This window comes from Actinosynnema sp. NPDC002837 (genome assembly GCF_040295345.1).
Taxonomy (GTDB): Bacteria; Actinomycetota; Actinomycetes; order Mycobacteriales; family Pseudonocardiaceae; genus Actinosynnema.
Genome location: NZ_JBEOVG010000006.1, coordinates 56374 through 171716, shown reverse-complemented (window position 1 = coordinate 171716; position 115343 = coordinate 56374). Strand labels below are relative to the sequence as shown.

General features: G+C 71.9%; 99 protein-coding genes, 1 tRNA gene and 6 pseudogenes (2 of these 106 only partly in view). 52 read left to right on the top strand and 54 right to left on the bottom strand.

Features of this window, described 5'->3' with window-relative positions; all coding sequences use genetic code 11:
• The 7 genes in view from ABTZ99_RS07100 to ABTZ99_RS07070 are tightly spaced (at most 5 nt apart) and all read right to left on the bottom strand, a layout consistent with a single transcriptional unit that may run on beyond the window.
• Window positions 1–14: the 5' portion of a fatty acid desaturase family protein gene (locus ABTZ99_RS07100; protein ID WP_499608952.1), read on the bottom strand. The gene continues 1030 nt to the left of window position 1, outside the view; only the first 14 of its 1044 coding nucleotides appear in the window; it begins with the start codon at window positions 12–14; the stop codon falls past the left edge of the window.
• On the bottom strand, window positions 11–625 hold the full coding sequence (locus tag ABTZ99_RS07095; RefSeq protein WP_499608950.1) for an Asp23/Gls24 family envelope stress response protein: 615 nt from the start codon (window positions 623–625) through the stop codon (window positions 11–13). The genes ABTZ99_RS07100 and ABTZ99_RS07095 overlap by 4 nt, the downstream gene beginning before the upstream one ends.
• Complete coding sequence (locus tag ABTZ99_RS07090) at window positions 622–1167, bottom strand: DUF6286 domain-containing protein (RefSeq protein WP_499608948.1); 546 nt, start codon at window positions 1165–1167, stop codon at window positions 622–624. Before ABTZ99_RS07090 ends, ABTZ99_RS07095 begins: the two co-directional genes overlap by 4 nt.
• Window positions 1164–1577 (bottom strand): Asp23/Gls24 family envelope stress response protein, encoded by a 414-nt coding sequence (locus tag ABTZ99_RS07085; RefSeq protein ID WP_499608946.1) that lies wholly within the window; start codon window positions 1575–1577, stop codon window positions 1164–1166. The genes ABTZ99_RS07090 and ABTZ99_RS07085 overlap by 4 nt, the downstream gene beginning before the upstream one ends.
• Before the next feature lie 5 nt (window positions 1578–1582).
• Window positions 1583–1759 (bottom strand): hypothetical protein, encoded by a 177-nt coding sequence (locus ABTZ99_RS07080; protein WP_499608944.1) that lies wholly within the window; start codon window positions 1757–1759, stop codon window positions 1583–1585.
• The gene (locus tag ABTZ99_RS07075) at window positions 1756–2163 is read right to left on the bottom strand and encodes a hypothetical protein (protein ID WP_499608942.1); all 408 of its coding nucleotides are present in this window, start codon (window positions 2161–2163) and stop codon (window positions 1756–1758) included. The genes ABTZ99_RS07080 and ABTZ99_RS07075 overlap by 4 nt, the downstream gene beginning before the upstream one ends.
• The gene (locus ABTZ99_RS07070) at window positions 2160–2633 is read right to left on the bottom strand and encodes an Asp23/Gls24 family envelope stress response protein (RefSeq protein WP_499608940.1); all 474 of its coding nucleotides are present in this window, start codon (window positions 2631–2633) and stop codon (window positions 2160–2162) included. Before ABTZ99_RS07070 ends, ABTZ99_RS07075 begins: the two co-directional genes overlap by 4 nt.
• Before the next feature lie 1022 nt (window positions 2634–3655).
• Here ABTZ99_RS07070 and ABTZ99_RS07065 point away from each other — a divergent pair.
• Window positions 3656–4381 carry a GAF and ANTAR domain-containing protein gene (locus ABTZ99_RS07065; RefSeq protein ID WP_499608938.1) on the top strand — a complete coding sequence of 242 codons (726 nt, stop codon included), beginning with the start codon at window positions 3656–3658 and terminating at the stop codon, window positions 4379–4381.
• Between the two features lie 51 nt (window positions 4382–4432).
• Complete coding sequence (locus tag ABTZ99_RS07060) at window positions 4433–5179, top strand: GAF and ANTAR domain-containing protein (protein ID WP_499608936.1); 747 nt, start codon at window positions 4433–4435, stop codon at window positions 5177–5179.
• A gap of 186 nt (window positions 5180–5365) precedes the next feature.
• Here the strand turns inward: ABTZ99_RS07060 and ABTZ99_RS07055 are convergent, their stop codons facing one another.
• Window positions 5366–6232 carry a hypothetical protein gene (locus ABTZ99_RS07055; RefSeq protein ID WP_499608935.1) on the bottom strand — a complete coding sequence of 289 codons (867 nt, stop codon included), beginning with the start codon at window positions 6230–6232 and terminating at the stop codon, window positions 5366–5368.
• 729 nt (window positions 6233–6961) lie between these two features.
• On the opposite strand from ABTZ99_RS07055, the gene ABTZ99_RS07050 reads away from it, so the two are divergent.
• From ABTZ99_RS07050 to ABTZ99_RS07035, 4 genes are all read left to right on the top strand, one after another.
• Window positions 6962–7411, top strand: coding sequence for an STAS domain-containing protein (locus ABTZ99_RS07050; RefSeq protein WP_499608933.1), 450 nt, complete (start codon window positions 6962–6964; stop codon window positions 7409–7411).
• Window positions 7412–7509: 98 nt separating this feature from the next.
• On the top strand, window positions 7510–8604 hold the full coding sequence (locus ABTZ99_RS07045) for an NsdA family TPR-like regulatory protein (protein ID WP_499608931.1): 1095 nt from the start codon (window positions 7510–7512) through the stop codon (window positions 8602–8604).
• 238 nt (window positions 8605–8842) lie between these two features.
• The gene (locus ABTZ99_RS07040; protein ID WP_499608929.1) at window positions 8843–9097 is read left to right on the top strand and encodes a hypothetical protein; all 255 of its coding nucleotides are present in this window, start codon (window positions 8843–8845) and stop codon (window positions 9095–9097) included.
• A 101-nt stretch (window positions 9098–9198) separates the two neighbouring features.
• A complete protein-coding gene (locus ABTZ99_RS07035; protein ID WP_499608927.1) occupies window positions 9199–9624 on the top strand; it encodes a DUF5994 family protein in 426 nt (141 codons plus the stop codon).
• Between the two features lie 85 nt (window positions 9625–9709).
• Here the strand turns inward: ABTZ99_RS07035 and ABTZ99_RS07030 are convergent, their stop codons facing one another.
• A complete protein-coding gene (locus ABTZ99_RS07030; protein ID WP_499608925.1) occupies window positions 9710–10252 on the bottom strand; it encodes a hypothetical protein in 543 nt (180 codons plus the stop codon).
• Between the two features lie 270 nt (window positions 10253–10522).
• On the opposite strand from ABTZ99_RS07030, the gene ABTZ99_RS07025 reads away from it, so the two are divergent.
• From ABTZ99_RS07025 to ABTZ99_RS07015, 3 genes and pseudogenes are all read left to right on the top strand, one after another.
• Window positions 10523–11455 (top strand): acyl-CoA desaturase, encoded by a 933-nt coding sequence (locus tag ABTZ99_RS07025; RefSeq protein ID WP_499608923.1) that lies wholly within the window; start codon window positions 10523–10525, stop codon window positions 11453–11455.
• Window positions 11452–11691, top strand: coding sequence for a hypothetical protein (locus tag ABTZ99_RS07020; RefSeq protein WP_499608920.1), 240 nt, complete (start codon window positions 11452–11454; stop codon window positions 11689–11691). Before ABTZ99_RS07025 ends, ABTZ99_RS07020 begins: the two co-directional genes overlap by 4 nt.
• 31 nt (window positions 11692–11722) lie before the next feature.
• Window positions 11723–12043: pseudogene (locus tag ABTZ99_RS07015) on the top strand (transposase); the annotation flags it as partial.
• 960 nt (window positions 12044–13003) lie between these two features.
• Here the strand turns inward: ABTZ99_RS07015 and ABTZ99_RS07010 are convergent.
• Window positions 13004–13885, bottom strand: a complete 882-nt coding sequence (locus ABTZ99_RS07010; RefSeq protein WP_499608919.1) for a hypothetical protein — start codon at window positions 13883–13885, stop codon at window positions 13004–13006.
• 155 nt (window positions 13886–14040) lie between these two features.
• Between ABTZ99_RS07010 and ABTZ99_RS07005 the strand changes: the two genes are divergently transcribed.
• Both ABTZ99_RS07005 and ABTZ99_RS07000 read left to right on the top strand, forming a co-directional pair.
• Complete coding sequence (locus ABTZ99_RS07005) at window positions 14041–14613, top strand: transposase family protein (RefSeq protein ID WP_499608917.1); 573 nt, start codon at window positions 14041–14043, stop codon at window positions 14611–14613.
• A 17-nt stretch (window positions 14614–14630) separates the two neighbouring features.
• Window positions 14631–15152 carry an integrase core domain-containing protein gene (locus ABTZ99_RS07000; protein ID WP_499608914.1) on the top strand — a complete coding sequence of 174 codons (522 nt, stop codon included), beginning with the start codon at window positions 14631–14633 and terminating at the stop codon, window positions 15150–15152.
• A gap of 253 nt (window positions 15153–15405) precedes the next feature.
• Here ABTZ99_RS07000 and ABTZ99_RS06995 read toward each other — a convergent pair whose 3' ends face one another.
• Window positions 15406–16029 (bottom strand): hypothetical protein, encoded by a 624-nt coding sequence (locus ABTZ99_RS06995; protein WP_499608912.1) that lies wholly within the window; start codon window positions 16027–16029, stop codon window positions 15406–15408.
• A gap of 258 nt (window positions 16030–16287) precedes the next feature.
• On the opposite strand from ABTZ99_RS06995, the gene ABTZ99_RS06990 reads away from it, so the two are divergent.
• From ABTZ99_RS06990 to ABTZ99_RS06965, 6 genes are all read left to right on the top strand, one after another.
• Entirely contained in the window at window positions 16288–16506 is a 219-nt protein-coding gene (locus tag ABTZ99_RS06990; RefSeq protein ID WP_499608910.1) for a hypothetical protein, read from the top strand.
• A gap of 1248 nt (window positions 16507–17754) precedes the next feature.
• Window positions 17755–18897, top strand: a complete 1143-nt coding sequence (locus tag ABTZ99_RS06985; protein ID WP_499608908.1) for a hypothetical protein — start codon at window positions 17755–17757, stop codon at window positions 18895–18897.
• Window positions 18894–19358: a hypothetical protein gene (locus ABTZ99_RS06980; RefSeq protein WP_499608905.1), complete on the top strand. Its 465-nt coding sequence runs from the start codon at window positions 18894–18896 to the stop codon at window positions 19356–19358. Before ABTZ99_RS06985 ends, ABTZ99_RS06980 begins: the two co-directional genes overlap by 4 nt.
• 5 nt (window positions 19359–19363) lie before the next feature.
• Entirely contained in the window at window positions 19364–20635 is a 1272-nt protein-coding gene (locus ABTZ99_RS06975) for a cytochrome P450 (RefSeq protein WP_499608903.1), read from the top strand.
• A complete protein-coding gene (locus tag ABTZ99_RS06970; protein WP_499608901.1) occupies window positions 20623–21564 on the top strand; it encodes a UbiA prenyltransferase family protein in 942 nt (313 codons plus the stop codon). Before ABTZ99_RS06975 ends, ABTZ99_RS06970 begins: the two co-directional genes overlap by 13 nt.
• A complete protein-coding gene (locus tag ABTZ99_RS06965; protein WP_499608899.1) occupies window positions 21561–22793 on the top strand; it encodes a cytochrome P450 in 1233 nt (410 codons plus the stop codon). The genes ABTZ99_RS06970 and ABTZ99_RS06965 overlap by 4 nt, the downstream gene beginning before the upstream one ends.
• Before the next feature lie 357 nt (window positions 22794–23150).
• Here the strand turns inward: ABTZ99_RS06965 and ABTZ99_RS06960 are convergent, their stop codons facing one another.
• Window positions 23151–23693, bottom strand: a complete 543-nt coding sequence (locus tag ABTZ99_RS06960; RefSeq protein WP_499608897.1) for a hypothetical protein — start codon at window positions 23691–23693, stop codon at window positions 23151–23153.
• Between the two features lie 566 nt (window positions 23694–24259).
• On the opposite strand from ABTZ99_RS06960, the gene ABTZ99_RS06955 reads away from it, so the two are divergent.
• Window positions 24260–25984, top strand: a complete 1725-nt coding sequence (locus ABTZ99_RS06955) for a recombinase family protein (RefSeq protein ID WP_499608895.1) — start codon at window positions 24260–24262, stop codon at window positions 25982–25984.
• 725 nt (window positions 25985–26709) lie between these two features.
• Here ABTZ99_RS06955 and ABTZ99_RS06950 read toward each other — a convergent pair.
• Window positions 26710–27807, bottom strand: a complete 1098-nt coding sequence (locus tag ABTZ99_RS06950; protein ID WP_499608893.1) for a LacI family DNA-binding transcriptional regulator — start codon at window positions 27805–27807, stop codon at window positions 26710–26712.
• A 402-nt stretch (window positions 27808–28209) separates the two neighbouring features.
• On the opposite strand from ABTZ99_RS06950, the gene ABTZ99_RS06945 reads away from it, so the two are divergent.
• Window positions 28210–30894 carry an RICIN domain-containing protein gene (locus tag ABTZ99_RS06945; RefSeq protein WP_499608891.1) on the top strand — a complete coding sequence of 895 codons (2685 nt, stop codon included), beginning with the start codon at window positions 28210–28212 and terminating at the stop codon, window positions 30892–30894.
• A 174-nt stretch (window positions 30895–31068) separates the two neighbouring features.
• Here the strand turns inward: ABTZ99_RS06945 and ABTZ99_RS06940 are convergent, their stop codons facing one another.
• The gene (locus ABTZ99_RS06940) at window positions 31069–31896 is read right to left on the bottom strand and encodes an SDR family oxidoreductase (RefSeq protein ID WP_499608889.1); all 828 of its coding nucleotides are present in this window, start codon (window positions 31894–31896) and stop codon (window positions 31069–31071) included.
• Window positions 31897–31981: 85 nt separating this feature from the next.
• Between ABTZ99_RS06940 and ABTZ99_RS06935 the strand changes: the two genes are divergently transcribed.
• Both ABTZ99_RS06935 and ABTZ99_RS06930 read left to right on the top strand, forming a co-directional pair.
• A complete protein-coding gene (locus ABTZ99_RS06935; protein ID WP_499608886.1) occupies window positions 31982–32581 on the top strand; it encodes a TetR/AcrR family transcriptional regulator in 600 nt (199 codons plus the stop codon).
• 440 nt (window positions 32582–33021) lie between these two features.
• Entirely contained in the window at window positions 33022–34020 is a 999-nt protein-coding gene (locus ABTZ99_RS06930) for a LacI family DNA-binding transcriptional regulator (RefSeq protein WP_499608880.1), read from the top strand.
• 10 nt (window positions 34021–34030) lie between these two features.
• Here ABTZ99_RS06930 and ABTZ99_RS06925 read toward each other — a convergent pair.
• The 5 genes and pseudogenes from ABTZ99_RS06925 to rhaI all read right to left on the bottom strand — a co-directional run.
• Window positions 34031–34123, bottom strand: a pseudogene (locus ABTZ99_RS06925) (LUD domain-containing protein); the annotation flags it as partial.
• Window positions 34102–34688: pseudogene (locus tag ABTZ99_RS06920) on the bottom strand ((Fe-S)-binding protein); the annotation flags it as partial. The pseudogenes ABTZ99_RS06920 and ABTZ99_RS06925, both read right to left, overlap by 22 nt.
• A complete protein-coding gene (locus ABTZ99_RS06915; RefSeq protein WP_499608878.1) occupies window positions 34685–36148 on the bottom strand; it encodes a rhamnulokinase in 1464 nt (487 codons plus the stop codon). The pseudogene ABTZ99_RS06920 and the gene ABTZ99_RS06915, both read right to left, overlap by 4 nt.
• Window positions 36145–38175 (bottom strand): bifunctional aldolase/short-chain dehydrogenase, encoded by a 2031-nt coding sequence (locus ABTZ99_RS06910; protein WP_499608876.1) that lies wholly within the window; start codon window positions 38173–38175, stop codon window positions 36145–36147. The genes ABTZ99_RS06915 and ABTZ99_RS06910 overlap by 4 nt, the downstream gene beginning before the upstream one ends.
• A gap of 5 nt (window positions 38176–38180) precedes the next feature.
• Window positions 38181–39341: an L-rhamnose isomerase gene (gene rhaI, locus ABTZ99_RS06905; RefSeq protein WP_499608873.1), complete on the bottom strand. Its 1161-nt coding sequence runs from the start codon at window positions 39339–39341 to the stop codon at window positions 38181–38183.
• Window positions 39342–39487: 146 nt separating this feature from the next.
• Between rhaI and ABTZ99_RS06900 the strand changes: the two genes are divergently transcribed.
• The 13 genes and pseudogenes from ABTZ99_RS06900 to ABTZ99_RS06840 all read left to right on the top strand — a co-directional run bounded on the left by ABTZ99_RS06900 (window position 39488) and on the right by ABTZ99_RS06840 (window position 55774).
• Window positions 39488–40789 carry an MFS transporter gene (locus tag ABTZ99_RS06900; RefSeq protein WP_499608871.1) on the top strand — a complete coding sequence of 434 codons (1302 nt, stop codon included), beginning with the start codon at window positions 39488–39490 and terminating at the stop codon, window positions 40787–40789.
• 10 nt (window positions 40790–40799) lie between these two features.
• A complete protein-coding gene (locus ABTZ99_RS06895; RefSeq protein ID WP_499608868.1) occupies window positions 40800–43289 on the top strand; it encodes a glycoside hydrolase family 78 protein in 2490 nt (829 codons plus the stop codon).
• Entirely contained in the window at window positions 43289–45505 is a 2217-nt protein-coding gene (locus ABTZ99_RS06890) for a glycoside hydrolase family 3 C-terminal domain-containing protein (RefSeq protein WP_499608861.1), read from the top strand. Before ABTZ99_RS06895 ends, ABTZ99_RS06890 begins: the two co-directional genes overlap by 1 nt.
• A 10-nt stretch (window positions 45506–45515) precedes the next feature.
• Window positions 45516–46400, top strand: coding sequence for an alpha/beta hydrolase fold domain-containing protein (locus ABTZ99_RS06885; protein WP_499608857.1), 885 nt, complete (start codon window positions 45516–45518; stop codon window positions 46398–46400).
• Window positions 46397–48529, top strand: a pseudogene (locus tag ABTZ99_RS06880) (family 78 glycoside hydrolase catalytic domain); the annotation flags it as partial. The gene ABTZ99_RS06885 and the pseudogene ABTZ99_RS06880, both read left to right, overlap by 4 nt.
• Window positions 48521–48838, top strand: coding sequence for an alpha-L-rhamnosidase C-terminal domain-containing protein (locus ABTZ99_RS06875; protein ID WP_499609035.1), 318 nt, complete (start codon window positions 48521–48523; stop codon window positions 48836–48838). The pseudogene ABTZ99_RS06880 and the gene ABTZ99_RS06875, both read left to right, overlap by 9 nt.
• An 8-nt stretch (window positions 48839–48846) precedes the next feature.
• Window positions 48847–50301, top strand: coding sequence for an NAD-dependent epimerase/dehydratase family protein (locus ABTZ99_RS06870; protein ID WP_499608854.1), 1455 nt, complete (start codon window positions 48847–48849; stop codon window positions 50299–50301).
• A gap of 94 nt (window positions 50302–50395) precedes the next feature.
• Window positions 50396–50785: a VOC family protein gene (locus tag ABTZ99_RS06865; RefSeq protein WP_499608852.1), complete on the top strand. Its 390-nt coding sequence runs from the start codon at window positions 50396–50398 to the stop codon at window positions 50783–50785.
• Between the two features lie 38 nt (window positions 50786–50823).
• A complete protein-coding gene (locus ABTZ99_RS06860; protein ID WP_499608849.1) occupies window positions 50824–51573 on the top strand; it encodes an SDR family NAD(P)-dependent oxidoreductase in 750 nt (249 codons plus the stop codon).
• Window positions 51574–51657: 84 nt separating this feature from the next.
• Complete coding sequence (locus ABTZ99_RS06855) at window positions 51658–52344, top strand: GntR family transcriptional regulator (protein WP_499608847.1); 687 nt, start codon at window positions 51658–51660, stop codon at window positions 52342–52344.
• An 81-nt stretch (window positions 52345–52425) separates the two neighbouring features.
• Window positions 52426–53577: an acyl-CoA dehydrogenase family protein gene (locus ABTZ99_RS06850; RefSeq protein WP_499608844.1), complete on the top strand. Its 1152-nt coding sequence runs from the start codon at window positions 52426–52428 to the stop codon at window positions 53575–53577.
• Entirely contained in the window at window positions 53574–54587 is a 1014-nt protein-coding gene (locus ABTZ99_RS06845) for an acyl-CoA dehydrogenase family protein (RefSeq protein WP_499608842.1), read from the top strand. Before ABTZ99_RS06850 ends, ABTZ99_RS06845 begins: the two co-directional genes overlap by 4 nt.
• Window positions 54584–55774 carry a CaiB/BaiF CoA transferase family protein gene (locus ABTZ99_RS06840; RefSeq protein WP_499608839.1) on the top strand — a complete coding sequence of 397 codons (1191 nt, stop codon included), beginning with the start codon at window positions 54584–54586 and terminating at the stop codon, window positions 55772–55774. The genes ABTZ99_RS06845 and ABTZ99_RS06840 overlap by 4 nt, the downstream gene beginning before the upstream one ends.
• Window positions 55775–55778: 4 nt before the next feature.
• Here the strand turns inward: ABTZ99_RS06840 and ABTZ99_RS06835 are convergent, their stop codons facing one another.
• Window positions 55779–56378 (bottom strand): TetR/AcrR family transcriptional regulator, encoded by a 600-nt coding sequence (locus tag ABTZ99_RS06835; RefSeq protein WP_499608836.1) that lies wholly within the window; start codon window positions 56376–56378, stop codon window positions 55779–55781.
• 174 nt (window positions 56379–56552) lie between these two features.
• Here ABTZ99_RS06835 and ABTZ99_RS06830 point away from each other — a divergent pair, with 174 nt between their 5' ends.
• Complete coding sequence (locus ABTZ99_RS06830) at window positions 56553–57386, top strand: IclR family transcriptional regulator (RefSeq protein ID WP_499608834.1); 834 nt, start codon at window positions 56553–56555, stop codon at window positions 57384–57386.
• A 48-nt stretch (window positions 57387–57434) separates the two neighbouring features.
• Window positions 57435–59390 carry a flavin-containing monooxygenase gene (locus ABTZ99_RS06825; protein WP_499608831.1) on the top strand — a complete coding sequence of 652 codons (1956 nt, stop codon included), beginning with the start codon at window positions 57435–57437 and terminating at the stop codon, window positions 59388–59390.
• 40 nt (window positions 59391–59430) lie between these two features.
• On the opposite strand, the gene ABTZ99_RS06820 is transcribed toward ABTZ99_RS06825, so the two are convergent.
• Complete coding sequence (locus ABTZ99_RS06820) at window positions 59431–60222, bottom strand: enoyl-CoA hydratase/isomerase family protein (protein ID WP_499608828.1); 792 nt, start codon at window positions 60220–60222, stop codon at window positions 59431–59433.
• A 128-nt stretch (window positions 60223–60350) separates the two neighbouring features.
• On the opposite strand from ABTZ99_RS06820, the gene ABTZ99_RS06815 reads away from it, so the two are divergent.
• The 12 genes and pseudogenes from ABTZ99_RS06815 to ABTZ99_RS06760 all read left to right on the top strand — a co-directional run.
• Window positions 60351–60761 (top strand): nuclear transport factor 2 family protein, encoded by a 411-nt coding sequence (locus ABTZ99_RS06815; RefSeq protein ID WP_499608825.1) that lies wholly within the window; start codon window positions 60351–60353, stop codon window positions 60759–60761.
• A 104-nt stretch (window positions 60762–60865) separates the two neighbouring features.
• A complete protein-coding gene (locus ABTZ99_RS06810) occupies window positions 60866–62020 on the top strand; it encodes a serine hydrolase domain-containing protein (protein ID WP_499608822.1) in 1155 nt (384 codons plus the stop codon).
• Window positions 62017–62880 carry an SDR family NAD(P)-dependent oxidoreductase gene (locus ABTZ99_RS06805; protein ID WP_499608819.1) on the top strand — a complete coding sequence of 288 codons (864 nt, stop codon included), beginning with the start codon at window positions 62017–62019 and terminating at the stop codon, window positions 62878–62880. Before ABTZ99_RS06810 ends, ABTZ99_RS06805 begins: the two co-directional genes overlap by 4 nt.
• A gap of 11 nt (window positions 62881–62891) precedes the next feature.
• Window positions 62892–63836 (top strand): alpha/beta hydrolase, encoded by a 945-nt coding sequence (locus tag ABTZ99_RS06800; RefSeq protein ID WP_499608817.1) that lies wholly within the window; start codon window positions 62892–62894, stop codon window positions 63834–63836.
• Between the two features lie 36 nt (window positions 63837–63872).
• On the top strand, window positions 63873–64793 hold the full coding sequence (locus tag ABTZ99_RS06795; protein ID WP_499608815.1) for an SMP-30/gluconolactonase/LRE family protein: 921 nt from the start codon (window positions 63873–63875) through the stop codon (window positions 64791–64793).
• Window positions 64794–64892: 99 nt separating this feature from the next.
• On the top strand, window positions 64893–65798 hold the full coding sequence (locus ABTZ99_RS06790; RefSeq protein ID WP_499608812.1) for an SDR family NAD(P)-dependent oxidoreductase: 906 nt from the start codon (window positions 64893–64895) through the stop codon (window positions 65796–65798).
• Between the two features lie 17 nt (window positions 65799–65815).
• Window positions 65816–67036: a cytochrome P450 gene (locus ABTZ99_RS06785; protein WP_499608810.1), complete on the top strand. Its 1221-nt coding sequence runs from the start codon at window positions 65816–65818 to the stop codon at window positions 67034–67036.
• Window positions 67033–67374, top strand: a complete 342-nt coding sequence (locus tag ABTZ99_RS06780; protein ID WP_499608807.1) for a 2Fe-2S iron-sulfur cluster-binding protein — start codon at window positions 67033–67035, stop codon at window positions 67372–67374. Before ABTZ99_RS06785 ends, ABTZ99_RS06780 begins: the two co-directional genes overlap by 4 nt.
• Window positions 67371–68606: an NAD(P)/FAD-dependent oxidoreductase gene (locus ABTZ99_RS06775; RefSeq protein WP_499608804.1), complete on the top strand. Its 1236-nt coding sequence runs from the start codon at window positions 67371–67373 to the stop codon at window positions 68604–68606. The genes ABTZ99_RS06780 and ABTZ99_RS06775 overlap by 4 nt, the downstream gene beginning before the upstream one ends.
• A complete protein-coding gene (locus ABTZ99_RS06770) occupies window positions 68603–69742 on the top strand; it encodes a sensor histidine kinase (RefSeq protein ID WP_499608801.1) in 1140 nt (379 codons plus the stop codon). The genes ABTZ99_RS06775 and ABTZ99_RS06770 overlap by 4 nt, the downstream gene beginning before the upstream one ends.
• Entirely contained in the window at window positions 69739–70410 is a 672-nt protein-coding gene (locus ABTZ99_RS06765; RefSeq protein WP_499608799.1) for a response regulator transcription factor, read from the top strand. Before ABTZ99_RS06770 ends, ABTZ99_RS06765 begins: the two co-directional genes overlap by 4 nt.
• 174 nt (window positions 70411–70584) lie before the next feature.
• Window positions 70585–72651: pseudogene (locus ABTZ99_RS06760) on the top strand (MMPL family transporter); the annotation flags it as partial.
• Between the two features lie 78 nt (window positions 72652–72729).
• On the opposite strand, the gene ABTZ99_RS06755 reads toward ABTZ99_RS06760, so the two are convergent.
• The 4 genes from ABTZ99_RS06755 to ABTZ99_RS06740 all read right to left on the bottom strand — a co-directional run bounded on the left by ABTZ99_RS06755 (window position 72730) and on the right by ABTZ99_RS06740 (window position 76912).
• Window positions 72730–73695, bottom strand: coding sequence for a MarR family winged helix-turn-helix transcriptional regulator (locus ABTZ99_RS06755; protein WP_499608796.1), 966 nt, complete (start codon window positions 73693–73695; stop codon window positions 72730–72732).
• Window positions 73696–73750: 55 nt separating this feature from the next.
• Window positions 73751–74521 carry an SDR family NAD(P)-dependent oxidoreductase gene (locus ABTZ99_RS06750; protein ID WP_499608793.1) on the bottom strand — a complete coding sequence of 257 codons (771 nt, stop codon included), beginning with the start codon at window positions 74519–74521 and terminating at the stop codon, window positions 73751–73753.
• Window positions 74522–74553: 32 nt separating this feature from the next.
• On the bottom strand, window positions 74554–76245 hold the full coding sequence (locus ABTZ99_RS06745; RefSeq protein ID WP_499608791.1) for a 3-ketosteroid-delta-1-dehydrogenase: 1692 nt from the start codon (window positions 76243–76245) through the stop codon (window positions 74554–74556).
• Window positions 76246–76327: 82 nt separating this feature from the next.
• A complete protein-coding gene (locus ABTZ99_RS06740; protein WP_499608788.1) occupies window positions 76328–76912 on the bottom strand; it encodes a TetR/AcrR family transcriptional regulator in 585 nt (194 codons plus the stop codon).
• A 354-nt stretch (window positions 76913–77266) separates the two neighbouring features.
• Here ABTZ99_RS06740 and ABTZ99_RS06735 point away from each other — a divergent pair, with 354 nt between their 5' ends.
• Complete coding sequence (locus tag ABTZ99_RS06735) at window positions 77267–79150, top strand: recombinase family protein (RefSeq protein WP_499608786.1); 1884 nt, start codon at window positions 77267–77269, stop codon at window positions 79148–79150.
• A gap of 29 nt (window positions 79151–79179) precedes the next feature.
• On the opposite strand, the gene ABTZ99_RS06730 is transcribed toward ABTZ99_RS06735, so the two are convergent.
• Window positions 79180–79262: transfer RNA gene (locus tag ABTZ99_RS06730), tRNA-Leu, on the bottom strand.
• A 384-nt stretch (window positions 79263–79646) separates the two neighbouring features.
• Here ABTZ99_RS06730 and ABTZ99_RS06725 point away from each other — a divergent pair.
• A complete protein-coding gene (locus tag ABTZ99_RS06725; RefSeq protein ID WP_498782362.1) occupies window positions 79647–79853 on the top strand; it encodes a hypothetical protein in 207 nt (68 codons plus the stop codon).
• Between the two features lie 907 nt (window positions 79854–80760).
• Here ABTZ99_RS06725 and ABTZ99_RS06720 read toward each other — a convergent pair.
• The 7 genes and pseudogenes from ABTZ99_RS06720 to ABTZ99_RS06690 form a co-directional block, all read right to left on the bottom strand.
• The gene (locus ABTZ99_RS06720; protein ID WP_499608783.1) at window positions 80761–82011 is read right to left on the bottom strand and encodes an arginine deiminase; all 1251 of its coding nucleotides are present in this window, start codon (window positions 82009–82011) and stop codon (window positions 80761–80763) included.
• A 16-nt stretch (window positions 82012–82027) separates the two neighbouring features.
• Entirely contained in the window at window positions 82028–83467 is a 1440-nt protein-coding gene (locus ABTZ99_RS06715; protein WP_499608780.1) for a basic amino acid/polyamine antiporter, read from the bottom strand.
• Window positions 83468–83480: 13 nt separating this feature from the next.
• Window positions 83481–84965, bottom strand: a complete 1485-nt coding sequence (gene nhaC, locus ABTZ99_RS06710; protein WP_499608777.1) for a Na+/H+ antiporter NhaC — start codon at window positions 84963–84965, stop codon at window positions 83481–83483.
• Window positions 84966–85160: 195 nt separating this feature from the next.
• Window positions 85161–86119: pseudogene (locus tag ABTZ99_RS06705) on the bottom strand (calcium/sodium antiporter).
• 88 nt (window positions 86120–86207) lie between these two features.
• The gene (locus ABTZ99_RS06700; RefSeq protein WP_499608774.1) at window positions 86208–87389 is read right to left on the bottom strand and encodes a hypothetical protein; all 1182 of its coding nucleotides are present in this window, start codon (window positions 87387–87389) and stop codon (window positions 86208–86210) included.
• A 77-nt stretch (window positions 87390–87466) separates the two neighbouring features.
• Window positions 87467–88912 carry a class I adenylate-forming enzyme family protein gene (locus tag ABTZ99_RS06695; RefSeq protein ID WP_499608771.1) on the bottom strand — a complete coding sequence of 482 codons (1446 nt, stop codon included), beginning with the start codon at window positions 88910–88912 and terminating at the stop codon, window positions 87467–87469.
• Window positions 88913–88954: 42 nt separating this feature from the next.
• Window positions 88955–90736: a glycosyltransferase gene (locus ABTZ99_RS06690; protein WP_498782395.1), complete on the bottom strand. Its 1782-nt coding sequence runs from the start codon at window positions 90734–90736 to the stop codon at window positions 88955–88957.
• On the opposite strand from ABTZ99_RS06690, the gene ABTZ99_RS06685 reads away from it, so the two are divergent.
• The gene (locus ABTZ99_RS06685; protein ID WP_499608768.1) at window positions 90630–91820 is read left to right on the top strand and encodes an alpha/beta fold hydrolase; all 1191 of its coding nucleotides are present in this window, start codon (window positions 90630–90632) and stop codon (window positions 91818–91820) included. The genes ABTZ99_RS06690 and ABTZ99_RS06685 overlap by 107 nt on opposite strands.
• Before the next feature lie 221 nt (window positions 91821–92041).
• On the opposite strand, the gene ABTZ99_RS06680 is transcribed toward ABTZ99_RS06685, so the two are convergent.
• The 5 genes from ABTZ99_RS06680 to xynA form a co-directional block, all read right to left on the bottom strand.
• Window positions 92042–92521 carry a SitI3 family protein gene (locus ABTZ99_RS06680; RefSeq protein WP_499608765.1) on the bottom strand — a complete coding sequence of 160 codons (480 nt, stop codon included), beginning with the start codon at window positions 92519–92521 and terminating at the stop codon, window positions 92042–92044.
• Window positions 92522–92541: 20 nt separating this feature from the next.
• Complete coding sequence (locus ABTZ99_RS06675) at window positions 92542–93786, bottom strand: CdiA C-terminal domain-containing protein (protein ID WP_499608763.1); 1245 nt, start codon at window positions 93784–93786, stop codon at window positions 92542–92544.
• A complete protein-coding gene (locus ABTZ99_RS06670; protein WP_498782383.1) occupies window positions 93783–94094 on the bottom strand; it encodes a type VII secretion target in 312 nt (103 codons plus the stop codon). The genes ABTZ99_RS06675 and ABTZ99_RS06670 overlap by 4 nt, the downstream gene beginning before the upstream one ends.
• Before the next feature lie 13 nt (window positions 94095–94107).
• Window positions 94108–94578 carry a YbaB/EbfC family nucleoid-associated protein gene (locus ABTZ99_RS06665; protein WP_499608760.1) on the bottom strand — a complete coding sequence of 157 codons (471 nt, stop codon included), beginning with the start codon at window positions 94576–94578 and terminating at the stop codon, window positions 94108–94110.
• A gap of 106 nt (window positions 94579–94684) precedes the next feature.
• Entirely contained in the window at window positions 94685–95362 is a 678-nt protein-coding gene (xynA, locus tag ABTZ99_RS06660; RefSeq protein ID WP_498780826.1) for an endo-1,4-beta-xylanase XynA, read from the bottom strand.
• 517 nt (window positions 95363–95879) lie between these two features.
• On the opposite strand from xynA, the gene ABTZ99_RS06655 reads away from it, so the two are divergent.
• Window positions 95880–99869 (top strand): nSTAND1 domain-containing NTPase, encoded by a 3990-nt coding sequence (locus ABTZ99_RS06655; protein WP_499608758.1) that lies wholly within the window; start codon window positions 95880–95882, stop codon window positions 99867–99869.
• A 4-nt stretch (window positions 99870–99873) separates the two neighbouring features.
• Here ABTZ99_RS06655 and ABTZ99_RS06650 read toward each other — a convergent pair whose 3' ends face one another.
• From ABTZ99_RS06650 to ABTZ99_RS06575, 16 genes are all read right to left on the bottom strand, one after another.
• A complete protein-coding gene (locus ABTZ99_RS06650) occupies window positions 99874–101004 on the bottom strand; it encodes an NHL repeat-containing protein (protein ID WP_498780828.1) in 1131 nt (376 codons plus the stop codon).
• 160 nt (window positions 101005–101164) lie between these two features.
• A complete protein-coding gene (locus ABTZ99_RS06645) occupies window positions 101165–103033 on the bottom strand; it encodes a hypothetical protein (protein ID WP_499608756.1) in 1869 nt (622 codons plus the stop codon).
• A 202-nt stretch (window positions 103034–103235) separates the two neighbouring features.
• Entirely contained in the window at window positions 103236–104951 is a 1716-nt protein-coding gene (locus ABTZ99_RS06640; protein WP_499608754.1) for an ABC transporter ATP-binding protein, read from the bottom strand.
• A complete protein-coding gene (locus ABTZ99_RS06635; protein WP_498780834.1) occupies window positions 104948–105394 on the bottom strand; it encodes a lasso peptide biosynthesis B2 protein in 447 nt (148 codons plus the stop codon). Before ABTZ99_RS06635 ends, ABTZ99_RS06640 begins: the two co-directional genes overlap by 4 nt.
• Entirely contained in the window at window positions 105391–105648 is a 258-nt protein-coding gene (locus ABTZ99_RS06630; RefSeq protein ID WP_498780835.1) for a lasso peptide biosynthesis PqqD family chaperone, read from the bottom strand. Before ABTZ99_RS06630 ends, ABTZ99_RS06635 begins: the two co-directional genes overlap by 4 nt.
• A 12-nt stretch (window positions 105649–105660) precedes the next feature.
• Window positions 105661–107493, bottom strand: a complete 1833-nt coding sequence (locus tag ABTZ99_RS06625; protein WP_499608750.1) for an asparagine synthase-related protein — start codon at window positions 107491–107493, stop codon at window positions 105661–105663.
• 16 nt (window positions 107494–107509) lie between these two features.
• Window positions 107510–107623 carry a keywimysin-related RiPP gene (locus ABTZ99_RS06620; RefSeq protein WP_498780837.1) on the bottom strand — a complete coding sequence of 38 codons (114 nt, stop codon included), beginning with the start codon at window positions 107621–107623 and terminating at the stop codon, window positions 107510–107512.
• Window positions 107624–107929: 306 nt separating this feature from the next.
• Window positions 107930–108310 (bottom strand): STAS domain-containing protein, encoded by a 381-nt coding sequence (locus ABTZ99_RS06615; RefSeq protein WP_499608748.1) that lies wholly within the window; start codon window positions 108308–108310, stop codon window positions 107930–107932.
• Between the two features lie 52 nt (window positions 108311–108362).
• A complete protein-coding gene (locus tag ABTZ99_RS06610; protein ID WP_499608745.1) occupies window positions 108363–108782 on the bottom strand; it encodes a response regulator in 420 nt (139 codons plus the stop codon).
• Window positions 108779–110260 carry a PAS domain-containing sensor histidine kinase gene (locus ABTZ99_RS06605; RefSeq protein WP_499608742.1) on the bottom strand — a complete coding sequence of 494 codons (1482 nt, stop codon included), beginning with the start codon at window positions 110258–110260 and terminating at the stop codon, window positions 108779–108781. The genes ABTZ99_RS06610 and ABTZ99_RS06605 overlap by 4 nt, the downstream gene beginning before the upstream one ends.
• Before the next feature lie 54 nt (window positions 110261–110314).
• Entirely contained in the window at window positions 110315–110707 is a 393-nt protein-coding gene (locus tag ABTZ99_RS06600) for an ATP-binding protein (protein WP_498780842.1), read from the bottom strand.
• Window positions 110708–110777: 70 nt separating this feature from the next.
• On the bottom strand, window positions 110778–111428 hold the full coding sequence (locus tag ABTZ99_RS06595; RefSeq protein ID WP_498780843.1) for a response regulator transcription factor: 651 nt from the start codon (window positions 111426–111428) through the stop codon (window positions 110778–110780).
• A gap of 162 nt (window positions 111429–111590) precedes the next feature.
• Window positions 111591–112772: an MFS transporter gene (locus tag ABTZ99_RS06590; protein WP_499608739.1), complete on the bottom strand. Its 1182-nt coding sequence runs from the start codon at window positions 112770–112772 to the stop codon at window positions 111591–111593.
• Window positions 112769–113545 carry a DeoR/GlpR family DNA-binding transcription regulator gene (locus ABTZ99_RS06585; RefSeq protein WP_498780846.1) on the bottom strand — a complete coding sequence of 259 codons (777 nt, stop codon included), beginning with the start codon at window positions 113543–113545 and terminating at the stop codon, window positions 112769–112771. Before ABTZ99_RS06585 ends, ABTZ99_RS06590 begins: the two co-directional genes overlap by 4 nt.
• A gap of 63 nt (window positions 113546–113608) precedes the next feature.
• Window positions 113609–115165, bottom strand: a complete 1557-nt coding sequence (locus tag ABTZ99_RS06580) for a discoidin domain-containing protein (protein WP_499608735.1) — start codon at window positions 115163–115165, stop codon at window positions 113609–113611.
• Window positions 115166–115213: 48 nt separating this feature from the next.
• Window positions 115214–115343, bottom strand: partial view of a multicopper oxidase family protein gene (locus tag ABTZ99_RS06575; RefSeq protein WP_498780849.1) — the 3' end only. The gene runs 1217 nt beyond the window's last position; the window shows 130 of its 1347 coding nt (coding positions 1218–1347); its start codon lies beyond the right edge, outside the window; it ends in the stop codon at window positions 115214–115216.

The following is a 115343-nucleotide window of genomic DNA, read 5'->3' as shown; positions in this document are numbered from 1 at the left end:
TGCGTAGAGGTCATGTACCTGCTCCGGGTTGGTGGGGAGGGGATGCCCCGGTTCGGGGGCCGGGCTCGTCGGTGAAGCGGAACTCGACTGTGGTGGGCAGCTCGTCGAGGTCGAGGGCCTGGCGCAGCCGGGGCAGCCCGCGAGTGGCGAGCGCGTGCCGGATCGCGCCGGGTTCGCCGTCCCGGTCGGTGCTGATGACCAGCGCGAGGCGCGGCTCGTCCCGGGTTCCCGCGAGGGTGCCGCGCGCCGCGTGCACGCCGGGGTAGGTCTCGGCCTCGGCGAGCAGCGGGGCGACGGCGGTGCGCGCGGCCAACTCGGTCCGACCGCCGGTGTCGCTGCCGCCGCCGGCGTCGAACCGCCAGGTGCGGGTCTTCGGCGCGCGGTCCAGCTGCGCCGCGAGCCAGCGAACGGCGAGCAGCCCGAGGAGCACCCCGCCCGCGGCGGTGGCCCACCAGACCCACGGCGGCGGCGGGGCGTCACCGGGGACCAGGGGCGCGTCGGGCGCGAGGACGTCCAGCACGGCGAACCGGGTGGCGAGCCCGAAGCAGCCGGCGGCGAGCAGCAGCAGGCCGATCACGGCCAGCACGGCGCGGTTGAGCCTCGACGGCCGGTCGCGGCCGCTCATCGCGCCCTCCGGGCCTTGAGCCGGACGGCCACGGTCGGCCGGGTGACCGGGCCGAGGCGGTCGAGCCGTTCCCCGACGGCCGTGCGCACGGCGTCGGCGAGCCCGGCGGTGGTCGTGCGGTCGGTGGTGACGGTCGCGGTCACCGCGCGGCGCTTGAGGGCGATCGCGGCGGTGGTCACGCCGTCGACCGAGGACGCGGCGGCGCGCAGGGCGCGGCGCAGGCTCCGGCGCGTCATCCCGGAGCTCACCGCCCGGTCGGTGTCGGGGTCGTCGTCGCGCAGCGGCAGGACGGTGGGCGGCCCGGGGAGCAGCGCGCACAGCAGCAGGACGACGCCGAGCACCGCGCAGGTCGTGGCGGCGGGCACGACGACCGGATCGGTCCAGCGCGTGTCGTGCAGCGCGCCGAACACGGCGTGCGTGTCGATCCACGGGGCCAGTCCGAGGACCTGCTGCACCGACACGGCGGTGACGAGCACGCAGGCGGCGAGGACGGCCAGGGCTACGAGAGCGGCCGGTGCGCTCCGGCGGGGCAACCGCTTCACCGCACCCTCCCGGTCGTCACCGCGGCGGAGTGCAGCCTGGTGACGGTGATGTCGACGCGGGACGCGGTCAGGCCGGTCAGGTGCCGGACCCGTCGGGTCAGGTGCCGGCGCACCTCGTCGGTGGTGCGGCGCACCGGCATCGGGTAGGTGATCGACAACCGCACGTCGAGCGCGACGGCCGCGCCGGTGACGTGCGCGGTGACCCGGACGTCCTCCTCGGCCTGCTCCGCACCCAGGGCGATGCCGAGCAAGCGGTACGCCGAGCCGCCGACGCCGTCGACCTCTGCTGCCGCGTGCGCGGCGATCTGCTCCACCGCCGTGTCGCCGATGGTGAGGCGGCCCCGGTCACCCGGGTCCGCCGACGTCCCCGGCGCCGCCGGGCGGAGGCCGGTGGCGGTGCTCGTTCCCACGGCGCTCAACCCCGGCCGCGGCCGGTCAGCGCGGAGATGTCGAGCTTGCCGTCGAGGACCCTGCCGACGACGAGCCCGGCCGCGCCGAGCAGCAGGACGACGGCGAAGGCGCCGAAGCCTCCGAACGCCGCGGCGAAACCGAGCGCGATGCCCGCGAGCATCCCGGTGGTGGTGGAGTTCACGATGACTGCCTCGCTGTTCTGACAGGTGCCGCCGCGCCGGTCCCGGGTCGTTCCGGGAGCCCGCGTGCCGGGGTGCGGTCGGCGGTGGCGCCCGGTGGCTGTGCGCCGGGCGAACGGGTGTCGGGGAGCGCGATGTCGCCGATCCACACGTGCAGCGCCGGCACGGCCCGGCCGATCGCGGCGCGGACGGCGACGCGGACGGCCGTGTCGACCTCCGCGGTGGTGGCCGGGTACCGCGCGACGACTCCCACGGCGATCTCGGCCGGCCGGACGCGGACGCCGTCGACCCTGCGCCCGGGCAGGTGGGTGGCGATCTCGCCGTACCGCCCGCTGTGCGGCCCCGCCACTTGCGGCAGGGCGCGCACGGCGGTGGCGATGACCGTCGCCTCGATCTCGGGGATCACTGCACGCGACTGGTTTCCGGCGTGTTGTCGCCCTCGTCGTCACCGGGGATGTGGACGTCGGTGACGGCGATGTTGACCTCGACGACCTCCAGGCCGGTCATCTGCTCCACCGCGCCGATGACGTTGCGGCGAACCGAGCGGGCCAGGTCGGTGATGGACACGCCGTACTCGACGAGGACGTGCAGGTCGACAGCGGCCTGCCGCTCGCCGACCTCGACCGACACGCCCTGACCGGCCGAGGCCGTCGCGCCGGGGATGCGCTCGCGCAGTGAGCTGAACGCACGGGCCGCGCCGCCACCCAGCGCGTACACGCCGGAGACCTCGCGCGTCGCCAGCCCTGCGATCTTCTGGACAACGGTGTCGGCGACGGTGGTCGTCCCCCGCGTCGGCGTCGACGTGCCCTCACGCGGGACGACCTCGGCGTTCGTGGTCTGCGTGAGCGGCTTCTGCATGGTGGTGGGGTCGGTCACGGTGGTCTCCTCGACCTTGCGTTCGGTGGGGGCGTTCGGCGGGGAGCGGCTTCACGCCCGGGGCGGGAGCGCCGGGAGCGTTCGCTCGACCGGGCTGCCGCGCAGTGACGCAGGAAGGCGTCGTGTGGGTATGGGCAGGCAGACCTCCGGTGTCCGGCGTCGCCTGGGTCCGGGGCGGCTGCTACCCGATCGGGTGCCCGGTTCCAGTGGTCGCCAAACCCGGCGCGAGGTCCGGTCCGGCGGCGGTCGGTGACCGCGGCACCCGGCGGGGACGGGGCGCGACGCTCGGCCCGCTCCCGGGCGAGCCGGGCGCGGATCCCCGCGAGAGGGGATCCATCGCGCCGAGGCAGCTCACCCGTCGAGGTCGACCACGCCGGCGAACGGAAGGGAGATGACCGGGCGTTCCCCGGGACCGGGCCGAGCCCGGCGACAACACTCCCGCGGTGCTCGCGGGTGTACCGTGTGACGCACCGAAGGCGCGTCGAAGGCCGGCGTTCGAGCCGGCGTCGCCTTGGGCGCACGACGAGTCCGGCCGATCGAGCCGGAGGCGGGAACGCCGAGTTGACCTCGAACCAGTCAGGTCTCCCCACCACCGACCCTGCCACCGGGACGCGCGGCCCCCTCGACCGTGCTCGGTCGCCGCGGTCGACCGACCGGGAGGCGTGCGGGCCGTGGCGGGAAGCGCGCCTCTACGGGCACCAGGCCGCGTCGTGACCACCTCCACCCCGCCGGAACCGCCGGTGACGCCCCCGGTGGCCACCGCACCCGAACCGCCGACCGACGACACCGCGCTCCGCGGACCGCTGTGGCGCAGGCGCGTCCGGGTGAACGTGAGCCGCCGGCGGTCGCGCCCCGCTCAACGCTGACCGGTACTCGGTCGTGCGCGCAGGACGGTGGAGTACCCGACTGGGTGGCCTGGCGCATCCGGGTGAACAGCACGGGAACACCGTTTGCCGGCGCGCGGAGTGAGACGATAAAGGTCCTGTTCCCGTCGCTCTACTCGATGACCGGAGGGGCTCCGGGTGGCCCGGTACACCACCAGTCGGTTGGTCGAGGTGAGCCGCTGGATCGCGGAGGAGGCCACCGAACTGGACGTGCCCGTCTCGGTCGGAACCCTCTGCCGGACAGCCGTGGCGCGGTTGGGTGTGAGCGGTGCCGTGCTGACGGTGGACACCTCCGGTTGGCCGGAGGTCGGGTGTGCCACGGACGCGCTGGGTGAGCGCCTGGCCGAGTTGCAGGTGACGGTGGGCGAAGGCCCGGCCGTCGACGTCTGGCGCGGAGGTGGCCCGGCGCTCGTCGCCGATCTCGACGCCCTGGCCGGCCAGGCCCGGTGGCCCATGTTCGCGCCGCTGGCCGTCGAAGCCGGCGCGGCCGCGTTGTTCGCGCTGCCGCTGTGCGTCGGCGCGATCCGGGTCGGGGTGCTGTCGCTGTACCGGCTCGAAGTGGGCCATCTCGACGCGGCCACGCTGCTCGACGCGTTGGCGTTCGCGGAGCTGGCCCTGAGGCTGCTGCTGGACGAACAGGCGGACTTGAACGCGGCGGGCGACGGCGGGGCCGGCCTCCCCCTGCACAACCCGCAGGTGCACCAGGCCACCGGGATGGTCGCGGCCCAGCTGGGCCTGGGCATGGCCGACGCCTTCGCCCACTTGCGCGCACGGGCGTTCGCCGAGCAGGTGCCGCTCGGCGCGCTCGCGTCCGACATCGTGGCCCGCCGACGGCGGTTCGACCGCGACGGGGGACGACCGTGAGCACGCACGGAACACGATCGCACTGTGAGCACACCAGCGGAGGTGGCTGCGATGGACGGTGAACGTCTCGTCGAAACGTTCGTCGAGTTGGCCGACACCCTGGTCGACGACTTCGACGTCATCGACTTCCTGCACATGCTCGTGGACCGGTGCGTCGAACTGCTCGACGTCGACGCCGCCGGTCTGCTGCTGGCCGACCAGCGGGGCAGGCTGCAACTGGTCGCGTCCTCCAACGAGCAGGTCCGGCTGCTGGAGCTCTTCCAGCTCCAGAACGACGACGGCCCCTGCCTGGACGCGTTCGCCACCGGCGCCGGGGTCAGCCACCCTGACCTCGCGGACGCGCACGGGCGGTGGCCGAGGTTCACCGCGGCGGCCACCGAAGCCGGGTTCGTCGCCGTGGACGCGCTGCCCATGCGCCTGCGCCGCGAGGTGATCGGCGCGCTCAACCTGTTCCGCACGCGGTCGGGCGAGTTGGACGCGGGCGCTCTGCGCACCGCCACCGCGCTGGTCGACGTCGCCACCATCGGCCTGCTGCAACAACGCTCGATCCACCACCACCAGGTGCTGACCGAACAGCTGCAATCCGCGCTGAACAGCCGGGTGATCGTCGAACAGGCCAAGGGGCTGGTCGCCGAACGCCTCCAGGTCGACATGGACACCGCGTTCGCCGCGCTGCGCGGCTACGCCCGCGGGCACAACCTCAAGCTGAGCAGCGTCGCCCACGACGTCATCGCCGGCGACATCGACACCCCGCACCTGCTCAACGCGCCCGACGGCGCCAAGCAACTCCGACGCTGACACCGACCACCTCGCGCCCCTCGGCGAGGCCGTGTGCCGGACGAGATCCGTGTCCTTGGCAGTCCGCCCCGACACGTGCGGGTCCCCGCCGGAGGTGGCCGGCGGGGACCGCGTCGGTCGCGGTGCGCGGTCAGGGCAGTTGCGGTAGCGCCGGTTCACCGGGCAGGGGGTGCCGCCGACGGTCGGTCACCCGGTGCAGTTGGGGACCGCGGGGGTGCTGCCGACGCAGTTGTTCGGGGTGTTGGCGGTGATGGGCGAGTTCGTGGTGGTCATGGTGCCGTTGCGGCGGTAGACGCCGCCGGACTGGCCGAGGGCCGCGAGCGCGTGGTTGTCGGTCACGGCGGTTTGGGTGAGCGTCGTCGCGGTGGCGTCGACCGCGGAGATCCCGCCTCCCCGGCCGGCGCTGTTGCCGGTGACGAACAGCGGGCTGCCGGAGACGCCGGTGACCGTGAGCGTGCCGCGCCGGCCGTTGTAGAGGCCGCCGCCGTCGCCGAGCAGGGTGGTGTTGTTCGACACCGGGCTGTTGGTGAAGGTCGCGGCGGGCGCGGTGCCGGTCGGGGTGTCGGCGTTGGCCAGGCCGCCACCGTTGCCCGTGGCGGTGTTCCCGGTCAGGGTGCTGCCGGTGAGGGTGACCGCGCCGCGGTTGAGGATGCCGCCGCCGTGGCCGACGACGTTGCCGCCGGTGAAGGCGACACCGGTGGTCAGGGTGAGGTTGCCGGTCGGGGCGACCTCGGCGATCCGGAGCCCGAGGCGGAGCAGCGAGGCGTTGGTGACGGTGGCGGGGCCGACCATCTCGATCGGGGTGGTGATGACCGGCAGCGCGTTGGACGCGCCGCCGTGGGCGGCGGTCATGCGGTAGGTGCAGCCTCCCGCCAGGACGAGGGTGTCGGCGGTGGAGGTGGAGTTGGCCAGGTTCACCGCGGACACCAGGGCGTTCTCACTGCACGCCACCGGAATGGTGATGGCCTGCGCCACCAGGGGCGCGGCGACCAGGCCGCCGGCCACGACAGTGGCGCCGAGCAGAGCTTTGGCGGTAGTGCGGGTGTGGTGCATCTCGATTCATTTCCTGGAGCATGGTGGTTGATGACCCGAGCGGAGCGCCGCGGTCGTGAAATGAGCGTCGTGCGCTCACTTGAGCGCGGTTCGAGCCGGAAGGAGTGGTGTTCATCCGCCCGAAGCAGAGACCCCGGCTCGCGACCTTCCTCCGTGGTCGAAGCTGGAGGTGTCGCGCCACCGGGGTCCGGGGTAACGGAGTTCAGCCTATACCCCCGTCCGGGCGATCGGCGTCATGTCGCCCGAACGGGTGTATCGCTCGCTTTGTGAGCTCACGAATGCGAATCGTCCTCGATAAGAATTCGATCGCGGGGTCGGTGGACCGCGGCCACCAGCCGCCGTCGAGCCGGACCTCCGCTCCGGAGCGCGGTTCCAGCACCCACCCGCACGCGAACCCGTGCTCGGCTCGGACCGGTCCGCAGGTCGTCTCGGTGTCCCCGCCCTCGCCGGTCGAGCCCCGCCGGTCGCCGTGGTGCGCCCAGGGCGGCGGCTCGGGCGGCGACTCGCGATGTGCGCGGGCACGCGCCGCACAGTACGCCGAAAAATTGTCGGGAACCGGTATCGGTCACATTTCCCTCGACCGCTCGCCGCATCGGTCGAAATTTCTTGGAAATTTCACCCGGAGAGGTTTGGAACGGCCTTGTGCGGGCTTCTCGCCTGGTCCATCCTCAAGGCAGCAGTTCCTCCGCCCGGACCCCGCGGACGCCACCTCCAGGTGAGAGGACCCTCATGGCCATTCCCGTCCGCAGTCCCGATCGTTCCCCGTCGCCCGGTGTCGTGCTCCCCTGGTCCGAGCTGCCGCCCGCTCGACTGCTCACGGTCGTGACGCGGGCGTTGTCGTCGTCGACCGTGGTGTGCGCGGTGTCCGGGGAAGTCGACCTCTGGACGGCGCCCCGCCTGCGTGACCGCCTCGCGGAGCAGATCCGCCCGGCCGGCCCGGACCTGGTCGCCGACCTCGGTGAGGTCGTCTTCTTCGGTGCGGCGGGGCTCACCGTGCTGGTGGAGGCCCGGTCCGCGGCCGACGCGGCCGGGGTGCGGTTCTCCCTCGTCGCCCGCACCCGTCCGGTCCTGCGGCCGTTGACGATCACCGGGCTGCACCTCGTGTTCGACGTGTACGCGCACGTCGACGGCGTGCCGGCGCGGGGCGGGCCCCCGCATCACCTGCTCCCGCGGTCCTGAGTGGAGCAGATCGTCGGGCGCCTCCGAGCGGCTGCGGTCCACGGCCCACCGATCCCGCGAGAAGGCACCCGATCGGTTCGTCGTGATGTGGGACGCTGATGGACGCACACGTGTTCGCCCCTGCCCCGGCGGACCGTCGAGCTGTCCGGCGTCCTCGGAGGCACCCGATGCTTCGACCCCGACCCGATGTCCACGTCGTCGCCGGCGGCCCGGTGGACGACCATCTCCCCGAGGCGCCGGGGCGTGTGGGGGCGGCCGATGTCGTGGCGTTGGAGTCGTGCGTGGGCAGGTTGCGGGCGCACGACCACCGGCACGGCGGAGGCCGCTGCGTGGACGAGGCCGTCGGGCGGCTGCCGGCGGCTCTCTCGCTGCTGGAGCGCACCGTCACCGCGCGGATCGGCCACTCGCTGCGCACGGCGGTGGCGGACCTGCACAACGTGGCCGGCTGGGCGTGCTTCGACACCGGCCGGACCGGTGAGGCCCTCCGCCACCTCCGGACGGCGTTGACGGTGGCGAGCGGCGACGAGGCCCTGGTGTCGAACATCCGCTACCGGCTGGGTCGCGTCCACCTGCACCACGACGCGCCGCGATCGGCCATGTCGGAGTTCCAGTCCGCCGAACGGGCGGCACGGGCCAGCGGTTCCGCGCTCGCCCTGGCGGTCGTCGTCGCGAACCAGGCGTGGGCGCACGCGAAACTGGGTTCCCCGGGGCACGCGCTGACGTTGCTGGGCGAAGCCGCCGACCACCACGCGCGTGCGCGGGGCGAGCCGGTCGCGCCTTGGGCGGCCTTCTTCACCGACGTCGAACTCGCGGCGATCGGCGGCACGGTCCACGCGGAACTGGCGCGCATCGACCCGGCCGAGGCAGGCCGGGCCGTGCTGCTGCTGACCAGTGCGGTCGACGGTTTCGGCCCGGACAGGGCGCGCAGCCGGACCGCCAGCCTGATCTCACTGGCCGTGTGCCACTTGCTGGCGGGCCGGATGGACACCGGCACGCGGCTGGGCGAGCAGGCGGTGGACCTGTGCCAGACCCTGCAGTCGGCGCGCACCACCGAGCGGTTGGGCCCCTTGCAGGACGCCGCGCGAGGGCAACCCGCGCACCGGGGCGCCCTCGCGCTCGCGGTGCGGATCCACCGGTTGCGCGTCGTCGACGCCGTCCACGGGTGGCCGGCCGCTGACGTCGGGGACTGGTGACCGCGCGACGGGCTGGAGGCCCGGTCGCGGGTGTGGCCCGTTCCCCCGCCTTCGGATCGGGCGAGGTCGTGGGCGAGGGCCGGTGGTTCCCGCACCGTGGTCGGGTACGCCCCAAGCCTCCACCCGGTCGAGTTCTTCGATGGCCGCCGAGCGGCCTCGACCGAACCGCGAGCATCCACGAAGGACTCTGCCGGTGCGCGGGAAGCCGTCGTCGCCCTCGATCCCGAAAGGCATTGGCATGCCTCGAACCTACGGGTTCCCCAGCACGCAACCCCCGACGCAGTGCGGTCTGCCCACGTTCACCGCCGCGCTGCGCAACCACCTGGTCGCGGTGCTCCCGGGCGGTCGCGGACTCACCGTCGTGCGCTCGTGCGGTGCGCTGCTGCACGGCGACACGCTCGTCATGCCTTACGGCACACGCGATTCGGCCATCGCGGTGCCCACCGCCTCGCTGTCGGCGCCGTTGGCCGCGATGCGGCGTAGGATGGGGTGACCGAGGGTGTTTCGAGTGTCGACGGTCAAGCCGGCTCCGCCTTGGGCGCACGACGACATCCGGCGGGCTCCCTCCGCGTCGTCGGAGACGGGACCTCCAGCATGACCCTCGAACTGCCCACCCCACCCGCCGAGACCCGGCAGCCCGCCTTGCGGTTGTCGATGAAACCCCGCGGCTGCTCCGGCGGCGCGGTCGACGGCGCCTGGTGGCCCCGCTCGGCCGACCCCGCGACCGAGTTCCCGCCACTGCTCGCGGTGCTCGGCGCCGACGGCCGAGTCCGCCGCGTCTCCTACCACCTCGGCTCCTGGCGCCGGGCCGGCCGCACACTCGACGTCGGGGACGTCACCGTGCGGATGGAGGGCTTCCACTTCATCCAGCCCGACACCGTCATCCTGGTCAACGCCGACCACACCCGCATCCGGTTGCTCGTGGTCCCGTCCCCGCGCGCGAACGCCGTGCACGCGGTGCCCGAGGCGCGGGGAACCGTCGACGAGGACCGCTGGGAAGGCGACGGCGGACGGGCCTAGCCACCCAGCGCCAAGCCGCCGAGCAGGACGAGCGCGCCCACCACTTCGGCGGCCGGTAGCCGGTGGCGGGCCCAGCGGGCGAAGGTCAGGTTGACCGCCGCGTGGGCCGCGACGGTCGCCGGGAGCCACCACGGCCCCGCCACCAGGAGCAGTGTCGCGCCGAGGTGGAACGCCGTGGTCGTGGCGCCCCGGAGCAGGACGTGCAGGGGGTGGGTGGCCATGACCCCGCCCTCTGCGCCCAGCAGCTCGGCCGCGCGCGGCCGAGGGCAACGGTGGACTGGGACAGGCCGGTGGCGGTGACGAAGACCAGTTCGGCGACGGCCCGGCCCAGGCCCGCCCACAGGGCGGGGGCGAACCCCGTGACGCCGACCAGCACGAGCAGCAGGCGCACCACCTCGTCGGTCACCGCGGACGCGAAGGCGAGCAGGGCGCGGCCGCGGTCGAGGTCGCGCAGGCGTCCGGCCGAGGCGACCGCGGGCACCCGAGCCGCGAGCGCGACCAACCACCCCAGCGCGCCCAACAGCGCCGTGCCGGCCTGTCCCGCGCCGACCAGGAGCGTGAGCACCACCGCGAGGCCCGCCAGGACGACCAGCAGCAAGGCCGCGCCGGACCGGAGCCTCCTGCCCACCCGGTCGACCCCACCCCGTCACGTGCCGGTCGCTCGATGCGCCAACCGTGCGTCCGGAGCGGGATCGCAGCGCGCGGTAATCGGTGCCGGGTGGTCGAGCGGTGTACCCTCAGGGTGTTCGCGGAAGCCGCTGCCACACCGGTCGGCACGCCGCTTCCCCGTCTTCTCCGGCCGGCCGGCCCGTCTCGGTCCGGACGTGCTTCGCACCGACCCTGGACCGACCTGGACCCGCTCGGCACGGTGTCGCTCTTCCAGTCAGGTAGTGCCTCAATGACCTCGTCGACAACCGCCGCACCGAAACCGCTGCTGGCGCAACCCCGTACCCGGACCGAGATGGTCGTCATCCGGTTGTTCCTGGTGATCCCGTTCGCCGCGTTGATCGCCGCCGTGCCGTTGACCTGGGGATGGGGGCTGAGCTGGGTGGACGTGACGCTCGCGGCGGTGTTCTACACCGTGTCCACCCTGGGCGTGACGATCGGTTACCACCGGTACTTCACGCACGGCGCGTTCAAGGCCAAGCGCGGGCTGCGGGTGGCCCTGGCCATCGCCGGGGGTCTGGCCGCGCAGGGGCCGGTGATCGGGTGGGTGGCCGACCACCGCCGCCACCACGCGTTCTCCGACCGCGAGGGCGACCCGCACTCGCCGTGGCTGTTCGGCACCTCGCCAATGGCGTTGGCGCGAGGCTTCTGGCACGCGCACATGGGGTGGCTGTTCGGGCGGGACAACACCAACGTGGACCGGTTCGCGCCGGACCTGGTGGCGGACAAGGACATCCACATGGTCGACCGGCTGTTCCCGTTGTGGGTCGCGTTGAGCGTGATCGTGCCGACCGTGCTCGGCGGGGTCATCACGTTGTCGTGGTGGGGTGCGCTGACGGCGTTCCTGTGGGCAGGTCTGGCCCGGATCTCCTTCCAGCACCACGTCACCTGGTCGGTGAACTCGATCTGCCACATGATCGGCGACCGCCCCTTCGCCGCCCGTGATCGCTCCGCCAACTTCTGGCCGCTGGCGATCCTGTCGATGGGCGAGTCCTGGCACAACTCCCACCACGCCGACCCGACCTGCGCCCGCCACGGCGTCGACCGCGGTCAGCTGGACGTGTCCGCACGGGTGATCTGGGCGTTCGAGAAGCTGGGCTGGGTGTGGCAGGTCCGGTGGCCGCGCCCGCAACGGCTGGCCGCGCTGCGCGTGGGCAGTCGATGAAGACCGACCGGCTGGTGTCGCGCGCCTGGCGCACCGACGATGCCCAGGCGGCGCTGGCTATCCACGCGCCCGGCCATCCGACGCCGGCTTTCGGCTCGTCCCGCGCCGCCGAGATCCCATCGCCCGCACCGTGGGGAACAGCCGCGTCGACAGCCCACTCGGCACTCACCCGTCGCGCTGCCGACAAGCGGCGTCGCGGCCGGCGTGCGACTTCTGCGATGAAGGCCATGTGGTGACAGCCAGCGGTCAAGGGTGCTCGACCGGCGCGTGCGCGTCGACCTGGTCCTCGACGCCCTGCACGCGGCGCAGCGGACACGGGGCAGCCTGGCCGGGGCGATCTTCCACAGCGACCACGGAGCCCAATACGGCGCCAAATCCTTCGCCGAGGCCTGTCGCGCCGCCGGGGTGACCCGGTCCATGGGCGCGGTCGGCAGCTCCGCGGACAACGCCGCCGCCGAAAGCCTCAACGCCTCCTTCAAACGCGAAACACTGCAAGGCGCCCGGAGTTGGGGCAGCGCAAGGGAAGCGCGCCTGGCGGTGTTCGGCTGGGCGCACCGCTACAACACCCGACGGCGCCACTCCCACCTCACCGGCCCGGCCGTCGCGTTCCCTCGCCGTCGGGGCGCTCGCGGATCGCCTCGGGGCGACGACGTCCGCCCCGCCGATCGACGTCCGCCCCGCCGAGAACTCGGCCACGGACGCGCCGCGCCTCGACGTGCGTTGCTGTGCCCGGGTGGTGGAGTTGGTGCCCGCCACCGCGGTCATTTCCGGTCACTTCCGGTCGCGCCGCCGCGCGTGCTTGGACCGCCGGCACGTGCGCCTCGGCGGGCGCGGGTGGTGATCGACGTGGTGCTGCTCTGGCCGTGGTGGCGGGCTGGGCCGCCGTGCGGGGGCGTCGCCATCGCGACGAGCATCGCGATGCCCGTCGCGATGGCCGATGTGGTGTCCGAGGGAGGTGTCCAGCGTGCCCAGTGGACTGTTCTGGACGCCTGCCGGACGGTGTTCGTACTGGTGAGCGGTCTATCGGCTGCCATGTGTACATGTACGTGCTGTTTCCTCGAGGTGGTCTGTAGCGTCGTCGCTGCACCCCTTCCAGGCAGGGGTGGTGCAGCCCCTTTCGAGCACGGGGTTTCGGGTGGTCCTCCTGGCAGAGGCCACCCCGTGAAGTTGAGCAGGGCCCCGGTGACCCGGGCGGCACACCAGGTACCAGCCCTTGCTCCAGTCGGGTTGCCGCTCGTGCGCGTCGCGGACCTTGGCCAGCCCGCTGGCGGTGTCCACGGCCCGCGCCGCGAATGCGGTCGGGTACTGGCCGGGAATCCCGCAGGCCAACGCCACCTCCAGCAGCGTCTGGTGCCCGAGGCCAGGCGGTGACGGTGTCGGGCACCATGAAGGGTCGGTTGTAGGTCAGGGTCTGCTCGGTGTCGGTGTCGGTGTCGATGTCGGTGTCCGTGCAGGCACACCCGCAGCGGGTGCCCCACCACGCGAGCCGATGTCGACATGTTCGTTCCACACCGCCTTCGGTCGCGCGGGCCCGCTCCCGGGCAGCGCTCAGGATTCCAGGCGCTCCGCGGTGTCGGAGAGCAGGGCGAGGAGCCAGCGCCAGGTTTCCGGGTCGGTGGTGGACAGCGGCTTGGGGGAGAAGAAGTACAGGCGGTTCTCGACGATTTCGATGTTGACCGGGCGTTCGGCGTACCGGGCCAGGAGGTCGGGGGAGAAGAGGGTGCGGTCCAGCAGGGCCTGGATCTCCCCGGCCCTGCCGAACGGCCCGGAGACTGTGAAAGCTTCGGTGCCGGGGCCGCGCAGGTCGGGGTTCCCGAGGGTGGCTCCGCCGGACATGTGCCGAACGCCCGTGCCTTTCGCCCGCGAGGTCAGCAGCAGGTGGGGAAGGTGGGCGTCGAGAGGGGTGGTCGCATAGCCCAAGTGGTACGTTTCCGCGCCGTGGTAGCCGGCCGTGTAGTGGTACTGGCCTATTTCCATCGGACGTGGCCCTTCGATGTTGACGACATCAACGGCGCAGCGGTTGTTGCCGATGTCGAAGACCCCGGCGGGCTGCTCGGGGTCCCTGACCTTCATCCGGTAGCCCATGCCGTTGCGGGCGGCGAACTGCATGATGCGGTAGTGGTCTATCCGCACCCGCCCGCTACCTTTGCGGCCCTGGACGACGACCAGGACGATCAGCCCGAGACCGATCACCAGCGGCAGCAGCCCGAGGAGCCGGACGCCCACGCCGCCGTCCGGATGGGCGCCGGTGAGGTACATGTTGAGCGGGATGCTCAGGAAACCGGAGAAGGCGGCGACGAGCACGGCGAACACGAGTGCGCCGCACGCCATGTCGCGGCCCGGGGGGTCGCCGTTCGCTTTCGCGTGCGCCAATGCCGCAGCCGGGTCGACGGGGGCGGCGAGCGGGGAGTAGTCGAGGTCGTCGGGCACGGCTCACGCTACCCCGTCGAGCGGGCGGAACCTTCCCGGTTGGGCGGTTTTGGGCGCGGCTGAGGCTGTACCTGCCGAGAACTCCATCCACGCAGGTAGAGGGCGTGCAAGGCCAAAGACCTCGAAGCGCTCACAGCACGGCATGATGACCGGCTGTGCTGCTGCGACTGGCCTACCTCGGTGTGACCAACGCGTTCGCGCTACTGCGCCTGCTGCCCGTGACCGATCGGGACAAGGACGTGGAGATCCTGGCGCTACGCCACCAGCTCACGATCCTGGAACGCCAACTGGGCAACGCCCGTCCGCGGTTCTCTCGCGGCGACCGGGCGTTCCTCGCGGCGCTGCTGCACCGGCATCCGGTCGCCACACTTCATCGGCTCCGACTGCTGGTGCGCCCGGAGACGGTGCTGCGGTGGCACCGGGACCTCCTCGCTCGCCGCCACGCCGCCAGGTCCCGCCCCAGGCGGCCCGGTCGACCACGGACCGTACGCTCGATCCGCCTCCTCGCACTTCGCCTGGCACGGGAGAACCCCACCTGGGGCTACCGCCGCATCCACGGCGAGCTCCTCGTACTCGGCATCAAGAGCGCCGCATCCACGGTGTGGCAGATCCTCAAGGACGCCGGATCGACCCGGCACCCGAACGCACCACGACGACATGGTCAACCTTCCTCCGCTCTCAAGCCGACGCGCTCCTGGCCTGCGACTTCTTCGAGGCTTCCATCCTGAACGGCACCCGCCTGTACGTGCTGGCGGTCATCGAGCACGCCAGTCGTCGGGTCCGCGTGCTCGACGCCACCGCGCACCCGACCGCGGCCTGGGTCACCCAAGCCGCCAGGAATCTCGTCATGGACCTCGAAGACGAGGGCCGACACGTGCGGTTCTTCATCCGCGATCGCGACGGCAAGTACCCCGCCCTGTTCGACGCCGTCCTCGCCGACGCCGTCCTCGCCGACGCGGGCATCAAGGTCGTCCTCAGCGGCGTTCGCGTCCCGCGGATGAACGCGATCATGGAACGCTGGATCCGGACCTGCCGACGCGAACTCCTCGACCGCACGCTGATTTGGAACCGGCGGCACCTGCTGCACGCCCTGCGCGAGTACGAGCAGTTCTACAACACCCACCGCCCCCATCAAGGCATCGTCAACGCCCGACCACTACAACCGCTGCCACAGCCGACCACCGACCAAGCAGCGGTCACCCGACTCGACATCCACCGTCGGCAACGACTGGGCGGCATCCTCAATGAGTACCACCACGCCGCCTGACCTGCACGGACGACATTTTCGGCAAGCACAGCGGTCGGGAAGTTGCCGCACGGTTTCGAGTTGTCCGTTCTGGGCGGAGGTGGCAGAGAGCGAACGCCTCGGCCTGCGTTCGGGCACGTAGGTCCGGACTTCGGCGGACCCGCTTTGTCGGGATCTACCCGGTGGTTTTGGGGTGTGGCGTGGCAGGAGCGCACAGCCTCGTTCCCGTCGACCGACCGTGAGATCGACGGTGGGCCAACGTGAGATCTGCCGTTCACAGTGAGGTGATCTCCAAAGGCGCGAGCGAGTAGATACCGGAGACCGTTCCCAGTCCGGCGGTGCACAGCAGCACGTCGGTGGCCGGGCCGGTGAGGGTCTGGACGACGGCGCTCCCGGCGAACAGACCGGAGGTGACCGTGCCGGTGCGGGCGACCACCAGGGCGGCCCCCACGATGGTGGCGGTGAAGTTGACGGAGACGGAGACGGTCGAGGTTTGACCTGTATTCCAGATGATGGTGGAAGTCGAAGAGCCGCTGCTCAGCAGGTCGAGGCAGGACAGTCCCGGAACGGTCGTGGTGCGGAGGGTGGAGCCGGAGGTGATGGCCGGGTTGCTCAACGACACGCACGGCCCGTACTGCGCCGTTGATCGGACGATGACGTTCTGCGGGGTCACCGTGAGCGGCGGCGTGAACGTGTCGTTCTGGCTGCTGGGCGGGGTGCAGGTCACGTCCAGCACCCCGGCCGAAGCCGTCCCTGCCGAACCTGACACGAGCGCCGCCACGGTGAAGACGACCGTCGTCAGGGTGGCAGCGGCGGTGCGGAACAGTTCGCTCGTCATCGCTCTCCATACGGGCAATACCCGCAAGCCTTGTGCGGGCGCACTACCCGCACTGGTCACCCAGGATGCTCCCGTCCGGACGACCCGCGACAGAACCATACGAGCGACTCGCCATGAGACAGCGGAACTGAATCGCGCCAACGAGGTCCTGGAGTCCCCGGCGGAACCCGACCCTCGCGCGAAGGTGATCGACAACGTCGACCGGCCCACACAGCAGTCCGGGGTCGAGCCGGTCTGTCGTGTCCTGCGCCGGGCAGGCGTGCGGATCACTTTCCCGTACTACGCCGCCAAGGGCCTACCCCCGCTTCCACGCGATCGGTGCGCGACGATCGGCTCAAGGGCGAAATCCTGGCCGCCTCGGCGGGAAACAGAGGTTCAAGGCGCACGGAAGATCCGGATCGCATTGCACGCCGCGGAATGACGGTCGCCCGGTGCGCGGTGGAGCGGCTGATGCGCGCACCGGACATCACCGGCGTGGTTCGCGCCCGTACCCGCGGCACCACGGTCCTGGGCGAAGGACGGGTGCGGTGCCAGTGACCTGGTGGGCCGGCGTATCACCGCCGGCGGCCGAACGCGTTGTGGGTGGGGAACTCGACGTGCCTCTCGACGAGCTCGGGCACCGTTGTCCGGGGTGTCGCGGGTGCGTAGTTGTCGCATACCAGGTGCACATCCAGCTCCGCTGTGATGGCCTTGCGCCGCCGCCCACACGGTGTCCCCGACCGGTGCGAAAGGCCTGGCCCTCGCCCGCGTGTGAAAGGCCCAGCACTTCTCCCAGATCGAGCTGAGGGGCACTCGCCCGGCCGTGGTGGGCTCCGATGCCTTGAGGTCGCCGCAGACGAGCTGGTCGACAGTACCTCCGGAACGGTCACCGCGACCGCCCCGCACCGTCTTCGAGACGCTGTCCTCCTCGAGCAGTTCGGCGGCCCGACGGTGGTTGCAAGCCCCTGGGGTGTCCCAGCGGGATTTGCGGTCGCGGCCTTCCGGCGCGTGGATTCGAAGGCCGGTCGCTGGGTCGGTGAAACGCGGCAATCGGTCGTGCGCGGGTGTGAGCGGGGTGGATAACCTCGTCGATCCCCCGGGTCGATGCCGCGGGCCACTCCTCCCGCTGTCCGACGCTGTTCCGTAGGCACCGCCATAGGACTTCCGCATCACCAGGGTGATCCCGGTACGGTTGCCTCGGCGAAGGCGTACAACAGCTTCGCGCCGCACCGCAGCACTCCTGGTCGACCACGGGCAGGAACCGGGCAGGTCCACCCGGACCAGGAGCGGTATCGCGAGGGCATCGCACATCCGCCGCGTCGGCCGGGCCTGGTGCCGGTGTGGCCGGGAGTTCGACCGCTTGACGGATGTAGCGGCAGAGGGCGGCCAGGCCGACGCCACACCCGCTGCCAAGCGGGTGTGGGAGACAAGCGATCGAAGCTCCTGGGGATGGCCTCGCTCTTGGTCGAGAAGTCATCTACCAGGAGCTCGCCGTATCTCCACCGCGGTCACCGCCCACGCCGCCAGGTTGGAAAGGGTTCGATGCCTCACTGGGCATTCAACCTCTGCAGCACCAACCTGGCGCGAGAGAGTGGAAACGGCGAGTTCACTCCTCTGGTGGCTAGCCGACATCGCCGACTGCCACCAGTCTCGAAACGGCGGTGTGCGCGCATTGCAGGCGAACTGTCCACACCGGTTCGGCAGTGCACCGGTCACTGACGTGAAGTCCTGTGATCGCGCCTCTCGATGCGATTCCACCTCAATGGAGGGGAACGCCTTGGCCAGCCTGCAGCGAGGAGGACGTCGATGGATGTCGACGAGCGGGCTGAGGCTGGAGGTACGGCGGTAAACGCAGTGCTGGACCGGCTTTCCTCGCCGCCGTATGGGCAGACCACGCCGTCACCGTACGAGACCGCGCGGTTGGTGAGCTTGGCCCCGTGGCTGGACGGGCATGGGCAGCGGCTGCGCTTCCTCGTCGCGACCCAGCGGTCGGACGGGGGCTGGGGCGGGGCCGACGGTTATGCGGTGGTGCCGACGCTGAGCGCGACCGAGGCACTGCTGACCACGCTGCGCCGCCACGGTGCCCGAACCGACGGACTCCCGAATCGGGCCAGGCTGACGGAAGCGGCCAGGAGGGGCCTGGACGCGCTGATCGGCTGGCTCGGCCCGGACAGGAGACTGTCCATTCCAGACACGATCGCGGTTGAACTGCTCGTTCCGCAGATGGTTCGTGCGGTCAACGACCACCTCGATGCACTGGCTGCCGATCAGTGGCAGGCGCTCGGCCCGTGGTCGCGTGACCACAAGCGGCTCGGTCTGCCCAATGGAATGGATGATGGGACCGTCACCTCGGCGCAGAACGCGTTAGCGCGCGGCGCGCCGGTGCCCGTCAAGCTATGGCACTCGCTGGAATTCCTTGGTCCGGGCGCACGGGGTGTGGCACCGGTGGAACCGACCTGTGGCGTGGTGGGTGGCTCGGCCGCGGCGACAGCGGCCTGGTTGGGTGGCCCGGACGTGCCCGACGTGGAACACCGGGAGTCACTGGCCCACCTGCGGAGGTTGCAGGCGTGGCACGGCGGGCCGGTGCCCGGCGTCTGTCCGATCACGGTGTTCGAGCACGCCTGGGTGCTCATGGCGCTGGCCGACGCGGTGCCGGACCTGCAACCCCCTCACGGGGCGATCGCGACGTTGCACGCCGCGATCGGGCCGGACGGCGCACCCGCGGGACCCGGCTTGCCCGCCGACTCCGACGACACCGCCGCCGTGCTGTACGTCCTCGCACGTCTGGGCAGCCCGCGTTCGGCTGACTGCCTGTGGCGGTACGAGGGCCCGGACTGCTTCGAGTGTTTCACCGGTGAGCGCACACCGTCGACGAGCACGAACGCACACGTCCTCGACGCCTTGGTCGCGGCGCGTCCAGTGAGCCCACGCGTCGGCAGGCCGCGGTGAACCGGATATCCGGATGGCTGCTCGACCACCAGCGGGCGGACGGCTGCTGGTGGGACAAGTGGCACGCTTCGCCCTACTACGCGACCTCCTGCTGCGCCGGGGCGCTTACCAGAGCCGGTCGGTCGGACTCGTCGGCCGCGATCGGCCGAGCCGTCGCGTGGGTGCTCGCGACCCAACGCCCGGACGGCTCGTGGGGTCGCTGGGCGGGCACCGCCGAGGAGACCTCGTATTCGATCCAGACCCTGCTGCACTGCGGCGGTTCCGCAGACCCCGGCGTCGTCGCGCGTGCCGTGGCCGACGGGTGCGCGTTCCTGCTCCTGAACGGCAGTCCGGACGATTACCCGCCGCTGTGGCACGATAAGGATCTCTACGCACCGGTCAACGTGATCACGGCGGTCCGTATCGCCGCGCTCCGTCTGGCATCCGCGCGCCCTCTCATCGCCAACCTGATGGACGAGTGACCGGGATGGCAATCGTGCGCAACGTCGACAGGATTTGGTACGCGGCCCGGCCGCTGAGGTTCCTGGACGAGCGCGCACACGACCAGAGCGGGATAGTTCCGCTGACCCCATCCCGTCTGCTGGTCTCGGACCCCGGTGCGCTCGGCCGGATATTCCGGACCGACCGGAGCATGCAGGTGGACGGCACCAGCACCTTGGGGCCGCTGGTCGGGCAAGCGTCGTTGTTGTTCGCCAACGGCCCGAGGCATGAGGCGTACCGCAAGGTCCTCGGTCCTGCCCTGCGTGGCGGGCCGTTGCGCGGGTACCGCGGAATGATCGCCTCGGCCACGGAGGACGCCATCGCGGAGCTGGTCCCGGGGACAGTGTTCAGGCTGCACGACTGGACCAGGGCGCTCACCCTCCGCATCATCGGCCGGATCGTGTTCGGTGAGCTGGGGGACGAGCCGCTGTCGTCGTTCACCCGATGGGTGGAGGGTGCCCTCGGTTCCCGTGCACGCACCCTGTGCTACCGCTACGGGCGTGTGCCATTGCCACTGCCGTCCGCGTGGCACACGTTCCTGGGCCGCAGGAGGCGGCTCGGCGAGGAACTGGTCGCCCGGGCGTACCGGTCGGCCGCCGCGGGCGGGCCGTGCCTCGCCGGTCTGCTCGTCTCGGGTGCCGGACCGCTGGGTCCGCTCGACGACGACGAGCTGCTCGACCAACTGGTGTCGCTGCTGTTCGCGGGACATGAGACGACGGCGTCCTCCATCGCGTGGACGCTGTTCTGGCTGGACCGGCACCCCGCGATCCGGGCCGACGTCGCGAGTGAACTGGCCGCTGCCCGGGGTGACGGTTCGAACGCCGCTGACGTGCCGCTGCTCGACGCGGCGTGCCAGGAGGCACTGAGGCTCACCCCACCGGCCACGGTCGCGGGCAACCGGACGCTCACCGAACCCACCGTGCTGGCCGGCAGACCGATGGCTGCGGGCACCAGGCTCACGCCGTGCGTGTACCTCGCCCATCGCCGCCCCGACCTCTACCCTCACCCGCATCGGTTCGACCCCGATCGGTTCCTCAACCAGCCGCCCTCCAACCAGTACCTGCCCTTCGGCGGCGGCGTCCGCCGGTGTCTCGGCGCCGACCTGGCGACGTTGGAGATGCGCATGATCGTGACCGCGGTGGTGCGCACCCTCCGGTTCCGATGCGTCAATCCGGAACGGGGCGTGCCCCAACTGCGGGGGCCCGCCATGGCACCTCGTGCGGACCTGCGCGTGGAGGTGACGACATGCCTGCGGTGAACACCGGTCAGATCGGCTATTGGCGGGCCATCCGCCGCGTGCACCGACTGGAGTACCCCTTCGCTCTGCACTACTTCTGCCATGCCTCGTTGGGTGCCTGCTTCGCCGTGACCGAACCGGCGGACCTGCTCCGGGCACCGGTACTCGTGACGGTGCTGGCGAACGCGGTCCAGATCCTCTCCCAGGGACCGCTCAACGCCGCTGTGGACGTGGCCGGGGATGCGGTCAACCCGGGCAAGAGTGGTATCGCCGCGGCGGTCCTGAGGTCCGGACCCGCGCACGTGGCGGCCTGGGGGCTCGCGGAGATGACCGTCGCCGTCGCGGCGTGTGCCGCCGTGGCCCTCCACCTGAACCGCCCGATGGTGGTGGTCCCCGTGGTCCTGTCCAGCGCGTTGCACCTGATGTACAACGTGGAACCGGTCAAGCTGAAGCGGCGTGGCATGGCCAACCCCGCCTACTTCGGGCTGACCTTCGCCGTGCTGCCGTTCCTGTCGACGTTCGCCGCGGTGCGGTCGGACTGGCCCGCGTGGACCTGGCCGCTGTGCACGGGCCTGGGGGTGCTGATGATCGGCCGCACGGTGTGGTGGGCCGTCCCGGATCGGGACGCGGACGCGGCCGTGGGGGCGCACACCCCGGCGGTGAACTACGGCGCCCGGCGCGCCTTGCTCGTGGCCTGCGCGCTGACCGCGCTGGGACTGGCCGGTATCGGCTGGGGCCTGTGGTGGGGCCACGGCGCGGTGTGGGCCGTGCTCGGCGTCCTGACCGCCGGGCTGTTCCTGGTCGACGTCCTGCGCCTCACGACCACGACCGCGGATGACCGGCTTCCCGACGAGCGGCGTCTGCGCAAGCGCACGCTGACGATCGTGGTGGTCTCCGATGCCGTGCTCGCGCTGTTGCCCTTTGCCGCCGTCACGGGAGCAGGGTCATGACGACCACCGAACCGCCCGACGTCCTCACCAGAGTGCTGCAACCCGATCTCATCGCCGACCCCTACCCCTACCTGGCATGGGTCCGCGAGCACCACCCGGTACACCGCGCCCCCGCCGGTTTCCACCTGATCACACGGCACGCGGATTGCCGACGGGTGCTGGAGGACGTCGAGTCGTTCCGCGGCCCGCGACCCGACCAGGTCGACGCCCTGTTCCCACTGGCCCGGCGTTACCGCTCGATACGGATGGCGACCCGGACGCTGACGATGAAGAACCCGCCCGAGCACACCCGACTGCGCAGGCTGATCAACCGCGAGTTCACCCCGCGCGGAATCGCGCGACTGCACCGGAACGTGGTGGGGATCTGCGATCGGGCACTGGACGTCGTGACGGAACCGCTGCGCGACGGGGCCGTAGTCGACCTGCACCACGCGGTGTCGCTGGCCGTCCCCACCGAGGTGCTCGCCGACCTGTTCGGGTTCCCGGAGTCGGACAGGGCGTGGTTGTTCGGGCACTTCGAGGCCATCCTGACCTCCTTCGTACCCGGTGCGTCCGAGCGGGCAGTAGCGGCCGCGGAGGCGGCCAACGCCGAGGTGGAACACTACATACGGGACCTCGTCGCCGCGTGCCGGGAGGAACCGGGAAGAGGTTTGCTCGCGACCTGGGCATCGGTGCACGACGACAATCCCGATGAGTTCACTTACGACGAGCTGGTGGCCATGCTGTGGGGCATGATCGCAGGTGGGGTCGCCACCGTGGCGGCCGGGATGAGCAACGCGGTGCTCACCCTGTTGCGCAGCCCGGAGACGTCCGGTTGGCTGCGGGACGGCGAGCACGAGGCTGGTCGGTTCGTCTCCGAGGTGCTGCGCCACCAGTCGCCGTCGTTCGTGTCCGGGACACCACGGTACGCGGTCCGCGACGTCGAACTCTCCGGGGTCACCGTTCCGGCCGGTGCTGAGGTGCGGACCATGTTGAGTTCGGCACACCGCGACCCCGCGGTCTTCCCCGATCCCGACCGGTTCGATCCGACTCGCGACCTTGGTCAAACGCTGGTGTTCGGTCGCGGCATCCACTACTGCCTCGGTGCCCTCCTCGCTCGGATGGAGATCCAAACCCTGCTGCCCGTGCTGCACCACCGCCACCCGGACCTCGCGTTGGTCGGCGAGCCCGTGTGGCGACCAACCCTGCCGGTGCGCTCCTTGCAACGACTGCCCGTGGCCACCGGCTGACTGGTCCGCCGAGTTCCACCTCCAGCGGCGGGTTCTTCCGCTGGAGCAGCTCGACCTCGTTGACGAGCCCTCCGGTGGCTCCGTCGCCGTGTCGAGCAGGGCGGCGAAATAGGGCTGTCGCTCGTGGCAGAACGCGCCGACCAGGGACACGCACGCGCTTTCCGCCGTTGCACGCTAACGGCATCGGCGCCGGTCCCCGGCCACGGTGCGGCAACCGCCCGGACTCGTCAGCGAAGCACAGCCACGTGTCCCGGGCCTTCGCTCTTCTCCCACCTGGTGCCGACTCTTTCTCACCCACCACCAACCCGGGCGAAGGATCAGCAGCGACGGAACCGACAACTGGACAGACCTTGAAGCTCAGAGCGAGGTGATCTCCAGGGTGACGAGCGAGTAGATGCCGCTGACAGTGCCCAGGCCGACGGTGCACAGCAGCACGTCGGTGGCCGGGGCGGTGAGGACCTGGACGGCGGTGCTCCCGGCGAACAGGCCGGAGGTGACCGTGCCGGTGAAGGTGCTGACCAGGACGGCACCTGCGGTGGTGGCGCTGCTGTTGCCGGCGATGGTCGAGGTCTGGCCGGTGTTCCAGGTGATGGTGAGGGTGAAGGACCTGGAGCCCAGCAGATCGAGGCAGGATGCGTCGGAGACGGACCCGGTGGTGGTGCGGGAGCCGGAGGTGATGGCCGGGTTGCTCAGCGACACGCACGGCCCGTACTGCGTCGCGGCGCTGAAGGCGAGGGTCTGCGGCGTCATGGTCAGCGGCGGGTTGTAGGTGATGTTGTTGCTGCTGGGCGGCGTGCACGTCACGTCCAGCACCCCAGCCGAGGCTGTCCCGGCCGGACCCAGTGCGGCCAGCGCCACTGCCGAGACAGCTGTCATCAGGACGGCGACGGCGATGCGCAACGTTTGATCATCATCAGCTCCATCCCGGCGGTACTCGAACCCCGTGTAGGCACGAGCACGTGCCAGGCACCCAGGATGGACCCGGCCGGACGACCCCGACAGGACCGAACGAGCGACCTCGCACAAGCATCCGGCCCCCGCCGTTGCACCGCCGTGTTCCCGGGTGTGACCCAGCCGTGGTTCCTGATCGGTTGGTCGATGGGGAGCGCGTCGACCGGCTCGACTTCGAGCAAGCTCATCGTCACCACGTACTGATCCTCACCTGGTTGTACGGATCCGGGTTACTGGATGATCGCGCGTCTCAGTAGCCCGGAGGACAGCCCACGATGCCGGAGCGATACCCACCCGAGTTCCAGCGCAAGGTGCTCGACCTGGTCGCGTCCGACCGCCGTGTGACCCAGGTCGCGGCGGACTTCGACATCAGCGACCGGATGCCGCGTGCTTACCGACGATTCAGGCGGCTCGGATTGCTCCGGTCGAGCGCATCTCCGTAGTTCTTTGTCATGGTGGAGAGGGCACCTCGTCACCCCGGCGTCCATTCCCGTTCCGACGTCGAGGACCATGCCATGACGGTGTCCGACCTGCCACGCCCGACCACGCTCGCCGAGTGGATCGCCGCGACCATCCCGCCGGGCATCCCGGCGATGGACGCCACGTCGGTCGGAAGTATGCGGTTCCTGTTCTACGGGCGTGCTTCCACCCATGAGCACCAGGATCCGCGCACCTCGCGGGCATGGCAGCTGGATGTCTCGCGCAGGCTCACCGGCGGGCACGGCGCGATTGTGGGGGAGTACTTCGAGGTGGGGTGTTCCCGTCAGGTGCCGTGGCATCTGCGGCCTCGGGCAGGGGCGATGCTGCGGTACATCGCGGCGAACGCGGATCGGGTCGACGCGGTGGTGGTCGGTGAGTACGAGCGTGCGTTCCTCGACGGCGTCCAGGTGCGAGAACTGCGGGCGGTGTTGGAGCGGTACGGGGTGCAGTTGTGGTTGCCGGAGGCCGAAGGGCCGGTGGACTTCGACAATCCCGCGCACGAAGCGCTGCTGGCGCTGCTGGCGAAGCGCTCGCTCACGGAGGTGCTGCGTTCCCGGCACCGGGTTTTCACCGCGATGCGGATGCAGACGGTCGAGCAGGGGCGCTACCTGGGTGGCAGGCCGCCTTACGGCTACCGGCTGGTCGACGCCGGTCCGCATCCGAATCGGGCGTTGGCGCGGCGCGGAGTGCGGCAGCAGCGGCTCGTGCCGAACCCGGCCACCGCTCGCGCCGTGAAGCTGATCTTCGCCTTACGTCTGGCCGGACACAGCGCTGCGGGCATCGCCCGCTACCTCAACGAGCAGGCCGTGCCCAGCCCGTCGAGCGCGGACGCGGAACGCGACCAGGGGCGGGTCGATCCGGGTTGGTCGCTGCGTACGGTGGTAGAGATCCTGGGCAATCCCCGCTACACCGGTCGTCAGGTGTGGAACCGCACGAGTGCCGACCGTGCCACCCGCTCGCCGAGCGGGCGTCGGACCAGTGTCCGTAACGAGCAGCACGTCTGGGCGATCTCGACCCGCATCGCCCACGTGCCGCTGGTGTCCGAGCAGGACTTCGTCACCGCCCAGACCATCCGGGCCGCCAGGAACAGCACCCGGCAGGCCGACGCTGACCGAGGCGAGTGCGTTTACCTGTTGGCGGGCAGGCTGCAGTGCGGGTTGTGCGGGCGGAAGATGGACTCGCATCGTTCCCACGGTCGTGCCGCGTACCGTTGCCGTCACGGTCACACCAGCGCCCGCACCCGACCCGAGGGCGCGCCGGGCAACCTCTATCTGCGCGAGGACCACCTACTGGCACGCATTGCCGCACACCTCACCGCCGTCGGCATCGCCGACAACCCAGACCCGGAGCAGACCGCACGCCTGGTCGACGAACTCGACCTCGTCTTACGCTGCGACGTCGCCGGGGTCGCTTTGCTCGATCGCGGCACCACGGGGCGAGCGCGCACACCACGCAGGCGCCTGGCACCGCAGCCTGTCCATGGCAGGCCCGGGACCGGAGATCATCATGGAAAGGCAGGCGAACAACTCCTGCTGACCTTGAGTGGTGCGACGGCTTCGGCAGCGGATCAGCCCGATGCGCCCGCAGGCCGAGTCGAGGCACCGGCTCACACAACCCGCTCCCCGCACCAGCCTCTCTGGCGACCGATCCGCCCGGCAGCACTCCAGCGTCGGCACCGGCAGACACCCTACGAGCAGCGACCATCAGGTAGGGTCGAAGCAGGGTCGGGAAACACAAAGCCCCACGAGACTCCCAGGTGACCTGGAAATATCTCGCGGGGCAAATTATGTGTCCGATGCCCGAACACGCACCTGTGGGAAGTTTCCCACTCCTCTCGAAGGGGAGTGGCTCATAAGCCCAGCTTAGCAGGGGTTTGAGGCCTCTTCGCAAGAGTGGGGAACTTCCCACCCCAGTTTTCATCCAGTGAAATGACTCGTTCCGGAACCCGTCACAATGGGTCACCACCAGGCGCATCAGATGCCGAATTTCCTCCGAGGTCGATCAGTCAGTCGTCATTCTGCTGAAGGTAGCGGTACCCCACCCATTCCTGTGCTACTCGCCGCCCCGCGACCAAGGTGTCCGCCGCTGTCAGACGGCAGTCCTCCGGTAGCCACGAGGCCAAGGCGGCGGCGGACGGCGCCATGGGTTTCTCCGTGCCCGGTCGATCCCGGCCCACCGAAAGCAGCGCGTGGTAGAGCCGAGCAGCGGGCTGGACCTCGGGGAGCCCCAGTTCCCGTGCGTAGACGGCCGCCTTGGTGGGGATGTCCGCCCTGAGCGACGTGCTGCTCGCCGTCGCCGCCGTGTTCCATCGGCGAGGCCGACGCAGGTGAGCAGGACCGGCTCGATCAACAGGTCAATAGCCACGCCAGCACCACTGGGCGGCATCACTCCCGAGGCGGGGCGGAGGAGTGCTCTCACCGATGCTGAGAACGCTGACGCGTGATCGGGGGTGACGTGCCGCCGTAGGTGGACAGATTGACGCTGGTCAGGGCTGGGTGTATGGGACTTCGCTGCCGGCGGGCTGACCGTACGGGACACCGTAGGCCTGGGGGATCGCTCGGCGGCCACGTCCCGGGATCGGCCGGGGCGGTGGTGGCGCCGTCGAGGCGCGGACGACGAGCTCGACCGGTTGGTCGGCCGCCGGTGGAAGCTCGACGTCCGGCTTCTCGATGACCTGTACCAGCAGCGCGAGGCCCCGCCGCGTGACCTCGTCGAACGGCTGCCGCATGGTGGTGAGCGGGGGAGTGACGTAGGCGGCGAGCGGGATGTCGTCGAACCCGACGACGCTGATGTCCTCGGGCACCCGGCGTCCGGCCTCGAGCAGCGCGCGGATGAGACCGATCGCCATGTCGTCGTTCGCGGCGAACACCGCGGTCACGGTGCCGTCACCGGCCAGTTCCCGGCCCGCCGCGTAGCCGGACGCGGCCGACCAGTCGCCCTCGACGACCGGCGGCTCGTCCGCACTGTGGGCTCGCAGCGCCTCGCGCCAACCGGCGAGACGGTCCCGTGCCGAATACCACCGCTGCGGGCCGGCCAGGTGATGGACGGTCTCATGCCCCAATCCCAGCAGGTGCTCGGTCGCGGCCCGCGCGAACCGACCCGCGCCGACCCTGGCGGTCACCACCTGCGGCGCGGCGAAGTTGGGCGGCGCGCCGAGGACCAGGACCGGCACGTCGACGCTGATGAGGCCGACGCCCTCGTCGATCGGCTCGGAGATGACGACCCCGTCCACGCCCTGGTCCAGCAGCGACGCCAGGGCGCCCGCGATACCGCCCGGGTCGCCCTCGATCGTGGCGGCCACCCGCAGCGTGTAGCCCATCTCCCGGACCGCTCGCTCGATGCCCGCGAGCCACGACACCGGTCCGTATAAGGCGCTGCCCAGCGTCACCACGCCGATCGACCGGGTCCGCCCGGAGGCCAGCGCCCGAGCCGCCTGGTTGCGCCGGTAGCCGAGCTCCTCGGCGGCGTCCAGGACCCGCTGGCGCAGGCCGGGCGAGACATACGGCTCGTCGTTGAGGACCCTGGACACCGTCTTCTGGGAGACGCCGGCCAGCCGCGCGACGTCCACGCTGCGTGGCGTCAAAGGACTTCCGCCAGGCCTCGCCAGTCGCGTCATAGCACCCTCATCGCCGGCCACAGCCCCGTTTGACTGCGCTATCATGTTTACGCAGTCAGACGCTCGCTGTCAAGAGCCCCGAGAGCGCACACCGAAACGCTCGATTCCCCAAGGCCCTGTATGGCGTCCATTCGTCGTAAGCCATAGCATGTGCCGCTTGACACCACGAGTCGACCCTGCTTATCGTTCTGTATCGAACCGGTTCGCGCACAGGATTGCTTACCGACCAATGTCCTGTTTCGCAGGCATGACGCCGGTAACTGGGTTAATAGTCGACTTCTTCGTTTCGGCGGGCCCGGCGGGTAGTGACGAGGGGTCCGGTGATCGGTGTATCCCCGTAGACGCGACACCCGCGAAAGGGATTTCTTGATGCGCCAGAACAGACCTCGCACGCTATCCCAGCGCTTCGCCCGCGCAGCGCTGGCCGGCGCCGTACTCTTCGCGGCCATCGGCACGGTACAACCCGCCGCCGCAGAACAACCCGCCGTCGCGGCACAGTCGGCCGTCACGGCCGCGGCGGCCGCGGCCGCCGGCACCGTCGCGATCGCCTCGGTCGACCTGGCCGGGACGTGGAGCTTCACCCCAGCGGGCCGGGGGACGACGTCGATCACCGTGCCCGGCGGCGGCTGGTACAAGCAGGGCTTCACCGACGTGAACGAGGCGGTGTACTCGCGCACCATCACCGTGCCGGACTCGGGTCAGCCGCAGTCGACGTGGATCGAGTTCGGCGCCGTCAATCACCAGGCGACGCTGTCGGTCGACGGCCGCGTGGTCGCCACCCAGACGACGGCGTTCACCCCGTCGAACTTCGACATCAGCGCATACGCGGCGCCTGGCACCACCCACACGATCACGGTGAACGTGAAGGGCCGCGGAGCGCTGAAGGCGTCCAATGGCCGGTACCTGGTGCCCGACGCCGCCACGTGGTCCGAGGCGATCCCGCAGGGGATCTTCGGGTCCGCGTTCCTGCGGGTGTACCCGGCGGTGTACGTCAGCGACACCTTCGTGCGTACGTCGGTGGCGAACAAGACGTTGAGCTACGACGTGTCGGTGCGTAACACGTCGGGCAGTTCCCGGTCGGTGACGTTGACCGGGTCGCTGTCGTCCACCAATGGAACGGCTTTCAGCTACCCGGAACTGCCCAGCCGTACGGTGACCGTGGCGGCCGGCTCGACCGTGACCGTGACCGTCGGGCCGGTCGCGTGGAACCTCGACAGCACCTCGTACTGGTGGCCCAACGTGCCGTACCGGTCGGGGTACCGGGCGCAGCTGCACGGGCTGACGGTGCATGCGGTCGCCGATGACGGGCGCACCAGCGACGCCACGTACCGGTTCGGGTTCCGGGAGGCCACCCAGAACGGTGACTACTACTACCTCAACGGCGTGCGCGTGAACTTCCGCGGCGACAACCTCCAGGGTGCCGACTACGACCGGGTCAACTACGGCGGCAAGGGCGACGCGTACCACACCCTGCCCGGCTTCCTGCCCCCGTCGCCCGGCAACGGCGGCTGGCCCCAGGCGGTGGACAACTACCAGCGGCTGAACTTCAACGTGGTGCGCATCCACCAAGAGCCCGCGAGCCCGTACATGTTGGATGTCGCCGACGAGATGGGTTTGATGGTCATCGGCGAGGTCGCGATTCGCGGCTCCCAATCCTCGCAGGAGTGGAGGGAGACCGTCGGGCGCAACAACATGATCAACCACGCTCGTGCGCTGGTCCTGCGCGACCGCAACCACCCCGCGGTCATCCGCTGGAGTCAGAACAACGAGCCGAACCAGAGCGGCCAGGATTCCGAACAGTTCGAGAAGGACTTGTACGCGGCGATGAACGGCGCCGACGGCACCCGGCCGATCATCGTCGAGGTGGGCGTCGGCAACAATGTCAGCCTGTATCCCGGGATGACGTACGCCAACTTCGCGGTGATCCCGCACTACGTCGACGGTTTCGGCAGGTACGGGGAGGGCCTGATCACCGTGAATGGGCGGCCCGACGGCGAGGGCGAGTACATCTGGCCGGCATGCAACACCAAGCAGGGCTTCGAGTGGTTTGCCACGGCAACCCTGGCCAAGCGCGGCAAGGGCGCCACCGACCTGCGTCCGTACACGCTGCTGTCAGCTTGGGCCAGCGTCATCCCCGGCGTGCGCACCGGCGACTTCGTCCCGGAGGAGGGCGGTCGCCCTGTCTACGGCGCGGACAACCTCCCGGACCCCTGGAGCAACCCGCAGTTCCAGCGCGTGCAGGCGGCGTTCAACCCGGTGGCCGCGGTCGACCTCCCCTACTGGTCGGCCTCCGGCGTCTCGGACTCCAACGGCACCTTCCCACTGCCGCAGGCCGTGCCCAGCTACGCCCGGAACGCCACGGTCACCCGCAACATCACCGTCTTCAACGACGACTTCGCCGACACTTCGGTGGGCTTCACCTGGACGGCGCGGCTCGACGCGCCGGACGGCGCGGTCGTCGCGTCCGGAAGTACGACCCTGACCGTTCCGCTCGGCTCACGGGTCACCCAGCCGGTGTCCTTCACCACCCCCGCCACCGGCAACCGCGTGTACCTGCAGCTGTCGACCACGAAGTCCGGCAGGACCGTCTTCACCGACGCGGTCGAGTACTTCAACCTCAGCGGAGGCGGCGGAACCGGACCCGCACCGGGGACCTACCGCATCGTCAACCGCAACAGCGGCAAACCCCTCGCCATCGCCGGCAACTCCACCGCCGACGGTGCCAAGGCGATCCAGCAGAGCGGCACCGCCACGTGGACGATCAGCACCACGCAGGACGCCTACACCCTGCGCTACAACGCCTCCGGAAAGGTGCTCGACGTCAACGCCGGCAGCAGCACGGTCGGCCTGCAGCTGCAGCAGTGGTCGGCCAACGGCGGCACCAACCAGATGTGGTACCTGCGGCCCACCGGTGACGGCTACTTCACCATCGTCGCCCGTAACAGCGGACTGATGGCCGACGTGAACGGCGCGTCGACCAGTGACGGGGCTCAGGTCGTGCAGTGGACCAGCAACGGCGGCACCAACCAGCAGTGGCAGTTCGTACCCGCCTGACCAGTGACAGAGGTGAGTGTCAAGCCCGGCCGCTGGTAAACGGGCTGCCGATTGTCGCGCCGACTCGGGGGCAGGGGGTTTCTGCGCCCGAGTCGGCCGCGACCCGATCGCAGTGGGGCAGTAGTCACCGCGGGTCCGGCGTCGATCGGTCGAACGTCCCGACGGCACTGGAGATCAATGACCGTTGGCGGCAATGGCGACGTGCTTCCATTGCTCCCAGGTGTCCAACCGGGACTGGTACAGGCCTGGGATGATCATGGTGGGCATCGTGCCGAAGAAGGCCCGCAGGGGCGGCTGTTCGGCGTCGACGAGGTCCAGCAGGGCCGGTCCGGCGGCGGCCGGGTCACCGGTCAGCTCTGGCGGCGTCTGCTTGCCGCGTTCGACCATGGCCTGACGGATGGGGTCGTACTGGGGCTGCGGATCGGCGCGCACCGCGCTGGAGCCGGACCAGTCGGTGGCGAAGCCGCCGGGCTCGACGAGGGTGACTTTGATGCCGAACGGCGCGACCTCCTGGGCGAGTGATTCGCTCAAGCCCTCCAGGGCCCACTTCGAAGCGTGGTAGCCGCCGAGGTTGGGGAACGCGGCGACGCCGCCGACGGTGGAGATCTGCACGATGTGGCCGCTGCCCTGCTTTCGCAGCAACGGGAGGGCGGCCTGGGTGACGTGCAGGACGCCGAACAGGTTGACCTCGAGCTGGTCGCGCAACTGCTGCTCGGTGATCTCTTCGATGGCGCCGAAGAGGCCGTAGCCGGCGTTGTTGACCACGACGTCGAGGCGTCCGAAGTGAGCACCGGCCCGCTCGACCGTGGCGAAGACGTCGGCGCGGTCGGTGACGTCGAGCTGGAGCGGCAGGACTGCTTCGCCGAACTCGTCGACGAGGTCGTCGACGTCGCCGAGCTCCCGTACGGTCGCGGTCACCTTGTCACCGCGGCCCAGGGCCGCCCTGGCGAACTCCTTGCCGAACCCGCGCCCGGCGCCGGTGATGAACCAGATCTTGGTCATGAATGCCCTCCTCGATGACTGACGTCACCGTACGCCAAATCTGTCACTCGGTGTCAAGCATGGCGCGTGATGTTAGCCTTGGGGGGTGGAGTCACCGTCGCTGCGGGAGCGCACCCGCCTGGCCGTGCGCCAGCAGCTGCTCGACACGGCCCTCGCGCTGTTCCTCAAGCAGGGCTACGAGGCGACGACGGTGGACGAGATCGCCGCGGCGTCCGGCATGTCCAAGCGCAGCTTCTTCCGCTACTTCGGCAGCAAGGAAGACGTGATCCTCGGCAAGCACGAACGCCTGGGGGAACAGTTCGTCGACGCCCTGCGCGCTCGACCGCTCGACGAGCCGCTGTGGACGTCGCTGCGGCGGATGTTCGACGACGTCGTCGACTACATGGGGGATCCGGTGCAGGCCGCTGGCGCGGCGGAGCTTCAGCGGGTGATCAATGGTTCGGCGTCACTGCGCGCGGCGTACCTGGACCGGATGCTCGGGAACCAGTCCCGCATCGCCGACGCCGCCCGCGAACGAGCCCGCGAAGCGGGCCGCGGCTGGGATGACGCGGATCCGGCTCCGCTCGCGCTGGTGGGCGCGGCATTCGCCTGCCTTACCGCGGCGAACGCCTCAGCCGTGGCCGGCGGTGGGTCGTTGCACGAGGCCCTTGACCGGGCCATGGCCGCAGTCGGCCCACTCGCCTGAACCGTGAGCTGGTGAGATGTGAGGCAGGTGCTCAGCCGGCCGTGGAGGTCGGGATCTGCCGCGCCCGAGGGCTTTGACCGGCGCGGCGAGGTCCACTGCCCGCGGGCGTGGCAACCAGATCGGTTGGTCGACGCCGCGGGGTGAGAGCACGTCGAGGTAGTGGTGCGGGGTTCGGGGGCAGAGTGGTGCGCAGATGCCTCACCGCGGGCAGCGGGTGGCCGGGCTCGTCGACCCGGTTGATCACCACCGGTCCGGGCCGTCGGCTCGAGTGAACAGCGGGTAGTCGGTCTGTGGCGCGGCGGAGCCGCTTGAGGGCTTGCCGGGAACCGGAGCCTTTGTCGTCGAGGGGATCGTGTTCCCGTCGATCATCGCAAGGTCGGGCGAACGGCTGCTAACCTCGCCACTAGCACGTGCAAGCGGTCGTGCGGGGAGGGGTGTACGTGAGGGCCGGAGTGGGCAAGCGGGTGACGGCGGCGGACGTCGCGCGGTCCTTGGGGCTGTCCCGGGCCACGGTCGGCTTCGTGCTCAACGGGACGACCGGGCAGCGGATCTCCGAGGCGACCAGGGATCGGGTCCTGGCGGAGGCCGCTCGCCTGGGTTACCGCCCGCACAAGGCCGCCCAGGCGCTGCGCCGAGGAAGCAGCAGGCTGGTACTGCTGGTCATCCCGGACTGGCCGGTGGACTTCAGCGTGAGCAAGTGCGTCGAGGAAGCGTCGCACACACTGGAAGAGGCCGGGTACTCACTCGTCACCCAGACGCACCACCCCGTGGGAACGGCACGCCCGCTCTGGGAGCTGCTCGACCCCGAGGTGGTGGTGGGTTTCGCGCCGTTCACCCCGGAAGAGGTGGCGGCGATGCAGGGCTGTGGCATCACAAAGATCATCCCAGGGCCGGAGCCGCGCCCGTCGCCGCCCGATCCTCTCGGCCTCGACGACGGCCCCCGTCTGCAGGTCGAGCACCTGCACACGCGTGGCCACCAGCGCCTCGGCTTCGCCGCGACGACCGACGCGCGCGTGTCCGGCCTGGTCGCGTCCCGGCTGGGAGCGGCCCGGGAAGCCGCCGCGTCCCTGGGGCTGCCCCCGCTGGTCGTCCGACCCGTCGACGGCGCCCCGGACGCGGCCGGGCAGGCGGTCCAGGATTGGCTTCACGCGAACGTGACGGGCGTCGTCGCGTACAACGACGACAGCGCCGCCATGGTGATCGGCGCCGCCCTTCGCGGGGGCCTCGGCGTGCCCGCAGACCTCGCCGTCATCGGGCACGACGACAACCCGTACACCGCGTTGTTCGTCCCCTCCATCTCCAGCATCCGGATCGACTACGCCGGGCTCGGGCGACACCTGGCAGCGCTGGCGCTCCTGGCGGCCACCGGTCGACCGCTGCTCGACGGCGGTGTCGACGCCGCGACCGCGGTGGTCGCCCGGGAGTCCACGGGGGCCTGACCGACCAGGCGTCGACGACGATCACCCGCAGGCTCCTCGGCCCGTGCACACCTTCGACCTGGTCGAGTTCGATGTCGCTGGTCGCGCTCGATCCATTGATCCACGCCCCATGGCCACGGAGGTGTCGGCGTTCTTGAGGGCGAACGTGCCGCCGAACCCGCAGCATTCGTCCGCCGCGGGCAGCTCCGCCAGGTCGATCCCGCGGACCGCCCGCAGCAGGCGCAGCGGCCGGTCGCCCACGCGCAGCATCCGCGAGGAATGGCAGGTCGGGTGGTAGGTGACGCGGCGAGGAAAGTACGCACCGACGTCCTCGACGCCCAACACGTCGACAAGGAACTCGGACAGCTCGAACACCTTCCCCGACGATGCCGCGAGCCGCTCGTCACCGCCACGCCGAGCCACGATCCCGTGCTGGTGCCGCACCGATCCGGCGCACGAACCCGACGGCGTGACGATCGCGTCATACCGGTCGAACGCCTTGGCGAAGGTGCGCACGACGGTCACGGCTTCATCGGGTGACCGGTGTTGACCATCGGCTGGCCGCAGCACGTCTGGGCTCCCGGGAAACCCACCTCGACCCCGAACCGACGCAACGACCGGAGCACGGACTTGCCGGTCTCGGGGAACAGCGCGTCGTTGACGCAGGTGACCATGAGCGCGACCTTCACGGCACTCTCGTCTCTTCCCACAGTGCGGCCCGCGCCGAAGGGGTGTACCTGCGCACGGGGTGGCTGCTTCGGATCAACGCGCGCATCGTGGCCAGGTCCAGGAGTTCCACACCGAGGGCACGGGCCTGCACGACCACGTTGCCCAGCGCGGTCGCCTCGACCGGGCCCGCCACGACGGGGATCCCGCAGGCGTCCGCAGTCGACTGGCAGAGCAGTTCGTTGCGCGCACCTCCTCCCACGACGTGCACGACCTCGATCGGTCGGCCGGTCAGCTCGGCGGCCTTCCGCACCACCCGCCGGTATTCCAGCGCCAGGCTGTCCAGGACGCACCGCACGAGCTCCGCCCGGGTCACCGGGGGCTCCTGCCCGGTCTGCCGGCACGCGTTCGCAATCCTGGCGGGCATGTCCCCCGGCGGCAGGAACTCCGGCGCGTTGATGTCCACCACCGCGCGCAACGCCGGCACCTCGGCGGCTTGGGCGAGCAGGTTCGGCAGGTCCACCTCCTGCCCGTGGGCGCGCCAGGTCCGCACGCTCTCGGACAACACCCACAGTCCCATCACGTTGCGCAGGAAGCGGATCTTGCCGTCGACTCCCACCTCGTTGGTGAAGTTGGCCGCCCGCGCGGCATCGGACAGGACGGGCGCGTCGAGTTCGACTCCCACCAGCGACCAAGTGCCCGACGAGATGTAGGCGAAGTTCGTGCCCGGTTCCGCGGGCACGCCCACGACCGCCGACGCGGTGTCGTGCGACCCGACCGCGATCACCGGGAGCGTCGGCAGGCCGGACTCGTCCGCGACCTCCGGCAGTACCGGGCCGATCACGTCCCCGGCCGAGCGCAGCGGCGGGAACAGCCCGCGCGGCACACCCACCGCGTCGGCGAGCCCGCCGGCCCAGGCGCGGGCGCGCACGTCGTAGAGCTGGGTCGTCGACGCGTTCGTGTGTTCGGCGCCGATCTGCCCGGTCAGCCAGTAGGCGAGCAGGTCGGGCACCATCAGCATCGTCGCAGCGTGGCGAAGCCGTGGACCCTCGCGCTCGGACACCAGTTGGTACAGCGTGTTGAACGGGAGCCGCTGGAGCCCGGTGGTGGCGTAGAGATCGCGGTCCGGCACCACGCGGCGCACCTGGTCCAGGACGCCGTCGGTCCGGTCGTCCCGGTAGTGCACCGGATTGCCGAGCAACGTCCCGTCCGCGGCGAGCAAACCGTAGTCGACCGCCCAGGAGTCGATGCCGATCGCGTCGAGCGGGGCTTGGGCGTGGGCGGCCCGGAGCCCTTCCAGGGTTTGCGCGTAGAGGCCCAGGACGTCCCAGTGCAGCGTCGACCCCCGGCGGCCGGCCACGCGCACCGGCCCGTTCGGGAACCGGTGCGCTTCCTCCAGCACGAGTCGGCCCTCGCCGACGGTGCCCACCATGACCCGGCCGCTGGTGGCGCCCAGGTCGACGGCGGCGACGCGCACGGTCATCGCAGGAACCCCGCGGCGACGCCCGCGTCCACGGGGATGTGCAGGCCGGTGGTCAGGGCGAGGTCGCCGCCGGTCAGCGCGAAGACCGCGGCAGCGACGTGCTCGGGCAGCACCTCGCGCTTGAGGATGGTGCGCCGGGCGTAGAACTCGCCCAGCTTGTCCTCCGGCACGCCGTACACGGCGGCGCGCTGGGCTCCCCAGCCACTGGCGAAGATCCCGGAGCCCTGGACCACGCCGTCGGGGTTGACGCCGTTGACGCGGATGCCGTGCCCGCCCAGCTCGGCGGCCAGCAGGCGGACCTGGTGGGCCTGGCCGGCCTTCGCGGCGCCGTAGGCGACGTTGTTCGGCCCCGCGAACACCGAGTTCTTCGACGAGATGTAGACGATGTCGCCGCCGATGCCCTGCTCGACCATCGCCTTCGCCGCCGCCCTGGAGACCAGGAACGAGCCCTTGGCCATCACGTCGTGCTGGAGGTCCCAGTCGCGGTCGGTGGTCTCCAGCAGCGGCTTCGAGATCGACAGGCCGGCGTTGTTCACGACCAGGTCGAGCCCGCCGAACGCCAGCACGGTGGCGTCCACGGCCGCTTGCACGGCGTCGGTGTCGGTGACGTCCGCGGTGATCGCGACGGCGTGGTCCGTGGTACCGATCTCGGCGGCTGTCCGGGCCGCTGCCGCCGCGTCGAGGTCGGCGATCGCCACGCAGGCCCCCTCGGCGGCGAGCCTCAAGGCGATGGCCCGGCCGATGCCCGAGCCCGCCCCGGTGACCAGGGCGATCCGTCCGGCGAGGGGTTTCGGCTTCGGCATCCGCTGTAGCTTGGCTTCTTCCAGGGCCCAGTACTCGATGCGGAACTTCTCGCTCTCCGGGATGGGGGCGTAGGTCGATACGGCCTCGGCGCCCCGCATGACGTTGATGGCGTTGAGGTAGAACTCACCGGCCACGCGCGCGGTCTGCTTGTCGCGGCCGAAGGAGAACATGCCGACGCCGGGAACGAGCACGATCGCCGGATCGGCCCCGCGCATCCCAGGGGAGTCCGGCGTGGCGTGCCGCTCGTAGTAGGCGCGGTAGGAGTCGCGGTAGTCCGCGTGGAGCTCCTTGAGCCGCGCGATCACTTCCTCCAGCGGCGCGGTGCCCGGCAGATCCACCACCAGCGGACGGACCTTCGTGCGCAGGAAGTGGTCTGGGCACGAGGTGCCCAGTTCGGCGAGCGGTCCGAGCTTCTCCCGCGAGACGAAGTCGAGCACGGCCTCCGAGTCGGTGTAGTGCCCGACCATCCGCTGGTCGGTCGAGGCGAGTCCGCGGATCACCGGCGCGAGAGCCGCCGCACGAGTCCGGCGGTCGGTCTCGGGCAGGGCTTCGAAGCCGGGCACCACCGCGCCGAACGGTTCCGCGGAACCGCGCTCGGCCAGGAACTCCTCCGCGGTCCGGATGATCTCCAGCGAGTTCCGCTCGCACTCCTCGGACGTGGCGCCCCAGGCGGTGATGCCGTGGCCGCCGAGGATTACGCCGATGGCCTGGGGGTTGGCCGTCTTGACCGCGGCGATGTCCAACCCGAGCTGGAAACCGGGTCGCCGCCAGTCCACCCATACGACGCGGTCGCCGAAGCACTCCTTCGTCAGCGCCGGGCCGTCGGCCGCGGTGGCGAGCGCGATGCCGGAGTCCGGGTGCAGGTGGTCGACGTGGGCCGCGTCGACCAGGCCGTGCATGGCCGTGTCGATCGAGGGAGCCGCGCCACCCCTGCCGTGCAGGCAGTAGTCGAACGCGGCGACCATCTCGTCCTCGCGCTCGACCCCGGGATAGGTGTCGACGAGCGCACGCAGCCGGTCCAGCCGCAGCACCGCCAGTCCTGCCTCGGTCAACGTGCCGAGGTCGCCGCCGGATCCTTTGACCCACAGCAGTTCCGTGGGCGAGCCGGTCACCGGATCGGTCGTGACGCCCTTGGCCGAGGTGTTGCCGCCTGCGTAGTTGGTGTTGCGCGGGTCGGTGCCCAGCGCGTTGCTGCGCGCGACGAGCTGCTCGGGCACGGTCATGGCGGTCACGCTCCCCATCCGGCCTGAGCACCGCCGGCGCGGTCGGCCACGATCTTCCGCTGGTAGCCGCTGCGGTGGTAGGCCGCGACGGGGTCCGGGTCGAGCCCGGCGTCTTCCCGGAATTCGGCCAGCAACGGCCGGACGTCGGTGTTGTAGGCGTCCATCAGCACGGCGTTCGCCTCGAGGACATCACCTGCCCGCTGGGCGGCGCGCAGCGCGTCCCGGTCGACCAGCAGCGCTTTGGCCGTGGCCTCCTGGATGTTCATCACCGACCGGATGATCGCGGGGATCTTCGCCTCGATGTTGTGGCACTGGTCGAGCATGAAAGCGATGCCGGGGCCGAGCGCGTCACCCCGGACGATCTCGTACATGATCCGGAACAGCTGGAACGGGTCCGCGGCGCCGGCCATGAGGTCATCGTCGGCGTAGAAGCGGGAGTTGAAGTCGAACGCGCCGAGCTTCCCGGCCCGCAGCAGGAACGCCACGATGAACTCGATGTTCGTGCCGGGCGCGTGGTGGCCGGTGTCGATGCACACCGTCGCCTTGTCACCCAGCTCGACGCAGTGGGCGTAGGACGTTCCCCAGTCCGGCACGTCCGTGGCGTAGAACGCCGGTTCGAACAGCTTGTACTCCAGCAGGATGCGCTGATCGGGACCGAGCCGGTCGTAAGCCTCCCGCAACGCCGCCGCGAGCCGGTCCTGGCGGTCGCGCAGGTCGTCCTGGCCCGGGTAGTTGATGCCGTCGGAGAACCACAGCTTCAAATCGCGCGAACCCGTCTCGTCCATGATCGACACCGCGTCGACGAGATGGTCCGTGGCCTTGCGGCGGATCCTCGGGTCCGGGTTGGTCACCGAACCCAGCTTGTAGTCCTCGTCCTGGAACACGTTGGTGTTGATCGCGCCGATCCCGATGCCCAGGTCGCGCGCGTACCGGGACAGCGCGGCGTAGTCGTCCACGCGGTCCCATGGGATGTGCAACGCGACGGTCGGGGCCACGCCGGTGAACCGGTGCACCGTCGCCGCGTCGGCGATCTTCTCCTCCGGCGTGCGCGGCACGCCGGGTTGACCGAACACCTTGAACCGGGTGCCCGAGTTCGCGTACGCCCACGAGGGCGTCTCGATGCGCTGCTCGCGCAGAGCCTGTTTCACAGCCGACAGGTCAGGCACGTCGGTCGACCTCCGCAAGAGTTGGAACGTTTCAACGCAATTGATGCTTGCACGTGCTAGTTCAGCGAGATTAGCATCACCGCTCAACGCTCCGCTAGCACGTGCTAACAGCCTGGACCTCGAATATTGGACAACGGAGTCTGCCCATGATCGACAGCCAAGCGTCCGCCGTCCCGTCGCCTCCCGGAACCACCGCGCCCGCGCCGGGCGTCGAGTCACCGAAGGTCTCCGCCGGCTACATCTGGTTGATGGTGCTCGCCCAGTTCGGCGTCTTCATCGCGTTCATCACCCCGCTGGCGATCTCGTTGTCGGTCCGGCTCGCGCAGCTCGCGCCGGGACACGAGGAGTACCTCGGCTACATCACCGGCGTGGGTGCCGCGACGGTCGTCGTCACCGGCCCGATGCTCGGGGTGCTCAGCGACCGCACTCGCAGCCGACTGGGTCGCCGCCGGCCGTTCATGGTCGTCGGCACGCTGGTCGGGATCGTGTCGCTGGTGGTGATGGCGACCGCCCCGAGCGTCTTCGTGCTCGGGCTGGGCTGGGTCCTCGCCCAGCTGGGCTGGGGCCAGGCCCTCGGCGCCCTGACCAATTCGCAGGCCGACCGCCTGCCGGAGTCCCAGCGCGGCAAGGTCGCCGGTCTGGTGGGGTTCGGCACCCTCGTCGCACCGGCCGTCGGCGTCACGCTCGCTGGCGGCTTCGTGGGTGATCCGCTCCTGCTCTTCCTGGTGCCCGGCGCGATCGGCGCCGTTCTGGTGGCGCTGTTCGCCTCCTTGGTGCACGAGCCGGACAGCCGCGGTACGTCCTTCGGGGCTCCGCTGACGATCGGTGCCCTGGCGCGCAAGTACGTGTTCGACCCTCGCCGGTACCCGGACTACTCCTGGGCGTGGATCGGCCGCTTCCTGTTCTACTTCGGGCTGACGCTCAACACGACGTTCGTCGCGTTCTTCCTCGCCTCCCGACTGGGTGTCGGCGTGCAGGAGGTGGCGGGCACCATGGCCGCTCTGTCCGGGCTCGGTGTGCTCGCCACCTCCGCGGGAGCGCTCACCGGCGGGTTCCTCTCCGACCGGCTGCACAGGCGGCGCGCGTTCGTGCTCGCCGCGGGAGCCGTTTTCGCGCTCGGCGCGGTCGTGATGGCGCTCGCGTCGAGCCTGCCGGTGCTGTTCGCCGGGTCGCTGACCACGTCGATCGCGCTGGGCATGTTCTCGGCCGTCGACCAGGCGCTGGTGCTCGACGTCCTGCCGGAGCGGGACAGCGAGGCCGGCCGGTTCATGGGCATCATCGGTTTCGCGACCAGCGTGCCGCAGTCCGTGGCTCCCCTCGTCGCGCCGGTGTTCCTGGCCGTCGGTGCGACCACCACCGAGAAGAACTACGCCTTGCTGTTTTTCGTCGCCGCTGCCTGCACCGTCCTCAGTGGACTCGCGGTGCTGCGCGTCAGGTCCGTTCGCTGAGGAGTTGATCATGTCGCTCACCTGGCAGACCAGGTTCATCACGCCCGCGTCCACGTCCTGGGCGCAGCCCGGCGAGCCCGCCGCCTATTTCCGCCGCGAGTTCACCGTCGACGGGGCTCCCCGCCGCGCGACGCTGCACGTCACCGCGATCGGGGTGGTCGAAGCCCATCTCAACGGCGCCCGCGTGGGCGAGGACGTGCTGACGCCGGGCTGGACGTCCTACCGCCACCGGCTGGCGGTGAGCAGCTACGACGTCACCGACCGGGTCGTGGCCGGGGCCAACGCCCTGGGCGCCGTCGTCGGCGAGGGGTGGGCGATCGGCCGGCTCGGGTACGAGGGCCGGCGCAACCACTACGCCGACCGGCCGGGGCTGTTCCTCCAGCTCGACCTGGAGTACGACGACCGGGTCGACATCGTCGGCACGGACGAGTCGTTCACCGCCGGAACCGGCTCCGTTCTCGCCAACAGCCTCTACGACGGGGAAGAGCACGACGCGCGCCTCGAACCCGTCGGCTGGGACCGCCCCGGCTTCGACGACACCACGTGGGCACCGGTGGAACCCTTCGACTGGGACCTCGCCACTCTCACCACCACTGGGGCGCCGCCGATCCGCAGGACCGGGGAACTCACCCCGATCTCGATCCACCGCAACCGCGCCGGGAACCCGATCGTCGACTTCGGGCAGAACATCTCGGGCCGGGTCAGGCTGACCGTGCGCGGGCCGGCCGGGCAGACCGTGACGCTGCGGCACGCCGAGGTCCTGGTCGACGGCGAACTGAGCACCGAGACCTTGCGCACCGCCGCGTCAACCGACCGGTACACCTCGCGGGGTGGCGACGTCGAGACGTGGGAACCGCGATTCACCTTCCACGGCTTCCGCTACGTCGAGGTCGACGGCTATCCGGGCACGCTGACCGCCGACGACATCACCGCCGTCGTCGTCCACAGCGACATGCCCCGCACCGGCTGGTTCGAGTGCTCCGACGAACGGCTCAACCGACTGCACGCCAACGTCGTGTGGTCCATGCGGGACAACTTCATCGGCATCCCCACCGACTGCCCGCAACGCGACGAACGCCTGGGCTGGACGGGGGACATCAACGCCTTCGGCCCGACCGCGGCCTTCCTCTACGACGTGCGCGGGGTTCTCGGTTCGTGGCTGGCCGACCTCGCCGCCGAACACCGTGCGAAGGGCTACGTCCCCTGGGTGGTTCCCGACGTCCTGTCGACACCGTCGTCCCCCACCGCGCTGTGGAGCGACGTGGCGGTCAGCCTGCCGTGGACCCTCTACACCGAGTACGGCGACGTCGAGATCCTTCGGCGCAGCTACGAGTCCATGTCCGCGTTCATCCGCGACGTCGAGACGCGGCTGAACGAGAACGGTTTGTGGGACAAGGGCTTCCAGTTCGGGGACTGGCTGGACCCGGACGCTCCGATGGACAGCCCGGCCGGGGGGAAGACCGACCGCCACCTCGTGGCCTCGGCCTTCCTGTGCCGCACCACCGCCGAGATCACGAAGACCGCGCGCCTACTGGGCGAGACCGGCGACGTCGAGCACTTCGCGGCACTCGCGGACCGCGTGCGGACCGCCTTCCGCCACGAGTACGTCACCCCGGCCGGCCGCTTGGCCAACGAGTCCGCCACCGCGCTCGCCCTCGCGATCTGCTTCGGCATCCTCGACCAGGAGCAGGAGGTCAGGGCGGGCGGACAGTTGGCGGCGCTGGTCGCCAAGGCCGGCTACCGGATCTCCACCGGCTTCGCCGGGACCCCGTTCGTCACGGAGGCGCTCAGCCGAACCGGCCACCTGGACGCGGCCTACCTCCTGCTGCTGGAGACCGGCTGCCCGTCGTTCCTCTACCCGGTGACGATGGGGGCGACGACGATCTGGGAACGTTGGGACTCGATCCGGCCGGACGGCACGATCAACCCGTCCGGGATGACCTCGCTGAACCACTACGCGCTCGGCGCGGTCGCCGACTGGCTGCACAAGGTCGTCGGCGGCTTGTGCCCCGTCGAACCCGGCTACTCCAGGATGCGCATCGCACCGCGGCCGGGCGGCGATCTCACCCATGCGACCGTCACCCACGACACGGTGCACGGATCCGTGTCCGTCGCGTGGCGCATCAGCGAGAACCAGATGCGCCTCGACGTGCGGATCCCTGAGGGCACTACCGCGACCGTCGTGCTCCCGCTCCACCCGGACGAGCTGGTCGTCGAGATCGAGTCCGGTGCACACAGCTGGCAGTACGACGTCGCGGGCACAGCCCAGGACCGGTACACAATGGACACGCCGCTGCGGACCCTTGCCCAGGACCTCAAGGTGTGGCGGGCCGTCACCGAGGCGTTCGGCAAGCACTTCCCCGGCATTCCCCTCGACGCCTCCGCTCCGGAAGCGGCGAGCATCTCGCTCAACATCGTCCTCGACCACGTGCCCGGTGCATCGTCGGAACTCAAGGACGACCTCACCGCCGCCGTCGTCGGCTCGAAAGGAAACCGGTAATGCCCCATCATGACTCCGTCGACCTCACGTTGGAGCAGAAGGCGTCGCTGCTGTCCGGGCACGACTTCTGGTCCACCAAGGCGATCGACGCCGCCGGCGTGCCGTCCATGCTCTTGGTGGACGGTCCGCACGGTCTCCGCCACCAGGACGCCGCCGTCGACCACCTGGGCGTGCACGCCAGCCGACCGGCCACCTGCTTCCCGACCGCCGCCGCCGTGGGCAGCAGCTGGGACCCCGAGGTGGCCGCGGAGATCGGCGCCGCCATCGGCCGCGAGGCGCGCGCCGTCGGCGTCACCGTCAACCTCGGCCCCGGCGTGAACATCAAGCGGTCACCGCTGTGCGGCCGCAACTTCGAGTACTACTCCGAAGACCCGCTGCTGAGCGGCGTGCTGGGGGCCGCGCACGTGCGTGGTCTCCAGGAGCAGGGCGTGGGTGCCTCCGTCAAGCACTTCGCCGCCAACAACCAGGAGACCGACCGGATGCGGGTCAGCGCGGACGTCGACGAACGCACGCTGCGCGAGATCTACTTCCCGGCGTTCGAGAAGGTCGTCACCGAAGCCCACCCGGCCACGGTCATGTGCTCCTACAACCGCGTCAACGGCGTCCTCGCGTCGCAGAACCGCCGCCTGCTCACCGAGGTCCTGCGCGACGAGTGGGGTTTCGAGGGCGTGGTGGTGTCCGACTGGGGCGCGGTGGCCGACCGGGTCGCGGCGCTCGTCGCCGGCCTGGACCTGGAGATGCCGGGCACCGGCGGTACCACCGATGCCGAGATCGTGGCCGCGGTGCGCAGCGGTGAGCTGGACGAGGCGGTCGTCGATCGGAGCGTGCGACGCGTCGTGGAGCTGTCCAGGAGGGCTGCACCCGCGACAGGCAAGTTCGACGCCGACGCCCACCACTCGCTGGCGAAACGACTCGCCACCGAGTGTGCGGTACTGCTGAAGAACGACCAGGAGACCCTGCCGATCACGCCCGGTGCCACCGTCGCCGTCATCGGGGAGTTCGCCGCCGAGGCGCGCTTCCAAGGTGGCGGCAGCTCGCATGTGAACCCGACCCGCGTCGACACCGCGCTCGACGCGATCCGAGCGTTGAGCACACCCGTCAGCTACGCGCGCGGGCTCGATGACAACGCCGTGGAGACCGCCCGCGAGGCGGAGGTGACGGTCGTCTTCGCCGGGTTGAAGGAGTCCGACGAGTCCGAGGGCTACGACCGCGACACCATCGACCTGCCGTCGGACCAGGTGGACCTGATCCGGGCGGTCGCGGCGGTCAGCCGGCGGACCGTCGTCGTGCTGTCGCACGGCGGGGTCGTCACGCTCGAAGGCTGGCACGACGAGGTCGACGCCATCCTCGACGGCTGGTTGCTCGGCCAGGCCGGCGGCGCCGCCATCGCGGACCTGCTGTTCGGCCTCGCCAACCCCTCCGGCCACCTCGCCGAGACCATCCCGGCCCGCCTGCGGGACAACCCGAGCCACTTCAACTTCCCCGGCGAACAGGGGCACGTCCGCTACGGCGAAGGTGTGCTGGTCGGCTATCGCTACTACGAGACCGCCGAGGTCGGGGTCCGGTACCCGTTCGGTCACGGCCTGTCCTACACCACGTTCGAGACGCGCGACCTTTCCGTCACCACCACCGGCGACGACAGCGCGACGGTCTCGGTGACTGTGACGAACACCGGAGCCGTCGCGGGCAAGCACGTCGTCCAGGTCTACGTCTCCACCAGCGCGGGCCCGGTCCGTCGCCCCGCCCGCGAACTCCGCGCGTTCACCAAGATCGCACTGGAGCCGGGCGGGTCGCGCACGGTCGAGCTGCCGCTCGGCCGCCGCGCCTTCGCCTACTACGACATCAAGCTGAGCCAGTGGGTGGTCGCGCCCGGTGACTACACCATCCAAATCGGACAGAGCGCCGCCGATGTCGTGGCGCAGGAGCGGATCACCCTCGTCGGGGACGTGATCAAGCGCGAGCTGAGCCTGGACTCACCGGTCGAAGAGTGGTTCAGCCACCCGGTGGTCGGCCCGCTCATCACCCGCTCCCTCACCGAGGCCATGACCGAGGAACAGGCGCGGCAGGCCGCGGAGACCTCGTCGGACGCGCTGCGCATGGTCGCTTCACTGCCGATGAGCCAGTTCGCCCACTTCCTGACCCTCAGCGGGGCACACCTGCCCTCCGACGTCCTGGCCGACCTGGTCGAACTCAGCAAGACCGGAACGCACCAGTAGCGAGGAAGTCATGCCCAGCAACGCTTTCCACCAGGTCGTCGACTGGATCCGCGACGCCGCCGAGCCGGCCGACCTGGCCGCCGAGCGCGCCGACATGGCCGATCTCGGCGCGCGCTACCCCGGTGTCCCCGGCGTGGTCGACGAACCTCGGCCCGCCCTGCGTCCCGGTTCCCACCTGATGACCCCGGACCAGCCGCGCGACGACTTGGCGATCATGCTCGTGCACGGCGGCGGGTTCCGCTCCGGCAACGCGACGGTGCTGCGGACGCTCGCCGCGCACCTGGCCTTGGGTACGCGGGCCCGCGTGCTCCTGCCCGAATACCGGCTGGCCCCCGAGAACCGGTACCCGGCCGCGCTCGACGACTGCCTCCACGCCTTCGACCACGCCACGACACTGGCGCCCGACGTGGTGGTGGTCGGCGAATCCGCGGGCGCCAACCTGGCCGCGGCCGTCCTGCTGCGACGCCGTGAGCAGGCGCGGGCCGGTGTGCTGCTGACGCGGGTGTTCGACCTGCGCGAGGAACGTTTCCACACCGGCAGTTGGGTCGAGCGCGACGAGACCGAGTACGTCCTCAAGGCACATCTCGGACCACAGATGCGGGTCGACTACCTGGGTGACCACCCCGCCGACGACCCACTGGTCTCGCCGGTGCTCGCCGACCTGCGCGGACTGCCACCGCTGCTGATCCAGGCCTCCAGCGCCGAACGCCTGCTCGACGACTCCCTCACCCTGGCCGCCAACGCCGCCCGCGCCGGCGTCCACGTCGAACTCGACGTCTGGCCGCACATGTTCCACGGCTGGCAGATCGCCGCGGGGTTTCTGCCCGAAGCGACCGAGGCGGCGACCCGCATCGCGTCTTTCGTGAACCGCATGGCGGAAGGGATCCACCAGTGACCGCACCCACCCGTTTGCGTGCCGAACACCTGGACAACCCGCTGGGCACCGACGTCGCCGCGCCGCAGTTGTCCTGGTGGCTCCCCGCCGGTTCGACCGAGCAGTCGGCGTACCGGATCCGCACCGGCGACTGGGATTCCGGACGGGTGGACGGCGATCAGCACGTCCTGGTGCGCTACACCGGCCCCGAGCCCGGACACCGGCCCGCACACCTGTTCCGGCGGGACTTCGCGGTAGCACAGCCCGTCGTCAGCGCCCGCCTGTACGCCACAGCACACGGCATCTACGAAGCGTTCCTCAACGGAGAGCGCGTCGGCGACCAAGAGCTGACACCGGGGTACACCGCGTACCGGGACGTGTTGCACGTCCAGATCTACGACGTCACCGACCTGCTCCGCGCGGGCGAGAACACCGTGGGCGCCATCGTGTCCGACGGCTGGTTCCGCGGGCGCACCGGCGCGATGCGAATCCCGAACTCGTTCGGCGACCGCACGGCGCTGCTGTGCCAGTTGCACCTCGTGCACGCGGACGGGTCCACGACCGTGCTGGGTACCGATTCGTCGTGGACGACCACACCGGCGTGGATCACGGCCGATCCGATGGACGGCCAGACAGCGGACCTGCGACAGGCGATGCCGGGCTGGTCCACTCCCGGTTACCGGGATGCCTCGTGGTCCAGGGCCACCGTCGTCAGCGGCGGACTCTACGACGACTTCGCCCGGCTCACCGCCTCGCCGGCCCCACCGGTGCGGCGGATCGAGGAACTGGTACCGGTCTCGGTCACCCGGCTGCCGTCGGGACGGCAGGTCGTCGACCTCGGGCAGAACATCAACGGATGGCTCCGATTGGACGTCTCCCTGGGCGACCACCTCGTGCTGGCCCATGGCGAGGCACTCGGCCCGGATGGCGAACTGACCGTCGACCACCTGCGCGGCGTCGACTGGCAGACCCGCGAACCGCTCTCCGCGGGCCAGGTCGACCAGGTGACCTCCGGCGGCCGGCCGGACGAGGTGTTCGAACCGCGGCACACCACGCACGGTTTCCAGTACGCAAGCGTGGAAGGCGCGTCCCGTCCGCTGACACCCGACGACGTGCGAGGCGTGGTCGTGCACACCGACCTCCGCCGCACCGGCCGGTTCCGGTGCAGCGACGAACGGATCAACAAGCTGTACGAGGCCGCGGTGTGGAGCTTCCGCGAGAACGCCTGTGACATCCCAACCGACTGCCCGCAACGCGAACGGGCCGGCTGGACCGGCGACTAGATGCTGTACGTGCCCACCGCCGCTTTCCTCTACGACGTGGCGGGGTTCTCGGTCAAGTGGCTGCGGGACCTCGCGGTCGACCAGTGGGACGACGGCTGCCTGACCAACTTCGCCCCCGACCCGGGCGGGCGCGCCGTCCAGCACCTGCCGGCCGAGGTCCTGGACCAGTTCGCTGGATTTTCCGGTTGGGGCGACGCGTCGGTGGTCGTGCCGTGGGAGCTGTACCTGGCCTACGACGACCTCGACGTGCTCGACGAGTTCCGCCCGATGATGACCCGCTGGGTCGACTTCGCCGCCGAACGCGCCCGCACCCGAAGCCACCCCAGCCGCACGCTCCGGGCGCCACACCACGAATTCGTGTGGGACGGCGGCTTCCACTGGGGTGAGTGGTGCGAGCCGGACGTCGACGAAGAGGCCTTCCGCACCGCAGACCACGGCGCGGTGGCCACCGCGTACCTGTACCGCTCGGCCTCGCTCGCCAAGGTCTGCGCCCTCACCGGGCACAACCACGACGCCGACCGGTACGCGCTCCTCGCGGCGAGCGCGCTCGACGCCTGGCGCACGGAGTTCATCGCCGCCGATGGCTCGTTGATCCCGAACACCCAGGCCACGTACGTACGGGCACTGGCTTTCGGCTTGGTGCCCGACGATCTGCGCGTGGCCACGCCGGACCTGCTGCCCGTGCTCGCGGACACCGGACACCTGGACGTGGCCTACGAGTTGGTGTTCCAGGACACCGCACCGTCGTGGCTGACCATGATCGACCGCGGCGCGACGACGATCTGGGAGCACTGGGACGGCCTCGACGAGCACGGCACCCCGCACGCCTCCCTCAACCACTACAGCAAGGGTGCGGTCATCTCGTTCCTGCACCGCTACACCGCGGGTATCCGGCTGCGCGAGGATTCCCCGGGGTACGGCCACTTCGAGGTGTGCCCCCAGCCGGGCGGCGGCCTGACCTGGGCAGAGGCCGCATTCGACTCCGTGCACGGGCGCATCGCCACACGTTGGCACATCACGGACGGCCGCTTCCACCTGTCCGTCACCGTCCCGCCCGGCACAACCGCGACCGTGACGATGCCGGACGGCCGAACCCACACCGCCGGCCCCGGCACGCACGTGGACAGCTGCGACATCCGCATGCCGCTCGACACCAGCTCCGTCTCAATGAAGTGAGGTCGTACGTGCGAAACAAGCGGACCCGTGTCTTCCTCACCGGTGCCACGGGCAACTGGGGCCGTGCGGTCCTCGACGAGTTCCGCGAACGGGCCGACCGCGTGGACGTCGTGGCACTGGTCCTGCCCGGCGGGCGGGACACCGAGGTGGTCCGCCGCTACGCGGACATGGAGAACCTCGAGGTCGTCCACGGCGACCTGACCGACTACGACGTGGTCGAACGCTGCGTGCGCGGCGCGGACTTCGTGCTGCACGTCGGCGCGGTGGTGTCGCCGTTCGCAGACGACCGCCCGGAACTGGCACACCGGGTCAACGTGGGCAGCATCCGCAACATCGTCCGTGCCGTGCGCGCCCAACCCGACCCCGGGCGCACCGCGGTCGTCGGCATCGGCTCGGTCGCGCAGACCGGTGACCGCAACCCGCCCCACCACTGGGGTCGCGTCGGCGACCCGTTGCGCGTCTCCCGCTACGACGAGTACGGGCAGACCAAGGTCATCGCGGAGAAGGAACTGGTCGACTCCGGTCTGCCCCGGTGGGTGTGGCTGCGTCAGACCGGCATCTTCCACCCCGGCATGCTCCAGATCCGCGACCCGATCATGACGCACTCCACGCTCGGCGGTGTCATGGAATGGGTGTCGGTCGAGGACGCCGCCCGGCTGCTGGCCAACGTCTGCGGGCCCGACGTGCCCGAGGAGTTCTGGGGTGGTATCTACAACATCGGTGGCGGCGAGGCGTGGCGGCTGACCAACTGGCAGCTCCAGGAGCGCATCAGCGCGGCGCTCGGTGTCGACGATCCGAGGCGCTGGTACGACCGGAACTGGTTCGCCACCCGCAACTTCCACGGCCAGTGGTACACCGACTCCGACCGGCTGGAGGAGCTGGTCCCGTTCCGCGGTGACAGCTTCGACGCCGCCCTCGACCGGGCACTGCGCGCCAACCCCTCGTTGACGATGGCGGGTCGGATACCGACGTGGGTGGTGAAGAACTTCGTCATGAAGCCGCTCACCCGCAAGCCGCGGGGCACGATGGCCTACGTCCGCGCCCGGGACGAGGACGCGATCGCGGCCTACTACGGCTCCCGCAAGGAGTTCGAGGCCATCGGCGGCTGGGACACCTTCCGGCCCGTCGAGCCGGACCGCACGCCCTCCCACCTCGACCACGGCTACGACGAGGACAAGGATCCCGCCCGGTGGACGGCGGTGGACTACCGCGACGCCGCCGCGTTCCGCGGGGGAGAGCTGCTCTCGCCCGACGCGGTGAGAGGTGACATCGCCACCCCGCTGTCGTGGCGGTGCGCGTTCGGCCACGAGTTCACCGGCAGCCCCCGCCTGGTCCTCACCGCGGGGCACTGGTGCCCCGAGTGCGTCAAGGACGTCGCCGGCTACCCGTGCCAGGCCGACCGCAACCCCTTCCTCGCCCAGCTCGAACCCGCGCACGCGCCGCACGACCGGGTATCGGGATGACCCGGACTCCCGCTCAGTGGAACACCGGCCACCGAGCCGGGGCCCCGGCGGCTCTACTGCACTCGTCGCGACACACCACTACCCGGAGGGGTCCATGAACGGCGATGGGCAGTTGACGTTCGTCAAGGTCGTCGTGGACGACCTTGACGCGCAGGCCGGGTTCTACCGCTCCGTCCTCGCGCTGGCGGTCGTGCACCGGCTGTCCGGCGGTGAGGGCGAGGGCCGCTACGAGCAGCTCGTGCTCGCCGGGGCCGGTGCGGGGCCGACCGTGCTGCTGGTGCGCTACCCCGATCGGGCCGTTCCACCGGCCGGCGAGGTCGTGCTCGGCTTCGGTGTCGCCGACGTCGACGAGGTCGTGCGCGCCGCCGTGGCGGCCGGTGGCTCTGTGCGCGTCGAGCCCAGGGCGCTGCCCGGGACCGGGATGCGGGTGGCCGTGGTGACCGATCCGGAGGGTCACGCGCTGGAGCTGGTGCAGGGCTCGTGAGAGCTGTCGCGACGACCACGACGCACGGGAAGAGGACGATGATGTTCGATCTGTCGGGCCACGCGGCCCTGGTCACCGGAGCCGGTCAGAACGCGGGCGCGGGCATCGCCCGCGCCCTGGCCGCACGCGGCGCGGCGGTGGCGGTCAACGACCTGGTCGCGGAGCGGGCCGAGGCGGTCGCGGAGGAGATCGTGGCGGCCGGTGGCACGGCGGTGGGGGTGCCGTTCGACGTCACCGACCGCGAGGCGGTCAAGGAAGCCGTGGCGCGCGCTCGCGAAGGGCTGGGGCGGTCGGTCGACATCATGGTGCACAACGCCGGCATCGCCGCCGACTTCGGACAGGGGCACTTCCGCACCCTCGACCCGAGCCGGTGGCGCGCGCCGATCGAGATCAACCTGTTCGGCGCGATGAACTGCGTCTCGGCGGTCGTGGACGACATGTGCGAGGCCGGTTGGGGGCGCATCGTGCAGATCTCCTCCGGCGCCGCCCGCACGGGCTCCGACCAGGGCCTGTCGCTCTACGGAGCGGGCAAGAGCGGGGTGGAGGGCTTCATGCGGCACCTGTCGCAGGAGCTGGCGCCCTCCGGTGTCACGGTCAACACGCTGGCCCTGGGGCTGCAGACCAACGCCGCCGGGGCGGCCACCGAGGTGTTCGCGCAGAAGATCCCCACCCGCCGGCTGGGTACGCCCGAGGACGTCGGCGCTGCCGTGGTCTACCTGGCCTCGGAGGAGGCGTCCTGGCTGACGGGGCAGATCCTCGACCTCAACGGCGGCAGCGTCACGTCCTGACCGGTGGGGTGGGCGGAGCCGGTGCGCCGTCGCCCGCCCACCCGGCCGCGCACCGTACGGTGGTGCGGATCGTGAGGAGTGCCCATGCCCGCCAACAGCAACGCCGGCGCCGCGGACCAGGCCGTGTCGCGCGTGGTCGACGGCATCAAGCGGATGATCGTCTCGGGTGACCTGCTGCCGGGTCAGCAGATCCGACAGGAGCGGATGGCCGCCGTGCTCGGGGTGAGCCGGCTACCGGTGCGCGAGGGCCTGCGGCAGTTGGTCGCCGACGGGCTGGTGGCGCACGAGCACAACGTGGGCTTCGCGGTGGCGCGGTTGAGCCGCCCGGAGTTCGACCAGGTGTACCTGATGCGGCGGCTGCTGGAGACCGAGGTGATCCGCAGCCTGCCGCGGCCGGACGCCGGGCAGCTGGACCGGATCGGGTCGCTCGCCGAGGACGTCGAACGGGCCGCCGCCGAGCTGGACCTGCCCCGGATGCGGGAGGCCAACAGCGCCTTCCACCAGGCGATCTTCGGGTTGAGCGGGCTGAACCTGGTGGTCGCCGAGATCAACCGCATCTGGACGCGGGCTCTGCCCTACCACGCGGTGTACCTCTACGACGAGGGCGCCCGCACCCGCATCCTCGCCGAGCACCGGGACATGCTGGCCGCGTTGGGCTCGGGCGACCTGGAACGCCTGGTCGAGCTGATGGACACCCACCGCGAGGGCTCGGAGGCGCAGCTGTCGTTGATGTTTCGAGCCGGTGCGGCACCCCGACCGTCGGCCGGGTGAAGCGTCCACTCAGCGGAACGTCAGATACAGGATTGGATCCAATTTTCTAGTCTGGCCTGGACCCCCGAGAGAGGAGTCCGGGTGACAGCCACGATCGACCTCGCCGCCCACCGCCCCGGCGCCGCGGAGCTTCAACTCCGGGACGAGGTACGGCAGTTTCTCGACGACCAGCGCGCCGCCGGGGTGTTCCGGCCGCGCAGCGACGCCTGGATGTCCGCCGCCGACCCGACCTTCAGCAGGCGGCTCGGCGCGCGCGGCTGGCTGGGCATGACCCTGCCCGCCCGCTACGGCGGCCACGACCGCTCCCCGCTGGAGCGCTTCGCGGTGGTCGAGGAACTGCTGGCGGCGGGCGCGCCGGTCGCCGCGCACTGGATCGCCGACCGCCAGATGGCCCCCTCCATCCTGCGCAACGGCACCGAGGAGCAGCGGCTCCGGTACCTGCCGGGCATCGCCCGCGGCGAGTGCTTCTTCGCCATCGGCATGAGCGAGCCGGACGCGGGTTCCGACCTGGCCGCCGTGCGCACTCGCGCCCGCGAGGTGGACGGCGGCTGGGAGATCACCGGCACCAAGCTGTGGACCACCGGCGCGCACTTCGCCCACGCGATCGTGCTGCTCGCCCGCACCGACGGCGCACCCGGCGACCGGCACGCCGGCCTGTCGCAGTTCGTGGTGGACCTGCGGCACCCGGCGGTGCACGTCCGGCCGATCACGACGATCGACGGCGAGCACCACTTCAACGAGGTCGTCCTCGACCACGCCGTCGTCCCGGCCGGCGCGCTGCTGGGCGTGCGGGGCGCGGGCTGGCGGCAGGTCGTCGCGGAGCTGGCGCACGAGCGTTCCGGGCCCGAGCGGTTCCTCAGCACCGCGCCGCTGCTCCAGGCGTGGGCGTCGAGGCTGCGCGGGACGACCGACCCGGTGGCCGCCCGCGAGGTCGGGAGGCTCACCGCCCGCGCCTGGACGCTGCGGCAGCTCTCGCTGGCCGTGGCCGCGGCGCTGGCGGCGGGCCGATCCCCCGAGGTGGCGGCGGCCCTGGTCAAGGACCTCGGCTCGCGCTTCGAGGGTGACGTCGTGGAGACCGTGCGGCGAGTGGCGGGCGTCGAACCCCGACCGGGTGCCGACGGACTCGCGGGGCTGCTCGCCGAGGCGATCCCGCACACCCCGGCGTTCACCCTGCGCGGCGGCACGAACGAGATCCTGCGGTCCGTCGTGGCCCGCGGTTTGGGGGTCCGGTGAACGACGAGCTGCACGAGGAGATCCGCGCCGCCGTCGGCGCGATCCTCAAGGGACGCACGACGAGCGGTTTCGACGGCGCGCTGTGGAAGGACCTGGCCGACACCGGCTTCCACCTGCTGGGCGTGCCTGAGGAGGTCGGCGGCAGCGGCGGGGGACTGCGCGACCTCGCGGTCGTGGTCGACCTCGTCGCCTTCCACACCGCCGGGGCGCCGATCGCCGAGTCGGCGTTCCTGGCCGGGTGGCTGCTGGCCCGCGCCGGCCTGGACGTGCCCGACGGTCTGGTCGTGGCCTCACTCGACGAGATCGAGGCGCACCGGCGCGGCGGTCCGCTGCTGCTGTCGGGTCGGGCGGCCGTGCCGTGGGCGCGGCACGCCGACCACGTCGTCACCCTCGCCCGGGACGGTGACGACCTGTTCGTGGCCGTGGTGCCGGTCGGCGAGGTCGAGCAGGCGGAGAACCTCGCCGGGGAACCGCGTGACACCGCAGTGCTCGACGACGTCGAGGCCGTCGCCTCCGCACCGGTCGGGATCGACGCCGACGAGCTGCGGCTGAGAGGGGCGCTGGCGCGGTCGGTGCAGCTGGCGGGCGCGGCACGCGCGGTGTTGGAGTCCACCCGGCGGTACGTCGCGGAACGCGAGCAGTTCGGCCGCCCGCTGGCCCGCTTCCAGGCCGTGCAGCAGCACCTGGCCGCGCTCGCGGCGGAGGTCACCGCCATGCGGATCAGCGCCGACGCCGCTCTGCTCGCGGTCGAGGCGCACGACCGGGCCGAGGTCGCCGTGGCCGCCGCCAAGGCCACCGCGTCGGCCGGGGCGCACGTCGTGGCCACGATTGGGCACCAGCTGCACGGTGCGCTCGGCTACTCCGCCGAGCACCACCTCGGTGCGGCGACCGCGCGGCTGTGGTCGTGGCGCGAGGAGTTCGGCAACGAGGCCCACTGGCAGGACCGGCTGGCCGCCGCGGCGGCGGGGGAAGGTTCGTGGTGGTCGACGGTCAGTGGGGGCGCCCGATGAGCGGGGGAGCGCTGCGCGGCCTGAAGGTGCTGGACCTGAGCCGGGTGCTGGCCGGGCCGCTGTGCACGCAGATGCTCGCCGACCACGGTGCCGAGGTGGTCAAGGTCGAACCCCCGGCGGGCGACGAGACCCGCCGCTGGGGACCGCCGTTCGTGGACGAAGAGCAGACCACCAGCGCCTACTACCAGGGGCTCAACCGCAACAAGGCCAACATCGTGCTCGACCTCAAGGTCGGGCGGGCCCGCGAGGTGGTGCTTGACCTGATCGCCGGCGCGGACGTGGTCGTGGAGAACTTCAAGGCCGGGACCATGGACCGCTGGGGCCTGGGCTACGAGTCGCGGCTGGCCGCGCGGTTCCCGCGCCTGGTGTACTGCCGCATCACCGGCTATGGAGTGGACGGCCCGCTGGGAGGGGAACCGGGCTACGACGCGGTGCTCCAGGCTCACGGCGGGCTGATGAGCGTCAACGGCGAACCGGACGGCGACCCGCTGCGCGTCGGTGTGCCGATCGTGGACATCACCGCCGCGCACCAGGCGTTCGCCGGTGTCCTGCTGGCCCTGACCGAACGGGCGGTCAGCGGTCGCGGGCAGCTGGTGGACATCACGCTGATCGACGCCGTGGTGTCGCTGATGCACCCGCACTCCGCCGCCCACCTGACCTCCGGGGCGGTGCCGGCCCGCACGGGGGCCGCGCACCCGACCGTCGCGCCGTACCAGGTGTTCCGCACCGCGCGCGGCGGCAGCCTGTTCGTGGCTGCGGCCAGCGATGCCCACTTCGCCGCGCTCACCGACGTGCTGGGGCGGCCCGACCTGGTCGGTGACGCGCGGTTCCTGCGCAACCGGGACCGGGTCGAGCACCGCGCCGAGCTGCTGGCCCTGCTCGAACCGCTGTTCCGCGCGCGGGAGTCCGGCGAGCTGGCCGAGGCGCTGCGGGCGCGCGGGGTGCCCGCGAGCCCGGTCAACGACGTCGCCGCCGCGTTGGCCGCGCCGCAGGTGCGCCACCGGGGGATGGTGGTCTCCGACGGTGACTACCGGGGGATCGGCGTGCCGATCAAGCTCGGCCGCTCCACCTCGGTGCCGCCCCGCGCCCCCGCCGCCCGGGGAGCGGACACGGAACGCGTCCTGGCCGCCCTCGGCTACGGGGCCGACGACCTCGCGGCGCTGCGCGAGTGCGGGGCGTTCGGCTGAGTGGTCATCGCACGGCCGCGCCTGCCAGCACCATCCGCAGCGCATCGCGCAGCAGCGCGTCCAGGTCCTCGTCGGAGCCGGACGTGATCCAGTGCTCGAAGACGTGCCGGGTGGCGTGCACGACCAGGTAGGCGGGCAGGGTGCGGTGCAGCGGGTGCCCGCCCGCCGGCAGGCGCCGGTCCAGGTACCCCGCGATCACCTCGCACAGCTCCGCGTCGGCCTCCTGCCAGCGCAGCCGGTACTCCGGGGTGGTCACCATCAGCGTGAGGAAGCGCCGGTCGAACTCGCTGATCCGGCCGCCGGGCATGGCGGCGGTCCAGGCCGCGACGAGCGCCTCGACCGGATCGGCGGTGTCCGGGACGTCCCGCAGGGCGTTCGCGACGGCCTCGGCGGTGGCCCGGAACAACGGGCGCACCACGTCCTCCTTGACCGGGAAGTGGCGGTGGAAGGTGCGCGGGGAGACGCCGGCGGCCTCGGCGATGCGCTCGACCTTCGCCGAGGTGTCGCCGTCGGCCACGAAGATCTCCATCGCGGTGCGGGCGATCGCGGCGCGCAGCTCCTCGGCACGCCGCTCGGTCAGCGTCGGGCGCTCACCCTTGGCCAAGACGGCACCTCTTCGGAAGCCCGGCACCTGCGAGAACAGGAGTGGATGCAGGATCGTATGCGGAAAGTGGACACGATTTGTTTACACGATGACCGGGTGCGGCTAGGCTCACACCTGTCAGTTTCTGCCACATCGGCAGATTGTGCAAGAAGGCGATGTCGCCGGGAGGTGCCGATGACGACGGCCCGGAGCAACGACGCGCCCACCGCGATGATCGACCGGGTGGCCTCCCTGCTCCAAGTCTTCGACGGCGGCCACCGGCTCACCCTGGCCGAGGTCTCCCGGCGCGCGGGCCTGCCCCGCTCGTCGGCGCACCGCATCCTGGGCCGCCTGGTCGACCTCGGCTGGATCGAGCGCCGGGGCTTCGAGTACGCGTTGGGCATCCGCATGTTCGAGCTGGGCTCCCAGGTCGTGCGCCGCGACGGCGTGCACCAGGCCGCCCTGCCCCACATGCACGCCCTGCACCGCTCGACCGGGTTGACCGTCCACCTCAGCGCCCTGCAGTCGGGGGACGTGCTGCACCTGGAACGCATCGGCGGCTGGCCGGAGAAGGGCGAGGGTTGGCGGTTGGGCGCCCGGCAACCCGCCGTGCACTCGGCTGCGGGCCTCGCCCTGCTCGCCCAGCTCGACGACGCCGACTGGCCCGCCCTGACCTACCCCGCACCCGCCACACCCGGCGGGGTCCGCACCGAAGCCGACCTGCGCCGCGAGATTGATCGGGTACGTGATCGCGATGGCGTCGCGGTGGACGTCGAGGGCTGCTCCGCCGGCGTCACAGCGGTCGCCGCGGCCATCGGCCCGGCCGAGGACGGGCTGTCCGCGGCCCTGTCGCTGTGCGGACCCGCGACCGCCGTTCCCGTCGACCGGGCCGTCGCCGCCGTGCGTCGGGCCGCCACCGACATCTGGTACGCGGCCTCCGGCGTGACCCGCCTGCGCGGGCGGTCCACCCGTCCCGTCCACGCGGTCCTGCCGCTCGCCGACGCGTTGACCGCCGTCGCCCGCGGTTGATCGCTCACCCTTCGCTTCGCTCCACCACCACGAGGAACCGGTGTCCCGATGACCGTGATCGCCCACGACCAGCCCACCTACGTCGTCTCGCCCATGACCGGCGTCGACCCGGACGCCCTGGCCGCCGCGGTCGACGCCGCCGAGCCCGGAGCCCTGCTCGCCGCCCTGGTGCACCTGACCGGGGACACCGCGCTCGTCGACGAGTTCGAGGCCGAGCTCGGCAGGTACCGCGCCGCGGCCGGAGCGGCGTGGTTGGGCCAGTACCCGGAGGAGATCGCCGCCGAGGTCCGCGACCGGGCCCGCCGTCTGCTGGGCACCTCGCTCGTGCCGCGCCTGGGCGTTCCCGACGACGAGCTGTTCCGCCGGATCGCCGGGGTGTGCGCCAACGACACCGTCGACGCCGAGTACGTGGCCCACCTGCGCGAGCAGGCCGGGTTCGAACCCGCCCGCCGCGTGGTGCCGACGACCCGCCGCCCGCCGGAGGACTTCACCGTCGCCGTCATCGGCTCGGGCATGATCGGCCTCAACGCCGCGATCAAACTCGGCGAGGCCGGTTTCCGCTACCACGTGTTCGAGAAGAGCGACGACCTCGGCGGCACGTGGTCGCGCAACACCTACCCCGGCGCGGCGGTCGACACCCCCAGCCACTTCTACTCGTACTCGTTCGAGCTGAACCCGACCTGGTCGAAGTACTACCCGACCGGGTCCGAGTACCTGGAGTACCTGCGCGGCGTGGCCCGCAAGTACGACCTGCACCGCAACATCTCCTTCTCCGCCGAAGTGCTCGGCTGCACCTGGGACGAGGCCGACCAGGCGTGGACGCTCACCGTGCGCGGAGCGGACGGCGCGACGCGCACCCACCGCGCCAACGCGGTGGTCACCGCCACCGGCGTGCTCAACGCCGCCTCGATCCCCGACGTCCCCGGCGCGGAGACCTTCCGCGGTCAGACCATGCACACCGCCCAGTGGCGGCCCGAGGTCGACCTGACCGGTAAGAAGGTCGTCGTCCTCGGCGCCGGCTGCACCTCCGTGCAAGTCGTGGCCGCCGTCGTGGACCAGGTGGAGGCGTTGCACGTCGTGGCGCGCCAGCCCCACTGGGTCATCCCCGAGCGCGCTGTCGCCGCCGACGTCCCCGACGGCGCGCGGTGGGCGCTGGAGAACATCCCCTACTACCACCAGTGGTTCCGGCTCAAGTCCTACTGGTGGGCCGCCGACAAGGGTTGGCCGATCGCCCGCATCGACGAGGACTGGTACGCCACCCACGTCTCGGCGTCGCCGGCCAACGACGCGGTCATGCAGGTCTGCCTGGACCACCTGGGCCGCTCCTTCGCCGACCGCCCGGACCTCAAGGAGAAGCTGACCCCGGACTTCCCGCCGTTCGCCAAGCGCATCGTCAAGGACCCCGGCTTCTTCGAGGCGGTCAAGCGCGAGCACGTCACCGTGCACCGCGCCGCGTTCCGCGAGATCCGCCCCGACGGCGTGGTCACCACCGAGGGCGAGTTCATCGAGGCCGACGTCATCATCTGGGCCACGGGCTTCAAGCTGGAGTACCTGGGTTTCCTCGACGTCGTCGGCCGCGACGGGCTGAAGCTGTCCGAAGCGTGGGCCGACCAGGACCCGCGCGCCTACCTGGGCATCACCGTCCCGGGCTTCCCCAACCTCTTCGTCACCGCCGGCCCCAACGCCGCTCCCAACCACGGCGGCGGGCACAACATCACCAGCGAAGAGCATGTCCACTATGTCGTGGAGAGCCTGCAGTACCTGGTGGAGAACGACCTCACCGCGATGGAGCCGACCCGCGAGGCCACCGACGACTACAACCGCCGCGTGGACGAGTCGCTGGACAAGACCGTGTGGCAGCACGGCGGCACCGCCAACGGCTACTACCGCAACAAGAACGGACGCGCGTGGGTGACCTGCCCGTGGCGACTGGTCGACTACTGGACCATGCTGCGCGCCCCCGAGCCGCGGGACTACGCGTTCACCCCCACCGCGAGGGCCTGACGTGCCCGGGGCGTCGCCGGTGTCCGGCGACGCCCCGTTCTCACTCGCCGCGGAACACCGGCGCGCGGCGTTCCAGGCTCGCCGCGATGCCCTCGGCGCAGTCGGCGGTCTGCCACAGCCGGGCCTGCTCGGCTAGTTCGTGCTCCAACGCCTGACGGACGCGCTCGGGCAGGTCGGCCCGCAGCGTCGCCCGGATCGACCGCACCGCCAGCGGCGCCGCCGCCGCGATCTCCCGAGCCCACGCCAGCGCGGTCTCACGCACCCGGCCGGGTTCGGCGAGCCGGTCGGCCAGTCCGATGCGGACGGCCTCCTCACCGGCGACCCGCCGCCCGGTCAGCAGCAGATCGGTCGCAACCCGGCGGCCCACCAGGTCCGGCAGCGTCACGCTCAGGCCGAAGCCCTGGTGGAAGCCCAGCAGCGCGAAGTTGGCCACGAACCGCGACGACGGCTCGGCGACCCTGAAGTCCGCCGCGCACGCCAAGCCCAAGCCGCCGCCCACCGCCGCGCCCTGCACCGCGGCGATGGTCGGCGTGCGCACGTCGAACAGTTGCGCGGCCCGGCGGTACAGGCGTTCGGACACCGCGACCCGGTCCCGGTCGAAGCCCCCGCCGTCGCCGAAGTCCGCGCCCGCGCAGAAGTGCTTGCCCTGCGAGGCCAGCACGATCACCCGACAGGCGGGGTCGTCGTCGAGGGCGAGAGCCGCATCGACGATCCCGCCGATGAGCCGTTCGTCGAAGTAGTTGGCGGGTGGGCGCCGCATCTCCAGCAGCGCGATGCCGTCCCGCACGGACACCGACAGGTCGAGGTGGCCGTCGTCAGCAGAAGTCGTCACGCCCCGGAGGCTGCCGCACGGCGGTGGTACACGAGCCCGCTGTCCCGCTCACCGGGACGAGCGCCGCCGGGGCTGCCTGCGCGAGGCCACCATCACCACCCCGACATCGAGAGCGACGAGGAGAACCGGTGAGCACCGACCACAAGAGCACCGCCGACGACACGATGCGCATCGTCACCCTCCTCAACCAGTTCGGCCGCATGGCCGACGAGAACACGATCCCCGAGATCGGCGCCCTGTGCACCGAGGACGTGGAGTGGTGGATGCCCGAGGCGACGTGGCAGGGGCGCGAGGACGTGCTGAAAGGGCTGGAGTCGATGCGCGAGCTGGGGTACGCGGGTCCCGCCTCCCGCAACCGGCACGTCATCACCAACCACGAGGTCCACGTGGACGGCGACCGCGCCGCGGCGCACTCCTACTTCCAGCTCCTGTCCGGCGGCACGCCGTCGAGCATCCTCGCCGTCGGCTCCTACACCGACGAACTGCGGCGTGGCGACGAGGGCCGCTGGCTGCTCGCCCGTCGTCAGGTGACCTCCTGACCCGTCCACTGACCGGAACACCGAAGCCCCGCGCGGACGCCGGTTCCCTAGTCTCGTGCGACCCCGGGCCCGACTCCGCCGTTCGCCGCCGCACGAGGAGACCCATGACCGTCCCGCACGACGACCCACGCATCCACGCCGCGCTCGACCGCGCGCTGGAGCTGGGGGAGACCGGCATCGCCGTCGCCGCCTACCACCGCGGCGAGCTGATCGTCGACGCCGTCGCCGGGCTCGCCGACGCCGAGCGCGGTATCCCCGCCGACCGCCGCACGCTGTTCCCGGTGTTCTCGGTGACCAAGGGCGTCACCGCGCTCGCCGTGCACCTGCAGGCCGAGCGCGGCCTGCTCGACCTGGACGCGCCGATCGCCCGGTACTGGCCGGAGTTCGCCGTCAACGGCAAGGGCGCCACCACGGTCGAGCAGGCGCTGTCGCACCGGGCGGGCATCCCGCAGATGCCCGACGGGGTCACGCCGGAGCTGATGGCCGACTGGGACTGGGTGGTTGAACGCGTCGCCGCGTCCACCCCGCTGTTCGAACCCGGCACGGCCAACGCCTACCACGTGCTGGTGTGGGGCTGGATCCTCGGCGAGGTCGTGCGCCGCACCGACCCCGCCCGTCGGCCGTTCGACGCGTTCGTCCGCGAGGAGATCTGCGCACCGCTCGGCGTCACCGACTTCCACCTCGGCGTGCCCGACGCGGACCTGCCCCGGGTCGCCACCCTCTACGGCGGCAACACCCTCGCCATCGTCGACGAGCACAACATCAGCCCGCCCGCCGTGTTCCCCGGATCGGACGTGCACAACCAGCGCGTCGTGCAGCAGGCCGTCGACCCCGGTGCCGGGGCCATCGCCACCGCGCCCTCCGTGGCCCGGATCTTCGCCCTGCTGGCAGAAGGCGGCGAACTCGACGGCGTGCGGCTGCTGTCCCGTGAACGGGCCGCGTCCCTGACCCGACCGCGGCAGGACGCGCACGACCCGGACCGGGTGCTGACCATCCCGGTGTGGTTCGGCACGGCCGGCTACTGGCTCGGCGGCGAGCCGGGGGCGTCCGACCCGCTGGTGGGCGGGCACCGCGAGATCGTCTACAGCCCCGGTGCGGGCGGGTCGACCGCCTGGGCCGACCTGCGCGACCGCATCGCCGTGGCGATCTGCCACAACAACATGGACACCCCGGCGGTCACCGATCCGGAGACGACGTTCGCACCTGTCGTCCGCGCGGTCCGCGAGATCGTCGCCGACCGCGAGGAGAACACCCGATGAGCGACGCGAAGGCCCTGTTCGGCGGCGGTGTCGCCGTCATCACCGGCGCGGGTGCCGGCATCGGTGCGGGCCTCGCCCGCCACGCCGCGCTGGAGCTGGGCATGACCGTCGTGCTCGCCGACGTCGACACCGCCGCCATCGCGGCCCTGCGCGCCGAACTGGAGGCGGCCGGTGCCCGCGCGGTCGATGTCGCCTGCGACGTGCGCGACCCGGGGGCACTCGAACGGCTCGCCGAACGCACCGCGACCGAGGTCGGCCCGGTCCGACTGCTGGTCAACAACGCCGGCGTCGAGCAGTTCGGCTACCTGTGGGACACCCCGGTCGCCAACTGGGAGCGTCTGGTCTCGATCAACGTCAATGGTGTCTTCCACGGCATCCGCGCGTTCCTTCCGCGCATGCTCGCCGAGCCGGGCCGGTCGTGGGTGTGGAACCTGTCCTCGATCGGCGGGGTCGGCGCCGCACCCCTGCAAGCTCCCTACATCATGAGCAAGCACGCCGTGCTCGCGCTCACCGAGTGCCTGCACCAGGAGGTCGAGCTGGCCGGGCACGCCGGTCACGTCCACGTCCAGGCGGTCCTGCCGGGCGCGGTGTCCTCGAACATCTTCGAGTCCGCGGGCGCGGTGGAGGACGGCGACACCGCGGCGGCCGAGGAGCACCGCGAGGCCATGCTCAAGGTCAAGGCGCAGGCGATGGACCCGCTCGACGCCGCCCGCGTGTTCTTCGACCAGGCGGCGGCCGGTGAGTTCTACCTGACCTCGCAGCCCTTCGTCGTCGACGCCATGGCCGCCCGCGCCGACACCCTGGCCCACCGCCGTGCCCCGGTCCTGCTCCAGGGCGAGTTCACCGTCCCGGCGGAGTGAGGGGTGAGGTCATGACCGCGTTCCCGCTGGATCCCGACGCCGCGGCCATCGCCGCGGCCGTGGCCGACGTCCCGCCCATGCGCGAGCGGGGCATCGAGGCCGTCCGCGCGTCCCTGGAGGCCGCGCCCCACCCGCCGGACCTGCCCGTCATGGTCGTCACCGAGGACCGACTGGCCCTCGGTCCGCATGGTGACATCCCGCTGCGCGTGCACCGCCCCACCACCGAAAACGGCGCGCCGGTGATCGTGTACTTCCACGGCGGCGGCATGTGCATGGGCTCCAACCACTCCTTCGAACCGGTGGCCCGCAACCTGGCCCACCACAGCGGCGCGGTGGTCGTGGCGGTCGAGTACCGCCTGGCACCGGAGGCCCCGCCGCCCGCGCAGTTCGACGATGCCTGGGCCGCCACCGCGTGGGTCGCCGAGAACGCCGACGACCTAGGCGTGGACCCGGCGCGACTGGCGGTGGTCGGCGACAGCGCGGGCGGCACCCTGGCCGCGGCCGTCGCACTGGCGGCCCGCGACCGCGGTGGACCCGCCATCGCCTGCCAGGTGCTGATCTACCCCGGCGTGGACCGCGACCTGGCCGCCACGTCGATCACCCGCTACGCCGACGCCCCGATCCTGAGCCGCGACGACGTGCTCTACCTCAACGGGTTGGCCGACGCCGGGCAGGGCGTGCCCGACAGCCCCTACCGCATCCCGGCCTACGCCGCCGACCTGTCCGGCCTGCCCCCGGCGATCGTGGTGACGGGGGAGTGCGACCCGATCCGCGACTGGGGGGAGCGCTACGCCACGCGCCTGCGCGAGGCGCGCGTGCAGACCACGCTCACCCGCTACCCCGGCGTCCCGCACGGCTTCGTGCTCCAGGCCGACTACCTGACGCGCGGCCGGCTCGCCGTCGCCGAGACCGGCGCGCTGCTGCGGGCCAAGTTCGCCTACCCGCTCCCCTTCTGAGCGCAAAACTTGACCAAACTCATCCTTGGAGAAACCGTGTCCGACGCCGATCCCCTGACCGACGCGCGCGAAGTCGTCCCGCGTGAGCTGTCGCGCGGCTACACCTGGGCGGAGTGCCCGCGCTGGCACGACGGTGCGCTGTGGTTCAGCGACATGTACGCCCACCGGCTGGTCCGCCTTGACGCCGCCGGGGCGCCGGAGACCGTGCTCGACCTGTCCGACCGCACCTCGGTCAACGGCACCGAGGTGATCCCGGGCGGCTTCGGCTGGCTGCCCGACGGCCGGCTGGTCGTCACCTCGATGCACGAGCGTTTGGTCCTGGCCTTCGACGGCGAGCAGGTCACCGTGCACGCCGACCTGCGTGAACTGGCCACCGGGCCGGTCAACGACATGGTCGTCGACGCCGACGGCCGTGCCTACGTCACCCAGCTGGGTTTCGAGCTGTTCGCGGGCGAGGAACCGCGCGACTCGGCGCTGCTCGTGGTCGAACCGGACGGCACCGCCCGGGCGCTGACCGAACTGGGCGGTTTTGGCGGCGCCAACGGCATCGCCGTCAGCTCCGACGGCACCCGCGTGGTGACCGCCGAGGCGTTCGCCAACCGCATCACCGCGCTCGACCGCGACGCCGGCGGCCGGTTGAGCGGTCGGAGGGTGTTCGCCACCACCTCGTCGTTGCCGGACGGCATCTGCCTGGACGAGGAGGGCGGCGTGTGGACGGGTATGCCCTCGGTGCCCGCCGTGGCCCGCATCGTCGAAGGCGGGGCCGTCACCGACATCGTGCGCTTCGACCCGCAGGCGGCGCTGCCCCCCGCCTGTGTGCTCGGCGGCGAGGACCGCCGCACCCTCTACATCTGCGCCGGCTTGGACGTCCTGGACTGGGAGGAGTCCCGCCGGCAGCGCCGCGGCTCGATCTGGGCCGCCGACGCCGCGGTCGGCGGCGGCGCCAACCGTCCCTGACCGACCTGCGTCACATTACTTGACCAAACTCATGTATTCGGTAGCGTTGGGGTCGTGCTCAGGTGCGGCAGCGAGCGCGCCGAGCAGAGGGGAACACCCGTGGACACCCTTTCCTTCACCGGCCGCGCCGTGGTCGTGACCGGGGCCGGGCGCGGCATCGGCCGCGCCCACGCCCTGCTGCTGGCCTCCCGCGGTGCCTCCGTCGTCGTCGCCGACCTCGGCGCGCGGGTCGACGGCGGTGGCGTGGACGGCGACGACCCGGCGGGCGACGTCGTGGCCGAGATCCGCGCCGCCGGCGGGCGGGCCGTCGCCTGTCGCGCCGACATCTCCACCGAGAGCGGCGCCGCCGAGGTCGTCGGCACCGCGGTCACCGAGTTCGGCCGCCTCGACGCGGTGATCAACAACGCCGGCATCGTGCGCACCGCCCGCTTCGACGAGGTCGACACGCGGGAGTACCAGCGCCACCTCGACGTGCACTTCTTCGGCTCGCTCAACGTCTGCAAGGCGGCCTGGCCGCACCTGATCGCCTCCGGCAGCGGCCGCGTGGTCAACACCGTCTCCGCCGCCATGCTCGGCAACCCGCTGATGACCCACTACGGAAGCTCCAAGGGGGCGGTGTTCGGCCTGACCCGCAACCTCGCCCTCGAAGGCGCCGAGCACGGCATCCTGGTCAACGCCGTCGCGCCCGGCGCGGGCACCCGGATGGCCGAGAGCTCGGCGGAGTCGCTGGCGCCGGAGGTCATGGAGTACCTGCGCACGCAGCTGCTGCCCGAGCACGTCGCCCCGCTGGCGGCCTACCTGGTGCACCCGTCCTGCATGGTGACCGGAGAGCTGTTCAACGCCGCCGGTGGCACGGTCAACCGCGCCGTCGTGGTCACCACCACCGGCATCCACGACCCCGGCCTGACCGTCGAGACCGTCGCCGAGCGGTTCGGCGAGGTCATGGCCCTCACCCCCGAGGCGCGGCCCGAGCTGGTCGCCGTGCCCCAGCTGCCCACCGCTTGAACACCGGAGACGCGACGATGACCACCACCCCGGGCACCGAGTACCCCTTCGGACCCATGACCCCGGCCGACGCCGTCGAGCACATCGGCCGCCTGGTCGCCGACCGGCCGATGACGAAGATGACCATGCCCCACGGCGGCGACGTGTGGCTGGTGCACCGCAACGCCGCCGCCCGCGAAATCCTGAGCGACCGCCGGTTCGTGCGCGAGCCGTTCCGCACCGGCGCGCGCGTCGTGCCGTTCTTCGTGCCGTTCCCGGACTTCCTGCGCGGCACGCTCCAGTTCGAGGACCCGCCCCAGCACACCAGGCTGCGCAAGCTGGTGCAGAAGGCCATCTCGCCCAAGCGGGTGCGCGAGATGCGTGACTCCGCCGTGGCCTTCACCAACGAGCTGATCGACGGCATGATCGCCCGCGGCGGCGTGCGGAACCTGGTGTCGGAGTACTCGCTGTCGCTGCCGATCGAGATGCTCAGCTCCCTGCTGGGCGTGCCCTCCTCGGACCGGGAGAAGTTCGAGCGGTGGAGCTCCTCGACCCTGGCCGTGGCGGGCAGGACCGAGGCCGAGGTGGCGGCCGACATGGCGGAGCTGGCCGCTTACATGACCGACCTGATCGCGCAGCGCCGCGAGGAGCCCCGTGACGACCTGCTCAGCGCCCTGGCCCACGCCCGTGACCGGGACGAGACGCTGACCGACGCCGAGATCCTGCCGATCGCGTTCATCCTCATCGTCGGCGGCTTCGACAACACGGCGAACTTCCTGACCACCGGTGTGCTGTCCCTGCTGCGGTCGGACGAGCAGCGTGCGCTGTTCCTCGCCGACCCCGACGGCCTCGCCGCGACCACGGCCGAGGAGGTGCTTCGGCACGGCGGGTTCGTGACCTCCCCGATGGTGGGCGGTGGCGGCGGCCTGGTGCCGTTCGTCGCCACCGCGGACGTCGTCGTGGACGGTCAGCTCATCGCCAAGGGGGAGGCGGTCAGCGTCGACATGACCACCGCCGGGCACGACCCCGACGCCGTGACCGACCCGGGCCGGTTCGACATCACCCGCACCGAGAACGCCCACCTGACGCTGAGCCACGGCCTGCACCACTGCCTGGGCGCGCCATTGGCCCGGATGGAGTTGCAGGTCGGCCTGGCCGAGCTGTTCAAGCGCATCCCGAACCTGCGGTCGGCGGGTGAACCGGTGGTCGACCGCACGGTCCTGACCCAGCCCATCACCGACCTGCCGGTCACCTGGTGACGGAGGGGAGCACCACCGTGCCCAAGGTGTTCTACACCCAGCCCGACGGCACCGAACGGGTCGTGGAGGCCGAGGTCGGCGACTCGGTCATGCAGACCGCGGTCCGCAACGGCATCCCCGGCATCCTCGGCCAGTGCGGCGGGTCGCTGTCCTGCGCGACCTGCCACGTCTTCCTCGACGAACGCCACGCCGACGACTTCCCGCCGGTGGGTGAGGACGAGGACGACATGCTCGACGTCGCGGCCACCGACCGCGAGGACAACTCACGCCTGTCCTGCCAGCTCGTCGTGGCCGCCGGGCAGGAGGTCCGCGTCACCGTCCCGGAGACCCAGCTGTGAGCACCGGCCACCTGCTCGTCGTGGGCGCGGGCCAGGCCGGCGCGCAGCTGGTGAGCAGCGCCCGCGAACTCGGCTGGACCGGCCCGGTCACCCTGGTCGGGCAGGAACCCCACGCCCCCTATACCCGGCCGCCGCTGTCCAAAGCGGTGCTGCGCGGCGAGGCGACCGTCGGGTCGTTGGCGCTGCGCAGTCCCGCCTTCTACCGCGAGCGACGCGTGGACCTCGTCCTCGACGAACGCGTCACGCGGCTGGAGCTGGCCGCGACGGGCACGGGCGCGGCCATGGCCGCCTCCGGGCGGTCCTGGGAGTTCGACCGCCTGGTGCTGGCCACCGGCGCCGAACCACGCCGCCTGGAAGTGGAGGGTGCCGACCTCGACGGGGTCGTGGTGCTGCGTGATCTCGTCGACGCCGAGGTGCTGGCCCGCCGCCTCGACGTGGCCGACCTGGTGGTGGTCGGCGGCGGGTTCATCGGGCTCGAGGTCGCCGCCACCGCGGCGGCGGCGGGCGTGCGGGTGACCGTGGTGGAGGCCGGTCCGTCGCTGATGGGCCGCGTGGTCAGCCCGCTGACGGCCGAGCTGGTGCGGGCCGCGCACCAGGCCGCCGGGGTGCGGGTGCTCACCGGGGCGCGCCCGCTGCGCTTCCGCGGTGATCGGGGTTCGGTGACCGCCGTCGAGCTGGAGGACGGCACGAGCCTGCCCGCCGGTCTCGTACTGGTCGGCGTCGGTGCCCGACCGCGCGACGACCTGGCGCGCGCCGCCGGGCTGCGCTGTGACGGCGGCGTGGTCGTCGACGCCTTCTCCCGCGCCTCCGACGGCCACACCCTCGCCGTGGGCGACTGCGCGGACCTGCCCGACCCCACCCCCGGCTCCGACCGGCGGCTGCGGCTGGAGAGCGTGGACAACGCCGTGGAACAGGCCAAGGCCGCCGCCACCACCCTGGTGGGCGACCCACGCCCCTACACCGGCGTGCCGTGGTTCTGGTCGGACCAGGGCGATCTGAAGATCCAGATCGCCGGTCTGGCGCACCCCGACGACGAGGTGGTCCTCCGCCCGGGTGATCGGCCCGGCCGGTTCACCGCGCTGCGCTACCGCGGCGACCGCCTCACCGCCGCCGAGTGCGTCAACGCCCCCGCCGACTTCATGGTCGTGCGCAAGGCGCTCGCACAGGGCAGGGCGGTGTCCCGCGACGCGGCGGCCGACGCCGGTGTGCCGCTGAAGAAGCTGGTGGCGTGAGCCGTTCCGGTCGGGTCGACACCCTGGTCACCCTGGTCGCCGTCCTGGTCACGGGGCTCGCCATGGTGCGGATCACCGCCTCCGGCGGCCCGTGGCCCTCGGCCGCCTGCGTCGTCGCGGGCTGCGCGGCGGTGCTGCTGCGGCACCGGCACCCGCCGGCGGTGTGGGCGGCCACGACGGCCGGCGTCGTGCTGGTCGGCCAAGCCGACCCGGCGTGGGTGTCGCTGGGCGCGTTGAGCCAGCTCGCCCTGCTGCACCTGGTGTCGACCGCCAGGCTGCGGGCATGGGCGGTCGCGGCCGTCGTCACGGTCCTGGTGTTCTGCCTCCCGCCGCTGCTCGACGGTGCCGGCATCGCGGTGGAGGCCGACGTGGCGGCGATGATCGCCTGGACCGCGGGGGCGGTGGGCGTCGGTTACGCCGTGCGGTCGCGCCGCGACTACGTGCTGGCCGTGGAGGATCGGGCGCGGCGGGCGGAGCAGATGCGGGAGGCGGTGGCGCGGCGGCGCGTCGTGGAGGAGCGGCTGCGCATCGCCCGCGAGCTGCACGACGTGGTGGGTCATCACGTCGCGGTCATCACCGTCCACGCCGGACTGGCCCGCCGCACCCTGCGCACCGACCCCGCCCGCTCGGAGGACGCCCTGGTGGAGACCGAGAACGCGGCCCGCGCGGTGCTGCGGGAGATGGCCGGCATCCTGCGCCTGCTGCGCACCGACGACGTGGACGCCGACACCCCCGCCCCTGGTCTGGAGCGGGTCGGGGACCTGGTCGACGCCGTCCGCCGGGGCGGTGTCGAAGTCGACGCGCGGCTCGACGGCGGGCAGGTGCCGGACCTGGTGTCGGTGACCGGCTACCGCGTGGCGCAGGAGGCGCTGACCAACGCCGCCCGCCACGGCACCGGCCGCGTCGAACTGGCCGTGCGCCGGGCACCCGGCACCATGGTGGTCGAGATCGTCAACCCGGTGGCCGACGCCGCGCCGTCGCGGACCGGCGGCCACGGCCTGGTGGGGATGCGGGAACGCGTGGACGCCGTCGGCGGGTGCCTGGAGGCGGGGCGGGACGGCGCGGTGTTCCGGGTCCGCGCGACCCTGCCGCTCGAATCCGGCTGCCCCGACCCTGACGGGGAGGACGTGCGGTGACCGGCGACGTGCGTGTCCTCGTGGTGGACGACCAGGCCCTCATCCGGGCCGGCCTGCGCGGCGTGCTGGAGTCCGAACCCGGCATCACCGTGGTCGGCGAGGCCGCCGACGGCGACGGCGCGGTGCGCCGGGTCCGCGAGGGCGGGATCGACGTCGTCCTCATGGACCTGCGCATGCCGCGCGTGGACGGTGTGGAGGCCACCCGCAGGCTGACCGCCGACCCCGGCGCGTCGCGCGGTGCCGCCGTACTGGTGCTGACCACCTTCGAGACCGACGAGCACGTGCTGTCCGCCGTCGCCGCCGGGGCGCGCGGCTACCTCGGCAAGGACTCGCCCCCCGAAGCCCTGATCGACGCCGTGCGCGTGGTCGCCCGCGGGGAGACGCTGCTGTCCGCGCGCGCCATGACCACCTTGGCCGCCCACGCCACCCGTGGGGTCGCGCCCCCACCGCCACCGCGATCGTCGCTGGACCCGCTGACCGACCGCGAACGCGAGGTCGTGCTGCTCGTGGCACGTGGCCTGAGCAACGACCAGATCGCCGCCCGGCTGGTCATCTCGCCGCTCACGGCCAAGACCCACGTCAACCGCTCCATGACCAAGCTCGGCGTGCGGGACCGGGCCGCCCTGGTCGTCACCGTGCACGCCTCGGGGCTGCTCGACGCTCCCTGAGCCGTACCGCGGGCGCAGTACGCGCGGTGGACCTACCGCGGGCGCGGCAGCGGGGATGCCGGGCGCGGACGACGACGCGACGGCATCCCGCCGGAAGGCTGGTGCCCCGGTGGGGACGGTCGGCGGCGCATCGCGTCGCGCCCCTCACCGGGACACCGCAGGAGAGATCACCGCATGGCACGACTGCTCTACCGGCTGGGCGTGGGCAGCGCCCGTCGCCCACTGCTAGTCATCACCGCCTGGCTGCTGCTCGCCGCGGGCCTGGCCGCCGCCGCGATCGGCGGCATGCGCTTCGCCGACGGCGGGTTCGAGATCGGGGACACCGAGGCCGGCACCGCCCTGGAGGTCGTCGAGCGCGAGTTCCCGTCCCCGCCGGCGGAGGAGGGGACCGGCACCCTGCAACTGGTGCTGTTCACCGAGGACGGCATACCCCTGGACGAGGCGCAGCGGACCATCGTCGCCGACGTGCTCGCCCGCGCCGCGGCCATCGGGCACGTCGCCGCGGTCTCCGACCCGTTCGACCCGGCCCGCCCGGCGGTCTCCCCGGACGGCACCACCGCGATCGCCACCCTGTCGCTGCGCGAGCTCACCGAGGACAACCGCGACGCGGTCCACGACGCCGTCGTCGCCTTGGCCGAGCAGGCCCGCAGTCGCGGCTTGGGTGCGGAGGTGGACGGCTCGATCGGCGACCCGATGCCCGAGGTGTTCGGACCCACCGAGGTCGTCGGCGCGGTCCTGGCCTTCGCCGTGCTGCTGCTGACCTACGGCTCGCCGGCCGCCGCCGGGGCCAACATGCTCGGTGCCCTGATCGGCGTCGCGGTGGGGGTGCTCGGCGTGTTGGCGTTCTCCGCGTTCTCGCCCATCGGCAGCATGACCCCGATTCTGGCGGTGATGCTCGGCCTGGCCGTGGGCATCGACTACTGCCTGTTCGTCCTGGCCCGCTTCCGGGCCGAGTTGCGCGAGGGTCGCCCGTTGGAGGACGCGATCGGACGTGCCACCGGCACCGCCGGGTCCGCGGTCGTGTTCGCCGGCGGCACGGTGATCATCGCCCTGGCCGGGTTGGCGGTGGTCGGCATCGGCTTCATCACCGAGATGGGCCTGGCCGCTGCGGTCGGGGTGGCGGTCGCCGTGCTGATGTCGCTCACGCTGCTGCCCGCCGCGCTCAAGCTGATGGGGCGCAGAGCCCTGCCGCGTCGTGAGCGCGCCGGTGACATGCCGGTCCGCGCTGATCGGATCGGTTTCCTGGACCGCTGGATCAAGCTGGTCGTCCGCCGGCCGGTCACGGTGCTCGCGGGCGCCGTGGCGGGCCTGCTCGTGCTGGCCGTGCCGGTACTGTCGCTGACCACCTCGCTGACCACCCCCGGCGGCGAGGACCCCGACAGCACCCAGCGCGCCGCCTACGAACAGATCGCCGACGCGTTCGGTGCCGGCTACCAGGGACCGCTGATCGTGCTCGCGCAAGGCGACGGTGTGCAAGCCCGCCTGGACGAGGTGACCTCCCGGCTCACCGCCCTCGGCGGGGTCGCCTCCGTCGCCCCCGCCGGCGTCAACGCCACCGGTGACACCGCCCTGCTCCAAGTCGTGCCCACCACCGGTCCGGTCGACGAGCGCACCGAGCGGCTCGTGCACGACATCCGCGACCGTGCCGACGACGTGCCCGGAGTGGACCTGCTGGTCACCGGCCAGACCGCGCTCGGCATCGACACCGACGAGCGGCTGTCCGCCGCTCTGGTCACCTACCTGGTCGTCATCGTCGGCCTGTCCCTGTTGCTGCTGGTCGTCGTCTTCCGCTCCCTGCTCGTGCCGGTGATCGCCACGGTCGGCTTCCTGCTCTCGCTCGGCGCGGGCGTGGGCGTCACCGTCGCGGTGTTCCAGTGGGGTTGGTTCGGCCCGGTCTTCTCCGCACCGCAGGGCAACCCGATGCTGAGCCTGCTGCCCGTGCTCATCGTCGGCATCCTGTTCGGCCTGGCCATGGACTACCAGGTGTTCCTGGTCTCCCGCATGCACGAGGCGCACGTGCGCGGCCTGGACCCGGTCGAGGCGGTGATGGACGGCTTCGGGCGCACCGCCGTGGTGGTCGTGTCCGCCGCGACCATCATGACCGCGGTGTTCGCCGGGTTCGCCCTGAGCCCGTCGTCGCTGATCGGGTCCATCGGCCTGGCGCTGACCGCCGGGGTGGTCGCCGACGCGTTCGTCGTGCGCATGATCGTCGTGCCCGCGCTGCTGACCCTGCTCGGTCGCCGCGCGTGGTGGCTGCCCGGGTGGCTGGACCGTCTCCTGCCGCACCTCGACGCCGAAGGGCGGGTGTTGGACGAGCCGTCACCGGCCCAGCTCGGCCACCAGGTCGACGACCAGCTCCGCCCACCGGTCCCGGTCGCCGTGGGGAGCGCCGCTCAGCAGGCCGCGCAGTCCGGCCAGCTGGAAGTCGCGGACCCGCCGCACCAGGGTCCGGCCGCGCCGTGACGCCCTGACCAGCGTGCTGCGCCGGTCGAAACCGTCCGCGGCCCGCTCCACCAGCTCGTGCTCCTCCAGCAGGCGTACCTGCTTGCTCGCCTGCGACTGGTCCACCCCGGCTCGCTGCCCCACCTCGGTGATGGGCAGCGGGCCGTGGGCGTCGATCAGGCGCAATGCGAAGTAGGCGGACTGCCGGATCGGCGCCCGCAGTTCCCGCAGCAGGTCGTCGAACCCGTGAGAAGTCCCCACCAGCTCCACCAAGCCCACGACAACCTCGGCGTAGGAGCGCAGGTGCGGCGGCGCGGCATCCACCCCGGCGGCCCGCCGACCACCCGGGGCGCCCGCCCCCAACCCCCGGCGCAACGCCGCGTCCACCAGCCGCAGCCACCGGGTCAGCTCAGCGACGTCGGCCTCCGGCCACCGCGCCACCGGGCGCAGGTAGTCCCGCAACCACGCCGCCCGCCACCGCCGGTCCACCTCCGCGCCGCGCTCGGACAGCGCCACCAGGCTGCGCCGCCGGTCGGCCGGGTCCGCGGAGCGCCCGACCAACCCCGCCCGCTGCAGCGCCGACACCTGCCTGCTGGTCTGCCCCAGGTCGATCGCCAACGCCGCCGCCAGGTCACCACCGCTGCGCGCGTCGCCCTGAGCCAGGACCAGCAGGGTGCGCAGTTCGGCGGCGGGCAGGTCCACGCCGGTCGCGTCGTGGAAACGGCGGGCGAAGGCGCGGCCGTGCGCGGCGAAGGCGATCAGGTTGACCAGGTCCACCGTCGCCGACTCCAATCGAGCCTCGCCGACATCGATCGGCACGACCCGGTCCGCCGTCTCACGCACCCCGTCCTCCTCCCCGCGCCCGACCAGCCTAGCCGGCGGGCGCGGGGAGAACCCGTCACTGGTGGGTGCCGCCGTCGATGCGGATCTCGGTACCGGTGATGAACGCCCCGTCGTCCGAGGCCAGCATCGCCACCACACCGGCCACCGCCTCCGGCCCGGCGAAGCCCTGCCCCAGCGCCGGGGTGAGCTTGCCCAGCAGCGACCAGTCGATGTCGGCGGGCACGAGGTCGCCGATGCCGTTGGTGATGCCGCTGCTGATGCTGCCCGGCGCCACGGACACCGCACGCAGTCCCTGCTTGGAGTACTCCTGGGCGATGCTGTGGGTGAACGACTCGACACCGCCCTTGCTCGCCGAGTAGGCGGCCATGAACGGGTGGGCGAACGAGGCGGAGGTGGAGCTGAAGTTCACCACCACGCCCCGGCCGGTGGCGAGCAGGGAGGGCAGCGCGGCGCGGGTCACCAGGAACGTGCCTGTCAGGTTCACCGAGATGACCCGGTTCCACAGCTCCAGCGAGCAGTCGTGGGTGTGCGCGCCGCGCAGCATCCCGGCGGCGTTGACCAGCACGTCCAAGCCGCCCAGGGTCGCCACGGCACCGGTGACGACCTCCTGCACGGCCCGCTCGTCGGAGATGTCCAGCACCGCGGTTGTCAGCCGCCCGCCCGCGCCCGCCTCCGCCGCCTGCGCCGCGGTCTTCTCCAAGCCGTCGGCGGAGACATCGGCCGCGACGACCGTCGCGCCCTCGGCGAGCAGGCGCAGGGCGGTGGCCTGGCCGATGCCGGACGCGCCGCCGGTGACGAGCGCGGTGCGTCCGTCGAATCGCTGCATGGGTGTTCCTTCCGGGGAGATCTCGCGGCGGGTCACCGCGAGGGGAGCGAGGCGGCGTGCCGGGCGGCGAGGTGGCCGAACACCAGCCCTTGGCCGATGGTGGCCCCGGCGCCGGGGTAGGTGGCGCCGAACGCGTTGGCGGCGGCGTTGCCGATGGCGTACAGCCCGTCGATCGGGGTGCCGTCCTGCCGCAGGGCGCGCGCCGAGCCGTCCGCCGTGATGCCGCCGCACGTGCCCAGATCGGAGAGCACGACGCGCACCGCGTGCAGCGGTCCCTGGTCCAGCGGCCGCAGGTTCGGGTTGGGCGTCACCGTGGGGTCGCCGTAGTAGCGGTCGTAGGCGCTGCGCCCACGCCCGAAGTCGTGGTCGACACCGGATCCGGCGAGCTCGGAGAACCGCCTGAACGTAGCCGCGAACTGCTCGGGAGGCAGCCCGGCGGCACGCGCCAAGTCGCTCGGCGTGGTGGCGCGGTGCGCGATGCCCGCGTCGTACCAGGCGCGGGGGAGCGGCATGCGGGGGAACACGGTGCCCGCGAACACGTAGCTGTTGCGGTAGCGCTGGTCGAACACCAGCCACATCGCACCCACCGGGTCGCCGGCCTTCTCGCGGGCGAGCACCCGTTGTCCGAACGACATGTAGTCGGTGGCCTCGTTGACGAACCGGCGGCCGGTCGAGTCCACCATGAACGAGCCGGGCAGCGACCGCTCGGCCAGCAGCACCTGCGGCGACCCGCCGGGCAGCGGTGCGACCGCGGGGAACCACCACGCCTGGTCCATCAGCGCCGTACCAGCCCCGACCTCCTGCGCGGCGCTGATGGCGTCACCGGTGTTGCCCTCGGCGCCCAGGCTCCAGCCGACCTCGAGCGACGGCGACTGGTGGTCGTGGCGCCAGTCCGCGCGGTGGTCGAAACCGCCCGCGGCGAGTACGACACCACGCCGAACGGTCACGGTGACCTCCCGGTCGCCCTGCCGCAGCACCGCGCCGGTGACCCGGTCGCCGTCGGTGGTCAGGCGCACCAGGGCGGTTTCCGTCCAGACCGGCACGCCCGCGCGCAGCACGCCCGCGAACAGCCCGGCGGCCAACGCCTGACCACCTGCCAGGTACTCCCTGCGCAGCAGAAGACCGCCCAGACCCTGCACGACGCGGCGCGCGATGCGTGGCACCGCCCTGCGGGGCACCCGGGCCATGAGGTTCATCCACCGGTAGTCCGCGCCGGTGACCGGCATGGGCACCGGAGCGGAGAGCACACCCGGCCGCAACCGCCGGCGTTCCGACTTGAGCACCGAGGCGTCGAAGGGACGGCACTCGCAACTGCGCCCGGTCGCGCTCCCGCCGGGCCGCTCCGGGTGGTAGTCCGAGTAGCCCTCGGCCCAGGAGAACCGCATCGGCGTCGTGCGCAGCAACATCTCCACGGCGGCGGGACCGTGCTCCAGGAAGGCACGCCACCGCTCCTGCGGGACGGAGTCGCCTACCAGGTCGAACAGGTACTCGGCCGCGCTCTCCACGCTGTCGCCCGAACCCGCCGCCCGCAGCGCGGAGTTGCCGGGAATCCAGAACGCGCCGCCCGAACGCGCGGTCGACCCGCCGACGTGGGAGGTCTTCTCGACCACGAGGACGCTGAGTCCGGCCTCCCGGCCGCTCAAGGCGGCTGCCAAGCCCGTGCCGGACCCCACCCCGAGCAGGTCCACGGTCGTGTCGTGCGCCGTTGGCGCGGGTGCCGTCATCGTTCCTCCACATCAACTAGCGCGCTAGTGGAATATTCGTGGCCTACTGGCGCCAAAGCGGTCCACCTCGGGTCGTGCACGTCTATCGGCGAAGGCTGAACGGACGTGCCGAGTGCTCGCGGAGGCTGCCGTCAGTCCAACCGAGCGTGTCGAGCCCGACTGCGATGACGGACTCACGCCAGTCGCTCCCGTCGTCCCGCGTGCGGGCGGACAGGCACAGCGCCGTCAACACGCTGACCGTGCCGATGACCCGGACCGAGCGCTCGGTGTCGCCGCGGTGTGGGGCGACGCCGAACAGTTCGTACACCAATGCAGGCACGCAGCCCGGCTCCCGAATCCCCTGCCCGCTGCCGGCCGAGGTGAGCGCCAGATGCGCCAGACCCGGTCGGTTCAGCAGGAAGTCGATCGTCAACTCCACCGCTCGCCGGGCACGTGCGGATCCGGCGGGCGCCCGCATCACCCGGCCGAGAAGCGCGTTGCCCTGCTCTCGGCTTTCGTCCATCGCTGCGCGGTAGAGCATCTCCTTGCTGCCGAAGTGGTGCAGGAGACAAGGTTTGGAGATCCCGGCGGCACCGGCGACGACTCCGAGCGATGTCCGCCTGAACCCGTGCCTGGCGAACAGTCCGGCGGCGTGGTCGAGGATGCGGTATCGGGTTCGGGGCTCCATCTCCTCACTTCCGCTCCGGGACTCGACCGAGGATGCGCCCGCGACTGCGGTGATGACGGCAGCGGTTCCAGTGAGTGGAACACCACGTGGAGCCGGTTCGGCGGCGTCGAGACGGATCGGTGGGCAGACTTCAAGGCCGCGGGCAGCAGTTCGAGTCCACGTTGCCGAGCAGCGACTTGTCCTGCTCCTCCCAGTCGCCGAGCACGTTCGGACATGCGGATGCCGCAGCCGTTGTACGACGAATTAGGCGGCTTCAACTACTCCAACCGGGCGTATCTTCGGGGTTCTTTGTCATCATGGTGAGGGCACATCGTCACCTCGACGTCTGCCCATTCCGGCATCGAGGATCACTCCATGACGGTGTCCGCCCCATCTCGCCCCACCACGCTCGCCGAGTGGATCGCCGCCACCGTCCCGTCTGGTATCCCGAGCTTGGATTCCGCTCCAGTCGGAAGCCTTCGGTTCCTCTTCTACGGGCGCGCTTCCACCCACGAGCACCAGGACCCGCGCACGTCGCGGGCGTGGCAGCTGGATGTCTCTCGCAGGCTGACCGGCGGGCACGGTGTGATCGTGGGTGAGTACTTCGAGGTCGGGTGTTCCCGTCAGGTGCCGTGGCATCTGCGGCCTCGGGCGGCGGCGATGCTGCGCTACATCGCGGCGAACGCGAATCGGGTCGACGCGATAGTGGTCGGAGAGTACGAGCGTGCGTTCCTCGACGGCGCTCAGGTGCGAGAACTGCGGGCGGTGTTGGAGCGGTACGGGGTGCAGTTGTGGTTGCCCGAGACCGAAGGGCCGGTGGACTTCGACAATCCCGCGCATGAGGCGCTGCTGGCGTTGCTGGCGAAGCGTTCGCTCACGGAGGTGCTGCGTTCCCGGCACCGGGTTGTCACCGCGATGCGGATGCAGACCGTCGAGCAGGGGCGCTACCTGGGCGGCAGGCCGCCGTACGGCTACCGGCTGGTCGACGCCGGGCCGCATCCGAACCGGGCACTGGCGCGGCGCGGGGTTCGGCAGCAGCGGCTCGTGCCCGACCCGGCCACCGCTCCCACCGTGAAGCTGATCTTCGCCTTACGTCTGGCCGGGCACAGTGCCGCAGGTATCGCCCGCCACCTCAACGAGCAGGCCGTGCCCAGCCCGTCGAGCGCGGACGCGGAACGCGACCGGAGTCAGGTCGATACAGGTTGGTCGCTGCGCACGGTGGTGGAGATCCTGGGCAATCCGCGCTACACCGGTCGTCAGGTATGGAATCGCACGAGCGCGGACCGCGCCACCCGCTCGCCGAGCGGGCGTCGGACCAGTGTCCGCAACGATCAGCACGCCTGGGCGATCTCGACCCGCATCGCCCACGCGCCGCTGGTGTCCGAGCAGGACTTCGTCACCGCCCAGACCATCCAGGCCACCAGTAACAGCACCCGCCGTGCCGACGCCGACGACGGCGGAGAGTGCGCCTACTTGTTGGCGGGCAGGCTCCAGTGCGGGTTATGCGGACGGAAGATGGACTCACACCGTTCCCACGGTCGTGCCGCCTACCGTTGCCGTCACGGTCACACCAGCGCCCGTACCCGACCGGAGGGTGCGCCGGGCAACCTCTATCTGCGCGAGGATCACCTGCTGGCCCGCATCGCCGCACACCTCACCGCCGTGGGCATCGCCGACAACCCAGGCCCGGAGCACACCGCACGGCTGGTCGACGAGCTCGGACTCGTCTTCCGCTGCGACACCGCAGTTGTCGCTCTGCTCGACCGTGGCACCACCGGGCCAGCACGCACACCACGCAGGCGCCTGACACCGCAGCTTGTCCATGGCAGGTCCGCGACCGGAGATCGTGGAGAGGCAGGTGAACAACTCCTGCTGGCCTTGAGTTGTGCGACGGCTTCGGCGGCGGATCAGCCCGACGCGCCCGCAGGCCGGGTCGATGCACCGGCTGACAGAGCTCGTCCCACGCGCCAGCCTCTCCGGCGACCGTTTCGCCCCGCAGTGCCCCAGCGTCGGCACCGGCAGGACGGGTTCCAGGTCGTCCTCGGCACCACTGATTCGCGGGATGCATCTCGAGCCGGGGTAGCGGGGTACCCACCGCCGGGCGAACACGGCCGTGACCGCGGTCGCCAGGTCGTGGGACGAGCCGGACGTCGCCCACTGCTCCTGCCCTCGCACCGGCAGACACCCTACGAGCAGCGGCCATCAGGTAAAGTCGAAGCCGCATCGGAAAGCAATTTGCCCCACGAGCATCCCAGGTGACCTGGAAGTATCTCGCGGGGCAAATTATGTGTCCGAGGGGGGACTTGAACCCCCACCCCCTTTCGGGGACTAGCACCTCAAGCTAGCGCGTCTGCCATTCCGCCACCCGGACTCGGCTCTCGCCGTGGTGTGCGCATAGATTACATGATCGTCTTCCGTGGTCCAAATCGGGGTCCCTGGTTGTCAGGTTGGAAGTGTTTGTGCTGGTCACAGGGGTGTCGGTGGAGTGGTGCGGTTCGGGGTGGCGGTGGAGGTCGGTTGGTCGACTCGGTGATGGTGGGGTGGCGGGTGCTTCGGTGGCGGTGGTGGGGGAGGGGAGAGGGTTGGGCCGGTGGGGGTGGGCGGTTGGGGTGTCGGTGGACGTTGAGGGCTTGGGGGGTGGGACCTGGGGTCACGATTGGGTTCATCGTCAGCCTATTGGGCACTGGTATTTGTTGATCCGAACGGCGACGCTGACGCGGTGACTAATGATGTTCCACCTCTCATCTACGACGACGTGACGGATCTCGTGCCGGTGATGCTTCCGGCCGACGTCGCGACTCGGCTTGACATCGAGACCGAGCGCACCGCGCTGGTCCTGAGGAACCGCGTTCCCGTCTCGGTTATTCGCGCCACGCTGCTCGCCGTGGGCCTCGACCGGGCTCACGTTGCGGCCAGCGCTCTGGTCGCGCGAGCGGCGAATACGGACTGGCAAAAACCCTAATCGGGCGCTGTGTCGGCCGGTCCCGTGTTCGGGTGAACACGGGACCGGTTCGTGTTAGGTGGTTTGTTGTTGCGGCACGAGGAGTCGGCGGCGCGTTGGCCGCCCGTGGCGGGCTTGGGTGAGGAGGGTGGTCGGTGGGGTGTTGTCGGGGGTGATGCTCACGATGCCGATGTCGATGACCCTTTCGGGCGTCGCTGGGGAGGCTGATGGGACTCCGACGAACGTGCTGTGGTCGCGGACTGCGGCGAGGGCGGTCGTGTGGAGGACGGCGCCGAGGGTGGCTGCGGTCGGCAGGACGGTTCCTCGGCGTGGGCGCGGACAGGGGGCGGTGAAGTCGGGATGCACGGCGGCGATGGGGTCGACGGTGGCCGCTGTGACGCGGACGCGCAGGTGGTGTGGGCCGAGGGGCGGGAGTGCGGCTTCGGCGAGTGGGGAAGAGGTCGTGTGGGGAAGAGGTCGTGTGGGGTTGGGAGATGAGGGCGAGCGTCATGGTGGAGTCTTTTCGGTGGATGGGTCGCACACACCATCGGGAACCACTTTCAGTTGGGAAGCAGTCACTTTCATGTGGGGCAGGCACCCGGAGGTTCGTCATGGGCACTGGTGGCGCGGCGGCACGATTCGATGCGTTCACCGCCTCCCTTCCCAGTCGGCGGTTACTCGACGCGATCGGCGACAAGTGGGTGAGTCTGGTGATCGTGGCATTGGGGCTCGGGGGTCGGATTCGGTATTCCGCGTTTTCCTCGCGGATTGAGGGGGCGGTCGTTGTTGGAGCCCATTCGCACCCGATTTCGTCGCGCCCGTGCTCCATCCTGTCGACGGTCGGCGGGCTCGTCGACAGTGCGAGTCGGTAACACCGCCGGATCCCGGAGCAGGGCGTAATCGGGGAGAAGGCCTCGCGCGGGCCGAGTCAGTAGTCGATCGGGTCGCGGGAGATGGGGCACGTCATGCAGTGGCCGCCGCCGCGACCCCGGCCGAGTTCGGCGCCGACGATGGTGATGACCTCGACGCCCGCCTTGCGCAGCCGTGAGTTGGTGTCGGTGTTGCGGTCGTAGGCGATGACCACGCCGGGTTCGACGGCGACCAGGTTGTTGCCGCTGTCCCACTGGCTGCGTTGGGCCGTGTAGGCGTCGCCGCCCGTCTCCACGATGCGCAGCTTGGGCAGGTTGAGGGCGTCCGCCACCACGTCCACGAACGACTGCTTCTCCTCCGTCACCTCGATCGGGTCGCCGGGGCGCAGGGTGAACGGGTGGATGCCGTCCACGATGTCCGGGAACGTCGTCACGCAGTCGCGGTCGGCGAAGGTGAAGATGGTGTCCAGGTGCATGGCCGCGCGCAGCTTCGGCATGCCGGCGACGATCACCCGTTCGGCGGCGCCGCGCTCGAACAGCGCGGAAGCCAGTTGAGTGATCGCCTGCCGCGAGGACCGCTCGCTCATCCCGACCAGCACGACGCCGTTGCCCACCGGCATCACGTCACCGCCCTCCAACGTGGACAGGCCCCACCGCCGCTCGGGATCGCCCCACCAGACGGTCGAGCCGACGAAGTCCGGGTGGAACTCGTAGATCGCCTTCATCAGCAACGTCTCGTCGTGCCGAGCCGGCCAGTACAGCGGGTTGAGGGTCACGCCGCCGTAGAGCCAGCACGTGGTGTCGCGGGTGTAGAGCGTGTTGGGCAGCGGCGGCATCAGGTACTCGGGCACGCCGGTCGACTCGCGGGCGAGGGCGAGGTAGCCGGGGCGGAAGTCCGGTGGCAGGTCGACCGTGGACAGCCCGCCGATCAGGTACTCCGCCAGCCTGCGGTGCTCCAGGCCCTCCAGGAACGCGCGCGTGTCCTCGACCAGGCCGATCCCGACCTCGTCGGCGACGATCTTCCGGTCCAGCAGCCAGGTCTTGGCGCCCGGCACGTCGAGCGTCTCGGTCAGCAGGTTGTGCAGCTCCACGACCTCCACCCCGCGGTCGCGCAGCTTGGCCATGAAGTCGAAGTGGTCGCGGACGGCGTTCTGCACCCACATCACGTCGTCGAACAGCAGCGCGTCGCAGTTCGTCGGGGTCAGCCTGGCGTGGGCGAGGCCCGGCGCGCAGACGAGCACCTTCCGCAGCCTGCCGACTTCGGAGTGCACGCCGTACGCCGCGGACGGTCGCTGAGCCGTGTCGGTCATGTCCTTGCCCCTCTCGCTAGATGACGATCAGACCGGTGGCGAGGCCGAGCACGCCGAGCACGGCCAGCACGACCGCGAGGACGAACAGCGCCAGCTCGCCGGCGGAGAACACGCGCCTGCCCTGTTCCCGGCGCGCCATCACGAACAGGATCGTTCCCGGCGCGTAGATGATGAACGACAGCAACAGGAACTCGATGCCGGCCGCGAAGATGAGGAACGCGGTGTACAGGGTGGCGACGGCCGCGAACGCCACCTCCTTGCCACGCCTGCCGCGGTCGTGCTCGTAGGTCTCGCCGCGCACCCCGATCCGCAACGCGTACGCGGCGGCCAGCAGGTACGGGATGAGGGACAGCGAGCTGCACAGCTTGAGGGTGAACGTGAAGGCGTCGTCGGAGAACAGGGTCACGAACAGCACCGCGGTGATGAGCGTGCTCGACATGACCAGCGCCGCGATCGGCACGCCGCGGCGGTTCTCGCGCTTGAGGAACCGGGGCATGTCGTCGTCCTTCGCGGCGACGAACAGCACCTCGGCGGCCATCAGCGTCCAGGCCAGGTAGGCGCCGAGCACCGAGACGATCAGGCCGATGCCGATGAACGCCGAGCCCCACGTGCCGATGACCGACTCGAGCACGCCCATCATCGACGGCTGGCGCAGCCCGGCGAGGTCGTCCTTGGGCAACGAGCCGTAGGACAGCAGCGTCACGGACGCGAACAGCGCCAGCACGCTGAGGAAGCCGAGCACCGTCGCCCGGCCGACGTCGGAGCGCTTGCGGGCGTACCGGGAGTAGACGCTCGCGCCCTCCACGCCGAGGAAGACGAACACCGTGACCAGCATCGTGGACCGGACCTGCTCGAACAGCGCTCCCGCGGACGGCTCGGTGCCGCCCCAGAAGTTGGCCGAGAACACGTCGGCCTTCAGCGTCACGGCGATGATCGCGACGAACACGAGGATCGGCACCAGCTTGGCGACCGTGACGATCCGGTTGATCGCCGCGGCCTCCTTGATGCCCCGCGTGATCATGTAGTGGAACGCCCATACGCCGACGGCCGAGATCGCCACCGCGAGCAGGGTGTTCCCCTCGCCGAGCCCGGGGATGACCGTGCCGAGGGTGGACTTGATCAGCACCCAGTAGCTCACGTTGCCGACGCACGCGCTGGCCCAGTACCCGAACGCGGAGAAGAAGCCGGGGAACTCGCCGAACCCGGCCTTGGCGTAGGCGTACACGCCGGCGTCCAGCTCGGGCTTGCGCACCGCGAGGGCCTGGAACACGAACGCGAGCATGAGCATGCCGACGCCCGCGATCGCCCACGCGACGATCGCGCCGAACACGCCGGTGGCCTGGGCGAAGTTGCGGGGCAGCGAGAACACGCCGGCGCCGACCATCGAGCCGACCACCATCGCGGTCAGCGTCAGCAGGGGCATCTTCTGCGACTTCTTGGTTTCCGTCACGGTCATCGTCGTCACCTGTTCACGCGTCGGCCGGTTCGGGACCGGCCGGTGGCACTCGTTCGATCCGGAAGCCGGTGAACCCGTAGACCAGGCTCAGCAACGGGCTGGCGATGTTGAAGAAGCAGAACGGCAGGTACAGCAGCGTCGACACGCCCAGCGCCGCGCTCATGAACGCGCCGCAGGAGTTCCACGGCACCAGCGGCGAGGTGACCGTGCCGCTGTCGGCGGCCAGCCGGGACAGGTTGGTCGGCGCGAGTCCCCGGTTGGCGAACTCGGCCCGGAAGACCTTGGACGGCAGCACGAGCGCGATGTACTGGTCGCCCGCGACGACGTTGAGCCCGAACGCGGTCGCGAACACCACGACGAACAGCCGCCCGGTGCCCTTCGCCGCGCGGATCATCGGGTCCATGAGGCGGTTGATCAGCCCGAACTCCTCCAGCACGGTGCCGAACGTGACCGCGCCGATGATCAGCCACAGGGTGAGCAGCATGCTGTCCATGCCGCCGCGTGACAGCAGCCGGTCGATGTCGCCGATCCCGGAGTCGATGGTGAACCCGGTGGCCAGCGCCTGCCACACGGCCTGGATCCCGGTCCGCACCGGGTCGAGGCCTGGTGCGGCGACGAAGGCCCGCACCACGTCGTGCTGGGTGAACACGGCGAGGATCCCGGCGAACAGCGCCGAGGCCGTCAGGGCGAGCGACGCGGGGACCTTGCGGACGGACAGGACGGCGAGGAGCACCAGCGGCAGCAGGTTGAGCGGGGTGATCCAGTAGATGTCGCCCAGCGCGGTCAGCTCGGAGGCGGTGTCGCCCGTGTCGGTCGGCGCCGGTCCCCAGAACAGGCCGATCAGCGCGAACAGGACGAACGCGAGGCCGAACGCGGGCACCGAGGTCCACGCCTGGCGCTTGATGTGCTCGTAGACGTCGACCTTGGCCAGCTGCGCGGTGAGGACGGTGGTCTCCGACAGCGGCGAGAGCTTGTCGCCGAGGTAGGCGCCCGAGATGACCGCGCCCGCCGTGATGCCCGGTGACAGGCCGAGCATCAGGGCGATGCCGACCAGGCCGACGCCGATCGTGCCGGCGGTCGTCCACGAGCTGCCGATCGACATCGCGACGATCCCGCAGATCAGCGCGGTCGCCGCGTAGTACCAGGTGGGCGAGAGCGCCTGGATCCCGTAGTAGACCAGCGTCGGGATCGTGCCGGACAGGTTCCACGTGCCGATCAGCGCGCCGACGGCCAGCAGGATGAACACCGCGCTGGTGATCGAGGTGAGCGCGCGTTGGTTGGCGGCTTCGACCTCCTCCCACCGGTGGCCGTTCTTGAGCACGACGAGCGTCGCGACCATCGCGCACAGGACGAGCGCGACCTGGACGGGACCGTCGAGCGCGGCCGTCCCGAACAGGGCCAGCGAGCCGCCGATCAGCGCCACCAGCGCGACCAGAGGCACGGTCGCGTCCACGAGCGACGGTGCGCGGACGTCTCGGTGGCCGCCGGTGTCGGTCACGTGCGCCTCGGTGGGCCGGGCCCGAGCACGGGGACTTCCGGTCGCGGCACCCGCGGCCGATGATCTTCCCGCGCAGAATCCGGCATGGCTCAATCACGGTAGGTCGGGGTCGGTGGGCGCGCAAAAGGGTCCTACCTGCACCGACACCAAACGCCCCCATCGGGTGACGCGTCGGGCGGCTCACCGCCGCGCGCTTCACAGCCGCGTCGTGAGCAGCCAGGCCGTGTACAGCACGTAGGCCGCCACGAAGGCGCCGCCCTCGACGCGGCTCAGCCGTCTGCGGGTGAAGAAGGCGGGCACGCACACGAGGGCGGTCGCGACCATGAGGAGCATGTCCAGCGCCAGCACGTCGTCGGGCACCGGGACGGGCCCCGGCGCGGCGAGGACGGTCGGCCCGAGGATGAGGGCGATGTTGAACACGCTGGAGCCGAGCAGGTTCCCCAGGGCGAGCGAGCGGTCACCGCGGACGGTGGACACGATCGTGGTGACGAGTTCGGCGCCGAGGTGCCGATCGCGACGACGGTCAATCCGATGAACGTGTCGCTCGCGCCCCAGATGCGGGCGATCCGCACCGCGCCGTCCACGAGGAACTCCGACCCGACGACGATCACGACCAGTCCCGCGACCAGCAGGAGCACCTGCGGGCCCACCGGTCGGGCACGGGCGCTCGTCGTGGCCGCCGGCTCGCCGTGCGACACCGCCGCCTGCCGTCTGGTGTGGACGACCATCAGCCCGAGGTACGCGGCGCCGTAGGCGCACAGCCACACCCCGTCCGCGTTCGAGAGCGAGCCGTCGAGCGCCAGCGCGAGGAGCAGGACGCCCGCGCCGGCCATGATCGGCAGGTCGAACCGCAGCGTCCTGGCTTCGAACACCACGGGTCGGATCAGCGCGCTCAACCCGAGGATGAGCAGGAGGTTGACCAGGTTCGTGCCCACGATGTAGCCCACCGCGAGACCGGCGTTGCCCTGTCCGGCGGCGTTGATGCCGATGGCCAGCTCGGGCAGGCTGGTGCCGAGCGAGACGACGGTCATGCCGACCACGAGCGGGCTGACGCCGAACCGGGAGGCGAGGGCGGTGCCCTGGCGCACCACGAGCTCGGCGCCCGCGATCAGCATGGCCAGGCCCGCCGGCAGCGCCGCCGCGGAAGTCGCCACGGACCCCTCCCGGGCCCGCTCGACAGCGTCACCGGCCCGTGCCAGATGGTCGGCGGCCGGGCCGCGACCCGCAACCGCTGCGACGAACCTAGAGCGGCCCGGTCGGGCGACGCCCGTTGGTGAGGTCCGCGACCTGCTCGGGGGTGAACGGCGGGTCGAGCAGGTCGGCGCGGAGGGCGTGGCAGCGGAACATGTCGGCGATGTAGTGCATCCGGTCGGGCAGGTCGGACCAGTCGCGGGCGGCGGTGTCGAGGAGGCTGTCGGAGGTCGGGTCGACGAGCGCGAGCAGCGCGAGCAGCTCGGGGTGCGACAGCCGGGCGAGCAGCGGCGGGAACTCGGCGGGGAGGTCCTCGCCGAGGTCGAGCACGTCGCCGCCCGGCAGGGCCAGCGTCATCAGGTGCTCGGTGACCGCTCGCCGGACCAGCGCGCGGGCGTGCTCGGCCAGGTGCTCGACGGCCAGGCGCACCGGCGTGCGTCGGCCGAGCACGGTCAGCAGCACGCGCCGCAGCCACTTGACCACGCGGTTGCCGGGCAGCAGCAGGTCGAGCAGCCGCCGTTCGAGCTCGCGCGGGTCGATGACCGGCGCCTGCAGCGCGGCGGTGATCTCCGGTTGCAGGCGGGTCTGCTCGTGCAGGCCGACCTCGACGTTGGCCAGCAGCAGGAGCTCGGCCCGCTCCTTCGCGTCGACCGCGGACGTGGCCTGGTGGTAGCGGGTGAACGCCTGCCGCAGGTAGCGCTGGCCCTCGGGCGGCTCGCCGGGGCGCAGCGCCGCGTAGAACCCGTCGAGGTCGTCGGGGGACGCGACCAGGAAGCGGGCGAACTCGCGGGCGATCTCCTCGAAGACCTTCAGGTTCCCGCGCGCCGCCGCGTCACCGGCCGCGTCGAGCCGGGCGGTGCTCAGCACGGCCTGGCGCACCAACCGCTCGGCGTCGTCGAGGACCTGGCGCGGAACGGCCCGCCGCAGGCCGCGCACCAGCAGGTCGACCGCGGCGGCCGCGTCGGGCGAGGACTCCAGCATCCGCTCCAGCGTGCGGGCCAGGTCCTCCTGCCGGATGGTCCGGCCGACCTGCTTGGACGCCCACACGGCGAACGTGCACCAGTTCGCCGACCCGCCGGTGCGGTCGGCCAGCGCCCGCGACAGCTCGTGGTAGCAGTGGGTGATCCGGAGGTTGCGGACGACGGGGTCGGCGTGCGCGGCGATCCGGTCGACGTCCTCGACCGTGGGCGGGACGCCGCCGGGCGCCCGCACGTCGCCACTGGTTCGTGTCATGGATGGCCGACCTTCCTGCCCGGGGTGTACACGTGGTTGGTCGTCGCGGGGGCGACGAATGTGACACCCGATCCCGGTCAGGGCCGCCAGGTCCGCACGACGTGGCGGCGCAGCTTGCCGGAGCCGGTGCGCGGCAGGGAGGGAACGAAGACGATCCGGCGCGGGACCTTGTACGCGGTCAGGTGGTGGCGGGCCAGGGAGATCAGCGCGTCGGCCAGCTCGGCGTCGTCGAGCGGGCCGTCGGCGCGCACGACGTAGGCGCGCAGTCGGACCGATCCGTCGTCGTCGGCGACCGCGCAGACCGCCGCCTCGCGCACCAGGTCGTGACCGGCCAGCAGGTGCTCGACCTCCAGCGGGTGGACTTTGATGCCGCCCACGTTCTCGACGTCGTCCAGGCGGCCGGTGACGGTCACGTAGCCGTCGTGGTCGATCGAGGCCAGGTCGCCGGTCGCGTACCAGTCGTCGGTGCGCTTGGCCGTGCCGTCCTCGTGGACGCCGAGCGTGATCGTCGGGCCGCGCACCTGGAGGCGGCCGATCACGTCCGGTTCGACGGGATCGCCCCGGTCGTCCACCACGCGCACGTCGAACGGCGGCAGGGGACGCCCCGCGGTGCCGACGCGGCGCGCCGAACGGGTGTTGTGGGTGAACGCCTGGCCGACCTCGGTGGTGCCGATGCCGTTGAGCAGGCGGTCGCCGAGGACCTCCATCAAGCGCCCTTCGAGCGCGGTGGAGAGGACTTCGCCACCGGTGGCGGCGATGCGCAGGTACGCCAGGCGGTCGCTGCCGGGGTGGGCGATGAGCCTGCCGTAGAACGTCGGCACGGCGAACAGGGCGGTGACGCTGTACTTGTCCACGATCGCGAGCACGTCGTCCACCAGCGGCGCCTCCGGGTTCAGCACCACGCGGCTGCCGCTCAGCAGCGGGAAGAACAGGGAGTTGCTCAAGCCGTAGGCGAAGTACATCTTGGACACCGAGTGCACGACGTCGTCGGGCCCCAGCTCCAGCGCCGGCACGGCGAACGAGCGGTGGTGGATGATCGGGTCGCCGTGCAGCTGCGGGCACAGGCGCGGCACGCCGGTGGTGCCCGAGGTGAACGTCGCGTACACCGGGTCGTCCACGGCACGCGGCACGACGGGGATCGGCTCCGCGCCGTCGAGCTCGGCGAAGGTGGTCACCGGGAACCCGGCCGCCGAGAATCCCGGCCTGCCCACGACCAGCGCCGGCCTGGCGGCACGCAGCACCTGGCGCAGTTCGTCGGGGTGCAGCCGGGGGTTGACCGGCGCGGCCACGGCGCCCGCGTGCACGGCGCCGAGGAAGGTCAGGACGAAGTCCGGCCCGTCGTCGAGCACGAGCGCGACCCGGTCGCCGGGCCGCACGCCCGAACCCGCGAGCGCCCCGGCGACGTGGCCCGCGCCGGTGTACACGTCGGCGTGCGTCAGCATGGCGCCGTCGACCTCGTACGCGGGCCTGTCCAGCCACCCTCCGGCGTCGGCTCCGGCTCTCAGCGCGTCGACCAGGTTCATCCCAGGGCTCTTCCTGCTCGGGCCGCCCGAGGGCGGGCGACGTCACGGGGTCGGGCGGAGCGCGGCCACTTCCGAACGCCACTCCAGCACCACGTCGAACAGGCCGGCGACGGCGTCCAGCTCGGTCAACGGCGCCGGCCCGCCGCGCAGCGCGCCGACGAAGTCCGCGTACGCGCCGCTCACCGGCGGCGCGACCAGGTCCGCGGCCAGTGCGGTGCCCGTGACGGCGAAGTGGAACCGGGGCTCGCCCCAGCCGAGCTCGACCGTCCCGGTCACCCCGCCCGCCACGGCCGCGGCCCGCACCCGGGACCGGGTCGCCTCCACCGTCCGAACGTCGGTCACCGGCACGCCGAGCACGCGTTCGACGGCGTCCAGCGCGTCCGGGCCCAGCTCGGTGACGACGTCGTGGCCCTCAGGCCGGTACAGGCGCACCGTGAAGCCCTCCGCGCCGCCCGCGGCGACGGCCTTGCCCAGCTCGACCAGCTCCGGGTGGTGCGCCCAGGGCAGGTCGACGGAACACCGGCCGGGCGCCTGCCGCGCGGCCTCGACCAGCCGGGCCAGGTCCTCCACGGCGCGCTTGCCCAGCAGCACGTGCAGCCCCCGGCGCAACGCGGTCAGCGCCGCCGCCGTGTCCGGCACCTCCACCACGACACCCTCGGCGGGGACGGTCTGCACCAGCCGCGTGCCGTCGCGCAACGCCCACGGCGCATTGTGCGCGCGTGCGGCGGGCAGCAACGCGCGCACGTCGGGATCGGCCACGCCGACCACGCGCACGCCGCGCACCGCCGGCACCGCGTCCGTGCCGACGACCAGGACCCGCACGTCGGCGGGTTCGGCGGTGGCCAGCGCGCGGTCGCTGGCGAAGAAGCTGAGGTCGGCCGAGGCCGGATCCGGGTCGCGCGGCGTCGACACGCGCGGCCGGTCGAGGTCGGTGTAGTCCTTCTCGACCGGCGCCCACGCCAGGTCCGCGGCCCGGTGCGCCGGTCCGGCCGCGAAGACCTCGGCCCACCGGCTGCGGATCACGCGCATGTGGCGCTTCCAGATGGGCAGCTTGTCGTGGCCGACGTGGTTGAACGTGGTGCCCTCGAAGTGCCGCATCGCCACCGACCCGACGTAGCGCAGCCGTTCACCGTCGGCGCGCAGGCGGCAGCACAGGTCGACGTCCTCGCACAGCGAGACCGGGTCGAACGACTCGTCGAACCCGCCCACCCGGCGGAACGAGCTGTGCCGCACCATCAGCGCGGCGGTGGGCGCCCACGACTGCTCGCGGTGCTCGCGGTGCTCCGCGCCGAGGGGTTTGCCCCGCCCGACGGGTCCGATGTGGCCGTCGACGGTGGACGCGCCGCCCGCGCACTGCACCAGTTCCCGGTCGCCGGGGTAGAGCAGCAACGGCGACACCGCGCCGAGCCCGGGATCGGCGGCCAGTTCGGCGGCGAGCACCTCGACCACGTCGGGGTCGTCGACCAGCACGTCGTTGTCCAGGAAGAGCAGGAACTCGCCGCGGGCCACTGCCGCGCCGACGTTGCGCCGTTCGCTGCCGCCGCGGTCGTCCTCGTGGCGCAGGGTCGTGAGCGCGCGGGGGTGCACCAGCTCGGCCAGGTACTCTGCGGTGCCGTCGTCGGAACCGTTGTCCACCACCACGATCTCGAACTCGCCGGACGCGCGGGCGAGGGACGCCAGCGCCCGGCGCGTGTACTCCAGGCGGTTGCGGACCAACATGACGACCGAGACCAGGCCCGGTACCGGGGTCGGGTTCACACTGCGCCCTTCACCGACGGGAATCGCCACGACGCGGCACCGCGCTGCGCCGGTCGAGCACGACATGGGTGGGGTGGTGCCCGCGCGCGGCGGGGTGTCGCCGCCGACCACCTCGTCGGTCGTCGCTTCCACTATGGTGGAATCGGACCGCGGTGAATCAGTGGTGGTCGTGCCGAAAACGGTGACGATCACCCGCCTGCCGGCGAACTGGATCGTTACCGGCGCTGATCGTAGAGGGTGTTCGGCGGGTTCGCCAGCCCGTGGCTCGGACTTCCGAAGGGACACCGTGGACGACGTCGCCGACCTCGCGAAATCCGGTTCCGGGCCGTACTTCCTCAATGATCGGGAACAATCGGGTGAGCCCATTCGGACGGCATTGTTCTGCCATGCGGCGGGCTTTACCGGCCGGGTCTGGCGGTCGTGTGTGAAAAATCTGCGGACGCCGTTGCGCGCCGCCGCTCTGGACCTGCGCGGCCACGGTGGCGCGCCGCCGTTGGCCGAGGACGCGGGCTGGGGCGTGTTCGCCGACGACGTCCTCCGCGCCGCTCGCGCGCTGGGCGCCGGTCCGCTGATCGGCGTCGGCCACTCGTTGGGCGCGACGTCGTTGCTGCTGGCCGAAGCACGGGCGCCGGGCACGTTCGACCTGCTGGTCTGCTTCGAGCCGATCCTCGCGACCCGGCACGACCCGGCCTTCGCCGAGGCGGCGGCCCGGCGGCGCGCGGTGTTCGGGTCCCGGGCCGACGCGCTCGCCCGGTGGTCCGCGCGGCCGCCGCTGTCCCGGCTCGCGCCGGAGGTCCTCGCCGACTACGTCGACTCGGGGTTGGCCGAGGAGCCGGACGGCCGGGTGCGGCTGCGGTGCGCGCCGGAGGTGGAGGCGCAGCTGTTCCGGACCGCCATCTCGTGCCCGTGGCGGGAGGCGTTGCCGTCCGTGCGGTGCCCGACGGTGTTCCTCCGCGGCGGCGAGTCGGTGGTGGTGAGCGGCGACTCGCTCGCGGCGGCGTGCGCCGGACTGCCCGCGGGACGGGTGGGCGAGGTGCCGGGCCTGGACCACCTGGGTCCGCTGGTCCGGCCCGGCACGTTCGCCGAGGTCCTCGACGGGCTGCTCGCGGACTTCCTCGACGGGCCCGCCGCTGCCCGGACCACGCCGTGATGAGCTGCCGGGCCAGACCCACGATCGGGTTGGCGTTGATGTCGTAGTTGCTCAGCACGATCGCCACCCGGCCGAGGTCGGGGTGGACGTCCAGCCGGTGGCCGTGCCGGGGCCGCTGCCGGAGTGCCCGACGACCCGCCGGCCGTCGGTGACGGTGTGGCGGAACCCAACACCGCGCGCCCGACGGGCGGCCTCGACATCACCGCGCTGCTACCGACGGCTCACTCGTCGGGGAACACCGTGGTCTCGCGGCGGTAGGGCCGGCCGAGCAGGGCGAGGCGGTCGGGCGGCCAGAGGTCGTCCCGGTCGTTGAGCAGCAGCTCGCCACCGCGTCGCAGCAGCCAGATCGTCTCGAAGTCCTGGTGCAGCACCGCGTTACCCGGGACCTTCTCCAGCAGCCCGGCCGTCAGGCGGACGACGTCGCCCTGTTGGCGCCCGATGTCGGTCTTGGCCAAGCGGTAGGCGACGCGCGTGGTGGGCGCGACGCCCAGGACGTCCAGCACCGGGTTCCACGGCTTGGGCTTGTCCTGCACCACGCGCAGCCACGTGCCGCCGGTCGTCACCGCGTCCTCGCCGAGCAGGCGCCGGCCGGTGACGGCCGGGTCGAGCAGCCCGGCGGCGACGCCGACGTCGCGCAACGCGTCGGCGACCTGCCCGACCGGTTGCGGAGTGGCGAGCGCGAGACCGTACGAAATGGACACTGGCAATCCTCTGTCGCGGGCTACGGGTACAAGTGAACCACGGCGCCGTTCTTGTCGATGACGATGACTTCCTTCAGGCCCTCGATCGGCCAGTCGCGCACCTGGGCGCGCAGCCGTTCCACGTCGACCGGGCTGTCGGCGAGGTTGACCACGACCCGGTCGGTCTGGCCGTCCTCGACCTTCTCCGCGATCCGGCTGTGGATGTTGCGGGGGCTGCCGGTCACCGGCGCGATGTTGTCGAAGATCCGGCCCTCGATCCGGTAGTCCGGGTTCTTGGCCCCCGGGACGACCGGGTTCTGCTCGACGTCGTACCCGGCCCGGGCGAGGGTGGTCGCCGACTCGTTCTCCCGTTGCAGCGACCGCTTGGTGTCCGCGTCGTGCTTCGGGTCGATCTCGGTGCGCGTCCCGCCGGGTTGGGCGTCCGGGTCGGGGGAGCGGGACGGCCCGGTGTGCCCGTCGCCGCCGGGGGTCGGCTTCTTGCCAGGGCCCTCCGGCGGCTTGCCGCCGTCGCCGCCGCGCCGCAGGTCGTCCATCTTCTTGCGGATCTGCTTGAACAGCTCACCCAGGCGGCGCAGCAGGGGCATCAGCTTCTGCATCGTGCGCACGAGCTGCTTGACGAGCTGCGCGATCCGCGCCGCCCACTTGGCGGCGGCGGCCGAGGCCTGGACCGCGGCGGCGGGCAGGCCGATGATGGTCAGCGCCTCCGCCGCCCACACCGCGAGGCGTCCCACGAGGTCGGAGATCAGGTCGCGCACCGTCTCGCGGACCACGCCGACGACCACGCCGGCCAGCTCCACCGCGCTGCCGAGGCCCGACGCGGCCCGGGCCGCCGCGCCGATCACCGCGACGAGGTCGGCGGCGCGGGCGCGGTAGGCGTCGGCGGCCTTGCCCGACCACGCGGCGGTGTCCGCGGAGTGCTCGGCGCCGTACGCGGTGTGCACCTCGCCGACGGCGGTCGCGATGTTCTTCCACGTCCGGGAGTGCGCGGCCACGGCGTCGGCGTTGCCCGCGAGCTTGTCCAGCGCCTCCCGCAGCGGGCCGACGTGCTCGATGATGAACGAGACGAGGCTGGACGCCACCGAGCCGAACGGGTCCATGACGATGCTCAGCGCTTCCAGGCCGGTGCCCGCCGCGCCCAGCCCGATGTCGACCCAGTCGCCGCTCTCGATGCCCCGCACCAGGTCGTCGACCGATTCGGCGATGCCGATGCCGGTGTAGGACCGGGTGGAAGCGCGCTCCGGCGCGACCAGCGGGTTGCCGGTCACCGCAGGCCGGCTTCGATGGCGGTGAAGCCGCGCACGGCGGCCACGTCCTCGGAGTCGTAGGCGTCGGCCGTGTCGCGCAGGTTCCCGGCCACGGTCCCGAGGCCGTCGCGGGCGGCCTTGAGGGCTTCGTGCGCGAGGGCTTCCACGTCGTTGAACAGCGGTGGCAGGAACTGGCAGATGACGCCGTAAGCGCCGTCGGGCATCACCTGCGCCGCCGCGTCCGCCGCGGTGCCCAGGCTCGCCGCGTGGGCGTCGACCTTGCCCGCGTGGGCGCGAAGGTCGCCGCCGATCACCTCGAAACCGGCCATGATCTCCCCTCGGTCAGCTCTGGTCGAAGACGGAGTCCTCACCGAAGTCGTCCTGGTCGGTCGGCCCGCGCCGCGGTGGCCCAGCGGGCGGGTCGGGTTCGTCGGACGCGGCGAACTTCTGCGCGTAGTAGCCCGCGATCCGCTCGGCGCCGTCCTCGCCGAGGGTGTCACCGGCGATCTCGCGCACGTGCGGGGTGATCTGCGCTTTCGCCTGCCTGACCGCGATGAGCAGCTGCCGGCTCAAATCTTCGGGCGTGGTGCGGGCGAGCTGGTCGGTGAACGTCGCGTCGACCAGCGCGCCGTCGGCGTCGACGGTCACGGTGACGACGCCGCTGGGACTGGTGGCGCTGATCCGCACGCCCTCGACCCGCTGCTGGAGCTGTCGGTACCGCTCGGCCTTGTGCTCGAAGGTGGCGACCCACGCGTCCAGCCCGCGTTCGACCTCGGCTGGGTCGCCGCCGACTAAGTCACCCGGCACGGTCATGCCGACGACCATACCGCCGGAACCCGGTCTGTGGGCGCAAAAAATGGCGTCGGACAGCGCGGTGGCGCGACGGCTTCGCTGCCGTCGCGCCACCGGGTCCGGGGTGCTAGCTCACGGTGATGTTCGAGTTGCCGCTGCTCTGGTAGCCCTCGGTCGCCATGATCATGTAGTAGCGGAAGCTGCCCAGCTGCATGCCGGCCCGGCTCCACGCGTCGAAGTGGTTGCCGGTGGTGATGGTGCCGCCGACCCTCCTCTGCTGGCGGACGCTCCAGAACTGCGCGAACGTCTTGGTGCCCTCGACGGACGGGGCGTTGTAGCGCATCGTGTGGTAGATGTCGTACGTGCCGCCGTCGCTGGTGACCGTGCCCCGGTGCGTGCCCGTGGGCCGGTAGTTGCCCCAGCTGTCGACGATGTAGTACTCGACCAGCGGGCCCGAGGTCCAGCCGTAGAGGCACAGGTAGCCGTTGCCCGAGGGGTTGAAGCTGCCCGAGTAGCGCACGGTCCGGCGGGATCCGTTGCTCCAACCCTTGCCGCACACGAAGTTTCCGGTGTTCCGCCACGAGGTGCTGTACTGCCCGCCCGACCCCATGGTCATGGAGACGGTGTTCTGGGCGTCGGTCCAGAACGAGTAGTAGTAGCCGTTGTGGTTGCCCGTCTGGTTCGTGGTGACGGTCTGGGCGTGGGCGGTGCCGGGCAGGATCAGCCCGGAGCCGAGCGCCAGGGCTCCGGCGCCGCCGATGAACGTCCTGCGGCTGATCGGGTGCGCAGGGGCGTTGTCTTCCATTGGTGTGCTTCCTCCTCGTTGAGGCCAGCGAGGGGCCACCCGGCGTGCGGCGGGACCGGCAGTCCGGTCGGTGGCCGCAAATGGCGGCCGCGGCGCTCCCGGTCGTACACTGCGATCAGGCTTTCGACCGCCCTATCGCTTTTGACGGTCGGTTGCCGGAGTCGCGGGGGTGACCCGATCGACATCGGTCCAGGGTCTGTCGATGCAGACAGTGTTCGGCCGACTCCGGCGTGCTGTCAACGATTCTCGTAAGGTTGCGAAAACCTTTCCGTAAAATTGCGCAAGTACGTCCGGCGCGGGTATGGCTGAAATGCATCGGTACTGGTGCCGGGATTTCCGGTCCGATGCGGCCCCGGTGGTCGGTGAAAAGTTCGGAAACCTATCGAACTCGGCGGGCGTGCGCGGCGGTGGTCGGCCGGCGTCGGCGGCCCTTCAAGATCACCCGATCGTGCGTGGCATTCGGGCGTGCGCGTTCGGGAGAATGGCCCTGGGGATGGTAGTCCGGGGGGATAAGCCGATGGAGTCAGCACGTGCGTTGCCCGCGGCTGTCGTGCGGGTGCGCGATGGTCGGGGATCGGTGGTGGGCGCGGGTTTCCTGGTCGCGCCGGACCTGGTGTGCACGTGCGCGCACGTGGTGGGCGACGGCACCGTGCCGCCGCCGGGGCCGGTGCGGGTGGACTTCCCGATGCTGCCCGGCGCGCCGGCCCGCACGGCGGTGGTGGAGGCGTGGCGGCCCGTGCTGGCGGACGGTCGCGGCGACATTGCGCTGCTGCGGTTGACCGAGCCGCCGCCGGAGGGCTTCGCCACGTTGGCGCTCGGGGCGGCGGAGAACCCGTGGGGCCAACGGTTCCGCGTGCCCGGGTTCCCGGCGGGCCACGAGGACGGCGTGTGGGTCGGCGGCAGCCTGCGCGAGCGGCAGGGCACCGGGTGGGTGCAGGTGCAGGCCGACGACGGGCCGCGCATCGCGCGCGGCTTCAGCGGTTCGCCGGTGTGGAGCGAGGACCTGGCGGCGGTGATCGGCATGACGGTGGCCGCCGAACGCGGCTCTGGCACCGCCTACCTGATCCCGTCCGAGACGCTGGTCGAGGTCGCGGGCGAGTTGGCGCCACCGTGCCCGTTCCGGGGTCTGCGGGCGTTCCGCGCCGAGGACGCGCGGTACTTCTTCGGCCGCGACGACGAGATCGACCGGCTCGCGCGACGGGTGGCGCGGCAGCGGATCGTGCTGGTGGTCGGGCCGTCGGGCTGCGGCAAGTCGTCGTTGGTGGACGCCGGGCTGCGGCCGCGGCTGGAGGCGGCGGGCACGCCGGTGGCCCTGGTCCGGCCCGTGCCCGGCCAGTCGGCGCACGACCTGCTGGCCGTGCTGCGCCCGGTCGCCGTGCCCGGCGCGGTGCTGGTGGTCGACCAGTTCGAGGAGGTCGTCACCACCGACCCGGGCACCGCGCGGGACGTGCTGCGGCTGCTGGAGGAGCTGACCGCCGAGCCGGGCGGGCCGCGGGTCGTGCTCACCCTCCGCGCGGGCTCCCTGGACGGGCTGCTGGCGACCGGCGGCGTGCCCGCGCTGGACGACGCGACGATGTTCCTCGCGCCGTTGAGCGGGGACGGGCTGCGCCAAGCCGTGGAGCGGCCCGTGGCGCTCACGCCCGGCGTGGCCTACCAGGACGGGGTGGTCGACCGCGTGCTCGTCGACGCGCGGGCGGGCACGGGCCTGCTGCCGCTGGTCGAGTTCACCCTCACCGAGCTGTGGCAGGCGCAGGAGGCCGGTCGGCTCACGTTGCGGGCCTACGACGAGCTGGGCGGTGTCGCGGGCGCGTTGGCAGGCCACGCCGAGCGGTTCTACCGCGACCTCGACCCGGCCGAGCGGGAACCGGTGCGGCGGCTGCTGGTGCGCCTGGCCCGACCCGCCGACGACGGCTTCGCGTTGCGCCCCGTCAGGGTGGACGAGGTGCCCGACGACCTGCGCCGGGTGGTGGACGTGCTGCTGGGCGCACGGCTGCTCCTCGTCCGCGAGGACCCGGGCCAGCCGCCGGTGCTCGCGCTCGCCCACGAAGCCCTGCTGCGCAACTGGCAGACCCTGCGCGGGTGGCTGGAGGCCGACGGCGAGTTCCTGGCCTGGCACGCGCAGGTGCGCGAACGCGCCGACCAGTGGGAGCGCGAGGGCCGCGACCGGAGCCTGGTGCTGCGCGGCGGGCAGCTCGCCACCGCGCGGCAGTGGCTCGACCAACGCCCGGCCGACGTGGACCGGCGCGAGCACGACTACGTGGCCGCCGGTCAGGCCGCGCGGCGCCGGTCGACCAGGGCCAGGCGTGCGGCCGTGGCGGCCATGGCGGTGCTGCTGCTGGTGTCGGGGCTGCTCACCGCCCGCACGGTCTCGGCCAACCAGGAGCTGGACACCACCGTGCGGCGGCAGGGCGCGCAGCTGCTGCACGACCTCGCCGAGCGCGAGGCCGGGGTCTCCGCGATGAGCGCGTTGCAGTTCGCGCTGGCGTCCTGGCGGCACGACCCGGCGGTCGGCTACGGCGCGCTGGTGCGACAGCAGGCCGCGTTCCACGACGTGGCCGAGGTGGACGTGGACCGGTTCGCCGTGCCGATGGAGGTGATCGCCACGACCCCGACCGGCCACGTCGCCGTGTCCGCCACCGCGTCCGGGGCGTTGACCGCGTGGCGAGACCCGTGGGGCGACGCGCCGCGGTCGTGGCCGCTCGGCACGGTCGACGGGGTGGAGGGCATCCGCGTCAGCGACGACGGCACGCGGGTCGCGGTGGCCGACACGGCGTCGGCGATCCGGGTGTGGGACCTGCGCGAGCGCGGCGAACCGGTGCTGGTGCGCCCCGCCGCTGCGGAGCCGGACCCGCTGGAGGACGCGGGCCTGGAGATCTCCCCGTCCGGCGGGCACGTCGTGCTGGTCAACAAGTCGCGGGTGGAGGTGTGGGACGTGGCGCGGCGGTCCCGCGTGGAGGGGTTCGCACCGCCGCCCGGCGAGGTGCTCGGCGTCGCCGCGGTGGACGACGAGCTCGGCGCGGTGGCGTTGCTGGAAGCGCGGGCCGACGGCACGGTGTTCGCCGTGCGGTCGCTCGACACCGGGGCGGAGGTGCGGTCGACGCCGGGCCTGTCCACCACGGCCCGCCAGGGGCGCATGGTGCTGTCGTGCGCGCACGACGTGCTCTCCGGGCGGGACGTGTTCAGCGGCGCGGAGGTGTTCCGCCGGGCCGCGCCGGACTGTGGCGACGTGTCCACCGACCTCACCGGCGAGTACCTGGCGTTCGACCCGGGCGTCGAGTCGGGCAGCTTCGGCCTGGTGACGTACCTCGACCCGCGTGACGGCCGGGCCTACCAGTCCTCGACGCCGAGCTCGGACCTCACCGAGGACCAGGAGGTCGGCGGCGGCACGGTCGTGCTGCGGTCGCCGGACGGCACGCCCGACATCCGCCACGTGCGCGGCCGGGCGGTGGTGCGGATGCGACCACCGCGCCCGGTGGAGGAGGTCGGCTCCCAGCAGTCGGCGTACGCGGGCACGACCGACCTGCTCAACCCGGCCTACAGCGAGGACGGCTCGCTGATGGCGGTGGTCGAGGGCGCGAGCGACCGGGTGCCGGGCTTGTCGCTGGTCGACACCCGCACCCGGCGGCGGCTGGCGCACGTGCCGGACCTGCTGCCACCGGGCCGGTTGTTCCTGCAGTTCACCCCGGACAACGCGCGCCTGCTGCTGTTCGACGGCCCGGAGCTGCTCGTGCTGGACACCCGCGACCTGGCGGAGCTGCGCCGGGTCCGGCTGCCCCGGCCCGCCGAGCTCGGCGACCAGGAGGACCGCCGTTGGCGGCGCTCGGTGGCCGCCGTGGACGACCGCACCGCGGTGACCCTGTACGCGGGGCTGCTCACCCGGTGGAACCTCGACAGCGGCTCGCCGGTCGGCCAGCCGCTGCCGGTCGGCGACACCGCGCGCGAACTGCTGGAGGCGGCGGAACGCGGCGTCGTGCTGCGTACCCCCGATCCCGACCGGGTCCTCGTCAACACGCCGCACGGCCAGCGGTGGTGGGACCTGGCGGCCCGGACCGCGGGCGACGAGATCGCACCCGAACCGGACTCGACGATGCTCGCCGCCGCGCTGCACCGCCCGGACATCGCGATCCAGTACTCGTCGGGCCGGGCCTACGTGCACGACCTGGACTCCGGCGCCACGTCGAAGGCGATCCCGCTGACCGCGCACGTGGCGCCCCTCGGGTTCACCCCGGACGGGAAGCTGCTCGCCTCCGGCGAGGACGAGCTGATCCAGGTGTGGGACCCGGGGACGGCACGCCTGCTCGGCGAGTTCCGGCTGCCCGACGACACGGTCGGACCGGTGATGGCGGGCTCCCGGCTGATCGCCGCGAACAAGCGGGGCTTCGTCTCGCTGGACCTCGACCCGTCCCACTGGTTCGCGGCCCTGTGCGCCGCCGCCGGCCGCGACTACACGGAGTCCGAAGTGGACAGACTGCCGCCGGGGGTGGACCGGGGCAACCCCTGCGCGTGACGGTTCAGCTCGGGTCGCCCGGTGTGGGGTCGGTCGGGCGGTCCCACGACTCGGTGGTGAGCTGGGCCAGGGTGGAACTCGTCAGCTCGGTGACCAGCAGGCTGCGGGACAGGGGGAGCAGGCGGTGGGCCTTGCAGTGCTGGGTGGGCAGCACGGTGACCTCCTCGCCGACGACCCGGGTGAAGTCCGGGTCGAACGTGACCCGCACGACGACGTCGAGCACGTCGTCGGAGACGATCGACGACCCCAGCAGCCACGCGCTCGGCCCGCCCGCCGGGTCGAACGCGATGTGCAGCAGGCCCGCGTCGGCGACCTCGGAGGACCGCAACCGGAACCACGTGGTGGCGCCGTCGGCGTCGATGCGGCCGAACGTGCCGGTGCCGTGGTCGCTGGAGCCCAGCAGCGCGACCCACAGGCCGACCGGACCGGCCACCAGCCCCACCGGCCGGTCGGGGACGTCCAGCTGGGTGGTGTCCCGGGTCAGGGGGTTGATGCGCAGGACCTGGCTCGCGTCGTCCTGGCTGGCGTAGAACTCGCCGGACGCGGGGTGCCGGGCGACGAAGATCGGGTTCGGGCGCGCCTCGTAGAGCCGGAACCGGGACGGGTCGGCGTGGTCGATCGACAGCACGTGGTTGCTGGTCTTCAGGCTCACCCACAGCTGGTCGCCGTACTCGCCGACGTAGTGCGGTCCCTGCCCGCCGCCGGGGACGTCGATCGTGCGCACCACGCGGGGCGGCGCGTCGACGTCCGGGCCGTTGGGGTCGACGAGCAGGAGCCGGTTGTCGCCCTCGTGGGTGGCCCACACCAGGCCGGGGTGGCGCTGCGAGACCGCCAGGCCGTGCAGCATGGAGTGCGCTTCGCCCAACGGGTGCGCCCGCGCCGCCTGGACCTGCTCGCCCGCCGGGTCGAGCCGGACCTTGACCAGGTGGCTGTTGGACATCTGCGACACCAGCACGAGCGGCAGCCCGGGGACCCGCACCAGTTCGTGCGTCTGCTCCGCGTGTGGCAACCCGTACTCGACCACCGAGCGGCGGGGCACGCCCCGCGGTGGTCGGGCCTGGGCCGGAGCGGCGGTCAGCAGCGGCGCGGTGATGCTCGTGAGCAGCACGGATCGGTGGAACGCGCGCCGGTCCATCGGGCCTCCTCGGACGGGAACCGGGTCGGCCCCACCGTAGGCACGCCGGCGGTCCGCCACCGCCCGACGACGCGGACGAGCCCGCGTCGGGTGAACGGATTGCCCCTTCACGGGGACGTCGGTGGGCGCGGCCGACCAGCGCCGCGCCCACCGGACAGGGTCAGCCGGCGCCCCGGACGAACGCCCAGGCGGTGCGGGTGACGGTGTCCTCGGTGCCGGTGAACCCCTCGGCGGGGCTCAGCTCGTCCTCGGTGAAGTCGAGGTCCGGGTCGTCGGCCGTGCCGCCGACGCCGTCCGGGCCCACCGCGAACATGACGGCCGGGTCGCCACCGGGGTCCATGATGCCGTGCGCGTCGTTGAGCCGGTCGGTGTGCCAGCTGCCCGACATGTGCCCGACCTCGTGGCTGGTGATGTTGCCGACCGCGCGGCCGATGAACGCGATCTCGTCGCTCGCCGGGCCGACGTAGGTGTTCAGCGACCACACCGGTCCGGCCGGCGCGCTGATCTCGTCGAGCAGCACCAGCGCGGTCTCCTCGCGGCCGAAGTTGCCCGCGTCGATGGACTGGGCGATGCCGACGGTGGAGATGCCCGTCTCGGCGATGGTGCCGCCGACGACGACCCGGCTGACGTTCGGCTGCCCCCACGGGTCGACGTGGTCGCGGCTGGTGAGGATGCGCACCGCGAAGCGCGGGTTGAGGCCCTTGGCGATCAGGTCCCGTTCCAGGTTCTCCCGCACGGTGGCGGTGATGGCCGCGATCAACGCGCGTTCGTCGGCCGCGTCGAGTCCCCACCGGGGCAGGAAGTCCGCCAGCGGTGAGAGGTCGCGCAGGCCACCGCCGCCGCCGTAGATCGCCGTGTTCACCCTGGCGCCGTCGAAGTCCAGGAAGATGGTGTGCACGGAACCACGTGGCGCGGTCTCCGTGCCGGGGCGGAACGCTTCGAGCTTGATGTCGTACGGACCTTCGCCCGCCTCGACGCCGAGCCGGTACCGGCCGGCCGCCGGCGCCACGAAGTCCACGACCGCGTTGCCGCCGCCGGGCATCGGCGAGACCTGGGCGAACGAGTACGTGAGGTCCTGCGAGGAGCCGAACACCTCGCGACCGGCCGGGTCGTGCACCGCGATCCGGGTGCCGCCGCCCGCGACGGCCGCGCCGAGCACGTCGCCCGCACGCAGGTCGAACGAGTAGTAGTCGAGGTCGCCGCCGCTCTTGCCGCTGGTGATCAGCAGGTCGTACGGGCCTTCGGTGACGACGCCCGGGCCGGTGCCCGGTGTCAGGGGGTCGCGCGGCAGCGCGAACGGGTCGGAGCCCACCATGAGGTAGAAGGTGCGGCCGGCCTGGATGGTGAACGTGATGGCGGAGTCGGTCGAGCCGCCGCTGTCGCCGCTGACGGTCCACAGGCCGCCGTCGGTGTCCCACAGCGCGAGCACCGGGTCGAGGTCGCCGGTCGGCGTCGACGTGCGCGCGGAGAACGTGACGTCGGTGGCGCCGCCGTCGAGCCGGTAGAAGTCGAAGTCCCCGGTGCCGTCGCCGGCGCTGCCGTGCGGGCCGTCGCCGATGACGCCGCTGGTGCGGACCGCGCGCCGGGTGACCGGGAAGCCGGTGTCGCCGGCGAGCCCGATCGCGTCGTCGGGCTCGGGGAGCGGCGGCAGCACCGGGATCGTGTCGTCCAGCCTGATGTCGCCGGTCAGCGCGATCTTCGAGTCGGCGGGCGCGCGGGTGCCGAAACCCGCGATGTGCTCGGCGGTCGTCGGGGTGTCGTTGGCGCCGGTGACGCCGACCGGTTCCTGCTCCTGGTACGGCCGGGCCGCTTGCGCGCCGACGCGGTGCGCGCGTGCCTGCGCCTTGGCCTCGCGGGCGCGGGCGACCGTTGCCCAGTCGGTCTCGGCCGGTTTCGACGGGAACATCAGCACCGGATCGGGTTGGATCACCGGCACGGCCTGCGGTTCGGCGGTGGCGGCGGTCTGCCCGCCCCACAGCAGCGCGGCGGCGACCCCCGCCGCCAGCGCGCCGAGTGCGCGTTTCGTCATTGCTTCCCCCTGGCTCCCGGGATGTCCGGAACTGCCAGCAAAGCGTGCGGGAGCGCGAGGGGGTCGTGGTTCGGTCGAGGTTGGCCTGTTCACGTCAACTCCGGCGACGCCTTTCGGAGCAGCACGGCGGGGAGGTGGACGAGCGTGCGGCGGCACGGCTCTACCGCCGGGCTCACGTCGCGAGTCGGCCCGACCGCCGGGCTCACGTCGCGAGTCGCCGGTACAGCTCGCTGTCGCACAGCAACTCCGCCGGCGTTCCCCGTGCGGCCACCCGGCCACCGTCGAGCAGCACGACGCAATCCGCGCTGCGCAACGTCGACGGCCGGTGCGCGATGACGAGCAGGGCGCACTCGGCGGAGACGCGGGCGACGGTCTCGGCCAGCACGGCTTCGGTCATCGCGTCGAGTTGCGAGGTGGGTTCGTCCAGCAGCAGCAACGAGGGCTTGGTGAGCAGCGCGCGGGCCAGCGCGACCCGTTGGCGTTCCCCGCCGGACAGCGCGCAACCGCGGTCGCCGACCTCCGTGTCCAGCCCGGCGGGCAGGCGGTCGACGAGGTCGCCGAGGTCGGCGAGGCGCAGCACGCGGTCGATCTCGGCCGCGTCGGCGTCGGGGTCCGCGTAGGTGATGTTGTCCCGCAACGTGCCGTGCAGCACCGGGGTGTCCTGCTCCACGAAAGCCAGTCGCGCCCGGCACTGCGCCCGGCTCAGCTCGCGCACGTCGCGGCCGTCGAGCAGGATCGTCCCGCCCTGCGGGTCGTAGAAGCGCTCGACCAGGGCGAGGATCGTGGACTTCCCCTCTCCCGACCTGCCCGCGAGCGCGACCAGGGAGCGGGGCGGCACGGTGAACGACACACCGCGCAGCACCGGGCGGTCGGGGTAGTCGAACCGCACGTCCCGGAACTCCAGCACGGCGGTCGCCGCAGCCGGCTGCACGACGTGGGGAGAGCTCTCCCGGTTCTCCTCGACGGGCAGGGCGAGGACCTCCCACACGCGCTGCAACGCGCCCATGCCGCGCTGGATGGTGGTCACGGCGTGGAACGCCGACGCCAGCGGAACGGCGAGGTAGCTCGCGTACAGCAGGAACGCCACCAGATCACCCAGCGAGGCGGCGTCACGCGCGACGCGGACGCCACCGACGAGCAGCACGAGCAGGAGGGTGCCGTTGGCCGCGAGTTCGACGGCGGGATCGGCGATGCAGGCGAGTCTCGCGGTGCGCACGCCGGAGCGGTAGGCGGAGTCGGCCTGCCGGCCGATGCGCTCGGTCTCCCGCTGCTCCGCGCGGCTGGCCCGCACGGTCCGGATGGCGCCGAGGGCCCGGTCGAGGTCGGCCGCCATCGCGCCGACACTGGCCTGGGTCCGCTCACTGGCCGCGCGCATCCCCCGCACGGCGCCGACCACCAGCAGCGCACCGGCCGCGACGGTCACGAACACCAGGACGAACAGCGTGACGTCGAGCCACACCATCAGGACCACGATCCCGGCTGTGGTGAGGACACCGGTGACCAGGTCTACGAACGACTGGGCGACCACGTCGCGCAGCACGGTCGTGTCGGCGCCGGTCCGGGAGACCAGGTCGCCGATCCGGCGCTCGTCGTAGACCGGGATGGGCAGCTTCAGCAGGTGCCCGATCAGCGACCGGCGCAGTCCCAGCACGATGCCCTCGCCCGTGCGCTCCAGCAGGAACCGGCCGAACGCGCCGAGGAGTGCCTGGGCGACGAACAGGGCGGCGAGCGCGGCGACGAGTTCCCACGCCGTCCGGCCCGCGCCCGCCTCGGTGATGGCCTCCCGCGCGACCAGCGGTTGCGCCAGGCCCAGGACCGCGCCCACCAGGGTGAGCAGCACCGCGAGCAGCACGGCCCGCCGGTGGCCGCGCACGAGCCCGAGCAGGTCCCTGACCCGCGCGCCGGGCCCGGATTTCATCCCGCGGACCTCCGCGAGGGCGCCGGTGGCACCACGATGAGGCGGATGAAGTAGTCGGCGGGCAGGTGCTCGTCCACCAGCCGACCGTCCGCCTCGACCCAGGCGTGCGCGCCGAACGGCGGCTTCTTCCGCGCGCCGGTGCACCACGTCGGCCAGGTGCCCGTCAGGCGGCACAACAGCGCCGTGGCCAGCGAGCGGGGCAGGCACCCCTGCGGCCCGGCGCACGGGAGGCTGACCGCGAGCACCGCGTCGCGTGCCTTCTTCGCCTGGGCGTAGGTGGCGGGTCGGGCGCCGCGCCGGAGCACGGTGAGCACGGCGCGGAGGCGTGCCGGTGACAACCGCGCGATCAGGCCGGCCGCCGCGACCGCCAGCCGTGCGGCCACCCGTCGTGGCAGCGCGATGCCCCGCCGAGGGGGCCGGGTGATCGCGCCGGGGGACGTCACGGCGTGACCAGGTCGGCCGAGCGCAGGCTGTCGAGCAACGTCTCGACGTCGCTCCTCGCTTGGGGTTCGTCCACTTCGAACTGCTCGGTCAGCGCCTGCACCGCCTCGTCGGGCGTGCGGCCGGCCAGGAGCAGGCGCACCACCTCCGCGCCGGTCGGGTTGAGCTGCCAGTAGTCACCGGTGCGCTCGTCGAGCAGCACGGTGCCGTACTCGGTGTCCGCCGTGGACACACCGTCGCGGATCCGGAGGGGCATGCCGATCTCCCTTCATGCGGGCGTGGTGGAGCGAGCCAGGGCGCGCAGCCAGACCTCGCAGCCGATGGTCGTGTACAGGGTGGCCCGGCCCAGGTCCGGTGTGGACGGTCGGATGGCGAGCGCCCGGAGCTGTCGCGCGTCGACCAGGCCGAGGTCGGCCAATCGGGAGTCCTCCCACAACGCCAGCAGATCGCCTCGGTGCTCGCGCAGGCCCGCGGCGTCGTCGAGGGCGGACTGGGCTTTGGTGCTGCGCTCCAGGCACTCGTCGGCGACGACGCCCCGCATCGCCTCTTTCAGGACGGGCTTGTAGGTCCACGGGGTGACGCGGTCCTCCGGCCGCACGGACAGGAAGGCCTCGATCACGCGGTCGTCCATGAAGGGTGAGGTGATGGGCAGCCCGGCGTTCGCGGTGATCTGCTCCCAGTGCCGGATGATGCGGTTGGTGCTCCGGATCTGCTCCAGGTCGGCGTGCAGCCCTCTCGTCGGCGCCAGTGGTCGTGCGTCCGGTGCGACGGCCAACAGGGCTTCCCGCGCCAGGTCCACCGCTTCTTCCGTCACCCACGGGAAGAGCCGGGGCGGCATGCCCCACCCGAGACCGGTGGTGGCGACGTCGGCCAGGGGCGATCGCAGGTCGTCTGCGGCGTCGGCCAGCCAGGCGTGATAGGGCCGGTTGTCGGCCAACGCGCGGATCATCGGCAACCACGGTGAGTGCCACAACGAGCGATAACCGCGCAGTCGCCCGAGCGCGAACAGCGGTCGGCGGCGCAGCAGCGTGTGGTGGTAGGCGTCCGAGCACCAGGCGACGTGGTCGCCACCGATGCCGGTGAGGTGCAGGCGTGCCCCCTTGGCCGCGAGCCGGGGCAGGTGGGCCGACAACCGCGCTTGGTCCATCACGCCGATGGTGGGCTCGTCCACGGCGTCGTCGATGTCCCGCAAACCCGCGTACACCAGGGGGGACCGCTCGGCGGGCAGGCTGTCGTGGACCACGCCGGGCAGGTGCGCGGCGGCGCGGCGGGCCCACGCGAAGTCGTCGTCCGCGTCGTCCAGGCCCGGCCAGGTGAAGGCGATGATCTCGGCGTTCCCCCGGGCGGCGAGGAAGCACACGGATGTCGAGTCCAGGCCGCCCGACAGGTCGCAGCTCACCACGCCGCCGTGCCGGGTGCGCGCGTCGACCGCCTCCGCGAGCGCCTCGCCCGCCCGCACGGCGCCGTCCGCGATCGACAGCGAGGGCTCGGGCGGGTGCCACCAGCGGGACTGGCGGGTGCGGACGCCGTCCGGCTCGACCACCAGGTAGTCCCCGGGCGCCACCGAACGCACGCCCCGCCACATCGGGGTGTCCGCCAAGGGGTGCGGCACGGGGAACAGCAGCCGCACCGCGACCTGCTGCTCGTCCAGTTCCGCCCCGGCGAACCCGGCGAGGAGGTCGGCGCGATCGGCGACGACGGTGACACCCGCGACGACGGCGTGGAACACCAACCTCATGCCGGAAGCGCTGCCCTGGACCCGCAGCCGCCCGTCCACCGAGGCCACCAGGTGGAAGCTGCCGGGCAGCCGGCGCGCCAACCGGTCGAGGTCGGCCACGTCCCGCACCCGCTCGGCCTCGCGGGTGAGTTCCGCCGCCGTCACCGGGCAGCACCCGATCACCGCCAGCCTGGTGCGCCCGGTCTCGGCCACGGTGATCTCGCCGCCGGGGCGGCGGGCCACCAGCCACGGCCGTCCCGAGGCGTGCGTGACGTTCAGGTCGGCCGCGCCCCGGAAGGGGGCCACGGCGAGCGCGCCCTCGCAGTCCGGCAGGACCACGAAGCCGACGTCGCCGTGGCCCGGCGTGCGATTCGGCGCCGACATCAACGCGTCGGCGGCGTCAGTTCTTGCTGAAGATGAGGCGGTCGCGGCCGTTGCGTTGCAGCAAGCCGGTCACCTTCGAGAATGCGCCTGAGCGGATCAGGACCGGTGCCTCGTACACGCGCTTGGTCATCGTGCGTCCCTTCTCGTGAGGAATCTTCGAGTGGCGCCGCCCGGTGCTTTCACGAGCCGACGGACGACTGCGCGCACTCGGCGGCGGCCACGCCTCATCATGTAACCCGCGGCGGCCACCGCACGCTGATCCCCGAGAGGACCACTCGGACGAGCGAGAGACCGCCCGTGACCAGCGTGGAGGCAGTCGAACGGGTGTGCGCTCCCCACTTTCGACGGATGCCCGCGGTCGACCTCCGTCGGCGTGGTGCCCGACGGGAGTGCCGCCGTCGGGTCTCCGGCACGCGTGACCGGAACGGGGGAGGGCTCAGCTCCGGCGGGCGCCCTGGGGCAACGCCACCGACGCCAGCGCCTCGTCGACCGAGCCGAACACCGTCAGCAGCGACCCGAGGGACGTCAGCTGGATCGGCCTGAGCACGGCGCGCGCGGTCGCGACGACCGCGAGGGTGTCGACGCGAGCGCGGGTCTCCAGCAGCAGCGACAAGCCGGCGGAGCTGAAGAAGCTCACCCCGGACAGGTCGAGGACCAGGGCGGACGGGCGCTCGGCCAGGCCCGACAGCACGGCGGCGCGGACCTCGGGAGTGGTGTCGATGTCGACCTCACCGGCCACGCCGATGACGAGGACGTCGCCCGCTCGGGTGACACGGATGTCGAGGATCGGTGAGGGTTGCCCCATCGGCTCGGCCACGACGTCTCCCGGGTGTGATGCGGTGTCGAACCACAGTTGTACCAGGCCGACGCTACGTGCTGGGCAGCGGCGACGCACCCCTGCGCTCGCCGTGCCCCGGCCGTCCCAACCGGGGGACGGCCGCCACGATGTCGCTGTTCGACACGCCTTTGACCAGGTGCTCACCGACGCCGGCCGAGGTGAACTCGTGGAAGGCCTCCCGATCGGCGAAGGCCGACAGCGCCAGGATCCCGGTGTTCGGCGACCGGAGCCTGATCTCCCGCGCGGCCCGGCCACCACCACCGCCGGGCATGCGCACGTCGAGCACGACGACGGCGGGGCTGTGGCGTTCGACCAGCTCGATCGCCTCGTCCGCGTCCCGCGCCACCGCGACGACCTCGAAGTCCGGCTCCGCGTCGAGCACCTCGCGCAACGCCTCGCGGATCATCGGGTCGTCGTCCGAGATCACCACGCTGAGCTTGCGGTCGGTCACGGCTCACCGCCGGGGGAGTCCGGGATCCAGAACCGCACCTCCGCGCCACCGTCGGGGCCCTGTCCCACCGACCACCAGCCGCCCGCGGTCTCCGCGCGCTCCCGCATCTCGATCATGCCGAAGTGGTCGAACGCCGGTCGGTCGCCCGGCGCGCCCGGGTCGGCGCCGACGCCGGTTCCGACACCGACGCCGTTGTCCACGACCTCGACCAGCGTGCCGCCGCCGGTCGAGGTCAACGACACCTCGACCGCGGACGCCTGCGCGTGCTTGCGGATGTTGACCAGGGCTTCCTGGCAGATGCGGAAGATCGTGATCGCCGACTCGGCGGGCGGCTCGCGGTCCAGCTCGTGCCGCAGCCGGTACGTGATGCCCCACGGTTGGGCGACGTCGGTGAGGTAGTGGTCGAGGGCCTGCACCAGGCTGTGCCGGTCGAGCTCCGGCGGGCGCAGCCGGAAGACCAGGTTGCGCAGCCGTCCGATGGACGAGCGCACCGCCTCGTCCAGCTGCCGCACGACGGCCGCGTCCTCCTCGGGCAGCCGGTTGGCCAGCAGTTGCAGCCGCATGCCGACGGCGACCATGGACTGGATCGAATCGTCGTGCACGTCCCAGGCGATGCGGCGCCGCTCCAGCTCCTGGGCCTCCACGAGGTGGCTGACGAGCCTGCGCTGCTCGGTCAACGTCCGCTCGACCCGCCGGTGCTCGGTCATGTCGCGGGTGACCTTGGCGAACCCGCGCAGGCGGCCCGCGTCGTCGGTCAGGGCGGTGATGATGACGTTGGCCCAGAACCGGGTGCCGTCCTTGCGCAGCCGCCAGCCCTCGTCCTCGAACCGGCCGACCTCGGCGGCCACCTCCAGCTCGCGCCACGGCTTGCGCGCCACCAGGTCCTCGGGCGGGTAGAACAGCGAGAAGTGCTCGCCGACGATCTCCTCGGCCGAGTAGCCCTTGATCCGCTCCGCGCCCGCGTTCCAGCTGATCACCCGGCCGGTCGGGTCGAGCATGAAGATGGCGTAGTCGAGCACGCCTTGGACGAGCAGCCGGAACCGCTCCTCGCTCGCCCGCAGCGCCTCCTCGGCCCGCATCCGCTCGGTCATGTCGCGGGTGACCTTGGCGAACCCGCGCAGGCGGCCGGACTTCTCGAACAGGGCGGTGATGATGACGTTGGCCCAGAACCGGGTGCCGTCCTTGCGCAGCCGCCAGCCCTCGTCCTCGAACCGGCCGACCTCGGCGGCCACCTCCAGCTCGTACCAGGGCTTGCGCGCCTCGAGGTCCTCGGCTGGGTAGAAGGTCGAGAAGTGCTTGCCGATGATGTCCTCGGCCGAGTAGCCCTTGATCCGCTCCGCGCCCGCGTTCCAGCTGATCACCCGACCCGTGGGGTCCAGCATGAAGATCGCGTAGTCGACCACGCTGTCCACCAGCAGGCGGTACGCGTCCTCCGGCGGTTGTTCGAGCGCGGGGTGGGAGGAGTGATCAGCGGCCATGGCGTCACTGTGCACGATGCTCTGCCACGGTGCCACGGGCCTGCGCACCCGGCCTCAGGACGTCGCGTCGGCGGCCATCTCGCACCACACGACCTTGCCGCCGCGCTCGGCGTGCGCGCCCCAGGCCGTGGTCAGGTGCTGGACGAGCTGCAGGCCCCACCCGCCGACCGTGGCGGAGAGCCGGGCGCGCGGCAGGACCGGGCTGCCGTCCTCGACCTCGACCCGGAGCCGGCGCGCGTCGCCCGCCAGCCGGATGACGGGGATGGTGGCGGTGTGCCGCAGGGCGTTGGAGACCAGTTCGGAGGCGACGAGCACGACGTCGCCGTGGTCGCCCAGGTAGCCGAGGTCGGTGAGGGTCTTGCGGACGAAATCGCGGGCCAGGCCCGCCGCTCCCCGGTCGATCGGCGCGCTGAACTCAGCGACCGGGCCAGACACCGAGACGTCCACGGTCGTACTCTGCGGTATCGAGCGGTCGGTGCCCAGGCGCACCGTCACCGTCGCGTCTAGTGCAGCTGCACTAGTCGAGCAGGCCGTCGCGGCGGGCGATCGCCACCGCCTCCAGCTTCGACCTGGCGCCGAGCTTCTCCAGCACCCGTTGCACGTGGTTGCGCACGGTGTTGCGGGCGACGCCCATGCGCTCGCCGATCTCCTCCGTGCTCGCGCCCTCGGCCATGAGCAGCAGCGCCTCGCGCTCACGGACCGTGAGCGGCACCCCGTTGTCCTTGGCGCGGCCGGTGAGCTTGTCCAGCACGCCCGCGAGCAGCCCGCCGTCGAACACGACCTCGCCGGCCGCCACCCGCAGCACGGCGTCGGTCAGGTCCTCCAGGCGGGCGGACTTGAGCACGAGGCCCGCGGCGCCGGACTCCGCGGCGCGGGCGGCGACGGACACGGTCGCCTCGCCGGTCAGCACCAGCACGCGTGCGCCCCACTCCTCGAAGCCGGGGATCGCGTCCAGGCCGTCGCCGTCGGGCAGCCGGCGGTCCAGCAGCACCACGTCGGGCCGGTGCCTGCGGACCTCGGCCACCGCGTCGGCCACGGAGCCGACCGTGGCCACGACCTCGACCTCGCCCGAGTCCGCCCAGGCCAGCCGGATCGCCTCGGCCACCAGGTGGTGGTCCTCCACCAGGACCGCGCGGACGGGTCGGGACGGGTGGGGTGAGTGCGCCATGCTGTGCAGATCCTCGTCGCTGGTCCGGTCACCCACCCTAGACCTTCCGGTACCACCCGGTCCGATCACCACGCTCGAAGATCGGCACCGTGATCGCACGCGGGGCCGCGGCGAGCGGCATCGCGGGGACCGGGTGGCCGCGCGGCGTTCAGGCGACGCTGGTCAGCGCGACCCGACCTGCTCCTCCGCCGGCGCCGGACGCGGGGCGAGGACGCCCGCGAAACCCACCGCCAGCAGGCACAACGCCACCGGCACGAGGAACGCCACGTTCAGCGGGATCCAGTGGGCCAGACCGCCGATCAGCGCAGGACCCGCGAGCAGCCCCACGTAGCCGAGGCCGACGACCCGGGCCATCAACGCGCCCGACGACCGCTTGTCCAGGTTGCCCGCGGCCGAGAAGAGCTGCGGCACGCTGCCCGACAAGCCCAGGCCGAACAGCGCCCAGCCCGCGAACGCCGCCCACACCCACGGCGAGAGCACCACGAGCAGGAGCCCGAACGCGGCCAGCGCCGCCCCGTACCGCACGATCGCGACGGGCCCGACGAGCGCGGCGACCCGGTCGGTGGCGAACCGGCCCACGGTCATCGCCACCGCGAACGACCCGTAGGCGAACGCCGCCGTGCTGGTGGAGGTGCCGAGGACGTCCTCGGCGTGCAGCGCGGCCCAGTCGTTGGCGACGCCCTCGGCGAGCATCATGGCGAACGCGATCGCGCCCAGCAGCCACACCAGCTTGGTCGACGGCTTGGCCGACGGCGCGGCCGACGAGGCCTCTGCCGGCTCGGGACGGCCGTCCATCAGGAACCGGCCGGTCACCAGCGACACCACGATGGTGAACACGCCGCACGCGCTCAACGTCACCGTCGTGGGCACGTCGGCGTTCAACGTCACCGCGCCGACGACCGCCGCGATCGCGCCGCCGATCGACCACATCGCGTGGAACGACGCCATGATGGGTCGCGGGTAGGCCCGTTCGACGACCACGGCGTGCGAGTTCATCGCCACGTCGATCGTGCCGTTGCCGAAGCCGAAGCACGCCAGGGCCAGGCCCAGCGTCCACCACGACGTGGCCAGGCCCGGGAAGAACAGGGCGACGCCGAGGAGCACCCCGGCCGCGGGCAGCAGCTTGCGCTGGCCGAGCCGGTCGGCGAGCGGACCGGCGACCTGCATGCCGAGGAACGCCGCCGCGCCGAGCACGAGCAGCAACCCGCCGAGGGTGCTGTGCGAGATGCCGGTCGCGCGTTCGACGTTCGGGATGTGCACCACCCACAGGCCCACGGCGAACCCGTTGATGGTGAAGTAGATCCACGTCGCGACGCGTGCGGCGCGCGGCAGGGGGGTCGTCACAGGTTCTCCAGTCGTTCGGCTACGTGCACGAGCACCCCGCGCGCGGCCAGCTCGCGGCGCACGTCGGTGGGGGTGTCCGAGTCGGTGACCAGCACGTCCGGCCGGTCGGCTGGGCAGACGTGGGCGAGCGCGGTGCGGTCGAACTTCGTGGCGTCGGCGAGCACGATCGTGCGGCCGGACACGGCCATCGCCTGCTGCTTGACCTCGGCGTCGGCCAGGTTGTGCGCGGTGAGCCCGGCGTCCAGGTCGAACGCGCACGGGCTGAGCACGGCGACGTCGAACCGCAGGGCGCGCAGCGACGCCAGCGCCAGCGGGCCGACCATGGCCAGCTCACCGGGCCTCGGCTCGCCTCCGGGCAACAGGAGCCGCACCTCGGGCGCGTCGAGCAGCTCGCGCACCGCGTGCAGGGACAGCGGCATGACGGTGACCGGGCGGCCGCGCAGCAGCTTGGCCACCTCGACCGCCGTCGTGCCGCTGTCCAGCACGATCGTCTCGCCGTCGCGGATCAGCTCGACGGCCGCCGCGGCGATGGCGCGCTTCGCGCCGTTCGCGGTCGCCGTGCGCGCGGTGAACGGGGGCTCGACGCCCGCCGGGCTGAGCGGCACCGCGCCGCCGTGCACCCGGCGCAGCACGCCGCCCGCCGCGAGCAGGTCCAGGTCACGGCGGATGGTCATCTCCGACGCGCCGGTGGCCGCCGCCAGCTCCGCCACGGCGACCTGCGCGCCGGAGCGGAGCCGTTCGACGATCACCCGGTGGCGGTCGGCGCTCTTCACGTGAGCAACCGTCGCAAATCATGTGCGTTCGAACAAGTGAATTGTGCTTACGATCGCAGTCGGTCAGGTCGAGTAGACCTCCAGCTCGTTCACCCGCACGTAGCCGGGCTGGTGCGCGGGGCCCTGCGAGGCGCTGATCCGGACCAGCCGCGAGGTCCGGGCGGGGAAGGTGAGGGAGACGCTCAGCGACGCGTTGTCCGCGACCTCCGCGACGGTCGCGAACGCCGCGCCGTCCCAGACCTGCACCTGGAACGCGCGGATCGGATAGCCCTCGCTGGTGTGGACGACGACTCGGCGGACCGTTTTCGCGCTGCCGAAGTCGACCTGCACCCACTCCGGGCTGCCCGGCGGCCAGGTGCCGGGCGCGTTGGCCCAGCTGTGCGCGCCGCCCGGCCGGGTGTCGGGGACGCAGTCGTTGACGCGGTCGGGGGAGTAGCCGAGGTGCGTGCTGGACGCCGACGCGGTGCTCGCGCACGCCAGGTTGCCCGTCGTGCCGTCGCCGCCCTGGCTGCACGGGGTGAACCGGACCGAGCCGGTGTCGTACTCGCGGTGCGCGGAGTCGGCGAACCGCACCACGGCGTGGCCGGCGTCGTCGTCGCGCCGGTGCCAGGTGACGTTCGCGTCGATCGTCCCGCCGGGGGTCGGGAGGGACAGGGGCACGTCGACCAGCGGACCGCCGTCCTCCTCGTACCACTGGTAGGCGAGCACGTCACCGAGCGCCGAGCGGTCCCACGCGGTGACGAAGACCCCGGACGACTGCCACGAGCCGATGTCGTCCTGCGCCACGCCGGGCAGCGCGATCCGGCGCAGGACGGTTCCCGTGGTGGTGACGACCAGCACCCGCATCTCCCGCTCGCCCTCGAACCAGCTGCCGAACGCGGCGCGGTCCGGCACGCGCCACTGGTGCAGGTGCTCCAAGCCGTTGTCGCGGCGCGACCCGGTCGGGTCGCACACCGCCTGCCCGCTCACCTCCTCCGCCTGGAGGGCCGGCAGGGCGGAGGTCGGTTCGTGGACCGACAGCACCCACACCTCGTTGACGGCGGCGTAGCCCTCGTCGATCGCGTTCGGCAGTGGTCGGACGCCGCCGGTGGGCGAGAGGACGTAGCCGGGAGCGCTGGTGGCCCGTTCGTCGGCGGGCGCGACGGTCAGCACGACGTCGTCACCGGTGGTGACCCCTTCGTCGGCATCGGGGATGTGGATCTGCGCGTCGTAGGCGAAGCCGTTGACGCTCCGCAAGCCCGCGACGGCGGTCTTGAGCTCGACCCACCACGGCTCGTACGGGTTGACGACGTAGGAGTCCTCGGCGGCTTCGACGACCTCCCGCAACAACGCGTCGGTGTCGCCGTGGGACCGGGTGCTCGCGAGGTAGCGCACGAGCGCGCGGAGCCGGCTGTCGGCCGAGGCGGTCAGCACCGGCTGGACCAGGGCTTGCAGCTTCTGGTTGATCACGGTGTCGTCGGTGGGCGCCGCGGCGGCGGGCAGTGGTGCGACGGCCGCGAGCGCGGCGCCGACGAGCAGGGCGGCGAGCGTGGCGGCGATGGATCTTGTGCGTCTTATGGACGAGAACCTCCCCAGGTTTGCGCTACCGCAACGCTCCCGTTCGCACCGCGCGCCCACCATCCGCCGACCCGGTCATCCGCTCGCCCCACCGCTACCGCCCGGGGGCGGTCACCGAACGACCTCCAGCACGCCCATCATGCCCAGGTCCTCGTGGGAGGCGATGTGGCAGTGGTAGACCGTGCGGCCCGGTTCGCCGCGGAACGGGACGGCGATCGTGACGGTGCCGCCCGGTGGGACG

What these genes read in the sequence shown, in the direction of transcription:
- ABTZ99_RS07095 (WP_499608950.1), bottom strand. Translation starts at nt 625, where the DNA reads ATGAGCGGCCGCGACCGGCCGTCGAGGCTCAACCGCGCCGTGCTGGCC.
- ABTZ99_RS07060 (WP_499608936.1), top strand. Translation starts at nt 4,433, where the DNA reads ATGGACGGTGAACGTCTCGTCGAAACGTTCGTCGAGTTGGCCGACACC.
- ABTZ99_RS07055 (WP_499608935.1), bottom strand. Translation starts at nt 6,232, where the DNA reads ATGCACCACACCCGCACTACCGCCAAAGCTCTGCTCGGCGCCACTGTC.
- ABTZ99_RS07050 (WP_499608933.1), top strand. Translation starts at nt 6,962, where the DNA reads ATGGCCATTCCCGTCCGCAGTCCCGATCGTTCCCCGTCGCCCGGTGTC.
- ABTZ99_RS07045 (WP_499608931.1), top strand. Translation starts at nt 7,510, where the DNA reads ATGGACGCACACGTGTTCGCCCCTGCCCCGGCGGACCGTCGAGCTGTC.
- ABTZ99_RS07040 (WP_499608929.1), top strand. Translation starts at nt 8,843, where the DNA reads ATGCCTCGAACCTACGGGTTCCCCAGCACGCAACCCCCGACGCAGTGC.
- ABTZ99_RS07035 (WP_499608927.1), top strand. Translation starts at nt 9,199, where the DNA reads ATGACCCTCGAACTGCCCACCCCACCCGCCGAGACCCGGCAGCCCGCC.
- ABTZ99_RS07025 (WP_499608923.1), top strand. Translation starts at nt 10,523, where the DNA reads ATGACCTCGTCGACAACCGCCGCACCGAAACCGCTGCTGGCGCAACCC.
- ABTZ99_RS07020 (WP_499608920.1), top strand. Translation starts at nt 11,452, where the DNA reads ATGAAGACCGACCGGCTGGTGTCGCGCGCCTGGCGCACCGACGATGCC.
- ABTZ99_RS06985 (WP_499608908.1), top strand. Translation starts at nt 17,755, where the DNA reads ATGGATGTCGACGAGCGGGCTGAGGCTGGAGGTACGGCGGTAAACGCA.
- ABTZ99_RS06975 (WP_499608903.1), top strand. Translation starts at nt 19,364, where the DNA reads ATGGCAATCGTGCGCAACGTCGACAGGATTTGGTACGCGGCCCGGCCG.
- ABTZ99_RS06970 (WP_499608901.1), top strand. Translation starts at nt 20,623, where the DNA reads ATGCCTGCGGTGAACACCGGTCAGATCGGCTATTGGCGGGCCATCCGC.
- ABTZ99_RS06965 (WP_499608899.1), top strand. Translation starts at nt 21,561, where the DNA reads ATGACGACCACCGAACCGCCCGACGTCCTCACCAGAGTGCTGCAACCC.
- ABTZ99_RS06955 (WP_499608895.1), top strand. Translation starts at nt 24,260, where the DNA reads ATGACGGTGTCCGACCTGCCACGCCCGACCACGCTCGCCGAGTGGATC.
- ABTZ99_RS06945 (WP_499608891.1), top strand. Translation starts at nt 28,210, where the DNA reads ATGCGCCAGAACAGACCTCGCACGCTATCCCAGCGCTTCGCCCGCGCA.
- ABTZ99_RS06940 (WP_499608889.1), bottom strand. Translation starts at nt 31,896, where the DNA reads ATGACCAAGATCTGGTTCATCACCGGCGCCGGGCGCGGGTTCGGCAAG.
- ABTZ99_RS06915 (WP_499608878.1), bottom strand. Translation starts at nt 36,148, where the DNA reads ATGACCGTGCGCGTCGCCGCCGTCGACCTGGGCGCCACCAGCGGCCGG.
- ABTZ99_RS06910 (WP_499608876.1), bottom strand. Translation starts at nt 38,175, where the DNA reads ATGACCGTGCCCGAGCAGCTCGTCGCGCGCAGCAACGCGCTGGGCACC.
- ABTZ99_RS06900 (WP_499608871.1), top strand. Translation starts at nt 39,488, where the DNA reads ATGATCGACAGCCAAGCGTCCGCCGTCCCGTCGCCTCCCGGAACCACC.
- ABTZ99_RS06895 (WP_499608868.1), top strand. Translation starts at nt 40,800, where the DNA reads ATGTCGCTCACCTGGCAGACCAGGTTCATCACGCCCGCGTCCACGTCC.
- ABTZ99_RS06890 (WP_499608861.1), top strand. Translation starts at nt 43,289, where the DNA reads ATGCCCCATCATGACTCCGTCGACCTCACGTTGGAGCAGAAGGCGTCG.
- ABTZ99_RS06885 (WP_499608857.1), top strand. Translation starts at nt 45,516, where the DNA reads ATGCCCAGCAACGCTTTCCACCAGGTCGTCGACTGGATCCGCGACGCC.
- ABTZ99_RS06865 (WP_499608852.1), top strand. Translation starts at nt 50,396, where the DNA reads ATGAACGGCGATGGGCAGTTGACGTTCGTCAAGGTCGTCGTGGACGAC.
- ABTZ99_RS06860 (WP_499608849.1), top strand. Translation starts at nt 50,824, where the DNA reads ATGATGTTCGATCTGTCGGGCCACGCGGCCCTGGTCACCGGAGCCGGT.
- ABTZ99_RS06855 (WP_499608847.1), top strand. Translation starts at nt 51,658, where the DNA reads ATGCCCGCCAACAGCAACGCCGGCGCCGCGGACCAGGCCGTGTCGCGC.
- ABTZ99_RS06840 (WP_499608839.1), top strand. Translation starts at nt 54,584, where the DNA reads ATGAGCGGGGGAGCGCTGCGCGGCCTGAAGGTGCTGGACCTGAGCCGG.
- ABTZ99_RS06830 (WP_499608834.1), top strand. Translation starts at nt 56,553, where the DNA reads ATGACGACGGCCCGGAGCAACGACGCGCCCACCGCGATGATCGACCGG.
- ABTZ99_RS06825 (WP_499608831.1), top strand. Translation starts at nt 57,435, where the DNA reads ATGACCGTGATCGCCCACGACCAGCCCACCTACGTCGTCTCGCCCATG.
- ABTZ99_RS06810 (WP_499608822.1), top strand. Translation starts at nt 60,866, where the DNA reads ATGACCGTCCCGCACGACGACCCACGCATCCACGCCGCGCTCGACCGC.
- ABTZ99_RS06805 (WP_499608819.1), top strand. Translation starts at nt 62,017, where the DNA reads ATGAGCGACGCGAAGGCCCTGTTCGGCGGCGGTGTCGCCGTCATCACC.
- ABTZ99_RS06800 (WP_499608817.1), top strand. Translation starts at nt 62,892, where the DNA reads ATGACCGCGTTCCCGCTGGATCCCGACGCCGCGGCCATCGCCGCGGCC.
- ABTZ99_RS06785 (WP_499608810.1), top strand. Translation starts at nt 65,816, where the DNA reads ATGACCACCACCCCGGGCACCGAGTACCCCTTCGGACCCATGACCCCG.
- ABTZ99_RS06750 (WP_499608793.1), bottom strand. Translation starts at nt 74,521, where the DNA reads ATGCAGCGATTCGACGGACGCACCGCGCTCGTCACCGGCGGCGCGTCC.
- ABTZ99_RS06745 (WP_499608791.1), bottom strand. Translation starts at nt 76,245, where the DNA reads ATGACGGCACCCGCGCCAACGGCGCACGACACGACCGTGGACCTGCTC.
- ABTZ99_RS06740 (WP_499608788.1), bottom strand. Translation starts at nt 76,912, where the DNA reads ATGGAGCCCCGAACCCGATACCGCATCCTCGACCACGCCGCCGGACTG.
- ABTZ99_RS06735 (WP_499608786.1), top strand. Translation starts at nt 77,267, where the DNA reads ATGACGGTGTCCGCCCCATCTCGCCCCACCACGCTCGCCGAGTGGATC.
- ABTZ99_RS06720 (WP_499608783.1), bottom strand. Translation starts at nt 82,011, where the DNA reads ATGACCGACACGGCTCAGCGACCGTCCGCGGCGTACGGCGTGCACTCC.
- ABTZ99_RS06715 (WP_499608780.1), bottom strand. Translation starts at nt 83,467, where the DNA reads ATGACCGTGACGGAAACCAAGAAGTCGCAGAAGATGCCCCTGCTGACG.
- ABTZ99_RS06700 (WP_499608774.1), bottom strand. Translation starts at nt 87,389, where the DNA reads ATGACACGAACCAGTGGCGACGTGCGGGCGCCCGGCGGCGTCCCGCCC.
- ABTZ99_RS06695 (WP_499608771.1), bottom strand. Translation starts at nt 88,912, where the DNA reads ATGAACCTGGTCGACGCGCTGAGAGCCGGAGCCGACGCCGGAGGGTGG.
- ABTZ99_RS06685 (WP_499608768.1), top strand. Translation starts at nt 90,630, where the DNA reads ATGACGACCGAGACCAGGCCCGGTACCGGGGTCGGGTTCACACTGCGC.
- ABTZ99_RS06690 (WP_498782395.1), bottom strand. Translation starts at nt 90,736, where the DNA reads ATGTCGTGCTCGACCGGCGCAGCGCGGTGCCGCGTCGTGGCGATTCCC.
- ABTZ99_RS06670 (WP_498782383.1), bottom strand. Translation starts at nt 94,094, where the DNA reads ATGGCCGGTTTCGAGGTGATCGGCGGCGACCTTCGCGCCCACGCGGGC.
- ABTZ99_RS06665 (WP_499608760.1), bottom strand. Translation starts at nt 94,578, where the DNA reads ATGACCGTGCCGGGTGACTTAGTCGGCGGCGACCCAGCCGAGGTCGAA.
- xynA (WP_498780826.1), bottom strand. Translation starts at nt 95,362, where the DNA reads ATGGAAGACAACGCCCCTGCGCACCCGATCAGCCGCAGGACGTTCATC.
- ABTZ99_RS06655 (WP_499608758.1), top strand. Translation starts at nt 95,880, where the DNA reads ATGGAGTCAGCACGTGCGTTGCCCGCGGCTGTCGTGCGGGTGCGCGAT.
- ABTZ99_RS06650 (WP_498780828.1), bottom strand. Translation starts at nt 101,004, where the DNA reads ATGGACCGGCGCGCGTTCCACCGATCCGTGCTGCTCACGAGCATCACC.
- ABTZ99_RS06645 (WP_499608756.1), bottom strand. Translation starts at nt 103,033, where the DNA reads ATGACGAAACGCGCACTCGGCGCGCTGGCGGCGGGGGTCGCCGCCGCG.
- ABTZ99_RS06640 (WP_499608754.1), bottom strand. Translation starts at nt 104,951, where the DNA reads ATGAAATCCGGGCCCGGCGCGCGGGTCAGGGACCTGCTCGGGCTCGTG.
- ABTZ99_RS06630 (WP_498780835.1), bottom strand. Translation starts at nt 105,648, where the DNA reads ATGCCCCTCCGGATCCGCGACGGTGTGTCCACGGCGGACACCGAGTAC.
- ABTZ99_RS06625 (WP_499608750.1), bottom strand. Translation starts at nt 107,493, where the DNA reads ATGTCGGCGCCGAATCGCACGCCGGGCCACGGCGACGTCGGCTTCGTG.
- ABTZ99_RS06620 (WP_498780837.1), bottom strand. Translation starts at nt 107,623, where the DNA reads ATGACCAAGCGCGTGTACGAGGCACCGGTCCTGATCCGCTCAGGCGCA.
- ABTZ99_RS06605 (WP_499608742.1), bottom strand. Translation starts at nt 110,260, where the DNA reads ATGGCCGCTGATCACTCCTCCCACCCCGCGCTCGAACAACCGCCGGAG.
- ABTZ99_RS06595 (WP_498780843.1), bottom strand. Translation starts at nt 111,428, where the DNA reads ATGGCGCACTCACCCCACCCGTCCCGACCCGTCCGCGCGGTCCTGGTG.
- ABTZ99_RS06580 (WP_499608735.1), bottom strand. Translation starts at nt 115,165, where the DNA reads ATGGTGGGCGCGCGGTGCGAACGGGAGCGTTGCGGTAGCGCAAACCTG.